Annotated in this window: 117 protein-coding genes and 1 tRNA gene (1 of these 118 only partly in view); 58 read left to right on the top strand and 60 right to left on the bottom strand. The window is 59.3% G+C overall.

Features of this window, described 5'->3' with window-relative positions; translation table 11 throughout:
• Positions 1 to 483: the beginning of a D-xylose ABC transporter substrate-binding protein gene (xylF, locus tag L6D82_RS20025; protein ID WP_085747510.1), read on the bottom strand. The gene continues 519 nt to the left of window position 1, outside the view; the window shows 483 of its 1,002 coding nt (coding positions 1-483); its start codon is at positions 481 to 483; the stop codon falls past the left edge of the window.
• A 142-nt stretch (positions 484 to 625) separates the two neighbouring features.
• Positions 626 to 1,942: a xylose isomerase gene (gene xylA / locus L6D82_RS20020; RefSeq protein WP_236191234.1), complete on the bottom strand. Its 1,317-nt coding sequence runs from the start codon at positions 1,940 to 1,942 to the stop codon at positions 626 to 628.
• 202 nt (positions 1,943 to 2,144) lie between these two features.
• Here xylA and L6D82_RS20015 point away from each other — a divergent pair, with 202 nt between their 5' ends.
• Positions 2,145 to 3,320, top strand: coding sequence for a XylR family transcriptional regulator (locus L6D82_RS20015; protein ID WP_236191232.1), 1,176 nt, complete (start codon positions 2,145 to 2,147; stop codon positions 3,318 to 3,320).
• 8 nt (positions 3,321 to 3,328) lie between these two features.
• Here L6D82_RS20015 and L6D82_RS20010 read toward each other — a convergent pair whose 3' ends face one another.
• From L6D82_RS20010 to L6D82_RS19990, 5 genes are all read right to left on the bottom strand, one after another.
• On the bottom strand, positions 3,329 to 4,591 hold the full coding sequence (locus tag L6D82_RS20010; RefSeq protein ID WP_236191230.1) for an NAD(P)/FAD-dependent oxidoreductase: 1,263 nt from the start codon (positions 4,589 to 4,591) through the stop codon (positions 3,329 to 3,331).
• The gene (locus tag L6D82_RS20005) at positions 4,581 to 6,173 is read right to left on the bottom strand and encodes an aldehyde dehydrogenase (NADP(+)) (RefSeq protein WP_085747506.1); all 1,593 of its coding nucleotides are present in this window, start codon (positions 6,171 to 6,173) and stop codon (positions 4,581 to 4,583) included. The genes L6D82_RS20010 and L6D82_RS20005 overlap by 11 nt, the downstream gene beginning before the upstream one ends.
• 80 nt (positions 6,174 to 6,253) lie before the next feature.
• The gene (locus tag L6D82_RS20000) at positions 6,254 to 7,201 is read right to left on the bottom strand and encodes a dihydrodipicolinate synthase family protein (protein ID WP_064595748.1); all 948 of its coding nucleotides are present in this window, start codon (positions 7,199 to 7,201) and stop codon (positions 6,254 to 6,256) included.
• Positions 7,202 to 7,256: 55 nt separating this feature from the next.
• A complete protein-coding gene (locus tag L6D82_RS19995) occupies positions 7,257 to 8,183 on the bottom strand; it encodes a 4-hydroxyproline epimerase (protein ID WP_236191228.1) in 927 nt (308 codons plus the stop codon).
• A 22-nt stretch (positions 8,184 to 8,205) separates the two neighbouring features.
• Positions 8,206 to 9,837 carry an APC family permease gene (locus L6D82_RS19990; RefSeq protein WP_236191225.1) on the bottom strand — a complete coding sequence of 544 codons (1,632 nt, stop codon included), beginning with the start codon at positions 9,835 to 9,837 and terminating at the stop codon, positions 8,206 to 8,208.
• Between the two features lie 239 nt (positions 9,838 to 10,076).
• On the opposite strand from L6D82_RS19990, the gene L6D82_RS19985 reads away from it, so the two are divergent.
• Entirely contained in the window at positions 10,077 to 10,847 is a 771-nt protein-coding gene (locus L6D82_RS19985) for an AraC family transcriptional regulator (protein ID WP_085747504.1), read from the top strand.
• Between the two features lie 61 nt (positions 10,848 to 10,908).
• A complete protein-coding gene (locus L6D82_RS19980; protein WP_102686703.1) occupies positions 10,909 to 11,190 on the top strand; it encodes a hypothetical protein in 282 nt (93 codons plus the stop codon).
• 57 nt (positions 11,191 to 11,247) lie between these two features.
• Here the strand turns inward: L6D82_RS19980 and L6D82_RS19975 are convergent, their stop codons facing one another.
• On the bottom strand, positions 11,248 to 11,676 hold the full coding sequence (locus L6D82_RS19975; RefSeq protein ID WP_236191223.1) for a hypothetical protein: 429 nt from the start codon (positions 11,674 to 11,676) through the stop codon (positions 11,248 to 11,250).
• Between the two features lie 144 nt (positions 11,677 to 11,820).
• Between L6D82_RS19975 and L6D82_RS19970 the strand changes: the two genes are divergently transcribed.
• The 12 genes from L6D82_RS19970 (at position 11,821) to L6D82_RS19915 (ending at position 26,979) form a co-directional block, all read left to right on the top strand.
• Positions 11,821 to 13,947, top strand: a complete 2,127-nt coding sequence (locus L6D82_RS19970; RefSeq protein ID WP_236191221.1) for a TonB-dependent receptor family protein — start codon at positions 11,821 to 11,823, stop codon at positions 13,945 to 13,947.
• Positions 13,948 to 13,989: 42 nt separating this feature from the next.
• The gene (locus L6D82_RS19965) at positions 13,990 to 14,517 is read left to right on the top strand and encodes a hypothetical protein (protein WP_236191220.1); all 528 of its coding nucleotides are present in this window, start codon (positions 13,990 to 13,992) and stop codon (positions 14,515 to 14,517) included.
• Positions 14,518 to 15,022: 505 nt separating this feature from the next.
• A complete protein-coding gene (locus L6D82_RS19960) occupies positions 15,023 to 16,075 on the top strand; it encodes an isopenicillin N synthase family dioxygenase (RefSeq protein ID WP_236191218.1) in 1,053 nt (350 codons plus the stop codon).
• Positions 16,076 to 16,102: 27 nt separating this feature from the next.
• Positions 16,103 to 16,912, top strand: a complete 810-nt coding sequence (locus L6D82_RS19955) for a MetQ/NlpA family ABC transporter substrate-binding protein (RefSeq protein ID WP_236191216.1) — start codon at positions 16,103 to 16,105, stop codon at positions 16,910 to 16,912.
• Positions 16,909 to 17,709, top strand: coding sequence for a methionine ABC transporter ATP-binding protein (locus L6D82_RS19950; protein WP_085747491.1), 801 nt, complete (start codon positions 16,909 to 16,911; stop codon positions 17,707 to 17,709). The genes L6D82_RS19955 and L6D82_RS19950 overlap by 4 nt, the downstream gene beginning before the upstream one ends.
• Positions 17,706 to 18,377, top strand: a complete 672-nt coding sequence (locus L6D82_RS19945; RefSeq protein ID WP_074690781.1) for a methionine ABC transporter permease — start codon at positions 17,706 to 17,708, stop codon at positions 18,375 to 18,377. The genes L6D82_RS19950 and L6D82_RS19945 overlap by 4 nt, the downstream gene beginning before the upstream one ends.
• Positions 18,378 to 18,385: 8 nt before the next feature.
• Positions 18,386 to 19,942, top strand: a complete 1,557-nt coding sequence (locus L6D82_RS19940) for a sugar ABC transporter ATP-binding protein (RefSeq protein WP_236191213.1) — start codon at positions 18,386 to 18,388, stop codon at positions 19,940 to 19,942.
• Positions 19,935 to 20,960 carry an ABC transporter permease gene (locus L6D82_RS19935; protein ID WP_007955505.1) on the top strand — a complete coding sequence of 342 codons (1,026 nt, stop codon included), beginning with the start codon at positions 19,935 to 19,937 and terminating at the stop codon, positions 20,958 to 20,960. The genes L6D82_RS19940 and L6D82_RS19935 overlap by 8 nt, the downstream gene beginning before the upstream one ends.
• A 31-nt stretch (positions 20,961 to 20,991) precedes the next feature.
• Positions 20,992 to 22,047 carry a substrate-binding domain-containing protein gene (locus L6D82_RS19930; RefSeq protein WP_236191211.1) on the top strand — a complete coding sequence of 352 codons (1,056 nt, stop codon included), beginning with the start codon at positions 20,992 to 20,994 and terminating at the stop codon, positions 22,045 to 22,047.
• A 9-nt stretch (positions 22,048 to 22,056) separates the two neighbouring features.
• Positions 22,057 to 22,722: a sulfite oxidase-like oxidoreductase gene (locus L6D82_RS19925; protein ID WP_236191209.1), complete on the top strand. Its 666-nt coding sequence runs from the start codon at positions 22,057 to 22,059 to the stop codon at positions 22,720 to 22,722.
• Between the two features lie 387 nt (positions 22,723 to 23,109).
• Positions 23,110 to 25,497: a TonB-dependent receptor plug domain-containing protein gene (locus tag L6D82_RS19920; protein ID WP_236191207.1), complete on the top strand. Its 2,388-nt coding sequence runs from the start codon at positions 23,110 to 23,112 to the stop codon at positions 25,495 to 25,497.
• 57 nt (positions 25,498 to 25,554) lie between these two features.
• Positions 25,555 to 26,979, top strand: coding sequence for an APC family permease (locus L6D82_RS19915; protein ID WP_236191199.1), 1,425 nt, complete (start codon positions 25,555 to 25,557; stop codon positions 26,977 to 26,979).
• Between the two features lie 105 nt (positions 26,980 to 27,084).
• Here L6D82_RS19915 and L6D82_RS19910 read toward each other — a convergent pair whose 3' ends face one another.
• Positions 27,085 to 27,546 (bottom strand): DUF3574 domain-containing protein, encoded by a 462-nt coding sequence (locus L6D82_RS19910; protein ID WP_236191197.1) that lies wholly within the window; start codon positions 27,544 to 27,546, stop codon positions 27,085 to 27,087.
• A 390-nt stretch (positions 27,547 to 27,936) separates the two neighbouring features.
• Between L6D82_RS19910 and L6D82_RS19905 the strand changes: the two genes are divergently transcribed.
• The gene (locus tag L6D82_RS19905) at positions 27,937 to 28,455 is read left to right on the top strand and encodes a hypothetical protein (protein WP_236191195.1); all 519 of its coding nucleotides are present in this window, start codon (positions 27,937 to 27,939) and stop codon (positions 28,453 to 28,455) included.
• Positions 28,456 to 28,520: 65 nt separating this feature from the next.
• On the opposite strand, the gene L6D82_RS19900 is transcribed toward L6D82_RS19905, so the two are convergent.
• The 6 genes from L6D82_RS19900 to L6D82_RS19875 all read right to left on the bottom strand — a co-directional run bounded on the left by L6D82_RS19900 (position 28,521) and on the right by L6D82_RS19875 (position 33,097).
• Positions 28,521 to 29,111 (bottom strand): helix-turn-helix domain-containing protein, encoded by a 591-nt coding sequence (locus tag L6D82_RS19900; RefSeq protein ID WP_162130482.1) that lies wholly within the window; start codon positions 29,109 to 29,111, stop codon positions 28,521 to 28,523.
• A 53-nt stretch (positions 29,112 to 29,164) separates the two neighbouring features.
• Positions 29,165 to 29,326: a hypothetical protein gene (locus L6D82_RS19895; protein WP_165369527.1), complete on the bottom strand. Its 162-nt coding sequence runs from the start codon at positions 29,324 to 29,326 to the stop codon at positions 29,165 to 29,167.
• Positions 29,327 to 29,438: 112 nt separating this feature from the next.
• Entirely contained in the window at positions 29,439 to 30,323 is an 885-nt protein-coding gene (locus tag L6D82_RS19890) for a LysR family transcriptional regulator (RefSeq protein WP_085747482.1), read from the bottom strand.
• A 104-nt stretch (positions 30,324 to 30,427) separates the two neighbouring features.
• A complete protein-coding gene (locus L6D82_RS19885) occupies positions 30,428 to 31,615 on the bottom strand; it encodes an MFS transporter (RefSeq protein WP_236191192.1) in 1,188 nt (395 codons plus the stop codon).
• Positions 31,616 to 31,768: 153 nt separating this feature from the next.
• On the bottom strand, positions 31,769 to 32,800 hold the full coding sequence (ahr, locus tag L6D82_RS19880; protein ID WP_236191190.1) for an NADPH-dependent aldehyde reductase Ahr: 1,032 nt from the start codon (positions 32,798 to 32,800) through the stop codon (positions 31,769 to 31,771).
• A gap of 54 nt (positions 32,801 to 32,854) precedes the next feature.
• A complete protein-coding gene (locus L6D82_RS19875; protein WP_011333772.1) occupies positions 32,855 to 33,097 on the bottom strand; it encodes a hypothetical protein in 243 nt (80 codons plus the stop codon).
• 163 nt (positions 33,098 to 33,260) lie between these two features.
• Here L6D82_RS19875 and L6D82_RS19870 point away from each other — a divergent pair, with 163 nt between their 5' ends.
• The 3 genes from L6D82_RS19870 to L6D82_RS19860 all read left to right on the top strand — a co-directional run bounded on the left by L6D82_RS19870 (position 33,261) and on the right by L6D82_RS19860 (position 34,880).
• Positions 33,261 to 33,908 carry an ATPase gene (locus L6D82_RS19870; RefSeq protein ID WP_085747479.1) on the top strand — a complete coding sequence of 216 codons (648 nt, stop codon included), beginning with the start codon at positions 33,261 to 33,263 and terminating at the stop codon, positions 33,906 to 33,908.
• Positions 33,909 to 33,993: 85 nt separating this feature from the next.
• Positions 33,994 to 34,335 (top strand): hypothetical protein, encoded by a 342-nt coding sequence (locus L6D82_RS19865; protein WP_236191188.1) that lies wholly within the window; start codon positions 33,994 to 33,996, stop codon positions 34,333 to 34,335.
• Positions 34,336 to 34,487: 152 nt separating this feature from the next.
• Positions 34,488 to 34,880 (top strand): DUF1801 domain-containing protein, encoded by a 393-nt coding sequence (locus tag L6D82_RS19860; protein ID WP_236191186.1) that lies wholly within the window; start codon positions 34,488 to 34,490, stop codon positions 34,878 to 34,880.
• 50 nt (positions 34,881 to 34,930) lie between these two features.
• Here the strand turns inward: L6D82_RS19860 and L6D82_RS19855 are convergent.
• From L6D82_RS19855 to L6D82_RS19845, 3 genes are all read right to left on the bottom strand, one after another.
• Positions 34,931 to 35,005 (bottom strand) — tRNA-Gln (locus L6D82_RS19855).
• A 230-nt stretch (positions 35,006 to 35,235) separates the two neighbouring features.
• The gene (locus L6D82_RS19850; protein ID WP_236191184.1) at positions 35,236 to 35,442 is read right to left on the bottom strand and encodes a hypothetical protein; all 207 of its coding nucleotides are present in this window, start codon (positions 35,440 to 35,442) and stop codon (positions 35,236 to 35,238) included.
• Positions 35,443 to 35,580: 138 nt separating this feature from the next.
• A complete protein-coding gene (locus L6D82_RS19845; RefSeq protein ID WP_236191181.1) occupies positions 35,581 to 36,918 on the bottom strand; it encodes a 2-hydroxycarboxylate transporter family protein in 1,338 nt (445 codons plus the stop codon).
• Between the two features lie 131 nt (positions 36,919 to 37,049).
• Between L6D82_RS19845 and L6D82_RS19840 the strand changes: the two genes are divergently transcribed.
• Positions 37,050 to 37,967, top strand: coding sequence for a LysR substrate-binding domain-containing protein (locus L6D82_RS19840; RefSeq protein ID WP_236191180.1), 918 nt, complete (start codon positions 37,050 to 37,052; stop codon positions 37,965 to 37,967).
• A 38-nt stretch (positions 37,968 to 38,005) separates the two neighbouring features.
• Here L6D82_RS19840 and leuD read toward each other — a convergent pair whose 3' ends face one another.
• From leuD to L6D82_RS19825, 3 genes are all read right to left on the bottom strand, one after another.
• Positions 38,006 to 38,614, bottom strand: coding sequence for a 3-isopropylmalate dehydratase small subunit (leuD, locus tag L6D82_RS19835; protein WP_236191178.1), 609 nt, complete (start codon positions 38,612 to 38,614; stop codon positions 38,006 to 38,008).
• 3 nt (positions 38,615 to 38,617) lie between these two features.
• A complete protein-coding gene (gene leuC, locus L6D82_RS19830; protein WP_236191177.1) occupies positions 38,618 to 40,039 on the bottom strand; it encodes a 3-isopropylmalate dehydratase large subunit in 1,422 nt (473 codons plus the stop codon).
• Positions 40,040 to 40,161: 122 nt separating this feature from the next.
• The gene (locus L6D82_RS19825) at positions 40,162 to 40,578 is read right to left on the bottom strand and encodes a RidA family protein (protein ID WP_236191176.1); all 417 of its coding nucleotides are present in this window, start codon (positions 40,576 to 40,578) and stop codon (positions 40,162 to 40,164) included.
• Positions 40,579 to 40,713: 135 nt separating this feature from the next.
• Between L6D82_RS19825 and L6D82_RS19820 the strand changes: the two genes are divergently transcribed.
• Positions 40,714 to 41,661 (top strand): LysR family transcriptional regulator, encoded by a 948-nt coding sequence (locus L6D82_RS19820; protein ID WP_236191175.1) that lies wholly within the window; start codon positions 40,714 to 40,716, stop codon positions 41,659 to 41,661.
• Positions 41,662 to 41,730: 69 nt separating this feature from the next.
• The gene (locus L6D82_RS19815) at positions 41,731 to 42,891 is read left to right on the top strand and encodes a radical SAM protein (RefSeq protein ID WP_085655368.1); all 1,161 of its coding nucleotides are present in this window, start codon (positions 41,731 to 41,733) and stop codon (positions 42,889 to 42,891) included.
• Here the strand turns inward: L6D82_RS19815 and L6D82_RS19810 are convergent.
• A complete protein-coding gene (locus L6D82_RS19810; RefSeq protein ID WP_236191173.1) occupies positions 42,873 to 43,760 on the bottom strand; it encodes a LysR substrate-binding domain-containing protein in 888 nt (295 codons plus the stop codon). The two genes, L6D82_RS19815 and L6D82_RS19810, sit on opposite strands and share 19 nt — an antisense overlap.
• A gap of 137 nt (positions 43,761 to 43,897) precedes the next feature.
• Here L6D82_RS19810 and L6D82_RS19805 point away from each other — a divergent pair, with 137 nt between their 5' ends.
• From L6D82_RS19805 to L6D82_RS19790, 4 genes are read left to right on the top strand one after another with little or no spacing between them, the layout of a single operon-like run.
• Positions 43,898 to 44,950 (top strand): agmatine deiminase family protein, encoded by a 1,053-nt coding sequence (locus tag L6D82_RS19805; RefSeq protein WP_236191172.1) that lies wholly within the window; start codon positions 43,898 to 43,900, stop codon positions 44,948 to 44,950.
• 3 nt (positions 44,951 to 44,953) lie between these two features.
• Positions 44,954 to 45,862: an N-carbamoylputrescine amidase gene (gene aguB, locus L6D82_RS19800; protein WP_236191171.1), complete on the top strand. Its 909-nt coding sequence runs from the start codon at positions 44,954 to 44,956 to the stop codon at positions 45,860 to 45,862.
• A gap of 1 nt (position 45,863) precedes the next feature.
• Positions 45,864 to 46,967, top strand: coding sequence for an extracellular solute-binding protein (locus tag L6D82_RS19795; protein WP_236191170.1), 1,104 nt, complete (start codon positions 45,864 to 45,866; stop codon positions 46,965 to 46,967).
• A 47-nt stretch (positions 46,968 to 47,014) separates the two neighbouring features.
• A complete protein-coding gene (locus L6D82_RS19790) occupies positions 47,015 to 48,133 on the top strand; it encodes an agmatine deiminase family protein (RefSeq protein WP_236191167.1) in 1,119 nt (372 codons plus the stop codon).
• A 3-nt stretch (positions 48,134 to 48,136) separates the two neighbouring features.
• On the opposite strand, the gene L6D82_RS19785 is transcribed toward L6D82_RS19790, so the two are convergent.
• The 3 genes from L6D82_RS19785 to L6D82_RS19775 are packed head-to-tail and all read right to left on the bottom strand — an operon-like array spanning position 48,137 to position 49,361.
• A complete protein-coding gene (locus tag L6D82_RS19785; RefSeq protein ID WP_236191166.1) occupies positions 48,137 to 48,532 on the bottom strand; it encodes a RidA family protein in 396 nt (131 codons plus the stop codon).
• 24 nt (positions 48,533 to 48,556) lie between these two features.
• Positions 48,557 to 49,051 carry a PaaI family thioesterase gene (locus tag L6D82_RS19780; protein ID WP_236191163.1) on the bottom strand — a complete coding sequence of 165 codons (495 nt, stop codon included), beginning with the start codon at positions 49,049 to 49,051 and terminating at the stop codon, positions 48,557 to 48,559.
• Between the two features lie 55 nt (positions 49,052 to 49,106).
• Entirely contained in the window at positions 49,107 to 49,361 is a 255-nt protein-coding gene (locus tag L6D82_RS19775; RefSeq protein ID WP_236191162.1) for a FecR/PupR family sigma factor regulator, read from the bottom strand.
• Between the two features lie 224 nt (positions 49,362 to 49,585).
• Here L6D82_RS19775 and L6D82_RS19770 point away from each other — a divergent pair, with 224 nt between their 5' ends.
• The gene (locus L6D82_RS19770) at positions 49,586 to 51,496 is read left to right on the top strand and encodes a tyrosine-protein phosphatase (protein ID WP_236191161.1); all 1,911 of its coding nucleotides are present in this window, start codon (positions 49,586 to 49,588) and stop codon (positions 51,494 to 51,496) included.
• A gap of 29 nt (positions 51,497 to 51,525) precedes the next feature.
• Here the strand turns inward: L6D82_RS19770 and L6D82_RS19765 are convergent, their stop codons facing one another.
• From L6D82_RS19765 to L6D82_RS19755, 3 genes are all read right to left on the bottom strand, one after another.
• A complete protein-coding gene (locus tag L6D82_RS19765) occupies positions 51,526 to 52,494 on the bottom strand; it encodes a helix-turn-helix transcriptional regulator (RefSeq protein WP_236191160.1) in 969 nt (322 codons plus the stop codon).
• A gap of 124 nt (positions 52,495 to 52,618) precedes the next feature.
• A complete protein-coding gene (locus L6D82_RS19760; RefSeq protein ID WP_085611854.1) occupies positions 52,619 to 54,295 on the bottom strand; it encodes an MFS transporter in 1,677 nt (558 codons plus the stop codon).
• Between the two features lie 230 nt (positions 54,296 to 54,525).
• Positions 54,526 to 54,909, bottom strand: coding sequence for a DUF6124 family protein (locus L6D82_RS19755; RefSeq protein WP_236191334.1), 384 nt, complete (start codon positions 54,907 to 54,909; stop codon positions 54,526 to 54,528).
• Between the two features lie 464 nt (positions 54,910 to 55,373).
• On the opposite strand from L6D82_RS19755, the gene L6D82_RS19750 reads away from it, so the two are divergent.
• The 4 genes from L6D82_RS19750 (at position 55,374) to L6D82_RS19735 (ending at position 59,252) form a co-directional block, all read left to right on the top strand.
• A complete protein-coding gene (locus L6D82_RS19750; protein WP_236191159.1) occupies positions 55,374 to 55,805 on the top strand; it encodes an HhH-GDP family DNA glycosylase in 432 nt (143 codons plus the stop codon).
• On the top strand, positions 55,802 to 56,533 hold the full coding sequence (locus L6D82_RS19745; protein ID WP_236191158.1) for a DUF72 domain-containing protein: 732 nt from the start codon (positions 55,802 to 55,804) through the stop codon (positions 56,531 to 56,533). Before L6D82_RS19750 ends, L6D82_RS19745 begins: the two co-directional genes overlap by 4 nt.
• Positions 56,534 to 56,634: 101 nt before the next feature.
• Positions 56,635 to 57,015 carry a RidA family protein gene (locus L6D82_RS19740; protein WP_065261325.1) on the top strand — a complete coding sequence of 127 codons (381 nt, stop codon included), beginning with the start codon at positions 56,635 to 56,637 and terminating at the stop codon, positions 57,013 to 57,015.
• 248 nt (positions 57,016 to 57,263) lie between these two features.
• The gene (locus L6D82_RS19735) at positions 57,264 to 59,252 is read left to right on the top strand and encodes a peptidase U32 family protein (RefSeq protein ID WP_114882511.1); all 1,989 of its coding nucleotides are present in this window, start codon (positions 57,264 to 57,266) and stop codon (positions 59,250 to 59,252) included.
• 60 nt (positions 59,253 to 59,312) lie between these two features.
• Here the strand turns inward: L6D82_RS19735 and L6D82_RS19730 are convergent, their stop codons facing one another.
• The gene (locus L6D82_RS19730; protein WP_236191157.1) at positions 59,313 to 60,623 is read right to left on the bottom strand and encodes an MFS transporter; all 1,311 of its coding nucleotides are present in this window, start codon (positions 60,621 to 60,623) and stop codon (positions 59,313 to 59,315) included.
• Positions 60,624 to 60,978: 355 nt separating this feature from the next.
• Between L6D82_RS19730 and L6D82_RS19725 the strand changes: the two genes are divergently transcribed.
• Positions 60,979 to 62,004, top strand: a complete 1,026-nt coding sequence (locus tag L6D82_RS19725) for a GlxA family transcriptional regulator (RefSeq protein WP_236191156.1) — start codon at positions 60,979 to 60,981, stop codon at positions 62,002 to 62,004.
• Positions 62,005 to 62,025: 21 nt separating this feature from the next.
• Here the strand turns inward: L6D82_RS19725 and L6D82_RS19720 are convergent, their stop codons facing one another.
• A complete protein-coding gene (locus tag L6D82_RS19720) occupies positions 62,026 to 63,090 on the bottom strand; it encodes an alpha/beta fold hydrolase (protein WP_236191155.1) in 1,065 nt (354 codons plus the stop codon).
• A gap of 210 nt (positions 63,091 to 63,300) precedes the next feature.
• Complete coding sequence (locus L6D82_RS19715; protein ID WP_041475233.1) at positions 63,301 to 63,495, bottom strand: PLDc N-terminal domain-containing protein; 195 nt, start codon at positions 63,493 to 63,495, stop codon at positions 63,301 to 63,303.
• Between the two features lie 166 nt (positions 63,496 to 63,661).
• Here L6D82_RS19715 and L6D82_RS19710 point away from each other — a divergent pair, with 166 nt between their 5' ends.
• The 4 genes from L6D82_RS19710 to L6D82_RS19695 all read left to right on the top strand — a co-directional run bounded on the left by L6D82_RS19710 (position 63,662) and on the right by L6D82_RS19695 (position 66,164).
• A complete protein-coding gene (locus L6D82_RS19710) occupies positions 63,662 to 64,498 on the top strand; it encodes an AraC family transcriptional regulator (protein WP_236191154.1) in 837 nt (278 codons plus the stop codon).
• A 51-nt stretch (positions 64,499 to 64,549) separates the two neighbouring features.
• A complete protein-coding gene (locus tag L6D82_RS19705) occupies positions 64,550 to 65,146 on the top strand; it encodes a LysE family translocator (RefSeq protein WP_085747449.1) in 597 nt (198 codons plus the stop codon).
• 105 nt (positions 65,147 to 65,251) lie between these two features.
• Positions 65,252 to 65,947, top strand: coding sequence for a tRNA (adenine(22)-N(1))-methyltransferase (locus tag L6D82_RS19700; protein ID WP_309295559.1), 696 nt, complete (start codon positions 65,252 to 65,254; stop codon positions 65,945 to 65,947).
• A 52-nt stretch (positions 65,948 to 65,999) separates the two neighbouring features.
• Complete coding sequence (locus L6D82_RS19695; RefSeq protein ID WP_102718798.1) at positions 66,000 to 66,164, top strand: DUF2986 domain-containing protein; 165 nt, start codon at positions 66,000 to 66,002, stop codon at positions 66,162 to 66,164.
• A 43-nt stretch (positions 66,165 to 66,207) separates the two neighbouring features.
• Here L6D82_RS19695 and L6D82_RS19690 read toward each other — a convergent pair whose 3' ends face one another.
• A complete protein-coding gene (locus L6D82_RS19690) occupies positions 66,208 to 68,592 on the bottom strand; it encodes a DUF3772 domain-containing protein (protein ID WP_236191152.1) in 2,385 nt (794 codons plus the stop codon).
• Between the two features lie 158 nt (positions 68,593 to 68,750).
• Between L6D82_RS19690 and L6D82_RS19685 the strand changes: the two genes are divergently transcribed.
• The 4 genes from L6D82_RS19685 (at position 68,751) to L6D82_RS19670 (ending at position 74,859) form a co-directional block, all read left to right on the top strand.
• A complete protein-coding gene (locus L6D82_RS19685) occupies positions 68,751 to 69,092 on the top strand; it encodes a hypothetical protein (RefSeq protein ID WP_236191150.1) in 342 nt (113 codons plus the stop codon).
• A gap of 99 nt (positions 69,093 to 69,191) precedes the next feature.
• Positions 69,192 to 70,448: a TolC family protein gene (locus L6D82_RS19680; protein WP_129972606.1), complete on the top strand. Its 1,257-nt coding sequence runs from the start codon at positions 69,192 to 69,194 to the stop codon at positions 70,446 to 70,448.
• Complete coding sequence (locus tag L6D82_RS19675; protein ID WP_102718795.1) at positions 70,445 to 71,692, top strand: efflux RND transporter periplasmic adaptor subunit; 1,248 nt, start codon at positions 70,445 to 70,447, stop codon at positions 71,690 to 71,692. Before L6D82_RS19680 ends, L6D82_RS19675 begins: the two co-directional genes overlap by 4 nt.
• On the top strand, positions 71,689 to 74,859 hold the full coding sequence (locus tag L6D82_RS19670; protein ID WP_236191148.1) for an efflux RND transporter permease subunit: 3,171 nt from the start codon (positions 71,689 to 71,691) through the stop codon (positions 74,857 to 74,859). Before L6D82_RS19675 ends, L6D82_RS19670 begins: the two co-directional genes overlap by 4 nt.
• A gap of 63 nt (positions 74,860 to 74,922) precedes the next feature.
• Here the strand turns inward: L6D82_RS19670 and arsH are convergent, their stop codons facing one another.
• From arsH to L6D82_RS19645, 5 genes are all read right to left on the bottom strand, one after another.
• Positions 74,923 to 75,612 (bottom strand): arsenical resistance protein ArsH, encoded by a 690-nt coding sequence (gene arsH, locus L6D82_RS19665; protein WP_085604534.1) that lies wholly within the window; start codon positions 75,610 to 75,612, stop codon positions 74,923 to 74,925.
• An 11-nt stretch (positions 75,613 to 75,623) separates the two neighbouring features.
• The gene (locus L6D82_RS19660) at positions 75,624 to 76,094 is read right to left on the bottom strand and encodes an arsenate reductase ArsC (RefSeq protein WP_236191145.1); all 471 of its coding nucleotides are present in this window, start codon (positions 76,092 to 76,094) and stop codon (positions 75,624 to 75,626) included.
• A gap of 9 nt (positions 76,095 to 76,103) precedes the next feature.
• Positions 76,104 to 76,451: a metalloregulator ArsR/SmtB family transcription factor gene (locus L6D82_RS19655; RefSeq protein WP_064381911.1), complete on the bottom strand. Its 348-nt coding sequence runs from the start codon at positions 76,449 to 76,451 to the stop codon at positions 76,104 to 76,106.
• A 103-nt stretch (positions 76,452 to 76,554) separates the two neighbouring features.
• Positions 76,555 to 77,202: a hypothetical protein gene (locus L6D82_RS19650; RefSeq protein ID WP_236191143.1), complete on the bottom strand. Its 648-nt coding sequence runs from the start codon at positions 77,200 to 77,202 to the stop codon at positions 76,555 to 76,557.
• A 25-nt stretch (positions 77,203 to 77,227) separates the two neighbouring features.
• Positions 77,228 to 77,848, bottom strand: coding sequence for a LysE family translocator (locus L6D82_RS19645; protein WP_236191141.1), 621 nt, complete (start codon positions 77,846 to 77,848; stop codon positions 77,228 to 77,230).
• On the opposite strand from L6D82_RS19645, the gene L6D82_RS19640 reads away from it, so the two are divergent.
• From L6D82_RS19640 to L6D82_RS19630, 3 genes are all read left to right on the top strand, one after another.
• Positions 77,841 to 79,706, top strand: a complete 1,866-nt coding sequence (locus tag L6D82_RS19640) for a hypothetical protein (RefSeq protein ID WP_129972600.1) — start codon at positions 77,841 to 77,843, stop codon at positions 79,704 to 79,706. The genes L6D82_RS19645 and L6D82_RS19640 overlap by 8 nt on opposite strands.
• A gap of 298 nt (positions 79,707 to 80,004) precedes the next feature.
• Positions 80,005 to 81,660, top strand: a complete 1,656-nt coding sequence (locus tag L6D82_RS19635) for an AAA family ATPase (RefSeq protein WP_129972599.1) — start codon at positions 80,005 to 80,007, stop codon at positions 81,658 to 81,660.
• On the top strand, positions 81,653 to 82,516 hold the full coding sequence (locus L6D82_RS19630; RefSeq protein ID WP_129972598.1) for a hypothetical protein: 864 nt from the start codon (positions 81,653 to 81,655) through the stop codon (positions 82,514 to 82,516). The genes L6D82_RS19635 and L6D82_RS19630 overlap by 8 nt, the downstream gene beginning before the upstream one ends.
• 281 nt (positions 82,517 to 82,797) lie before the next feature.
• On the opposite strand, the gene L6D82_RS19625 is transcribed toward L6D82_RS19630, so the two are convergent.
• Positions 82,798 to 83,265, bottom strand: a complete 468-nt coding sequence (locus tag L6D82_RS19625; protein WP_236191139.1) for a metallophosphoesterase family protein — start codon at positions 83,263 to 83,265, stop codon at positions 82,798 to 82,800.
• Between the two features lie 170 nt (positions 83,266 to 83,435).
• Between L6D82_RS19625 and L6D82_RS19620 the strand changes: the two genes are divergently transcribed.
• Both L6D82_RS19620 and L6D82_RS19615 read left to right on the top strand, forming a co-directional pair.
• Complete coding sequence (locus L6D82_RS19620; RefSeq protein WP_085747577.1) at positions 83,436 to 83,675, top strand: hypothetical protein; 240 nt, start codon at positions 83,436 to 83,438, stop codon at positions 83,673 to 83,675.
• A gap of 286 nt (positions 83,676 to 83,961) precedes the next feature.
• Positions 83,962 to 84,438, top strand: coding sequence for a hemerythrin domain-containing protein (locus L6D82_RS19615; protein ID WP_007955324.1), 477 nt, complete (start codon positions 83,962 to 83,964; stop codon positions 84,436 to 84,438).
• A 57-nt stretch (positions 84,439 to 84,495) separates the two neighbouring features.
• On the opposite strand, the gene L6D82_RS19610 is transcribed toward L6D82_RS19615, so the two are convergent.
• Positions 84,496 to 85,305: a DUF1206 domain-containing protein gene (locus L6D82_RS19610; protein WP_085747437.1), complete on the bottom strand. Its 810-nt coding sequence runs from the start codon at positions 85,303 to 85,305 to the stop codon at positions 84,496 to 84,498.
• A gap of 206 nt (positions 85,306 to 85,511) precedes the next feature.
• Between L6D82_RS19610 and L6D82_RS19605 the strand changes: the two genes are divergently transcribed.
• The 3 genes from L6D82_RS19605 (at position 85,512) to L6D82_RS19595 (ending at position 87,080) form a co-directional block, all read left to right on the top strand.
• Positions 85,512 to 85,742 (top strand): hypothetical protein, encoded by a 231-nt coding sequence (locus L6D82_RS19605; protein ID WP_085747576.1) that lies wholly within the window; start codon positions 85,512 to 85,514, stop codon positions 85,740 to 85,742.
• Positions 85,743 to 85,848: 106 nt separating this feature from the next.
• Positions 85,849 to 86,088, top strand: coding sequence for a hypothetical protein (locus tag L6D82_RS19600; RefSeq protein WP_085747436.1), 240 nt, complete (start codon positions 85,849 to 85,851; stop codon positions 86,086 to 86,088).
• Positions 86,089 to 86,228: 140 nt separating this feature from the next.
• On the top strand, positions 86,229 to 87,080 hold the full coding sequence (locus L6D82_RS19595) for a LysR family transcriptional regulator (RefSeq protein ID WP_102718784.1): 852 nt from the start codon (positions 86,229 to 86,231) through the stop codon (positions 87,078 to 87,080).
• 5 nt (positions 87,081 to 87,085) lie between these two features.
• Here the strand turns inward: L6D82_RS19595 and L6D82_RS19590 are convergent, their stop codons facing one another.
• Positions 87,086 to 88,540, bottom strand: coding sequence for an MFS transporter (locus L6D82_RS19590; RefSeq protein ID WP_236191136.1), 1,455 nt, complete (start codon positions 88,538 to 88,540; stop codon positions 87,086 to 87,088).
• Positions 88,541 to 88,769: 229 nt separating this feature from the next.
• On the opposite strand from L6D82_RS19590, the gene L6D82_RS19585 reads away from it, so the two are divergent.
• Positions 88,770 to 89,528, top strand: a complete 759-nt coding sequence (locus L6D82_RS19585; protein WP_236191134.1) for an SDR family NAD(P)-dependent oxidoreductase — start codon at positions 88,770 to 88,772, stop codon at positions 89,526 to 89,528.
• A 329-nt stretch (positions 89,529 to 89,857) separates the two neighbouring features.
• Here the strand turns inward: L6D82_RS19585 and L6D82_RS19580 are convergent, their stop codons facing one another.
• The 4 genes from L6D82_RS19580 to L6D82_RS19565 all read right to left on the bottom strand — a co-directional run bounded on the left by L6D82_RS19580 (position 89,858) and on the right by L6D82_RS19565 (position 92,450).
• Positions 89,858 to 90,775 carry an AraC family transcriptional regulator gene (locus L6D82_RS19580; RefSeq protein WP_102718781.1) on the bottom strand — a complete coding sequence of 306 codons (918 nt, stop codon included), beginning with the start codon at positions 90,773 to 90,775 and terminating at the stop codon, positions 89,858 to 89,860.
• Positions 90,776 to 90,856: 81 nt separating this feature from the next.
• Positions 90,857 to 91,114, bottom strand: a complete 258-nt coding sequence (locus L6D82_RS19575; protein ID WP_236191133.1) for an Atu4866 domain-containing protein — start codon at positions 91,112 to 91,114, stop codon at positions 90,857 to 90,859.
• 19 nt (positions 91,115 to 91,133) lie between these two features.
• Positions 91,134 to 91,508 (bottom strand): hypothetical protein, encoded by a 375-nt coding sequence (locus L6D82_RS19570; protein ID WP_236191130.1) that lies wholly within the window; start codon positions 91,506 to 91,508, stop codon positions 91,134 to 91,136.
• A 177-nt stretch (positions 91,509 to 91,685) separates the two neighbouring features.
• Positions 91,686 to 92,450: an SDR family NAD(P)-dependent oxidoreductase gene (locus tag L6D82_RS19565; protein ID WP_011333890.1), complete on the bottom strand. Its 765-nt coding sequence runs from the start codon at positions 92,448 to 92,450 to the stop codon at positions 91,686 to 91,688.
• Between the two features lie 286 nt (positions 92,451 to 92,736).
• Here L6D82_RS19565 and L6D82_RS19560 point away from each other — a divergent pair, with 286 nt between their 5' ends.
• Complete coding sequence (locus L6D82_RS19560) at positions 92,737 to 93,681, top strand: AraC family transcriptional regulator (RefSeq protein ID WP_236191128.1); 945 nt, start codon at positions 92,737 to 92,739, stop codon at positions 93,679 to 93,681.
• 180 nt (positions 93,682 to 93,861) lie between these two features.
• Entirely contained in the window at positions 93,862 to 94,596 is a 735-nt protein-coding gene (locus L6D82_RS19555) for an SDR family oxidoreductase (RefSeq protein ID WP_085747428.1), read from the top strand.
• Positions 94,597 to 94,665: 69 nt separating this feature from the next.
• Here L6D82_RS19555 and L6D82_RS19550 read toward each other — a convergent pair whose 3' ends face one another.
• The 6 genes from L6D82_RS19550 to L6D82_RS19525 form a co-directional block, all read right to left on the bottom strand.
• Positions 94,666 to 95,583: a bifunctional helix-turn-helix transcriptional regulator/GNAT family N-acetyltransferase gene (locus tag L6D82_RS19550; RefSeq protein WP_236191127.1), complete on the bottom strand. Its 918-nt coding sequence runs from the start codon at positions 95,581 to 95,583 to the stop codon at positions 94,666 to 94,668.
• Between the two features lie 71 nt (positions 95,584 to 95,654).
• Positions 95,655 to 96,332: a phytanoyl-CoA dioxygenase family protein gene (locus L6D82_RS19545; protein ID WP_236191124.1), complete on the bottom strand. Its 678-nt coding sequence runs from the start codon at positions 96,330 to 96,332 to the stop codon at positions 95,655 to 95,657.
• Between the two features lie 7 nt (positions 96,333 to 96,339).
• Positions 96,340 to 96,741, bottom strand: coding sequence for a hypothetical protein (locus L6D82_RS19540; RefSeq protein ID WP_085747425.1), 402 nt, complete (start codon positions 96,739 to 96,741; stop codon positions 96,340 to 96,342).
• Between the two features lie 25 nt (positions 96,742 to 96,766).
• Positions 96,767 to 97,090 carry a gamma-glutamylcyclotransferase family protein gene (locus L6D82_RS19535; protein WP_102686752.1) on the bottom strand — a complete coding sequence of 108 codons (324 nt, stop codon included), beginning with the start codon at positions 97,088 to 97,090 and terminating at the stop codon, positions 96,767 to 96,769.
• Complete coding sequence (locus L6D82_RS28700; RefSeq protein ID WP_372239323.1) at positions 97,041 to 97,346, bottom strand: hypothetical protein; 306 nt, start codon at positions 97,344 to 97,346, stop codon at positions 97,041 to 97,043. The genes L6D82_RS19535 and L6D82_RS28700 overlap by 50 nt, the downstream gene beginning before the upstream one ends.
• Positions 97,347 to 97,364: 18 nt before the next feature.
• The gene (locus L6D82_RS19525; protein ID WP_102686753.1) at positions 97,365 to 97,796 is read right to left on the bottom strand and encodes a bleomycin resistance protein; all 432 of its coding nucleotides are present in this window, start codon (positions 97,794 to 97,796) and stop codon (positions 97,365 to 97,367) included.
• Positions 97,797 to 98,004: 208 nt separating this feature from the next.
• Here L6D82_RS19525 and L6D82_RS19520 point away from each other — a divergent pair, with 208 nt between their 5' ends.
• The gene (locus tag L6D82_RS19520) at positions 98,005 to 98,451 is read left to right on the top strand and encodes an anti-virulence regulator CigR family protein (RefSeq protein ID WP_011333836.1); all 447 of its coding nucleotides are present in this window, start codon (positions 98,005 to 98,007) and stop codon (positions 98,449 to 98,451) included.
• 79 nt (positions 98,452 to 98,530) lie between these two features.
• Here the strand turns inward: L6D82_RS19520 and L6D82_RS19515 are convergent, their stop codons facing one another.
• The 3 genes from L6D82_RS19515 to L6D82_RS19505 all read right to left on the bottom strand — a co-directional run bounded on the left by L6D82_RS19515 (position 98,531) and on the right by L6D82_RS19505 (position 100,942).
• Positions 98,531 to 98,875, bottom strand: a complete 345-nt coding sequence (locus L6D82_RS19515; RefSeq protein ID WP_236191122.1) for a hypothetical protein — start codon at positions 98,873 to 98,875, stop codon at positions 98,531 to 98,533.
• A gap of 138 nt (positions 98,876 to 99,013) precedes the next feature.
• Positions 99,014 to 100,066: an NAD(P)/FAD-dependent oxidoreductase gene (locus L6D82_RS19510; protein WP_236191111.1), complete on the bottom strand. Its 1,053-nt coding sequence runs from the start codon at positions 100,064 to 100,066 to the stop codon at positions 99,014 to 99,016.
• Positions 100,067 to 100,183: 117 nt separating this feature from the next.
• Positions 100,184 to 100,942, bottom strand: coding sequence for a sulfite exporter TauE/SafE family protein (locus tag L6D82_RS19505; protein WP_236191109.1), 759 nt, complete (start codon positions 100,940 to 100,942; stop codon positions 100,184 to 100,186).
• Positions 100,943 to 101,099: 157 nt separating this feature from the next.
• Here L6D82_RS19505 and L6D82_RS19500 point away from each other — a divergent pair, with 157 nt between their 5' ends.
• On the top strand, positions 101,100 to 101,372 hold the full coding sequence (locus L6D82_RS19500) for a uracil-DNA glycosylase family protein (RefSeq protein WP_236191107.1): 273 nt from the start codon (positions 101,100 to 101,102) through the stop codon (positions 101,370 to 101,372).
• Between the two features lie 49 nt (positions 101,373 to 101,421).
• Entirely contained in the window at positions 101,422 to 101,877 is a 456-nt protein-coding gene (locus L6D82_RS19495; protein ID WP_236191103.1) for a GNAT family N-acetyltransferase, read from the top strand.
• Positions 101,878 to 101,968: 91 nt separating this feature from the next.
• Here L6D82_RS19495 and yfcF read toward each other — a convergent pair whose 3' ends face one another.
• From yfcF to L6D82_RS19460, 7 genes are all read right to left on the bottom strand, one after another.
• The gene (yfcF, locus tag L6D82_RS19490) at positions 101,969 to 102,601 is read right to left on the bottom strand and encodes a glutathione transferase (RefSeq protein ID WP_236191101.1); all 633 of its coding nucleotides are present in this window, start codon (positions 102,599 to 102,601) and stop codon (positions 101,969 to 101,971) included.
• A 196-nt stretch (positions 102,602 to 102,797) separates the two neighbouring features.
• On the bottom strand, positions 102,798 to 103,445 hold the full coding sequence (locus tag L6D82_RS19485; RefSeq protein ID WP_236191098.1) for an SMI1/KNR4 family protein: 648 nt from the start codon (positions 103,443 to 103,445) through the stop codon (positions 102,798 to 102,800).
• Positions 103,446 to 103,600: 155 nt separating this feature from the next.
• Positions 103,601 to 104,263 (bottom strand): DUF2625 domain-containing protein, encoded by a 663-nt coding sequence (locus L6D82_RS19480; RefSeq protein WP_236191086.1) that lies wholly within the window; start codon positions 104,261 to 104,263, stop codon positions 103,601 to 103,603.
• Positions 104,264 to 104,312: 49 nt separating this feature from the next.
• A complete protein-coding gene (locus L6D82_RS19475) occupies positions 104,313 to 104,855 on the bottom strand; it encodes an ATP-binding protein (RefSeq protein WP_236191332.1) in 543 nt (180 codons plus the stop codon).
• 144 nt (positions 104,856 to 104,999) lie between these two features.
• Positions 105,000 to 105,359 carry a DUF6124 family protein gene (locus L6D82_RS19470; RefSeq protein ID WP_085690572.1) on the bottom strand — a complete coding sequence of 120 codons (360 nt, stop codon included), beginning with the start codon at positions 105,357 to 105,359 and terminating at the stop codon, positions 105,000 to 105,002.
• Positions 105,360 to 105,716: 357 nt separating this feature from the next.
• On the bottom strand, positions 105,717 to 106,073 hold the full coding sequence (locus L6D82_RS19465; protein ID WP_236191076.1) for a DUF7079 family protein: 357 nt from the start codon (positions 106,071 to 106,073) through the stop codon (positions 105,717 to 105,719).
• Positions 106,074 to 106,295: 222 nt separating this feature from the next.
• Positions 106,296 to 106,514: a hypothetical protein gene (locus L6D82_RS19460; protein WP_011333849.1), complete on the bottom strand. Its 219-nt coding sequence runs from the start codon at positions 106,512 to 106,514 to the stop codon at positions 106,296 to 106,298.
• Between the two features lie 355 nt (positions 106,515 to 106,869).
• Between L6D82_RS19460 and L6D82_RS19455 the strand changes: the two genes are divergently transcribed.
• The 4 genes from L6D82_RS19455 (at position 106,870) to L6D82_RS19440 (ending at position 111,109) form a co-directional block, all read left to right on the top strand.
• Positions 106,870 to 108,090 (top strand): SIR2 family protein, encoded by a 1,221-nt coding sequence (locus tag L6D82_RS19455; protein WP_074690838.1) that lies wholly within the window; start codon positions 106,870 to 106,872, stop codon positions 108,088 to 108,090.
• Positions 108,090 to 109,961, top strand: coding sequence for an ATP-binding protein (locus L6D82_RS19450; protein WP_074690839.1), 1,872 nt, complete (start codon positions 108,090 to 108,092; stop codon positions 109,959 to 109,961). Before L6D82_RS19455 ends, L6D82_RS19450 begins: the two co-directional genes overlap by 1 nt.
• 9 nt (positions 109,962 to 109,970) lie before the next feature.
• The gene (locus tag L6D82_RS19445; protein ID WP_074690840.1) at positions 109,971 to 110,180 is read left to right on the top strand and encodes a KTSC domain-containing protein; all 210 of its coding nucleotides are present in this window, start codon (positions 109,971 to 109,973) and stop codon (positions 110,178 to 110,180) included.
• A 545-nt stretch (positions 110,181 to 110,725) separates the two neighbouring features.
• Positions 110,726 to 111,109 (top strand): hypothetical protein, encoded by a 384-nt coding sequence (locus L6D82_RS19440; RefSeq protein WP_236191074.1) that lies wholly within the window; start codon positions 110,726 to 110,728, stop codon positions 111,107 to 111,109.
• Positions 111,110 to 111,243: the final 134 nt, after the last annotated feature.

Below are 111,243 nucleotides of genomic sequence, written 5' to 3'. Positions count from 1 at the left end.
GTTGTTGTCGGTGGGCGCACCGCCCAGCAGGAAGTAATTGCCCTTGGGCGCTGCGTGCAGCACGCCGCTGGCCTGCATCTCGCCGACCTTTTCGTTATCGAAGGAAATGTAGGCGTCGATATCGGCGTTGAGTATCAGACGGTCATAGGACACGACCTTGATCCCGGCTTTCTTCGCTTCGGCCACCGCATTGGTCAGCACGGTAGCGTTGAACGGCACGATGACGATGACATCGACGCCGCGGGAAATGAGGTTTTCGATTTGCGAAATTTGCTTTTGCTCGTTGGCATCGGCCGACTGCACGAAGACCTTGGCGTCCATTTTCTCCGCTGCCGCAACGAAGTAATCCCGGTCACGGGACCAGCGTTCCAGCCGCAGGTCATCAATGGAGAAACCGATTTTCGGATGGGCCGCGTCGGCCATCACCGGCAGCGACAACAGGGCCAGGGCGCTGGCCAGCAGCGTGCGTTTTACATTCTTCATGGTGGTGCGTCCTTTTATTTTTGTTTGAAAGACACGGCCTGACGATGAATATCGGGCTGATGGAACTGTAGAGAATCAGCTGACGCAACGGACTACAGATTTGTCGCGCAAATGTCACAGCGCCCGCAGTCCCCATTGGCGATCAGCGATAGATGAAACGGTTGACGACGTTTTCGAGCATTTCCTGCCGGCCGCTGACGGCCTGCGGGTTCAGTTCGTTGGCGAAGGCGTGCTCGGCCAGTGACTGGAGATTGAAGTCGCCTGCCAGAACCGCCTGGCCGAACGGCTGCTGCCAGCCGGCGTAGCGTTGGTCCTTGAGCCGCTGAAGCTGATCGTTCTGGACCATGGCGGCGGCCCGCTCGAGCGACAGGGCGAGGACGTCCATGGCGCCGACGTGGCCGTGAAACAGATCGACCTCGTCGAGGCTCTGGCGGCGCACCTTGGAGTCGAAGTTGAACCCGCCATTGCCGAACCCGCCGGCCTTGAGGATTTCATAAGTGACGAGGGTCATTTCCTCGACGCTGTTGGGGAATTGATCGGTGTCCCAGCCGTTCTGCGGATCGCCCCGGTTGGCATCGATGCTGCCGAAAATCCCCAGCGATACGGCCGTCGCCACTTCGTGATGAAAACTATGACCGGCCAGGGTCGCGTGGTTGGCCTCGATGTTGACCTTGATTTCCTTTTCCAGACCGAACTGCTGGAGAAAACCGAACACCGTGGCGCTGTCGCAATCGTATTGGTGTTTGGTTGGCTCCTGCGGCTTGGGCTCGATCAGCAGGTCACCTTTGAAACCGATCTTGTACTTGTGCTCGACCACCATGCGCATGAAGCGACCCAGTTGTTCGCGCTCGCGTTTCAGGTCGGTGTTGAGCAGGGTTTCGTAGCCCTCGCGACCGCCCCACAACACATAGTTGGAGCCTTTGAGGCGTTGAGTCGCGTTCATGGCGCTGAAGACCTGGGCCGCGGCGCAGGCGAACACTTCAGGATCCGGGTTGCTGGCGGCACCGGCGGCAAAGCGCGGATTGCTGAAACAGTTGGCGGTGCCCCACAGCAGCTTGATTCCGCTTTCTTCCTGATGGCGTTCCAGGTGATCGACCATTTGGGCGAAGTGGTTGCGGTACTCCTTCAGCGAGTGGCCTTCGGGGGCGACATCCGTGTCGTGAAAGCAGTAGTAGTCGATACCCAGCTTGGAGAAAAACTCGAACGCGGCCTGCGCCTTGCCAATGGCCAGTTCCATCGGGTCGCCGGCGTGTTGCCATGGGCGCTTGAACGTCCCTGCGCCGAACACGTCGGAGCCCGGCCAGACAAAGGTGTGCCAATAACAGGCGGCCATGCGCAGGTGTTCGCGCATCGGCTTGCCGAGGATGATCTTGTCGGCGTCGTAGTGACGGAAGGCAAGGGGAGAATCGCTGGCAGGACCTTCGTAGCGGATCCGCTCGACATCGGGGAAGTACGGCATTGGCAATGTCCTTGTTGTTCTTGGTTGTTGTTCTCGGTTGTTGTTCTTGGGGCGTGTCCCGATACTAGCAACGGCCCTGTGCCTGCCGATTACGAAAATCACCAACACGGAGTGCGATTTTGCGTATTGAGATTCGTCCTCTGCGCGCCTAGTCTGTGCAGACCGCCTCTACGGCAAGGGGCCCGGAACAAGCCTGAAAACAATGAAAACCGTACCGCCTGTTCACCGCATCGCCCTGTTGTTCAACGGCAGCAAGATCTATGACCGCGGCATCATCAGCGGCATCGGCAACTACCTGAGCAGCACGCGCGCGTCCTGGGATCTGTTTCTGGAGGAGGATTTTCTCTGCCGCTTGAAGGGCATCGAGCGCTGGCAAGGTGACGGAATCATTGCCGACTTCGACGACCCGCTGATTGGCGAGGCGCTGGCCGACATCAAATTGCCCGTGGTGGCGGTGGGCGGTTCTTATCAGGATGAGCGCGCCTATCCCAAAGGCATCCCGTACGTCGCGACTGACAATAACGCGCTGATCACCATGGCTTACGAGCACTTGATCGAGGCCGGGCTGCAACGGTTCGCCTGCTTCAGCCTGCCTGAGGCGCAGGCCAACCGATGGGCCCAGGAGCGCGAAAAGGCTTTTCTACGATTGATGCAGCGGGACGGCTTGCACGCCGAGGTCTATCGCGGCATGGGGACCAGCGCGCCGCTGTGGGACAGCGCCGTCGAACAGCTGATCGCCTGGCTGCAAAGCCTGCCCAAGCCGATTGGCATCATCGCAGTCAGTGATGCCCGCGCCCGGCAGTTGCTGCAAGCCTGCCTGACCGCCGGCATCGCCGTGCCGGAGCAGGTGGCGCTGATCGGCATCGACAATGACCCGTTGACCCGCAGCCTGACCCGGGTCCCCCTGAGTTCAGTGATCCAGGGCACCGAAACCATGGGCCGCACCGCCGCGCAACTGCTGCACCAGATGCTCCACGGCAAGCCGTCAACGGGCGAGCATTTCCTGATCCCGCCTGAAGCGATCAACGTGCAGGTGTCGAGCTTGCATCAGCCATTGGGCAACCCCTACGTCATGCAGGCGCTGCTGTTCATCCGCCAATATGCCTGCCAGGGCATCAAGACCGCGCAAGTGGCGGCTTATGTCGGCGTGTCGCGTTCCTCGCTGGAGTCGCACTTTCGCGCGGTGCGTGGTTGCAGCGTGCATGACGAGATTCTGCGTTTCAAACTGGCGGCGGCCACTCGCGGACTGGAAAAAACCGACACGCCGATTGCGGATGTTGCCCGCACCTGCGGTTTCAAATCCGCACAGTACCTGCACACGGTGTTCCGTCGAGAGTTCGGGTGTACGCCCCGTGAATATCAGCAGGGCGCCAGATAGACGGCCACTCAAAAGCGATCCAGCCGATAGGGCTCGCTCGAAGGAAGAACACGAGCTGTGTTCTGCGCCGACGGCGAAACCATCCCCCCAACCATCTCCGCCGTCACCGCCGCCTGCGTCAGCCCCAGATGCTGATGTCCGAACGCAAGCAACACCTTCCCGTCACACACCCGATCGATCACCGGCAACGAATCCGGCAGCGACGGCCGAAACCCCATCCACGGTGTGGCCGCCTCGACACTCAACTCATCACGAAACAACCCTTTGCTCAACCGATGCAACTGCCAGGCGCGGGCCATGGCCGGTGGGGCTTCGAGGCCGGCGAATTCGACGGTGCCGGCCAGGCGCAGCCCTTCGGACATCGGGGTCATGATGAATTTACGTTCCAGCGAGGTGACGGGGAAGGGCAGTCGGTTGTGTTCGTGAGGCAGCATCAGGTGATAGCCGCGCTCGGTGTCCAGCGGGACGTTTTTGCCGGTCAGTGCGGCGGTGAGTTTTGCCGAATGGGCGCCGCAGGCGATCAGTACTTGGCGAGCGGACAGGGCGCCGGTTCCGGTCATCAGATTGACGCCATGCTCATGCAGTTGCCCGCCCTGAACCGCCTGTTTCACAAACTGCACGCCGCTGGCTTTCGCCGCCTCGACCAACTCACGCACGACCTGATAGGGGTCGATGAAGTGCCCGGTGCTCGGGAAAAACAGTCCGCCCTGAATCTGTTCGCTCAGTTGCGGCGCGGTCTCGCGTACCGCACCGGCCTGCCACCAATCGACCGGCACCTCCTGCTGTTGCATGCGTCGCTGTAATGCTTCGAGGGCCGGACGCGAGTCGGGGCGTTCGAACACCAGCAGCGAACCTTCCATCTTCAGCAGGTCGGGACGCTGGATGTCATTGAGCAAGCGCTGCCAGGCGTCGAGCGAGCTTTCATTCAGCGCCCTCAACCCGGCGACGGTACGCTGGAACGGCGCCGAGCGCAGGTTCAGCAAAAGCCGCGCAAACCAGGGCAAGGCGCGGGGCAGGTATTTCCAGTCCAGGCGCAGCGGCCCCATCGGGTCCATGAGCATGGCGGGCAGGCGTTTGAGGATCGAGCTGTCGGCAATCGGAAATACTTGCTCGGTCGCCAGGTGCCCGGCGTTGCCGAACGAGGCGCCGTGGCCCGGTTCCTGCGGATCGATCACCACCACCCGCAAACCCTGACGGGCCAGGCGCAGGGCACTGGCGACGCCGATGATGCCGGCGCCGACCACGGCGATGTCGTGCGGGTTATTCGGCATTTTTCGCGGTTTCCCTTTGGCCATCGAGCAAGCGACGCAGCGACAGTGGATTGGCGTGTTTGAGTGCGGTCGGTAGCAGGCTGTCGGGGAAATCCTGATAGCAGACCGGGCGCAGGAAACGCAGGATCGCCGCGGTGCCCACCGACGTGGTGCGCGAATCGGAAGTTGCCGGGAACGGCCCGCCGTGCACCATCGCATCGCAGACTTCAACGCCGGTCGGCCAGCCGTTGACCAGCAGGCGTCCGGCCTTGCGCTCCAGGGTTGGCAGCAATGCGCGGGCCTGTTGCAGATCTTCGTCATCCAGGTGCAGCGTGGCGGTCAGCTGGCCTTCCAGCTGTTCGAGCACCTGACGGATTTCAGCGTCGCTGGCGCATTGCACGATCAAGGACGCGGCGCCGAAGGCTTCGGCCTGCAACGAATGATCAGCAAGGAAATCGGCGGCGTTGGTGACGAACACATGAGCCTGGCCCTGATTCGGTTCCGTCGCGCGCTGGCCGACGGCGGCAATGCGCGCCCGGGTATTTTCCGCGAGGGCATTCACGCTGGATTCGTAGGCGTTGAAGATCCCCGGCGTCAGCATGGTCTGCGCGGGGCTGCGCTGGATCAGTTCGCTGGTGGCGGCAATGAAGGCGTCCAACGCCGGCCCCTTGCGGACGATCACCAAGCCGGGATTGGTGCAGAACTGACCGGCGCCCAGCGTCAGCGAAGCCACAAACCCTTGGGCCAACGCCTCGGCGCGATTCTGCAACGCTGCTGGGAACAACAAAACCGGATTGATCGAACTCATTTCAGCGTATACCGGAATCGGCTCGGGCCGGGCTTGTGCCGCTTTGATCAGCGCGAGCCCGCCACTGCGCGAACCGGTGAAGCCGACTGCCTTGATCCGTGGATCACTGACTAGCGCAATGCCTACTTCACGGCCGGAGCCGTACAACAACGAGAACACACCTTCCGGCAAACCACAGGCCTTGACCGCCCGCGCTACGGCGCGACCAACCAGTTCGCTGGTGCCGGGATGGGCGCCGTGGGCCTTGACGATCACCGGGCAGCCAGCGGCCAGGGCCGAAGCGGTATCGCCGCCCGCCACCGAGAACGCCAGTGGAAAGTTGCTTGCACCAAACACCGCCACCGGGCCCAGTGGAATCTGCCGCTGACGCAGATCCGAACGCGGCAGCGGCTGGCGCTGTGGTTGCGCGCTGTCGACTCGCACATCCAGCCATTCACCGGCCCGCATGGTGCGGGCAAACAAACGCAGTTGCTGGCAGGTGCGGCCCCGCTCGCCCAGCAGGCGCGGGCGCGGCAGGCCGGTTTCGGCCAGGGCGCGGTCGATCAGTTCGTCGCCCAGCGCTTCGATTTCGCAAGCGATGGTTTCAATGAATTCGGCCCGTGCCTCAAGCGATGTCTCGCGATAACGGTCGAGCGCCGCCCAGGCCAGTGCGCAGGCCTGCTCCACATGCTCGGCAGAACCGCCGGCGTAGGCCGGTTGCAAAGGCGTGTTGGTGGCGGGATTGATTCCGTGGATGACGTCGCGGTCGCCGGTGAGGGTGTGCTGACCGATCAGCAGTTGGCCCGTCAGAGTCATGGCGCATTCCTTATCAATAAAACAGGTCACGAATAGAGCCCGCCACCGTGGGGGGCGGCGGGCTTGAGCGCAGTGGCAGGTCAGGCGAAGTTCTGTTCCGCCGACCAGTTTTCGTACCAATGACGGAACAGCGTGTACTGGGCTTCCGCGTAACGGCGTTGCGAGTCGCTCAAGGCATCGGTTTCGTTGAAATGCAGGGTGTATTCCTTGTCGCCGTTGAGCACCATCAGGTGTTTGTAATACAGCACCAGATCCGTGCCTTCATCGAAGGACGACAGCACCGCCAGCGCCGATTCCAGCTCCCGGGCCTGACGCCGGGCTTTGGCGTCACCCTTGGCCGCCTGCTTGCTCAGGGCCACCAGTTGCAGCACTTCGCGGGGCAGGGCGTTGCCGATGCCGGTGATGGCGCCGGTGGCGTTGCAGTTGACGAAACCGTGCACCACTTGGGTGTCGACACCGACCATCAAGGTCACGTCATCGTCCTTGGAGGTGATGTTTTCAGCGGCGTAGCGCAGGTCGGCGCCACCGCCGAATTCCTTGAAGCCGATCAGGTTCGGGTATTCACGGCGCAGTTCGAAGAACAGGTCGGCGCGGGTAGCGAAGCCGTAGTAAGGGCTGTTGTAGATCACCGCCGGCAGGTTCGGCGCGGCTTGCAGAATCGCCGCGAAGTGGGCTTTTTGCGCCGCCGCCGAAGCGCCACGGGACAGCACCCGAGGAATCACCATCAAACCCTGCGCGCCGACCTTCGCCGCATGGGCCGCGTGGGACACCGCTTCACGGGTGTTGACCGCGCCGGTGCCGACGATGGTCGGAATCCCGGCGGCCACCAGGCGCGCCACGCCTTCCTGACGCTCGGCTTCGGTGAGCAACGGCCAGTCGCCCATGGAACCGCAGTACACGACCGCACTCATGCCGATGTCGATCAGCTCGCGACCCTTGGCCACCAGCGCGTCGAAGTCCGGTTTACGCGCGGCGGTGCACGGGGTCATCAGGGCGGGCATGCAGCCAGTGAAGATGTTGTCGCTCATTATTGTTCTCCTTGGAACGGTCATTCAGAGGGGTTTGAAAAAACAGCGCAGCGGCTCAGATGCCCCACGCGAACGGATCGGTTTCGTCGATCAGCAACGTGCTGTCGGCGGTCATGTGGGCGCGGCCGGTGATGTAGGGGCGAACGCGATCGCCTTCCCATTCGAAGCGGCCTTCGAACTGGCTGCCGGTGATGCTCGCCTGCACCCAGCGCTCGCCCGGCGCGAGTTTTTCGTCGGCGGCCAGGCAAGCGAGTTTGGCGCTGGTGCCGGTGCCGCAAGGGGAGCGGTCGTAGGCTTTGCCGGGGCACATCACGAAGTTGCGGCTGTCGGCCTCGGCGTCATCGGCGAACAGTTCGATGTGGTCGATGATTGCGCCGTCCTCGCCATGGATGCCTTGGTCTTCGAGGGCCCTGAGCATTTTCCAGGTGAGGTCGGTGAGAGTTTCGACGTTGTCCATCGTCAGGGTCTGGGCGTGTTCGGAGACCAGGAAAAACCAGTTGCCGCCGTAGGCCACGTCACCAAGGAAGCGGCCGTACCCCGGCACTTCCACCGCCACCTGTTTACGGAATCGATAAGCCGGCACATTGCCGAGCGTCACGGCGCCGTCTTCATGCAGCGTTGCGCTGACCGGGCCGACCGGCGTGTCGATCTTGTGCACCCCCGGTGCGATCAGCCCCAGATGTTGCAGCGATGCAACGAGGCCGATGGTGCCGTGGCCGCACATGCCGAGGTAGCCGGCGTTGTTGAAGAAGATCACGCCGCAGGTAGCGTCCGGCGACACCGGCTCGCAATACAGCGCGCCCACCAGCACATCGTTGCCGCGCGGTTCCAGCAGACAGGCGCGGCGCCACTGGTCATGCTGGTTGCGCAGGGCATCGCGCTTCTCGGCCATGGTGCGGCCCGGAAGATCTGGAAAACCTTTCATCACCAGACGCGTGGGTTCGCCGCCGGTGTGGGAATCAATGACGTGTACTCGTTTCATGGACAGGTCCCGTTGAGTGATTTCAGTAAGCGCCGGCAGCGCGAGGATTGGTGTTGGAGGCAGGAGACGGAGAAGCGACTTCGCTCTCATCCTCTTCGGATTCCAGGCGCAGCAGGTGTGCCGGTACGCCGGTGGCCGCGCCCCAGTAATAAATGCCCATCGCACAGGCTGCGACGACCAGGGTGTCGAACGGATGGGTGAGGATGCCCAGGCCGCCAAAGGTGCCGAGTTTCGACAGGACGATGGTCACGGCGTAGAAGGCGATCAGCCACGCGGAAGAGCGCACTTGCCGGGACAGGCTGAGGTGGGCGGTCGGCACGAAGCGGCCGCAGAGCAGGTAGACGACGAACATCAGGATTTGCAGGCCGAGCAGCCAGGACACGGTGTTCCAGCCCGACCAGTAAACGATCAGCGCGGCGATGATGAACGACACCGGCCCCAGCACGCCCATGCACTTGACCCGGAACGGGCGCGGCATGTCGGGTGCATTGCGGCGCAGCGCGGCGACGGTCACCGGGGCGACGGCGTAGCTCAACACCAGCGCGGCGGACACCACATTGATCAGCGCTTCCCACGATGGGAACGGCAGGGTCCAGAACACCGACAGGGCGAAGGTCAGCCACAGCGCCGGACGCGGGATGCCGGACTTCGCGTCGATGTGGGTGAAGACCTTGAAGAACGTGCCGGTCTGCGCCCAGCCGTAGATCACCCGAGGCGTGGCGTTCATGTAGATGTTGCCGCAGCCGCTGGGGGAGATCACCGCGTCGGCGACCACCAGATACGCCAGCCAGCCCACGCCCAGCGCCAGGGCGATGTCGCGGTACGGCAGGGCGAATTCCTTGGAAACTCCGGCCCAGCCATTGGCGAGCAATTCGGTCGGGATGCCGCCGAGAAAGGCGGTTTGCAGCAACACGTAAATCGCGGTGGACAGCAGCACCGACAGGATCAGCGCAATCGGAATGGTGCGCTGGGGATTTTTCACTTCGCTGGCCACCGAAATGATCGGGGTCAGGCCGAGGTAGGCGAAGATCACGCCGCCGGCGGAGACGGCCATCTCGATGCCCGAAAGTCCGAAAGGCGCGAAGCCTTGAACCTGGAAGTTTTCCGGTTTGAAGAAAGTGAACAGCACGCCGATCACCAGCAGCGGCACGATGAACTTGAAAACGCTGACCAGATTATTGGCCTTGGCGAAGGTCTTCACGCTGCGGTAGTTGAGCAGGAAAAACACACAGAGCAGGCCGAACTGCACCAGCCAGCCGAGCAGGGTCGGATCACCGGTGCCGGCCTTGGTCAGGCTCGGAAACCAGGCCGCCGCGTATTGGCGCGAGGCAACCACTTCGATCGCCACCAGACTGGAAAACGCGATCAACGTGATGAAACCCATCAGGTAACCGAGCAGCGGCCCGTGGCTGTAAACCGGGTAGCGCACCACACCGCCAGCGCGGGGCAATGCCGCGCCCAGTTCGCAGTAGACGATGCCAAGCAGCAACACGGCGAACCCGCCCAGCAACCATGAAAAAATCCCCGCCGGCCCGGCAATCGCCGACACGTGACTGGCCGCGAACAACCAGCCGGAACCGAAGATCGCCCCCAGCCCGATAAAGGTGAGGTCGATCAATGAAAGTTGTTTTTTGAACTTGCCTTGGCCTGACATGGCATCGCCTTCTTGTGAGTTATTGGATAGGCAGGTGTGAGTCACTGGAACGGCTAAACAGTGAACTCATCAGGCGTCGGGCGATTGATGTTTTGCGCAGCTGCGGATGACGAAATCGGCACAGTTGCGAAGAAAGACAGCGGCGCTCGACACGCCGCAAACGTTGCTGCAATCTGCACGCGCACGCCTCAGGGCGGGCACGTTTTCAGGCCGATCCACTCACCGGGGAAGACCTTCACATGCAGAACGCGTTTGCGATCCTCTGTCAGGGCGATGAGCGCCATCGGCCGCATACCCTCGACGCACTGCTGGGCGGCGTGGCACCGCTGTTGCCGATGCTGGATGCGATTCCGAACGCGGCGATTTTCATCAAGGACGTGCAGGCGCGGTACGTCCTGGCCAATCGCACGCTGGTGCAACGCTGCGGCCTGAAAGACTTGAAACCGTTGCTCGGGAAAACCAGTGCGCAGGTGTTTCCGGCGCAACTCGGGCCGGGTTATACCGAGCAGGATCGGCGGGTGCTGGAAGAAGGTTTCGTGCTGGAAGATCAGCTGGAACTGCACCTGTACGGCAGTCGCGAACCGGGCTGGTGCCTGACGCACAAGCGTCCGCTGTACAACCGCGACGGCGAGATCATCGGCCTCGCGGGGATTTCGGTGGATCTGCAATCGGCCAGCGAAAAACATCCAGCGTTCCAGCGCCTGGCGGCGGTCGACGAACACATCCGCGCGCATTTCAATCGGCGTGTCACCTTGGGCGAATTGACCCGGATCGCCGGTATCTCGGTGGCGCAACTGGAGCGCTACTGCAAACGGGTCTTCCACCTGACGCCGAGGCAGATGATCCAGAAAGTGCGGCTGGAACATGCCCATCGCCTGTTGCACACCGAACTGCCGATCACCGAGGTGGCGCTGCAATGCGGCTACACCGATCACAGCGCTTTCACTCGCCAGTTCAAGGCGTCGACCGGTTTCACCCCGCGTCAGTACCGGCAGGCGACCACCCAGTGAATGTCCGGCGGGAGCGACTAGACTCCATGGATCACGGTTGTCTTTCGAGGAGTGAAACGGGATGAGCAGACCAGTCGCGCTTCACTGCTCGTCGTGGTTCTTGATCGCCTTCAGCGTGATGCTGGCTTCGGGATGCTCAAACAGAACGCATTACCCGCCATCAGGCGTTGGCGACAGCTGTTACGCCAAGGCCTTGCCGACGGTTGGCGAGGGCGGCCTGGCCTGGGGCTCCAGCCTGAACATGGCCCGGCAAAAATCCATGGCCAACTGCATGCGTTACGCCGGGCGCTCCGGAGGAACGCCGGACACCTGCCAGGTGGTGTTGGCCAAGTGCAAGAATTGACGGGGTGATCCAGGCGCCACCTCAAAGGTCGGTGGCGCTGTTGCCTTCAGAGCAGAACTACCGCGCGCGTTTCAGTGATTGCGAAAGGGCCTGTTTGGCGATCAGTGAGGCAACGTCCTTGGCACCATAGCAACGGAATTTGACACTGTAGGCGTCTGTGTCGAGACGGACGATCTTCGTCACGAAACCGCCTTCGACGGTGACCTTGCGGATCGCCGGCATCGGTATCTCGACATCCAGTGTCCCGTCCTGAGCCATGCGGTTCATGGCATTGGCATTCAAGTGAACGGCGTTTTCGGTGACGGTGACTCTGCCGCCCACCCACAATCCGCCATAGTGATTTCTGAATCCCTCGAGCACCCCGGCCAGTACGCCGACATTGCCGCTTCCCACGACCTCGTAGAACTCGCCTACATCTTCGTAGTTCAGTTCAGCATCGGTCACCAGAAAGTTGACCATTTTCGACTTCAGAACTTCTTCGGCCATCCCTGCATCTCCCTTGTTCAAATCAATGTCCCGAATTTCAGCCGCCTGTTTACCTGACAAAAAACAAAATCGCCATGTGTTTCCTTCGTTCTTTCATACGTCGCAGTTGTCACTGTCCGTTCCCGCCTGTCTGGAGTTCACCCGATGCCTTCGCTCAAAACCCTGCCCGCTGCCTTGCTGGGACTGGCCCTTGTCTGTCCGCTCAAGGCGCAATCCCAGGGGCTGGAACTGGGGCAAGTGCTGATCGGGGCCGAGGATCAGAGCGGTGAAGATGTGTCGGTGGAAGAGGCGAAGGCTCGTCTGGCCGAGGTGCCGGGTGGCAGCAACGTGGTGGATATGCGCCAGCCTTTGCAGGGCCGGGTCGCCAGCAATCAGGACGTGCTGGCGTATCAGCCCGGCGTCTATGCCCAGTCGGCGGGCAACGAAGGGACGAAAATCTCGATCCGTGGCTCGGGCATCAACCGCGCTCCCGGCGCCCACGCCTCGGGGCTGTACACGATGCTCGACGGCCTGCCGCTGACCGGCCCCGGCGGCACGCCTTATGAACTGCTGGAGCCGCTGTGGCTCGACCATGTTGAAGTGCTGCGCGGCGCCAACGGTTTTGATCGCGGTGCGCTGGCCCTCGGCGGCGCCGTCGATTACGTCAGCCACACGGGGTATAACGCGCCACTGCTGAATGTGCGCTATGTCATGGGCAGCCATGGTTATGCCCAGCGACAAGTCAGCTCCGGTCAGGTGCTGGGCGATTTCGATTACTACCTGTCGATGACCGATGCGCATTCCGACGGTTATCAGGATCACACCGCCAGCAAGAGCCAGGGCGTGATCGCCAACTTCGGTTATCGCTTCAATCCGAATCTGGAAACCCGCTTCTACATCCGTCACCGCGAGACCGACAACGACCTCGCCGGCCGGGTGACCAAACATTCCATCGAGCACGATCCGCGCGCGGCCAACCCGGCCTACGTGACGCGCAACGACAGCCGCGATCAGCCCGGCAGCACCTTCATCGGCAACAAGACCACGTACTACATCGACGACGATTCGAGCATCCAGACCGGTCTGGTCTATCACGATTACCCGATGGACCTGCGCGAAGGCCCCAATCGCCTGAAGGTCGCCTACACCGATGTCAGCGGCACGTTCGACTACAAGCGCCGCGACACGCTCTGGGGGATGGAGAGCAACAGCACCGTGGGCCTGCGAGTGACCAAACACCTGCCCAACGACGGTGCCAGCGAACGGGTGCGGATTCCCACCGGCAATACCGCCGGTTATGCGCCGGGCACTCACATGCGCAACTTCACTTATCAGGGTTCGGATTCTGTCCTGCATGTGGGCAACGACCTGGAAATCGCCGACGACCTGTGGCTGACCACCGGCCTCGCCGCGATCTACACCCGACGCGAAAGCGCGGTCACCTACCCGGAAGGTGGCGGCAAGACCAGCCTTGGCGACTGGGATTACGCGCCACGTCTGGGTCTGCGCTATCAGGTGACGCCGGATCTGCAACTGTTCGGCAACCTCAGCCGCTCGGTCGAAGCGCCGCATCCGTGGTCGCTGATCTACAGCTCCAACGTACGCTTCCCCGCTGGCAGCGGCGCCGCCACCGGCACCCAGCGCGATCCGGTCAAGCTGCAAAACCAGACCGCGACCACCCTGGAACTCGGCGGCCGCGGCGACAGTGCGCTCGGCGAGTGGAGCCTGGCCTGGTACTACGCTCAGGTGCGCCACGAATTGCTCTCGGTATTGCCGGACGCCAACGCGACCACGCCTTACGAACTCAACGCCAGCCCGACCGTGCACCAAGGTATTGAAGCCAGCCTGAACAGCAACCTGTGGTCAGCAAACGATGGCGGCAAGTTGAGCCTGCGTCAGGCCTACACCTTCAGCGACTTCCACTACCGCGACGACGACCGCTTCGGCGACAACCGCCTGCCGGGCCTGCCGATGCATTACTACCAGGGCGAGCTGCGCTACGACTTTCCACAAGGTTTCTTCGCGGCCGTCAACACGCAACTGGTCTCGAAAACCGCAGTGGATTACGCCAACAGCTATTACGCCGATCCTTACGCCACCTTCGGCGCCACGTTGGGCTACAACGCACCGAAAGGCGACTGGCAGACCTGGCTGGACATGCGCAACCTGACCGACAAGCACTACGCCGCTACCGTTACGCCGGGCTATGACGATAAAGGCCTGGACGCGGCACGCTCCACACCGGGTGAGGGCATGGCGATGTATGTCGGGGTGTCGTGGAGTTTGCTCTGAGGGGCAGGCAGTTCCCTATTCAAACGTCTCAAGGAATGGTTGATGGTCGGTAAATACAAGTTTGGTTGGTGTGCACTGTTGGCCGGGTCGTTTGCGCTCAGTGGCTGCGCGTCACTGCTCATGGGCAAACAGTACGAGTTTCCCCGCCCGGATGAGCCTTCTGCGACCGTTCGCCTTAAATATGATCGTGGCACGACACTGGACGCGATGACGTTCAACGAAAAAAGCTGTTATGCCGGCTATACACCGCTTTCCTATAACGGCGATTTCATCGAGTCCAAAGTCGCTGTCGGTAAAGAACTGGTGCTGACTTACCGCGATGTAGTCGGCAGTACTCAGTGCCAGATTCCCTTTTCCTTCACACCAGAGGAAGGTGCTGTTTACACCATAAAGACCGGCCTCTGGAGCGAGACCAAGCCCGGCATTATTCCGGTGTTCAAGTACGACCAGTATCACTGTGGGATCGGTGTAGTGAAAAAGGTCGGCGATCAGGAAAGTGTCCAGCCTATCCAGCAATTGCGTATCAAGACCGGTTTCGCCTGCCTGAAGTTTTTACCCGTCACAAAATAGCTTTCGGCACCTTTGCAGTTCGACGGGCGGCCCTGCTGGAGCAGCAGCCAACTTCTGAGTGAGCGCGTTTGTCGTCTGGATCAAAACCACCTGTTCGCAGGTGGTTTTTTCGGCCGCCTACAAGGCCACGAATTGTTGATCCTTGCATGCACAGCCGTATAACCAAGCCGGTTGAGTAAAAAAGAAAAGTTTGCTCGCTGATCCGCCAGTCGATCACAGAAGGCCAATTTCAGGTCAATGGAGTGACGTAATGAAAGATGCAATCCGCCTCGGCGACTCCACCACCCACGCCATCTGCCCGAAAGGCGCGGTAGTCACCTGAGCCCTGTAGCCAGACAGACCTAAGCTAATGCAAAAAAGATATTTGTTCGGTGTTTTTAATATCGTTTAGTTTTGTTTCATAGACGAATCAAAAGCATCAAACCGATAGACCTCCCGATTGCCATGACGGCACACGCTGAATCGATCACGGACTCTTCAGGTTTGATTCACACGGGAGTGAATCATGCCGCACACCTCAGACATCACCGCATTACCCATCCTCGACCTGTCCCAGCTCGACGGTACGCCGTCGCAACGCCAGGCATTTCTTGATGACTTGCGCCATGCCGCCCGCGATGTGGGCTTTTTCTACCTGACCGGCCATGGCATCGACGCCAGGCTGCTTGAGCAAGTGCAGGACTACGCGCGCCAGTTCTTCGCCTTGCCTGACAGCGAGAAAACCGCCGTCGGCATGATCAATTCGCCGCACTTTCGCGGTTATAACCGCGCCGCGTCCGAGATCACTCGAGGCCAGCCCGATCAACGTGAGCAATTCGATCTGGGCGCCGAGCGCGACGTCTTGCCATTGAACGCCGACAGTCCGTTGTGGGCGCGGCTGCAAGGGCCGAATCAATGGCCCGAAGCGTTGCCGCAACTCAAGCCGCTGCTGCTCGACTGGCAACAGGCGATGACCCAAATGTCGCTGCGCCTGCTGCGCGCATTCGCCCAGGCATTGTCGTTGCCGGAAGACGCTTTTGACCGGTTGTACGGCGACAAACCCAACGAACACATCAAGCTGATGCGCTATCCGGGGCAAGCCTCGACGGCGAGCAATCAGGGCGTCGGGGCGCACAAGGATTCGGGTTTTCTCAGCTTCCTGCTGCAAGACCAGCAGGCCGGCCTGCAAGTGGAAATCGAAGAGGGGCGCTGGATCGATGCGCTGCCTCGGGACAATACGCTGGTGGTGAACATCGGCGAGCTGCTGGAGCTGGCCACCAACGGTTACCTGCGCGCCACGGTGCATCGAGTGGTGTCGCCACCGGTGGGCAGCGAGCGATTGTCCATCGCGTTTTTCCTCGGCGCGCAACTGGATGCGGTAGTGCCGCTGTACCCCTTGCCGACGGCGCTGTTGCGTGAGGCGCGTGGCCCGGCGAGTGATCCGCTCAACCCGCTGTTTCGTGATGTCGGCTGGAATTATCTGAAGGGCCGACTGCGCTCCCATCCCGATGTCGCGCAGCGCTTCTACGCCGATGCGTCGAATACCCAGACACCGCTTCGCAGGACCGCCAACGCCTGATCCATCACTCGCTTAAGGACTCTTCCCATGTTGAAAAAAGCAGGCTTGACCCTGGCCGTCCTCGGCGCGCTGGTGACTTCGTTCAGTGCTCGAGCGCTGGAACCATTGCGCGTTGCCGCCGACCCGGTGCCCCATGCGCAGATTCTGGCGTACATCCAGAAACTCGATCCGGAGCTCAACCTCAAGGTGATCGAAATCCCGCAGGGCGTGAACTCCAACGAGCTGCTGGTGCACGGCGATGTGGACGCCAACTACTTCCAGCATCTGCCGTACCTGCAATCCCAGGAAAAGGCCCTCGGCGAGAAACTCGCGGTGGCCGCCACGGTGCACATCGAACCGCTGGGGATTTATTCCCATCGCCACAAAACCTTCGCCCAGGTGCCGGACAAAGGCACGGTCGCCGTGCCGAACAACGTCACCAACCTGAGCCGCGCGCTGTACCTGTTGCAGGACAACGGCCTGATCAAGCTCAAGCCCGGTTTCAATGACCCGGCGGCGGATCAGGCGACGCCCAAGGACATCGCGGAAAACCCTAAACACCTGAAGATCCTCGAAATCGAATCGCCGCAACTGCCCCGTGCGCTGGATGACGTGGACCTGGCGGTAATCAACGGCAACTACGCGCTGGAAGCCGGGCTGGTGCCGGCCAAGGATGCGCTGGGGCTGGAGAAGGCCGAGCACAACCCCTACGCCAACATTCTGGTGACCACGCCGAAACTGGAAAACGATCCGCGCATCCAGCAATTGGCCAAGGACCTGACCTCGCCGCAAGTCGCCAAATACATCGCCGAGAATTTCAAGGGCTCGGTGATCCCGGTGGCGGACGTCAAGCCATGATCGTCGTCGAGCAGTTGAGCAAGACCTATCCGTCAGCGTCGACCCCGGCGCTGGATCAGGTGTCGCTGAGCATTCCCGATGGGGCGATCTACGGGATTCTCGGGCGCAGCGGCGCGGGTAAATCGACGCTGCTGCGTTGCCTCAATCTGCTCGAACGCCCGGATGCCGGGCGGATTCTGCTGGACGGCGAAGACCTCACGGTGCTGGCCGATAGCGAACTGCGCCGCCAGCGTCAGCGCATCGGCATGATCTTCCAGGGCTTCAACCTGCTGCATTCGCGCAACGTGTTCGACAACGTTGCGGTGCCGCTGGAAATCGCCAAAGTCGCCAAATCACAGCGCCATGAACGGGTTCGCGAGCTGCTGGAGCTGGTGGGCTTGAGCGACAAGGCCGAAGCCTTTCCATCGCAACTGTCCGGTGGGCAGAAGCAGCGAGTGGGCATCGCCCGGGCCCTGGCGGCGCGCCCGGCGTATCTGCTGTCGGACGAAGCCACCAGCGCCCTCGACCCGGAAACCACCGCGTCGATTCTGGAGCTGTTGCGCGACATCAACCGCCAGCTCGGTTTGACCATCGTGCTGATCACCCACGAGCTGGACGTGGTCAAGTCGATCTGCGATCACGCCGCGTCCATGGCCAATGGAAAACTGGTGGAGGCGGGGCCGGTGGCCCGATTGCTCGCCGATCCGCAGTCCGCCCTCGGTGCTTCACTGCGCCCCAGTTGCGGCTTGCCGCTGGGGCATGACGCGCCCGGTTTGAGTTTTCTGCGGCAATACGGCGTACGGGCGGCCCACTCATGAACCGCGTGATCGACTGGAATGAAATCCTGCAACTGGTGCTCAACGCCACTGGCGAAACCCTGTACATGGTGCTGCTCGCCGGGCTGTTCACGTTACTGATCGGTTTGCCGCTGGGGGTGTTGCTGTTCATCAGCCGCCGTCAGGGTCTGTACCCGTTGCCGAGGCTCAATCAGGCCTTGGGCGCGGTGATCAACCTCGGCCGTTCGCTGCCGTTTGTGGTGATGCTGATTGCCCTGATCCCGCTGACCCGGCTGGTGGTCGGCACCACGCTGGGCAGCACCGCCGCCGTGGTGCCGATCACCATCGGCGCCTTCCCGTTTTTTGCGCGGATCGTCGAGAACGCTTTGGACGAAGTCGAAAAGGGCCGGATCGAAGCGATCCTCGCCATGGGCGGTGACATCCGCCACGTGATTTTCAAAGTGTTGTTGCCCGAAGCGCTGCCGGCCTTGCTGGCGGGCATCACCCTGACGCTGGTGATGCTGATCGGTTTTTCTTCCATGGCCGGGGTCATCGGCGGTGGCGGACTGGGCGATCTGGCGATCCGCTACGGCTATCAACGGTTCAACAATGAAGTGATGGTCGCCACCGTCGTGGTGTTGGTCATCCTCGTCCAGGGCGTGCAAAGCCTGGGCGATCGACTGGTGCGTTCGCTGGCTCATCGACGTTAAGGAATTTTATGGGTGCGCCTGTCGCCGTGGTCTCCGAACCACTGATTCGTGTACGTGAACTGAGCAGGACCTTCGGCTCGAACCGGGCGCTGGACCGGGTCAGCCTGGATATTTTTCCCGCCGAAGTGGTGGCGCTGCTCGGCGCCAACGGTGCGGGCAAATCGACGCTGGTGAAGATCCTCGCCGGCAGCCAGACCCACGATGGCGGCGAGATCCGGATCGATGGCCAGCCCCGGCATTTCAGTTCGCCGCTGTCGGCGCGCCGCTTCGGCATCGTCGCGGTTCATCAACAGATCAATGAAGGCATCGCGCCCGGATTGAGCGTGGCGGAAAATCTGCTGCTCGATGAACTGTGCCGTCCCGACGCCGACTTCTGGCTCAACCGCAAACGTCTGCTGGAGCGCGCCGCAAGCATCGCCGCCGGCCTCGGTCTGGTGCTGCCGCTCGAGCAACCGATCGAGCACCTCGGCCAGGCCGAACGGCAACTGGTGGTGCTGGCCCGCGCCTTTGCCCTGCAACCGCGATTGCTGATTCTCGACGAGCCCACGGCGGCCCTGTCGGACGCCGAAGCGCACCGTCTGTTCGGTCTGATCGACACCTTGCGCAGTCGCGGTGTGGCGATTCTGTACATCTCTCATCGGTTGTCCGATCTGCAACGGGTGGCCGACCGCGCCGTGGTGTTGCGTGACGGGCAACTGGCCGGTGAATTCAGTGCCCGGCAATTGCCCGAGGCGCTGGAAGCGATGCTTGGTCAGGCGCTGGAAGCTCACGTCTACACACCGCGAGCGGCGGGGCGTGAAGTGCTGAAACTGCGCGACATAAAAGTCCTGCCGCGCACCCAGGCCTTTGATCTGAACCTGCACGAAAACGAAGTGGTGGTGCTGACCGGATTGCTCGGCGCCGGCAAAAGCGAAATCGCCGAAGTGCTGTTCGGGCTGCGCAAACCGGTGTCCGGCTCATTGCAACTGGACTGCGCTGACTGGCAGCCGGGCTCGCCCCGCCAGGCGATCCAGAGCGGCGTGTTCTTCGCCGCCGAGGATCGCGCGAGCCAATCACTGGTGCCGGATTTTTCTTTGCGTCGAACCCTGACCTTGCCGTTCCTCGAACGCTTCACCCGTGGCGGTTTCATCCGCAACCGCGCCGAAGCGGCGGCGGTCGAGGCGCAAGTCGCCGCGCTGGGAATCAAGACCGCCGGCATCGATGTGCCGATGAGCGCGTTGTCCGGCGGCAATCAGCAGAAAGTCGTGCTCGGTCGCTGGCTGCTTGGCGAGGGCCGGGTGCTGATCCTTGACGAGCCGTTTCAGGGCGTCGATGTGCGTGCCCGGCGCGAGATCGGCCAGTTGTTGCGCGACAGCGCCGCTGGCCGCGCCACGCTGGTGATCTGCTCGGACGTCGATGAAGCGCTGGAGATCGCCGACCGGATTCTGCTGGTGCGCGATCACTCGGTGGTGGCCGAGTACCCGCGTGCCGGGCTGGATCGCGCCACCCTGGTCGCCGCGCTGGCCGGCAGCGATCCGCAAAATTCTATTGTTCACGCCGCGCCAAGGAGTAGAGCGAGTGCCTGATTCGAGTTCCCTGTTGTCATCCGCCCCGGCGCCGACCGAGCGCTTCGTGCAAGCGCTGATCCGCTACGGCCTGCTGTGGGTGCTGGCGTTGATCGTGGTGTTTTTCAGTGTGGCGGAACCGGCGTTCCTGCGCGTTGGCAACCTGTTCAGCATTCTGCAATCGGTGTCGATTGTCGCGCTGCTGGCTTTGGGCGTGACGCTGACCATGGCCGTGGGCGGGCTGGATCTGTCGATCGGCGCGGTGGCCGCCATGAGCCTGATGATCGCCAGTTACGTGATGGTGGTGCTCGGCTGGGGCGCGGTGCCGGCGGTGCTGATCAGCCTCGCGGGTGGCGCATTGGTCGGGCTGCTCAACGGCTGGCTGATCGTGAAGATGCGCGTGCCGGATATTCTCGCGACGCTCGGCAGCATGTTCCTGGTGATCGGCGTGCAACTGATTCCCACGGGCGGACGCTCGATTGCGGTGGGCATGACTTTACCCAACGGCGATGAAGCCGAGGGTTCGTTCAGCGCAGTGTTTCTGGCATTGGGTCGAGGACGACTGTGGGACATCGTGCCGGTTCCGGTGTTGATCACGGCGGTGGTCGCGGTGGCGGTGTGGCTGTTTCTCGAACGCACGCGCATCGGCCGGTTGTTCTATGCGATTGGCGGCAACGAGCAGGCGGCGCGTCTGGCCGGTGCGCCGGTACAGCGCTTCAAGTTGCTGGCTTACGTGCTCTCGGCGCTGCTGGCCTCGCTCGGCGGTTTGTTACTGGCGGCGCGATTGGGGCGCGGTGATGTCAGCTCCGGCAATGGCCTGGTGCTGGATGCACTGGGCGCTGCGCTGATCGGTTTTGCCGTGCTCGGGGCGAAGAAGCCCAACGCGTTCGGCACGCTGGTCGGCGCATTGCTGGTGGCTTCGTTGCTCAATGGCCTGACCATGCTCAACGCGCCGTATTACGCGCAGGATTTCGTCAAGGGACTGGTGCTGGTGCTGGCCCTGATGTTCACCTTCGGCCTCGCGCATCGGGCGCGCTGAGCCGTTTCATTGATGCTTCAAGGAAAGATCCATGCACGGTTCAATCAAGCAGTTCGCACGTCATTGCCTCGCCGGGGCGCTGCTCTCGGCGCTGGCCCTCAATGCGCAGGCCAAGGCCCTGCCCGGCGCACCGGCGCCGTTCGATAAAGGTCAGGTACAGATCGCGCTGGTGGGCTATCTGTTTTCCGGGGATTTCCCTGAAGCCTATCTGCGCGGCGTCGAGAAACAGACCGAAGCGCTGGGCGCCAACCTGCGGGTGTTCGACGCGCGGCAACAGGCGGCCAGTCAGGGCGAGATGATCGATCAGGCCGCCGACCTCGGTGTCGACGGGATCATCGTGCAATTGGGGCTGGCGGAAACTCTCAAAGGGCCGATTGAGCGGGCGCTGGCCAAAGGCATCAAGGTCGTCGCGTTCGACGTCGACCTGAACACGCCGCAAGTGACTCAGGTCGAGCAGGATCACCATGCACTGGCGCGACTGGCACTCGATCAAGCGGTGAAGGACAACGGCACCCGTTTTGATGCCGGTTACGTCTACATCAGCGGTTTCACGCCGATGGAGCGCCGCGACGAAATCTGGAGTCAGGTCAAAGCGAGCAATCCGGGGATCGTCGAGAAGGCGCGCTTCGGCACGCTCAATCCGCCGATTGCCAACTCGGTGGCGGATCAGGCCAGCGCCGTGTTGCGGGCCAATCCGGGGATCAGCGTGATTTTTGCGCCGTTCGACGAGTTCGCAAAAGGCGCGAAGATCGCGGTGGACGAGGCCGGTCTGAGCCGCAAGGTGAAGATCTACAGCGCCGACATTTCCACCGCCGACATCCAGATCATGAAAGAACCGGACAGCGCCTGGGCCGCCACCGCTGCGGTCAATCCGCAAGTCGCCGGGGCAATCAGTGTGCGCAGTCTGGCGATGCTGATTGCCGGGGAAAATCCGGGGCCCAAGGTGCTGGTGCCGCCGACCCTGATCACCCGTCAGCAACTGCTGGATCTGGACGTGAAAAACGTACGGGACCTGGGGCAGAAACTGCCGGCCTTCGGTGACACCGCCAATGTCGCGCGGGCACCGTGGATTCCCGTGGCGAACTGAGGAACCGACATGCACGACAAGGCTGCGCGCCTGCGCAAGAGCCGTTCGCCGAAAGCCGATGTGGCGCTGGGCGAACGGCTGCCACCGGGGCAGGTGCTGACGGAGCGCTTCCCGATCCTGCACGAGGGCGAGGTGCCGGCGTATGACCTGGCGACGTGGTCGCTGCGCCTGTTCGGCACCTTGGCCAAGCCGGTCGAGCTGACCTACGCCGATCTGCAAGCGCTGCCGCAACGCTCGTTGCAATGCGACATTCATTGCGTGACACGCTGGTCGAAATTCGACACCCGCTGGAGCGGAGTGCACCTGCAAGATCTGTTGCAGGCCCTGGACATCCGGCCGACGTCGTCCTTCGTCATGGCCCACGCCGATCACGATTACCAGACCAACCTGCATCTCGATGACCTGCTGCACCCGGACAGCCTGCTGGCCACCCATTACGACGGTCAGCCGCTGACCGCCCAACATGGCTGGCCGCTGCGGCTGGTGGTGGCGGGGCGGTACTTCTGGAAGAGCGCGAAATGGTTGCGCGGGCTCGAATTCACCGATCAGGAACAACCGGGCTTCTGGGAGCGCAACGGCTTTCACTTGCACGCCGATCCGTTCATTGAACAGCGTTTCAGCGGCGATGCGCTGGACAGTGCAGAAGATGCCTGGCGGGAAAAGGACTTCGACTGACGGCATCTAACTTCGCACCGAAAAAACACAGATTAATAACGCTCTCTACAACAACGTGGAGTGCGTTTTTGTGCGTGATTAGTTGTTAGTTAGTTGGGTATTCATGTTGTTGCGCAAACACAACTGTTGCTCAGGCAACACTCCATTCGTCAGGCATAACCTAAGCGTTATTGGTTCTTTTGCGGCAGGCGACCGCTCGTCTAGCATCGGTAATCAGGGGGTTCTACTAACTTTGGGGTTCTTGCGCTCTAACAGCTAATAGTTGTTCAACACACTTGGCTGCCTTTCTGAATATCAAAAATACAGCAGAAATTGCCGTGCACCGATTGCCGACACTTCATGATTCGGCAGCGGCCGGTTATTAACTGCGATTCAAGGAGCTGTCGCATGATTCACCGTTCGCGTTCATTACTCGCCATCGCTGTTGTCAGTGCAATCTGGCAACTTCCTGCGCAAGCCGAAGAGACTTCCGCGCGCGTCGACGATGACACACGGCTGGGTACCGTGCTGGTCACCGGCACTCGCGGCACCGCTCGCACGGTGCTGGATTCGCCGGTGCCGGTGGATGTGTTGACCGCCGAGGACCTGAAGACCGCCGGCGCCAGTGGCGGCGAGCTGGGCCAGGCGTTGCAGACGCTGTTGCCGTCGTTCAGTTTTCCGCGCCAGTCCAACTCCGGCGGCGCCGACCACGTGCGCGCCGCGCAGCTGCGTGGCATGAGCCCGGATCAGGTGCTGGTGCTGGTCAATGGCAAGCGCCGTCACACCTCGGCGGTGGTCAACGACTCGTCGAAAATCGGTCGCGGCACGGCGCCGGTGGACTTCAACTCGATCCCGATCAGCGCGATCAAACGCATCGAAGTGCTGCGCGACGGCGCCGGTGCGCAGTACGGCTCCGATGCGATTGCCGGGGTGATCAACATCATCCTCGACGACGCCCCCGAAGGCGGCGAAGTATCCACCAGCTACGGCGCCTACCACACGCACCAGGACGCCATCGGCAAATCCACCACCGACGGCCAGAACAGCGTGACCACCGCCAAGATCGGCACGCGGCTGGGTGAGGAGGGCGGCTTCATTCGTGGCGGCACCGAATACAAGGATCGCAACCCGACCAACCGCGCCGGCTACGACGGCTTCGCCGACACCCCGGGCCAGCGCAACTACGTGATGGGCGACGGCGTGGCGCGGGACGTCAACGCCTGGTTCAACGGAGAATTGCCGTTGGCTGGCGGCAAGGCCTACAGCTTCGGCACCTACAACGAACGCCACACCACCGGCGCCGAGTTCTATCGCTACCCGTCCGAGCAGCCGCAGTTCTACCCCAACGGCTACTTGCCGCAATCGCTGGGCGACAACACCGACATCTCCGCCACCGCCGGTTACAAAGGCCTGATCGGCGACGACTGGGATTTCGACAGCAGCGTCACCCACGGTCGCAACCGCTTCGAATCGGCAACCCGCCGCACCCTCAACGTCAGCCTCGGCGCGGACTCGCCGACCCGATTCGACACTGGTGACTATGAGTTGCGCCAGACCACCACCAACCTGGATTTCAGCCGCGAATTGCGCCTCGGTGGCCGCTCGTTCGTGCTGGCGGTGGGCGGTGAATATCGTTACGAAAACTACCTGACCTTTGCCGGAGACGAAGCCTCTTACATCGGCTCCGGGGCCGATGGCGCCAACGGTCTGCGCCCGAGTGAAGAGTCGGATCTGGATCGCAACGTGTTCGGCACCTACGCCGAATTGTCCGGTGATCTCACCGACCGTTTCTTCGTCGATGCCGCCACGCGCTGGGAACATTACGACGACGCCGGCAGCAAACTCACCGGCAAGCTCAGCGGTCGCTACAAGCTGACCGATCAATGGGCGTTGCGCGGTGCGGTGTCGAACAACTTCCGCGCGCCGTCGCTGGCCCAGAGCGGCTTCCAGAACACCACCAGCAACTTCGGCGACGGCGGCACGCTCACCGATATCCGCGTGCTGTCGGTCAACGATCCGATTGCCCGTGCCCTGGGCGCGGAAAAACTCGATCCGGAAACCTCGAAGAACTTCAGCCTCGGCCTGACGTTCCAGTTGAACGAACGCTTCGATGCGTCGCTCGATGTGTTCCGCATCGACGTCAAAGACCGCATCACCCTGTCGCAGCGAATCGGCAGCGACGCGCTGGAAAGCTACATCAATGACAACTTCGGCGTGCCGGGCGTGCACGACGTCAACTTCTTCACCAATGCCGCCGACACCCGCACTGACGGCGCCGAACTGGTGCTCAACTACCATCAGCCGTTCTACGACGGGCAACTGGGGCTGACCACCGCGTACACCTACAACCACACCAAGGTCACCAGCACCAAGGGCACGCCGTCGCAGCTGACCGCCTTAGGGATTGGCAATGACGCGCTGGTCGGCGTCGAGGAACGCAACACCCTGACCGACGCCGCGCCCAAGGATCGTTTCGTGTTTTCCGCCAACTGGACCAGCGAACACTGGGGCCTGCTCGGGCGTCTGACTCGTCAGGGCGAGACCACTCGGGTGTTCGATTTCGGCGACTCGCAGCCTGAGCAAACCTATGGCGCGGTGTGGCAGCTGGACGCCGAGGTGACCTACAAATTCACCCCGAAATTCAGCATCGCCCTGGGTGGCAACAACCTGACCGACAACTACCCGGAACGCTCCGGCTCGGCCATCAACTACGGCGGCAACCTGCCGTACGACGTGCTCTCGCCGATCGGCACCAACGGCGCGTATTACTACGCCACCGCGACTTACGGCTTCTGAGTTTTGCCGCCATGGATGGCGGATCCCTATGCAGGATTGAAGCATGCAGGACGAACCATGAGCAAAACCCACGGCCCCCAACGCCATCTGCCGGTGTTCCAGGCGTTGCTGATCACGCTGGGCATGGTGATCACCACCGACATTCTCAAAACCGCGCCGACCGTTGCCTTGAACGTCGGGCCGGAACATTTCTATTGGGTCTGGGTGCTCGGCGGACTGGCGTCGATGGCCGGGGCCTTGTGCTTTGCCGAGATGGCCACCGCGTTCCCGCATCCGGGCGGTGACTATCATTTCCTGCGCACCGCTTATGGCGAGCGTATGGGTTTCCTGTTTGCTTGGTCGCGATTCTCGGTGATGCACACCGGGTGGATCGCGTTGTCGGCGTTCATGTTTGCCGACTACTTCAATGCGGTCGTGCCGTTGGGGCATTACGGATCAGGGGTGTTTGCCGGTGCGATCATTGCTGCGTTGGTGCTGCTGAATCTGACGGGCAAGCAAATTGGTTTTATTACTCAGACGGTGCTGGTCGGGCTGCTTGCTCTCGGGTTCCTGAGCATTGCCAGCGCCGGAGTCTGGCTGGCGTGGCAAGGGATCGAACCCGCGCTGCCCAGCGATCCGGTCGTGCCCGAACACACCGGCGCGGCAGGGTTTTCTGCGGCGATGATCTTCGTGTTTCTGGCCTTCGGCGGCTGGAGCGATGCAGCGACATTGTCCGCCGAAGTGCGCGATGGTCGACGCGGGATCTTCATCGCCATGCTCGGTGCGCTGACGGTGTTGATGGCGATCTATCTGGCACTGAACTGGGCGTTCGTCCAGGGGCTGGGATTCGAAGGCCTGGCAGCGAGCAATGCACCGGCGGTGGAATTGTTGAACCGCGCCTTCGGTGCCCCGGGCGTGCTGCTGATCCTGCTGATGGTCGGCATCGCGGCCATCGCCACTATCAACTCAACCTTGCTGGTCGGCGCCCGCACCACCTACGCCGCCGCCCGCGATGTGCCGCAACTGCGACGATTTGGCGAATGGGACGAGCGTGACGGTGTACCGCGCAAGGCGTTGCTGGCCGAGGGGGCGGTGGCGTTGTTGTTGGTGGTGTTTGGCAGTTTTACTCAGAGTGGCTTCAACACCATGGTCGAGTATCTGACGCCGGTGTATTGGTTGTTTCTGAGTTTGAGCAGCGTGGCGTTGATTATTCTTCGGGGGCGCTTCCCCGAGGTGCCCCGGCCGGTGAGGGTGCCGCTTTATCCGCTGTTGCCGCTGCTGTTTTTTGGGTTATGCGTTTACATGCTGTATTCCAGCGTGACGGTGGTTGGTTTCGGCGCTTTTCTGGGGATTGTGGTGTTGCTGGTGGGGGCTCTGCTTTTGGCAGTGGTGGGGCGACTGACGCCAGGCCCTCACCCCCAGCCCTCCCGAAACGTCGGACCGCCCGGAGGGAGAGGGGGCCGACCGGGTTGTCTGACGCTATCCATCGACCTGAAACACTGAGTCGATTATGGATTCAGAAGGGCAGGTTCAGGTCGGCGTAGTTCTGAAGCATCCCACGGTCAGTTCCCTCTCCCTCCGGGAGAGGGCTAGGGTGAGGGCAGGCGATCAGAAGGACACCGCGGCGGGCTGCGACAACCGCAACACCGATAAATCCCCCGTAATCCGCTTGTACGCCAAACGAATCGCCTCGATGTCACTCTCACGTTTCGCGCTGCTTTCGTGCAGGATCACAATCACCTTGGTCGCCAGCCGCTCGGGCACTTTCGCGTCGTGGTCTTTCCACTGCCCATACGCATCCAACACACTGAACCCGTCCGGGAACCGCGTCGTCACTTCCTGATCGAGAAACTCGCGCCAGCGCGCCGGGCTCACCACACCTTCCTTGCCTTCCAGCGGCCCCACCGAGAAGTACAACTCGGTGCGCACCCACTGCGCCTGCGCCGGTCGTGTGGCATCGCCTTGCAGTGTGGAACTTGCGGGATCCTTGGTATGCACGGAAACCGGAGGAGGGCTGGCACACCCGGCGACCGCCAGGAACAGTGCTGCCAGTAGTAAACGTTGCGGCATGGAACTTCCTTATTGTTAAGAACTGTCCCGAATTATAGAGGGGAGGGTTAATAGCAATAAAAGATTAAAAAGTGGATCGTTGCTGAACTAATGGAATAAGCAAACACAGTGAAAATAATGCCCGCTGGTTAGAACGATTATTTCTTTAAGTTATTTGCTTGGTGTTGGATCGCATATCCATGACATTCAAAAACCTGCTTCCGCATTTGCCGGATCTGTCATGGCGTCTACTCTGCTGCTGCAACGGTTCAAGTCGCACGGAACGCTGCACTTGAAGCGTTTGAACAGCAGTTTTTGCTGCTCGATGGACAGCTTGTTGCGGATTTCCCAATCCTTAGAATCCGCTCCATCAACTTCTCATCCAGTTCTTAATCCTCAGGGAGCTACACCATGATGAACGCCATGCAGATGCAAATGCCGATGAACGCCAACATGCCGATGATGCCGATGATGCCGATGACGGGCATGCCGATGATGATGGCGACCATGAGCTGCGACATGATGGACGACGGCATGATGTGCAAGATGATGCCGGCCGCTGGCATGGACATGGCCATGTTCAAGAACAGCGCTGAAATGATGCAGATGATGATGGACTGCGGCATGCCGATGATGATGCATTGCGGCAACATGAGCATGATGTGCATGTCCCCGGCGGCCATGGCCATGCCGATGATGAACATGATGATGCCAATGCCGATGATGGGCATGCCGATGCCATCGATGAAGTGCGTGATGGAATGCACCATGATGGCCGACTGCATGATGTGCAAAATCATGCCGATGCCGGGCATGAACATGGACATGATGAAGAACTGCTGCGCCCTGATGATGAAGATGATGAACGACTGCAGCATGCCGATGATGATGAGCTGCAACGGCATGCCGATGATGTGCTGCACCTGCTGATTTTCGCCAGCGCATGAAAAAGCCCGAGCGGGAGATTCCCGGTCGGGCTTTTTGTTGTCTGTTTGTCAGTCCAGGCGTTCGGGGTAAGTGACCACCAGATACGCCACCGCTTCACTGTCGGCGGGGTTGCGGTAACGATGGGGCTGGTCGGCGTAGAACAGGATCGAATCGCCCGTCGACAGCAGATAGCGCTCGTCGTTGACGCTGATCTCCAGCACGCCCTGGGCCACCACCAGGTTTTCCTGCACGCCCGGGCCGTGGCCCTCGGATTGATCCTCGCCCAGCGGGCTCAGGCGCAGTTCATAGAATTCCGACTGGCGCGCCACATCAAAGGGAAACAGCGCGCGGCTGACAAAGGCACCGCTGGCGCTGACCAGCCGCTTGCTCTGGCTCGCCGACAACACGGCCACGCCTTCAAACGCGCGATGTTCGAGAAACGCCGCCACCGACACCTTCAAACCCTTGGCGATTTTGCATAGCACCTTGATCGACGGCACGCTGCGCCCGGATTCGATCTGCGCCAGCATCGCCCGGCTCACGCCACACTGGCGGGCGAGGGCATCGAGCGACAGATGCCGCTTGCCGCGCAGACGTTGCAGGTTCTGCGCGACACGTTCACAGATCGGGTCTTCTTCCAGGGAATCGAGGTTGTTCAGGTCCACCACAGGTTCATCGGCGCTCGCCAGAAAGCGCGAGGGTTCACGGGCGTTCACGCTTGACGCGTCTCGCCGGAACGAGCGGCCTGCACCCACTGCCAAGCCTGATAACCGGCATTGCGCGCATACATTTCCCACATCAGCCGGGCCTGTTGCTGGGCGTGGCGGCGTTTGCGGTAGACGGCGAAGTCGATCAGGTTGTCAGTTGGTTTCATGGCGCACTTCACTGTGTTCAATGACGGGATGAGGTGAGAGTACGCCGAGATTTTTATAACGATAAATACTGATTGTTTATTTATTAATTCTTTCTGGTTATTTGCTGGTTTGTCACATCGGGGAGAATGCATTCAACAGAAAGTCCCGCACATACACCCGGCTCGGACTCTGCAACGCGCTCTTGCGCCACACCAGGTACAGCACGTTGACCGGCGCTTCAGCCGGTACGGTCGGGGAAATCAGGCGGCCATCGGCAATCGCATCGGCACATTGATAATCCGGCAGGACCGTCCAGCCGTGGCCACCGATGGCGAGGTCTTTGATGATCCGCAGATCCGGAATGGTCAGCGACGCTTGCAGTTGCGGGGCGATCTGGAACATCGACGACCACAGCGGGCGCACCAGGGCGAGGTCTTCGTCGAAGGCAATCAACGGCACCTGGGTCAGTTGCTCCTGAGTCGGGTGTTGGCCCAAGCGATCCAGCAGGCTCGGCGCGTAGACCAGCAGCATGCGTTCGGTCAGCAGATGGGCGAACCCATGGGTCTGTTCGTCGGGCAGGGAAGCGGTGATTGCGAAATCGATCTGTTTTGATTCGAGCATTTCGTAGATGCGCTTTTTCGTGCCGGTGTGAAAACGCAGCAGGAATCCTTCATCCATCAACGGTGCGAGGCGGGCGGCGACTTGCGAGTGAATGAAATCCGAAGGGCCGACCAGATGAATCGTGCCGCCCTTGAGCAGGCCGGGGCGCAGCGAGGCGATCTTGTTTTCCAGACCGTCCAGGTAAGGCGCGACCGAGCGGGCCAGCTCATCGGCGGCTTCGGTCGGCTCGACACCTCGTGGCAGTCGATGGAACAGCGGTTTGCCCACCAGCGCTTCCACAGCCTGGACGTGCATCGAAGCCGCCGGCTGGGTGATGCCCAGATGCTCGGCAGCTTTGGAAAACGACCTGGCGCGGTAGGCTTCGAGGAAGGTTCGCAGGTGCGTGAGATGGCTCATGGGTTGGCGATGTCCGGGGGCTGAATCTGGTTTTTACCATGGCGGGCGGCAGGCGTGCTCGCCTCGGGAAAACGCCGTTGCAGCGTTTCCCGAAGCAAGGTTCGTCAGGCGTTGTCAGCCGGACGATAACGCGGCGCGGAGCTCGCGGACATCTGCCCGAGAATCAGCAGCAGGCCCAGTGCCGAAACCACGGCGCCGGTGAGGCCGACATAGCTCAGGCCTATCTGGCTGATTGTCACGCCACCGGCCACCGAGCCGAGGGCAATCCCGGAGTTGAACCCGGCAATGTTCAGGCCGGCAGCGACACCGTGGGCGTGTGGCGCATGCTGTTCGGCAATCCCGATCAGTCTCGCCTGCAAGGCCGGCACGGCCGCGAAGCTGAACATTCCGAGCAACGCCACCAGCACACCCATCAACACCGACGATCCGGAAAACGCCCACATGCCCGCGGTGACCAGCGCAATGCCGGCAATCAGCGTGGCGCTCGCGCGGTCGACGCCCCAGGCGTCGGTGAGTTTGCCGCCGAGCACGTTGCCGATCGCAGCCATCACGCCGTACAGCAACATGAACACGCCGACGGTGGCGGCGGTGGTGCCGGTGACATCCGTCAGCACCGGAGCGATGTAGGTGTAGGCCACAAAAGAGCCGGCGTAACCGAGCACCGTGACCAGCGCACCGGCCAACAGTTTCCGGTTCAACAATGCCTTGAGGCTATCGAGTGCCGAACCGCTGTCGGCGGCGGTCGGCAGTGGATCGCGCATGCCGAACAGCAGGCCAAAGAAGCCGATCACACCGAACACCGCAATGGCGGCCAACACCAGACGCCACGACATCACGCCACCCAGATAGGTGCTGATCGGCACTCCAATGGCCATTGCCAGCGTAAAACCACAAAACACCACGGCGACGGCGCTGCCCGCCCGGCCGGGACCCGCCAGGCGCGCGGCGGTGCTCGACGCCACGGCCAGGAACAGGCCGTGGCCCATACCGGCGATGAAACGGGCGATCAGCATCAGCGTCAGGGTGCTGGAAAACGCCGCCGCCAGGCTGCCGGCGCTGAACACCAATGCGGTGGCGAGCATTACGTTCTTGCGTGACCAACTGGCGGTCAGTGCGCTGAAGATCGGTGCGGCAACGGTAGCGCCCAAGGCATAGGCAGTGATGGTCGCGCCGGTGGCCTCGACGTTAACGCCGAGACTTTGCGCCATGACCTCGGTCAGGCCGATCGGCACGAATTCAGCGAGCCCGAGGGCGAAGGCGCTGAGGGTGAAGATGTAAATGACAAATGGCATGGGAGCCTCTCGCAAGTGGACGATGGCGAGAGGCTAGGGATTGCGTATCTATAAATGAAATTCTGTTTTTGGTGTGCAGGTATAAAAATATTGATGGGTCTTCAGCAAGCGCAAAAAAAGGCGCGTGAGTTTTTGACTCACGCGCCTTTGGGTTCATTTGCTGGCATTCAGCACAATCCGGTACCGCGCCTTGCCGCTGCGCAGATGATCAACCGCTTCATTGACCTTGCTCATCGGAAATTCCTCAACCTGCGGCAGGATCTGATGCCGCGCGCAGAACTCCAGCATGGTCGCCGCCGTGGCAGGCGAGCCGACCGGGGAGGCTGACAGGGATTTCTGTTGCGGGATGAGATTGAACACATGCACCGGAATCGCGTCGGGCACGATGCCGACGAAGTGCAGCCGGCCCTTGCCGCGCAGGGTGGCGAGCATCGCCGTCCAGTCGAGGTTGGCGTTGGCGGTGATCAGCAGAAAGTCGAGAGTGCCGGCAATCGCTTTCAGCGCTTCGCTGTCGGTGGAGGCGACGACTTTGTGGGCACCGAGGCGTTTGGCTTCGTCCTGTTTGTTCAGGGAAGAGGTGAACGCGGTAACGTCGCAACCCCAGGCATTGAGAAAGCGCAGCGCCAGGTGACCGAGCCCGCCGATGCCCACCACGCCGACCCGGTCGGTCGGCTTGATGTCGAATTCCACCAGCGGATTGAAGACCGTGGAGCCGGCGCAGAACAGCGGGCCGGCGAGGGCCGGGTCGAGGTTGTCCGGGAGTTTCAGCGCCCACGCCCAGTGAGTGCGCAGCCGATCGGCGAATCCGCCATGGCTGCCGATGATCGTCGGTTTGGCGGTGGCGCAAAGGTGATGGGAGCCACCGATGCAGGACGAGCAATGCATGCAGCTGCCCTTGTACCAGCCGATCCCCACGCGCTGGCCGACTTCCAGACCGCGCACCTGCGGGCCTGTGCGCACGATGCGGCCAACCACTTCGTGACCGGGAATGAACGGGTATAGGCTGATGCCCCAGTCGTTGTCGATCAGCGACTGGTCGGAATGACAGACGCCGCAGTACTCCACGGCGACTTCGACTTCCTCATCCCCCAGCGGGCCGGGGTCGTAACTGAAGCGCTCCAGCGGCGCGCCGGCCGAGGTGGCGGCCCAGCCGGTGAATGTCGTGGGTTCGGTGTTATTGCTCATGGGACACCTCCAGGTCTGGCGCTGCGGGCGCAGCCTGAAGAGTCTAGCGTGTCATCAAGCGGGCGCTAGCCAGGTGTTCAGCACGCGCCGGTCGAGCTCTTCCCAATCCGCCATGCCCAGCACTCGGGTGGTATTGAGGCCGCGCAGATAACCGCGCAACTGATTGGCCACGGCCCGCACCGACTCTGAATCGTTCGCTGACTGGCCCAGCACGGTTTCGTATTCGACCAGGTATTCGGCCACCCGGTCGCGGAATTCGGGCAGGACGGCATCGCGGATCAGATCAAAGGTTCGCACGGGTAATCCTCATCTGTTTTCGTTGTGATTGAGTGTGCAGCAGTCTGCACGCCGCGCAACTATTGGTTCAAGTAATAGTGACCATCAAGAAACGCAAGTTCTGCTTTGGCGCCGATCGGCGGAAAATCGCCTCCATCGAACACGCCGCTGAAGGAATTGCGCGATGAAGACTTTGACCCGACTGGCTGTAGTCGCCCTGCTGATGGGCGGGGTGGCCGCCACCGTAGCCCCGGCTTACGCAGACGACGCCAAATCGTGCCATTTTCTGCCCGTCGCCGGCAGCAGCGCCGCGCTGCAGCACTCGCAAACCGTCGGTGTGCTGTACAGCGAAAACACCCTGGACAACCTGCAATACCTCGAGCGTTACCACGATGTGGCGGTGAACGGTGCCAAGGATGCGCTCGATGCGCGGATCCGTGACGCCTTCGTCGACAGCTCCGATCCGGAACTGGCCATCGACTGGCTGATGAGTTCGCTGCAACAACAGTTTCTCTCGGTGACCGTCTACGACAGCCTCGATGCGCTGGTGCAGGCTCATCCGGACGTGGTGGTGATGCTCGACACTCACAACCGTCTGCTGACCCAACGCAACAGTCAGGTCGAAGCGCGGTTCGCCGCACGCTTCTACGACGCCAACCTGCAATATATCGGCAAGGCCGAAGGCGCGGTGGAGAAGCAACTGCCGTCAGTGTGGGTACACAACAAGGCAGCGCCCGAAATCGCTGCCGGGATCGAACAGCAGCGCGACCTGCAACTGAGTGCCTTGAAGCAGTTCGATGACTCGCTCAAAGCCTTGGTAAGTGCAGGCTGAACACCTAAAGCAAAACGGCAACGGCAGTGCCCGTGACACTGAACGTTGCCGAAGAACCGAACTTTTTATTTTCAGGATTTTATCCATGCGTGCCTTTTTTATCCCTGCCATGGCTTCTGCCAGTTTGTTGCTGACCGCCTGCGCTTCTGCGCCAAACGACCCGACGCTGATCCTGCAGACGCACAAGACGCCCGCCCAGTACGCCGAATGCGTGGTGCCGAAACTGCAGGGCAGTGCGCTGAACCCGACGGTTTCGCAGACCCAGCGCAGCTACCGGATCGTGGTGCCGAGCAAGGTGGCGGCGGACAACGTCCTGGAAGCCTACAAGGCACAGGACGGCGGCAAGGTGTTTTTATATGAGCGCCACTTGCTGGCGTCGAGTTTCCTGCCGTCGAGTTTTGAACGGGCTGCCCAGGAGTGCCTGTAACGCCTGACGGTTAACGCTTTTGACGATGCTCCTTTGGTTGGCCGCAACCAACCAATTCTTTGCCCCGCACCTTGCGGGGCTTTTTTTGCCCGGCGTTTGGCGCAGTCGGCGCTACGCTGGATAGCGGAAAAAGTTTTCGGGAGAACAAGGATATGAAGAAGGACAGCAGCGGCGCGGCGACTGAGAATCCCTCTGCGCTGATCGATGCAAGAATCAAGGAACTGAATGACTGGCGTGGCCAGAAGCTGGCCGAGATCCGCGCGATCATTCATGAGGCTGACCCGGAGGTCGTCGAGGAGTGGAAGTGGCGCGGCGTTCCGGTCTGGTCACACAACGGCATCATCTGCACCGGGGAAACCTACAAGGCCGTGGTGAAAATGACTTTTGCCAAAGGCGCGGCGATGGAGGATCCGTCAGGACTGTTCAATGCCAGTCTGGATGGCAATACCCGGCGGGCGATTGATGTTCACGAAGACGACAAGATCGATGCCAAGGCTCTGAAAGCGCTGGTGCGTTCGGCGATTACGTTGAATTCAAAGAACTGATTTGCCGTTGAGGCGGAGGTGACGCGGAGGAGGGTGAAACGAGGAAAAAATGGCAGGGGCGGCTGGATTCGAACCAACGCATGGCAGGATCAAAACCTGCTGCCTTACCGCTTGGCGACGCCCCTGTAGCTATTGGTTTCAGTCCCGGGAGGACCTCTGCAACAGTGGGCGGCACTTTACCAGCGCTCTTGCGTTCTGTGAACCCCTGAAGCCAATAAATTTCAGGCAAAACAGCTACTTATTTCCCGGACGGTATCGCCGGTCAGGTTTTTCGGGCTTTTCAGCGATCGCCATGCAAGCCGGCGCGACTGCTGTAGCCCGAAAACCTGGCAAAGACCTGCGTTTGACGAACCGATCAATTACCGTCCGCAACCTTGCGTTCGATTTCGTCGACCTTGCGTTGCAACTCCTCAACGTCCTGCTCCTTGGTGCGGGTCGACGAGGGCGTGATGACCTCATCCACGCCGCGCGTGTCGTCGTCCGGGTCTTCAAGATCGCGTTTCACCACATCGACCGGTTTGCCGGACGTATCGGTAGGTGGGGCTTTAATGTCGTTGTTCATGGCGCTGACCTCCGTTGGCTTAAACGTTGGATGCAGCGCTTTGGCGCGAGTTCTAGTTTTTTAGCGGCAACCGTGCGGAAAACTGCGGAGCCGGGTTGATGAACCGCCGGAAGCTCACCGGCAACAAGCCGATTCTGTTCAGGCAACGAACCCCAGCAACAGCGTCGCCAGGATCACCGTCGAGGCGCCGCCGATACGGGTAGAGATCTGGGCAAAGGGCATCAGTGGCATCCGGTTCGAGGCCGACAGGATCGCGACGTCGCCGGTGCCGCCCAGGCCGCTGTGGCAGCAGGTCACGATGGCCGATTCGATGGGGTACATCTTCATCAGATTGCCGATGAAAAAACCGGCGACGGTCATCGACACCACCACGCTGAGGCACACCAGCACATAGCCGATCGAAAACACCTTCACCACGCTGTCGAGCGGCACATACAACATTCCAAGGCCAATCATCACCGGCCAGATGAAGGCGGCGGAAACCAGTTTGTAGAAAGACTGCGCGCCTTTTTCCAGTTTCTCCGGCAGCACACGCACGTATTTGAACAGCACCGCCGCGAGAATCATCATCACCGGCCCCGGAATCCCGACGACCTTTTCCAGCAGGCCACCGAGGACGAAGAACGCACAGATGACCAGCACGCCAGCGCCCATGAGTCGCAGGTCGATGGCGGTGGCGGACTCATCCTTGACCTTGAATTTATCGTTTTCGACTTTCGACCGGATCAGGGCGCCTTCACCGTTGATGGCCGGGCGTTTCAGCGCCAGCCGCGCCAGGTAACCGGCGCAGATGATCGCTGCAATGTTGCCGACCACGGCCGCCGGGACCAGTTGCGCGACGTAGATGTCCGGCGTGCCGCCCAGGATCGTCGAATAGGCCAGGGACAGCGGCAGGATGCCTTCGCCGATGCCGCCGCCGATGATCGGCACGATGATGAAAAAGAACGTGTGGTAGACGCTGTAGCCGGCAAGTTTGCCGACGATCAGCCCGCTCGCGACGGCGGCCAGGGTGCCGGCCAGCAAGGGGATGAACATGCGGATCATGCCCTGGACCAGGATGAACCGGCTCATGCCCAGGATGCTGCCGACTACCAGGCTGGCGATCACGAAGTACAGGAAGTTGGCCTCCTTCATCAGCATTTTGGTCGCGTCGATCGTCGGCGCGCCGAAGAAGCCGTAGAACACCAGCACCGACGGCAACATCAGGCACAGAATGGCGCCGCCACCGATTTCCCGCAGGATCGGCAGACGCGAGCCCATCTGGCCGAAGAACACACCCATTGTCATGATCACGGCCAGACCGCCGATCATGTTCTTCGGCAGAAAACCGAGGTGGGCCGACAGAAACACGATCACGGCGATGCCGAGGAAGATCGGCAGCGGGATCACGCCGATCTCATAGCTGCACAGGCGCTGGATGAACCCGCCGGCGCGCGGGCCGTCGACGTTCAGGGATTGCTCAAGGGAGTCGCTCATGACGCATGTCCTCATGTTTGTTTTTATCGAGGATTGACGGGAAACCACGGTGCACCGGGCTAGGGTGGTGAGGCGGTGATTCGATGGTATCCTTCGCAAAATGCGTGATAAACAGCGGAAGCATGCGGCCTATGAACACGAATCGTGACCAATTTCCCTTGCCCGAAGACCTCAAGGTGTTCCTCACCGTCATCCGCAAGAACAGCTTTGCCAGCGCCGCCGACGAGTTGGGCTTCTCACCGGCCTACATCAGCAAACGCATCTCGGTGCTGGAAACCACGCTGGCCACCAAGCTGCTGCACCGCACCACCCGGCGCATCGCGTTGACCGACGATGGCGAGCGGGTGCGGATCTGGGCGGAGAAGCTGCTGGGGGATTTCGATCAGTTCCTCGGCGAGATTTCCCAGGCCCGGCACCAGCCGGCGGGCTCGCTGCACATTTGCAGCAGCTTCGGTTTCGGCCGCAATCATGTGGCGCCGGCGATCAGTCAGTTGTCCCGGGCGTGTCCGAAACTCGATATCCGGCTGGACGTGTTCGACCGGGTGGTCGATCTCGTGGGCGAGGGCTTCGATCTGGAAATCCTCGTCGGCGATGACCTGCCGGGCCAGCATCTGGCGCGCAAACTGGTGAGCAACCGGCGCGTGCTGTGCGCCACACCGGAATACCTCGCACGCCGAGGCACGCCGCAGTCTCTTGAAGATCTGAAAGACCACGATTGTCTGGTGCTCAAGGAACGCAACAACGCATTCGGTATCTGGACCCTGAGCAAGGACGGACAGGAAGAAACGGTGCGAGTGAATGGCCCGTTGTCCTCCAACAGCGGCGAGATCGTGCTGGAGTGGGCCTTGAGCGGCGGCGGGATCCTGTTGCGCTCGATGTGGGATGTCAAACCGATGCTCGAGCAGGGCAGGCTGGTGCAGGTGCTGGACGGCTACACCCAGAGCGCCAACGTCTGGGCGGTCTATCCGACCCGGCTCAGCGAGTCGGCGAAATTGCGGGTGTGCGTGGAGTTTCTGGAAGAGTACTTCCGCGATTTGTCTGTGGAATGAAAACGGGCGGTTCAATGAACCGCCCGTTTTTTTTGCCATCAACCCAGCCAGGGATTGTCCGCCAGATGCCGCGCTTCAAAGGCGCGGATCTGCTCGGTGCGTTGCAGCGTGGTGCCGATGGCATCCAGTCCGAGCAGCAGCGATTGCTTGCGCAACTGATCAATCTCGAATCCGATCAGCGTGCCGTCCGCCAGCTCGAGGGTCTGTTGCGCCAGGTTGACGCTGATCCGCGCGGTTGCCGGGACGCTGATCGCCTCGGCCACGCGCTTGAACTGCGCGTCATCCAGTTGAATCGCCAGCACGCCATTGCGCTGGCAGTTGTCGTAGAAAATCCCGGCGAACGTGGTGCCGATCAAGGCCCGGATCCCCACTTGCTTCAAGCCCCACACCGCGTGTTCGCGGCTGGAACCGCAGCCGAAGTTCGGGCCGGTCACCAGAAACGCCGCGTCCTGCCAGGCCGGCTGATTGAGCAAGAATTCAGGGTTGGGTTCGCCGGACGCAAGAAAGCGCAGATCGAAGAACAGCCCGCGATCCAGCCCCTGACGATCGATGCCCTTGAGAAACTGCTTGGGCATGATCACGTCGGTGTCGATGTTGGATGCAAGAAACGGCGCGGCGCTGCCGCTGACGGTGTCGAAAGGTTGCATGGTTCAAGCCTCCAGCGCGACGGTGCGCACGTCAGTCAAATGGCCGCTGATGGCCGCCGCTGCGACCATCGCCGGGCTCATCAGGTGGGTGCGCGCACCGGCGCCCTGACGGCCTTCGAAGTTGCGATTGGTGCTCGACGCACAGCGATCGCCTGGCGCGAGCACGTCGTCGTTCATCGCCAGGCACATCGAGCAACCCGATTGCCGCCACTCGAAACCGGCGTCGAGAAAAATCTGCGCCAGGCCTTCGTCCTCGGCCTGATTGCGTACCAGCGTCGAGCCGGGAACGATCATCGCTCGTACGTGGGCCGCCACACGCTTGCCGCGCACCACGCGGGCAACATCACGCAAATCTTCGATCCGCGCATTGGTGCAGGAACCGATGAAGGCATGGCTGATCGTCACTTCGTTCAGCGGCATGCCGGGTGTCAGGCCCATGTAGTCGAGGGCGCGCTGCAGGCCCTGACGCAGGATCGGATCGGGCTGGGCGGCCGGGTCCGGCACGTGCCCTTTGATCGGCGCGGCCTGATCGGGGCTGGTGCCCCAGGTCACCATCGGCTCCAGTGCGGCGACATCAAGGATGACTTCGCGATCGAACAACGCGCCCTCATCGCTGCGCAGGGCTTTCCATTGCTCGACGGCCTGCTCCCAGAGCTTGCCCTTGGGCGCACGCGGCTTGCGTTGCAGGTAAGCGAACACCTTGTCGTCCGGCGCCATGAATGCACCCCGGGCGCCGGCCTCGACGGCCATGTTGCAGATGGTCATGCGCGCCTCGACACTGAGGGCGCTGATGGCCGGGCCGGTGAATTCGATGGCGTAACCGGTGGCGCCGGAAGCGCCGATCTTCTCGATCAGCGCCATGATGATGTCCTTGGAGGTGACGCCTGCGCCGAGCTCGCCGTTGACCGTCACCCGCAGGGTTTTCAGGCGTTTGTAGACCAGCGTCTGGGTTGCCAGCAGGTGCTCGATTTCCGAAGTGCCGATGCCGAAACCGAACGCGCCCAGTGCGCCGTAAGTGGTGGTGTGGCTGTCACCGGCCGCGACCACCATGCCCGGCAAAATGAAGCCCTGTTCCGGCGCCACGACGTGTTCGATGCCCTGGCGTTTGTCCAGCACATCGAACAGCTCGATGCCGAAGTCGCGGCAGTTTTCTTCGAAGTACGACACCTGCCGCGCGCCCCCGGCGTCGGGCATGGTCGCGATGCGTTTCGGTGCGGTGGGGTTCACATGATCGACCACTGCCAGCGTCGCCGCAGGCCGCCACACCGTACGCCCGGCCTCGCGCAGGCCGCTGAAGGCCTGCGGGCTGGTGTATTCGTTGGCGACCTGGCGGTCGATGTAAAGCAGCACGTGGCCCTGATCGTCGAGGGTGCAGACGGTGTGACTGTCGATGTGCTTCTGGTACAGCGTTCTCGGGCTAGGCATGGCTTGCGCTCTTTTCTGTCCGGGGCAAAAACAACATGAGGACAGAATATTGATCGCAGAAATGGCATCAAGAGCGCTTCAGTGAAGCCGTTGAACACGGATTGTGAGCAATTGCCGCAAGCCTACGCCCGTGTCTCCTCCGGCAACCTGGCAATCACCTTGATCTCGAACTGAAAGCCATACAGCCACGTCACGCCGACCGCCGTAATGGTCGGGTGCGGTGCCTCGCCCCAGAACTCCGGCACCACTTCCCAGATGGTTTCGAAGGTCGATTGCGGATCGACCATGAACACCGTCACGTCCACCACGTCATCGAAGCTGCCACCGGCCGCGCCGAGAATGGCGTTGAGGTGGGTGAAGGCCAGTCTTACCTGTTGTTTGAGATCCGGTTCCGGCGAGCCGTCCTCAAGGCTGCCGACCTGGCCTGAGACAAACAGAAAACCATTGGAACGAACTGCCGGGGAATAACGATTGCGCTCGTAAAGCGCATGGCGTCCCGGCGGGAAAACCACGTCGCGTTTTGGCTGGGCATTAGTCATGGGGGTGTCTCCTTCAATGGGTTGAAAACCGGTGATGGAGCAACTGTAGGGACTTGCCTCGGCACGATAAACGCGCAACCTTGGCGATCACTGTTTGCAAATCCCAAACAATCGAGCCGCTATCAGAGGTGGGTGATGGACCGTTTTGACGCGATGCAAGCCTTCGCCCGGGTGGTGGAGGCGGGGAGTTTCACCAAAGCCGCCGAGACGTTGCACATGAGCAAGACCACCGTGACCCAGCTCGTCCAGCAACTGGAAGCGCGGCTGCGAGTGAAGTTGCTCAACCGCACCACGCGCAAGGTCAACGCCACGGCGGACGGTGCGGCCTATTACGAGCGGGTGATCAAGTTGCTGGCGGACATGGACGACGCGGAGACGAGTCTTCCCGGCGCCGCGACCCAGCCCAAGGGCCGTTTGCGGGTCGATGTGCCCAGCCCCTTGGCCAATCTGATTCTGGTGCCGGCGCTGCCCGAGTTTTACGCGCGCTACCCGGAGATCCAGATCGACATGGGCGTCAGTGACCGGATCGTCGACATCATCGATGAAAACGTCGATTGCGTTATCCGTGGCGGGGAGCTGCGCGATCAGTCACTGATGGCCCGGAAGGTGGCGGATCTTCAGCTTGGCGTGTACGCCGCGCCGAGTTATCTGGCCCGCGCCGGCACCCCGATGCATCCCCGTGAGCTGGAAAACAGCCACCACCGGGTGGTCGGTTTCCTCTGGGCGCGCACCGGCAGGCCGGTGCCTTACGCCTTGCGCAACGCAACCGAAAATCTGCTGATCAAGGGCCGGCATGTCCTGGCGGTCGATGACGGCAACGCCTATCTGGCGGCAGGCCTCGCCGGGCTGGGAGTGCTCTGGCTGCCTCGCTATATGTCAGCAGAGCACGAGGCCCGGGGTGAACTGGTGGCGCTATTCGAGGGCTGGGCGCTTGACCCGATGCCACTGTACGTTGCGTACCCGCCGAACCGGCATATCAGCCAAAAGCTGCGGGTATTTATCGATTGGATCGTGGAATTGATGGCCGAGCGTGCCAATGGCGCGGAACTTGCTCGCGGCGCTCTTGGACTGTCAAAAAAATAGCGAATAACGGCAATCACAAAAGTCGACAGTCTGGATGCACCGCTATTCACCCCAGGAGCGTCACTCGCAATGAATATGTACATCGATATTGTCGGCGCGTGCAATTTGAGCTGCCCTTCGTGTCCGATGGGTAACTCGGAAAATGTCAACTTCAAGAAAGCCATGCAAGTTGACATGTTCAGGAAGATCGTCGAGAAGGCCCGAAACGAAGGGGTCGAGGCGATTTTTCTGTATAACTGGACCGAGCCGCTGATCCACCCGCGAATTGGCGAGTTTGTCGAAATCATCAACGCGGCCGGTTTGCGCAGCGGCATCAGTTCCAACCTGAATCTGGCGAAAAACATGGAGACGGCGATGCTCGCCAATCCATGGTTCTTCCGTATCTCGCTATCCGGGTTTTATCAGGAGACGTACGAACAGGGCCATGTGGGCGGTGACATTGAAGTCGTCAAGGCCAACATGATCAAACTGCATGAGCTCAAGCAGCAACATGGCTTGAACACGCGGATCGAGGTCTATTACCACCGCTACCTGGACAACATGGAAGAAGAAGGGCTGATGCGCGAATTCAGCCAGAGCCTGGGCTTTCAGTTCTCGACCGGTTATTCAGTGATGATGCCGCTGGAGAAGACGCTGGCGCTGATCGAGCGCGACCCGTCGGTGACCGATACTGATCGCGAGACCCTGCAGCGACTCGCGTTGCCGCCCTACGACGACCTGGTCAATCTGGTCCGCCAGTACCCCCAGCAGGCCTGCACGCTCAAGGATGACTGGCTGGTGCTCGACTGCAATGGCAACACCATCCTGTGTTGTTCGATTTTCAATCAGACCGAATATCAGGTGGGCAAATACCTGGACATGCCGCTGGCGCAACTGACCGAACGCAAGTCCACTCAGTCGAACTGCATCGACATGTGCAATCGCTGCGCGAACAACGGATTGCACATCTACTCGGCGCACTCCAACCGGGGACCGCTCGAAAGTCACGCCGTCAACCGGATCATCGACTTTCAGCGACGCACGATCATGGGGTTGCCAGTTGACAGCGACAGGCTTGGTCGCAATGGCGAAGTCAGTGCCGAGAACTTCGACGAAGCGCAATACCTGCATATGAATCAGGACGTCAGGAACGCGATTTCCACGGGTGCCTTCACCAGCGGTTATCAGCATTACGTACTGTTCGGTCGACTGGAAGGCCGGCTCGGCGCCGGTCATTTCACGGCGGTCTGAACCTGCGGGGCGGGTTCTGCCAGCTGAGTTGTCAGCCATTGACTGAAGCATCGCGCCATCGGGTCGTTCTCGCTGTCGCGGTGCGTCAGCATCGCCCAGTTCGGGCCGCGAATGGTTTGCTCCACCAGTGGCTGCAACAGCCCGTTTTGCTGCGCCTGACGGCTGAGCAACTGACTGACCAGCGCAATCCCCAGACCTGAACACGCCGCGTCCAACAACAGGCCCGGATCAGAGAAATTCAGGCCCTGATCCTGCTGGCCGACATCGATCCCCGATTCCACCGCCCAATGGCTCCAGTCCATTTCCCGCTCGCCGTGCAGCGTCGTCCGCTGGGCGCTCGGCACGCTTAACAAGCTCGGATGACACGCGGGGTAGAGGCGGTCGGCATGCAGCACCTTGAAGCTGCATTCAGCCTGCGAACTGATGTCGTCGCGCAACGCCAGATCGATGGTCTGGGTCGCCATGTCCGGCACTTCATCGGTGCTGAAAATCCACAGGTCCACATTCGGATGCTGACGGCGGAAATCCCCCAGTCGCGGCAGCAACCAGTGCCGGGCAAACGCCGGCGTGGTGTTGAGCACCAGTTGATTGGGTTTCTGGTATTGCCCCAGCCGCCGGATGCCCACCGACAGTTGCTGCAACATCGCCTGAGTGGTGCTGAGCAGATCGTGGCCGGCGTCGGTCAGGCTGACGCTGCGTCCGCTGCGGAAAAACAGAGGTTGCTCGAGGTACGCCTCAAGGCTGCGGATCTGCTGGCTGATGGCCGATTGCGTGAGGCTCAGTTCCTCGGCGGCCTTGTGAAAACTGCCCAGCCTTGCGGCGGCTTCGAAGCCGCGCAACGAGCTGAGGGGTGGCCAGTGTTTCAGCATGATCGATAAGTTCCTCTAATCAGTTTTCCGCTAAATCCATCGTTTGTTTGCCCTTCAGGCCGCCATTAGCATGCACGTCAACGCCGCCAAGGCTGTTTTCATTGAACACAATGGCTTAACTCAAAGGGCTTTTTACCATGCAGCAGAACAAAAACAACAACAGCGGTTGGATGATGCCGGCAGAGTGGGTGAAGCACGCGGCGACCTGGATGGTCTGGCCACACAATCAGGCCCTGTGGGAGTCGGGCTGGGGCGTCACTTTGCCGTTGGTGCAGGAAGATTTCGCCCGCGTCGCCAATGCCATCGCCCGGTTCGAACCGGTGAAAATGGTCGTCGATCCGTCGGCAATCGCCCGCGCCAAAGCCTTGTGCGGGCCGAACATCGAACTGATTCCGCTGGCGGTCAACGACAGCTGGTGCCGCGATTCTGGCCCGAGTTTCGTCATTCACCCGGAACAAGGTCTGGCCGGGGTGAGCTGGCGCTTCAACGCGTGGGGCGGCAAGTCGGCCCATGATCTGGACGAAAGCCTGGCCCGTCGCGTGCTCAATCACCTGGGCGGCGAGTGCTTCGGCACGGCGCTGAGCAACGAAGGCGGCGCGATTCACGTGGACGGCGAGGGCACGCTGATCACCACCGAATCGGTGCTGCTCAACCCCAACCGCAACCCCGGCGTGAGCAAGGCGGAGATGGAGGAGATTTTCAGCCGTCTGCTCGGCGTGAAGAAGACCATCTGGCTGCCGGGCGATCCGGATTACGTCACCGGCGACATGACCGACGGCCACGTCGATGGCGTCTGCGCCTTCGCCCGTCCCGGCGTGTTGCTGGTGGACGCGACGCACGATCGCAGCTCGGTGTACGCCGAAGTCGTGCGGGAAAACCGCCGCGCACTGGAGCTGGCCACCGACACTCAGGGCCGCAAATTCGAGCTGATCGAGCTGTACGAAGCCACCGATGCGGTGGACACCGAAGCCGAAGTGTTCTGCGCCTCTTACACCAACTTCTACATCGCCAACGGCGCGATCATCATGCCGGCGTACGGCATCGAGGCCGACCATGTCGCGGCAGAAACCCTGGCCAAGGCGTTCCCGGGCCGCGAAGTAGTGCCGGTGCAGATCAATCATCTGGCTCACGGTGGCGGCGGTGTGCACTGCATCACCCAGCAACAGCCAGCCTGGCCGGTGGAGGGTTGATCGATGACGTTGCTCAAAGTCGCCACCACCCAGATGCCGTGCACCTGGGACCTGAAAAGCAACCTCGACCGCGCCGAGCAGTTGGTGCGTGAAGCGGCCGCGCAGGGCGCGCAGTTGATCCTGTTGCAGGAACTGTTCGCCACGCCGTATTTCTGCATCGAGCAGAGTCACCATCACATGGCGCTGGCCGAGGAGTACCGCGACAGTCAGGTGCTGTCGCGTTTCGCCGCGCTCGCCCGCGAACTGGGCGTGGTGTTACCGCTGAGCTGGTACGAGAAGGCCGGCAACGCTTACTTCAATTCCCTGAGCGTGGCCGATGCCGACGGGCGCCTGTTGGGCGTGTACCGCAAGACCCACATCCCCAACGCCATCGGCTATCAGGAGAAGGAATATTTCAGCCCCGGCGACACCGGTTTCAAAGTCTGGGACACCGCGTTCGGCCGCCTCGGCGTGGGCATCTGCTGGGATCAGTGGTTCCCGGAAACTGCCCGCTGCATGGCGTTGATGGGCGCCGAAGTGTTGTTGTTTCCGACGGCCATCGGCTCGGAACCGGGCTGCGCGGATCTGGACTCGCGAGATCACTGGCAGATGACCATGCGCGGCCACGCCGCTGCCAATCTGCTGCCGGTGATCGCCTCCAACCGCGTCGGCCGCGAAGTGGCCGGCACCGATGCGACGTTGCAAATGAATTTCTATGGCTCGTCGTTCATCTGCAACCACAAGGGAAAAATGCTCGTGGAAGCCGACCGCGCCAGCACCGGTGTTTTGGTGCAAAGCCTGGATCTGGCAGCCATGCGTGAAGATCGCCTGAGCTGGGGCATCTACCGCGACCGTCGTCCGGAAATGTACGGCGCCTTGTTGAGCCAGGACGGCCGTCACCTTAACGCCCGCTGGAATCCCCAAGGAGTCTGATATGCCTGTTTCACACAAGTGGTTGCTGGGCGCTCTGGGCCTGGCGCTGGCTGGTCTGATGCCGGCCGTACACGCCGAAGACAAGACCTTGCGGCTGTACAACTGGGCGGATTATTTCGCTGAAGACACGTTGAGCAAATTCACCGCCGAAACCGGGATCAAGGTGATCTACGACGTGATGGACGGCAGCGAAACCCTGGAAGCCAAGATGCTGTCCGGCGGCAGCGGCTACGACCTGATCTTCCCCGGCGACACGGTGGCCGAACGCCTGATGCGCGCCGGCAGCCTGTTGCCGTTGGATCCGTCGAAGGTCACGGCGTTGAACGACATCGAACCGGGCCTGCAAAAGCTGCGCAGTCATTACGAGCATTCGAACAAGGCCACGGTGCCGTACACCTGGGGCACCATCGGCCTGACCTACAACGCCGAGCAGATCAAACAGCGCATGGCCGACGCGCCGGTCAGCAGCCTCGACATGCTGTTCAAACCGGAACTGGCCGCGAAGTTTGCCGATTGCGGGATTTCGATGATCGACTCGCCGGACGAAGTGCTGGCCGTGGTGCTCAACTATCTGGGCCGCGACCCGCGCAGCGCCAAGCCTGCGGATCTGGCGGCGGCCAGTGATCTGCTGATGAAGCTGCGGCCGTACATCCGCAAGTTCCAGTCGCAACCGGTGACCGATCTGGTCAACGGCAACCTGTGCCTGTCTCTCGGCTACAGCGGCGACATGACCCAGGCTCAGCGCACCTCGGACAGCGCCGGCAAACAGACGCGCTTCCAGTACCGCGTACCCCGTGAAGGCACCACGGTTTGGATGGACACCATGGCCATACCGGTGGATGCCAAACATCCGGAATACGCCTACGAATTCATCAACTTCCTGATGCGCCCGGAGAACATGGCTGCGATCAGCAATTTCACCGGTTACCCGACTTCCAACGCCAAGGCCCGGCCAAACGTGGATGAGGCGATGCGCAACAACCCGGACATCTACCTCGACGAAGCGACCTATGCTCGTCTGATACCGGGTAAGGATATTCCCCAGGCCGACATGCGCGCCCGCATGCGCACCTGGACCAAATTCAAGACCGCCACTGCACAGTGATTTTTCCGGGCCGCTTCGGCGGCCCCTTACCCATCAGGAACGTACACATGCCGACTCGTCGCGAGTTCATCAAACAGGTTTCAGTCGCCGCCGGCGCAGGCGCTGCCGTCATGGGCCTTGGCCTGTCACCGGCGCGTTTGCTGGCGGCCAGCGAAGGTCGCTGGTTCATGCCCGACGAGGGCGACAAACACGAGCGCGCCTACATGGCCTTCGGCGCGCAGGACGCGATCTGGGAAGACTTCACCGAAGACGTCCAGGAAGCGCTGGGCCGGATCGCCCGCGCCATCGCCCGCTACGAACCGCTGACCATCTACTGCCGCAGCGGCGAACGCAGCCTGGCCGAAGAGATCTGCGGCACCTCCAACATCACCTACCAGATCGCCAACCTCGACGACATCTGGATGCGTGACATCAGCGCCAACTTCGTCATCGACGACAAAAACGGACTCGGCGCCGTGGACTTCAACTTCAGCGGCTGGGGCAACAAGCAACAGCATTCGAAGGACGCGAAGATCGCCAAACGCGTGGCGGCCGATGCGCAGGCGACCTACCAGCGCAGCGAACTGGTGGGCGAGGGCGGCGGCATCGAAGTCGACGGCCACGGCACCGCGATCATGACTGAAAGCTGCTGGGTCAACGAAAACCGCAACCCCGGCTGGAGCAAGGCCGATGTTGAGGCCGAGTTGAAAGCACGTTTGGGCCTGCGCAAGATCATCTGGCTGCCGGGCATCAAGGGCAAGGACATCACCGATGCCCACGTCGATTTCTATGCGCGCTTCGTCACGCCCGGCGTGGTGATCGCCAACCTCGACACCGATCCGCGCTCCTACGACAGCAAGGTCACCCTGGCGCACCTGGAAATCCTGAAAAAGGCTACCGACGCCGACGGTCGTCCGTTGCAGATCCACACCGTGTCGCCACCGCTGAAGCCGCGCAACACCAAATTCAACAAGGACAACGACGACTTCGCGGCCGGTTACATCAACTATTTCGTGATCAACGGCGCGGTGATTGCCCCGGAATTTGGCGACAAGGGCGCGGACAAGAAGGCCTTCGACCTGCTGAAAAAACTCTATCCGAACCGCGACGTGGTGCAGATCAACATCGACGCCATTGCGGCCGGTGGTGGCGGGATTCACTGCGTGACCAGTCACCAGCCGGCGTAAGGCTCAGCGTCTGCGCACCGCCACGCATTTGATTTCCACCAGCAGCCCCGGATGGGCCAGCTCGCTGACACCGATGCAGGTCCAGGCGCAGAAGCTTTTGGGGAATACGCGGTTTTTCACTTCGCGAAACACCGGCATGTGTTGGCTCATGTCGACGTGATAGGTGGTCATCTCCACCACATCGTTGAAGGTGCAGCCACCGGCCTTCAGCACTTCGTCGAGGTTTTCCCAGGCACGAATGAACTGTTGCTCGGGGTCTTCGATGACCTTCAAGTCAGCCGTCCGGCCCACCTGGCCGGCGCAGTAAAGCGTGTCGCCGACCAGAACCGCCGGCGCGTATCCGGCGCGTTCGACGATGGTTTTCATGGAGTCGGGGATGATGATTTTGCGGTCGGACATCGTGTTTTCCTTCAGTAACGGATTTCAGCGACCGTGCGCGGCCGCAGCCAACTGCTCGGTATCCACTCGCACAAACACCGAATCGCCCACTGCCGTGAGCACATCCCCGGCGTAGACCTCGCAGATCACTCGGGTCTTACGCCCGACTTCACCTTCGACTTTAGCCTTCAGCGTCAGCGGCACGCCCATCGGCGTCGGTTTGATGAACTTGATGCCGAGGTTGCCGGTGACGCAGTTGATGCGCGGCAGGCTTTCGGGTTCGCGTTGCTCGGTCCGATAGTGATAAGCCATCGCCGTCCAGTTGGAATGGCAGTCCACCAGCATCGCGATCAAACCGCCGTAGACCAGCTCCGGCCAGCCGCAGTATTTGGCCTCGGGCACGTGCTCGGCCATGACGTGCACGCCGTCTTCGTGCCAGAAGCTCTTGATGTGCAAACCGTGTGGGTTGCTGCTGCCGCAGCCAAAGCAGACGCCCTCGGGGGCGGCGGTGTCTTGCAGGGAAATGTCGGGGGTGGCCATGCCGGGATCATCCTTAAACTGTAAGCCGAACCCCGCGGATTCTAACCCCGAATGCTCACCGTGAGGATTGCTCCTTCGCGGCGGGCCGGGGAGGATCGGTCAGCAGTTTTTTGCGAGTCGTCGAGTGGTTCGGCAATTGCTCGCTGATGTCCCAGATTTCCAGCATTTTCGCGTATTCGAAGGCGTGGCGCGGGCTGAGTTGAATCCACTGCTCAAACGCCTGGCGTTCGTCGGGCGTGCAATCGTCCTCCTGCAGGCGCAGGCACCAGTGCGCTGCCTGGTTCAGGATTTCTTCGTCTGCGTCGGTCATTGACGGCTTCCACGATGGCTGGGGAGGGCATTTTACGTTGCCGCTTGCAAAAAAAACGTCAAAACGTGTCGAGGATTTAAACGATCAGTGCGTATAAAACGGACAGAAAACGCGGCAAACGGACAGATCGCGCCGCTATTTCCGGCCCTCGCGCAATTGTCATATTCCGTCACATTTCAATGCAGATAGTGGGCAGCCCAACCTGTTTCCAGTGAGGCTGCCCCGTGTTTCAACGTCTTGTGTGTTCGCTGTCCGTGCTGAGTCTGTCCATTGCTGCCGCCCAAGCCGCCGATCTCGATACCCCGCGTCTGGCGGGCATCGACAATTTTCGGGATATCGCCGGCACCACAACCGCCTATTCCACGACCCACGACGGCACGATGCGCGCCGGGGTGTTTTACCGTTCCAATGCCCTGACGCCGACGGCGGCGGATCTGGCGACCCTCAACGGTCTGGGGATCAAGTCGGTGTACGACCTGCGCACGCCCAGCGAAATTGCCAGCACGCCGGACACGATGCCAAGCGGTGCGACCTACCAGAACATCGACATCATCGGCAGCACCACCTCCGGCGCGAACATCACCACCGTGTCGTTCAAAAGCGCAGCCGATGCGATTGCGATGATGCAGGAAACCAACCGTGCGTTCGTCAGCGATGCCGGCATGCGTGGTCAGTTCGGTGCGCTGTTCAATGAACTGGCCGGTGTCGACGGCGCCGCGCTGTTCCATTGCACCGCCGGCAAGGACCGCACCGGCTGGACCGCTGCCGTTCTGTTGAGCATCGCCGGCGTGGATAACGCCACGATCATGAGCAATTACCTGGCGACCAACGACTACACCGCTGCACGGGTGGCCAAGACCCTGGCGATGATGCCGCCGAGCATGGCCGCGATCTACGCGCCGCTGCTGGGCGTCGAGGCCAGTTACCTGCAAGCGGGTCTGGATCAGGTGACCGCGCAATACGGCAGCATGGACAACTACCTCAAACAGGGGCTGGGTCTGTCCCAGGAAACCATCTATGTACTGCGCGGCAAAATGGTCGAGTACAACAGCCTGCCGGGTCAGGTCGGGCTTATCGGCAACGCTGCCGCCGGTGCGCAACTGTTGCGGGAGTTGCAGAACAGTAAACTCTCGGGCACCTACAGCGCCTACAACTACTACCTGCAATCGGCCATCGACGCCGGCACCCTCGGCGGTGTCGAGTCCACGGTCGGCGGTCAGGTGCACGCCGATGCGGCGAGTTACCTGCTGCGTCAAAACGCAATGATCGAGCAGGCCGCCGCGCCGTTCGCCAGCGGCACTGACCTCAAGGTCGGCCAGTACCGCTTGTGGAGCACCGCGCTCGCCGGTTACCTCGGCACCGACGGTTCGGCCCATGCGCAAAGCAGCAATGAACACAGCCAGGGGCTGATGGTTGGCGTCACCCAGCGTTTTTCCGAACAATTCAGCGCTCGCGGCGGCATCGGTTACAGCAAAGGCTCGGTGGGCGGCGCAGGTGGGGAGGCTGACACCGATTTCACCTTCCTCGACCTTGGCGCGCGTTATGGCTTCACCAGTCTGGAACGTGGCCTGTTTGTCGATTCCAACCTCAGCGCCGGTTACGTCGACTACGACAGCAAACGCGACCTCGGCGGCGGCCTCGGCTCGGCGAAGGGCGACACCCGCGGTAATCTCAGCGGCGCGACGCTGGCGCTGGGTTATCGCATGCCGCTGAATACTGTGATTCTGGAGCCGAGCCTCGGCGTGCGCGTCAGTCGTCTGGACCTGTCGGGCTTCCAGGAGAAGGGCAGCGAATTGGCGCTCAATGTGGATGACATTCAAGAAACCCGCCGCAGTGCGGTGGCCAATCTCGACGTCTCGTTCGCCCCGATGCCGATGGGCGCGTGGCAACTGGTGCCGGGCGTGCGGGTCGGTTACGAGCATGTGCTCGGCGATCATCAGGTCGACAGCGAAGGGCACCTGCTGGGGCTGGATATCGAGCAGCGCGCGGCGTTCGACAACCGCGATCAGTTCAGCGGCGGCGTCAACCTGATGGCCAGCCTCGGTGCTCTGAGCCTTGGCGCCGAGGTCGGTGCCAGTAGTGGGGGCAACAGCCACGGTTTCAGCGGCGGTCTCAAGGCCAGTTATCAGTTCTGATCAACTGAGGGTGAAGAAAAAGGACTGCCTCAGCGCAGTCCTTTTCGCACCTCGGCCGGGCTCACGCCGTAGGCATTCTGGAAATACTGGCTGAACCGGCCGACATTGCTGAAGCCCAATCGCAGCGCCACCTCAGTCACCGACGGCGAAACGCCCTGACGCAACGTTTCGTAAGCGCGCTCCAGACGCACCTGCCGCTGATACCCGACAATCGACATCCCGGCAAACCGTCGAAACCCTTCCTGCAATGCGCGCAGGCTGACGTTGGCCAGCCGCGCCAGATCCGTGCCACTGACCTGAATCTCGGGATGCGCCTGAATGTAATCGATCGCCTGCCGCACATGCCTGGGCGCAATCAATGCCTCTGGACGGCGCAAGGCCTGGCTGAAGTTGTGTGGCCAGGCCTCCAATACCGCGTCCACCAGCATCTCCCGCAGCCGTGACGGCATCAGCGAGCCAGCGTTCAACAGCAGATCGAATTCCGCACCGGTGGCCAGATCGATCAGCGCACGAATGCCCTGAAACGCCGGGCTGTTCAGATCCACCCTCGGCTCGAAATGCAGCTTGTGCACGATCGGTTTGCCCAGCAGGGTCGACAGCCGTTCGGTGAGCGCCGCACGGCTGATCGACATGCCGTGCTGGGCATGATTGTCGATAAAACGCATCGAACGCAGGTCAGCCTTGTCGATGGCCAGCCCCACATCGCTCAGCCCCACGGATTCATGGTTGAACACGATCTTGCCGGCAGTGGGAATGACGAAAGTGATTTCATCGAACGGCTCGGGGAAGGCGACGGTGAAATCGCCCCGGTAATGCATGCGCCGGAAACTCACGCCTTCGTACCGCCCGTAAACGCCGCCAATGATGATGTCTTTGGGCAGCGGTGGTGTGTCGCCATAACGGTTGCCGAACATTCGCGAGAACAGGGCGCCGAAGTCGTCACTGGCCATGTTGTCGGATCGCAGGATGATGGTCTGGCGCGTCGGACTTGAGTACACCGGGAAGGTCACCTTGGCAGTCGGGGCAAAGAGGCGCGACGACGTTACCAAGGGAGAATGACGCCGATGTGACAACGCTCGATGCTGTGCGTGAACGCCACGCACAGCATCGAACGGAGTTGGGTCAGGTGTGATGAATGTCCCGATCCTTGGTCTCCGGCATGAAGAAGATCCCCAGAATCGCCGTCATCACCGCAATCACGATCGGGTACCACAAGCCGTAGTAGATATCCCCCGTGGCCGCAACCATCGCAAACGCCACGGTCGGCAGGAACCCGCCGAACCAGCCGTTGCCGATGTGGTACGGCAGCGACATCGAGGTGTAGCGGATGCGCGCCGGGAACAGCTCGACCAGCCATGCGGCAATCGGGCCGTAGACCATGGTCACGTAGATCACGAGGATGGTCAGCAGCAGCAAGACCATCGGGTAATTGGTTTTGGCCGGGTCGGCTTTTTCCGGGTAACCGGCTTCTTTCAGCGCGGCGCCGAGGCTGGCAGTGAACGCGTCGTTACGGGTCTTGAAGTCGGCGGCCGGCAGGGTCGTGCCTTCGAAGCTTTCGATGACCTTGTCGCCGATGCGCACCTGAGCCACGGTGCCCGGTTCCGCCACCACGTTTTCATACGGGATCGCCCGTTTGGCGAGGATGGTTTTCGCCAGATCGCACGAGCTGGTGAATTTGGCCTTGCCCACCGGATCGAACTGGAACGAGCACTGGTCGGGGTTGGCGATCACTTTGACCGGGTTCTTCTCTTGGGCGACGAATACGTCGGGGTTACCGTACTGAGTCAGCGCATGGAAGATCGGGAAGTAGGTCACCGCCGCCAGAATGCACCCGGCCATGATGATGCCCTTGCGCCCGATGCGGTCGGACAGGCTGCCGAAAATCACGAAGAACGGCGTGCCGATCAGCAGCGAACCGGCGATCAAAAGATTGGCGGTCTGCGGGTCGATTTTCAGGGTTTGCAGCAGGAAAAACAGCGCGTAGAACTGCCCGGTGTACCAGACCACCGCCTGGCCTGCGGTGCCGCCGAGCAGGGCCATGATCACGATTTTCAGGTTGTCCCAACGGGCGAAGGATTCGGTCAGCGGGGCTTTCGACGACTTGCCTTCTTCCTTCATTTTCTTGAACACCGGCGACTCGTTCAGTTGCAGCCGGATGTACACCGAGACCGCCAGCAGCAGGATCGACAGCAGGAACGGAATCCGCCAGCCCCAGGCCTCGAACGCTTCGGTACCCAGCGCAGTACGGCAGGCGAGGATCACCAGCAACGACATAAACAGGCCCAGGGTCGCGGTGGTCTGAATCCATGACGTGAAATAACCGCGTTTGCCCTTCGGCGCATGCTCGGCCACATACGTCGCCGCGCCGCCGTATTCGCCGCCCAGCGCCAGGCCCTGCAGCAGGCGCAGGGTAATCAGAATGATCGGCGCCGCGACTCCGATGGTCGCGTAACCGGGCAGGAATCCGACAATCGCCGTCGATACACCCATGATCACGATCGTGATCAGAAACGTGTGCTTGCGCCCGATCATGTCACCCAGTCGCCCAAACACAATTGCCCCGAACGGGCGCACCGCAAAACCGGCGGCAAAGGCGAGCAGGGCGAAGATAAACGCCGTGGTCTCGTTCACCCCGGCAAAGAAGTGCTTGGCGATGATCGCCGCCAGGGAGCCGTAGAGGTAGAAGTCGTACCACTCGAACACCGTGCCGAGCGACGACGCAAAGATGACCTTGCGCTCCTCCCGGCTGACGCTGTGGTGCGGGGCACTGCCTGTGGACATGCTGTCGAGTACTGCCATGGGTGTTCTCCGTCGTGCTTGTTTTTGTAGGCCGGAGCACTTCATCAACGTCGCGTACCCAAGGCCTGTGGCGGATGCCGGTTCAGGTATTTCGTGGAGCGTGCACAGAATCACCGCCCCGCGCGGGAGGGCGGGGGTACTTTGAGCATAATTGGGATTGGGGGGATATCCAGTGGCGGGGATTGATCGACTGATGCAGGGGCGGCAGGAGAGACCTGCCGCCAAGGGTTTTATTCCGTCGGCACAACGTTATCCAGTACCTGATTCACCGCCAGTTCCGCCAGCATCACGATTTGCGCGATGCCCTGCGCGGTTTTTCGGTGGGGGCCTTCGAGGAGGTCGACGAAGATGTTGAGCATGACGTTGGCCGAGCCCAGGGTTTCGACGGCGTCGGCGAGCAGGGATTCGGTGTTGCTGGCCGGGTTGGCCTGGTAGAGGCGGTTGGGGTAGTAGGGCGCGGCCATCATGTGGGCTGATATTGGGCCGAGGTGGTAGTCGAGGGCGCGGTTGGCGGCTTCGTTGAATCTCTTGGAATCAGGGCATTCGTAGGGGGAAGTTGGGTCGGTGATGCTGGCCGGTTCGGAGACCGGAGGATTCGGCGTGACTTTGAACATATCCATTCTTTTCCTGTTTTGAAGCCGCCAGACCCGAGCTACTAAACAGGGGTGGTGGCAGCTGTGCGCAGGTTAGTAGACCGGGGAAAAGAAGAAAGCCGGCGTGCCCGGGGGCACCCTACGCACAGCCACCATCAAATACAGGTATGGGAATACCTGACTGACAGACACTTGTGCACTCTTCAAATACCAACGGGCTACTAAACCCGATCACTGCAAATCAGTGACCCGATCCAAGTTACCGGCCGACCCCAAGGCGCACAAGCCGGCGGATTCTGGCGCAGCGGTAGGCTCTGGCGCAAGGATTTGTAGGCATCCGGACGCATTCCGACATGTCTTTAAACGGCGTGATTCAAACCTGTTTATCGATCATCGCCCGACGAGGAGAAACCTGACGCTTTAAGCTCCAAAACCATTCGTCGCCAGCCCCGCACTCATCACGCCGCCCCTCGCTCAAAAGCTGCATGACCAAAACCATCAACGCCCAAGACTTGCACATCGACCTGCATCCGCTGAACGAATCAGCCTTGTTCAAATGGCTGCTCGCCAGTTTCCTGATGGGCAAACGAATCCAGGCCGAGATTGCCGCCGAAGCCTATCGAGTGATCGTTGAACGACACCAGCGCGATACGCCGCGCAAACTCGGCCATTGCACCCACCGCGAACTGGTGCGGATGCTCGGCGAGGCGCATTACGTGCGTTACGACGAAACCACCGCCGAGCGCCTGCTCGCGCTGGCTGCCAAACTGAATAAAGAATATGCCGGGCGGGTAATGAACATGGTCGAGGCGAGCACCGACCGCCAGGACTTCGAAAAACGTTTGCAAGCCTTCGACGGCATCGGCCCGAAAACCGTGGAGATCTTCATGCGCGAAGCGGGCAAGGTGCTGTTTTGAGTGCGTCGGCGATCTTCATCGGCTGCGCGGGTTGGAGCCTGCCCCGCGAATACTGGCCGTCATTCCCGGAGCAGGGCCCCCACCTGCAACGCTATGCCGCACAACTCAATGGCGTGGAAATCAACAGTTCTTTCTACGGTCCGCACCAACGCCAAACCTACGCCCGATGGGCCGAATCGGTGCCGGACGGATTTCGCTTTTGCGTGAAAATGCCCAAGTTGATCAGCCATGAGCGGCGCCTGCGGGACTGTGAGCGTGAGCTCGACGCATTTCTTGAGCAGTGCTCGGGGCTGGGCGATCGCCTGGGTTGTTTGCTGCTGCAACTACCGCCGTCGCTGGCGTTCGACGAAGCGCTTGCTGAGGCCTTTTTCGTCGAGTTGCGCCAGCGTTATTCCGGGGCTGTGGTGCTTGAACCGCGTCACGAGTCCTGGGCCGCCGCCGAACTGTTGTTGATGGCGTATCGCATCGCGCAAGCGGTGGTCGATCCCTCGCGAATCAGCACTGATGCGGCTCCGCACGGCTGGCCCAACGTGCGTTATTGGCGGCTGCACGGTTCGCCGCGCATTTATTACAGCCCCTATGACTCGGTGTATCTGGAAGCGCTCGCCGGCGATTTGCGGGTGGCGGCTGTCGATGGCGTTGAAACGTGGTGCATCTTCGACAATACCGCCAGCGGCGCGGCAATCGGCAATGCGCTGGAGCTGCGGCGGATACTGGCGCACGGCTGACACTCGATGTCTGGTCTCCCAACCAGCGAGTGTGTCTGTAAACTGGCCGCCCGAAACGGCGCGCGATGGCGCCGTCCTCACTGCCAGCGAAGGACTTTCCCATGGCCAACCAAGACATCACCTACACCCCGGATCCGGATGCAGACTCGATCTCTTCGGACGTCACCGAATTCAACGGCATCTTGATGTCGACCCAGATTCCGACCCGTGCCGACGGCAGCCTGGAACTGGGCGACGTCACCGCGCAAAGCGAATGCACATTGCAGGCGTTGAAAGTCGCGCTGGAAAAGGCCGGCAGCTCGATGGACCGCGTGCTGCACCTGACCATTTACCTGACCGACATGGCTGATCGTGCTGCGTTCAACGAGGTGTACAAGCGCTTCTTCGCCAAGCCATGGCCGGTGCGTGCAGCGGTCGGCGTGGCGGCGCTGGCGGTTGAAGGGATGAAGGTGGAAGTGACTGCGATGGCTGCGAAGGCTTGACCCCGTAATGATCGTTCCCACGTCGAGGCGTCGAACCGTCCGCGTGGGAATGCCTCAAGGGACGCTCCGCGTTCCAGCTCTGGAAGGGACGCGGAGCGTCCCGGGCTGCATTCCCACGCGGAGCGTGGGAACGATCTGGCAGGGATCGCGGTAGTTGGCAGCTGCCACCCGGCAGCACAGGCGTGCCGCCCACGCGTTTCGCGGCTACAATGCGCGCCTCGACCGTGACAGCCTGACTAAAAAAACATATGTCCTTGCCCAAACATCACCTGGAACTGCTCAGCCCCGCCCGTGACGTGGCCATCGCCCGCGAGGCCATTCTGCATGGCGCCGACGCGGTGTACATCGGCGGCCCGAGCTTCGGTGCGCGCCATAACGCCTGCAACGAGGTGAGCGAAATTGCCGAACTGGTGGAATTTGCCCGTCGCTACCACGCGCGCATTTTCACCACCATCAACACCATCCTGCACGACAACGAACTCGAGCCGGCGCGCAAGCTGATCCATCAGTTGTACGACGCCGGCGTCGATGCGCTGATCGTCCAGGACCTGGGCGTGATGGAGCTGGACATTCCACCCATCGAGCTGCACGCCAGCACCCAGACCGACATCCGCACTCTTGAGCGGGCGAAGTTCCTCGATCAGGCCGGTTTCTCGCAACTGGTACTGGCCCGTGAACTGAACCTCAAGGAAATCCGCGCAATCGCCGATGAAACCGATGCCGCCATCGAGTTCTTCATCCACGGCGCGTTGTGCGTGGCGTTTTCCGGTCAGTGCAACATTTCCCACGCGCAGACCGGGCGCAGCGCCAACCGGGGCGACTGCTCCCAGGCCTGCCGTCTGCCGTACACCCTGAAAGACGAAAAGGGTGGCGTGATCGCCTACGAAAAACACCTGCTGTCGATGAAGGACAACAACCAGAGCGCCAACATCCGCGCGTTGGTCGAGGCCGGTGTGCGTTCGTTCAAGATCGAAGGTCGCTACAAGGACATGGGCTATGTGAAGAACATCACCGCCTATTACCGCCAGCGTCTCGACGACGTGCTCAACGACCGTCCGGACCTGGCCCGCGCCTCCAGCGGCCGCACCGCGCATTTCTTCATGCCGGACCCGGAAAAGACCTTCCACCGTGGCAGCACCGACTACTTCGTCAGCGAGCGCAAGATCGACATCGGTGCGTTCGATTCGCCGACCTTCACCGGTCTGGCGGTGGGCACGGTCGAGAAAGTCGGCAAGCGTGACATGCAGGTCATCACCCACGAGCCGCTGTCGAACGGCGACGGCCTCAACGTGCTGGTCAAGCGCGAAGTGGTGGGGTTCCGCGCCAACATCGCCGAAGCCAAGGGCGAGTTCGAGGAAGAGGGCGAGAAGCGCTATCGCTACCGCGTCGAGCCGAACGAAATGCCGGAAGGCCTGTACAAGCTGCGCCCGAACCACCCGCTGAACCGCAACCTCGACCACAACTGGCAGCAGGCCTTGCTCAAGACCTCCGCCGAGCGTCGTATCGGCGTGAGCTGGCTGGCGAAACTGCGTGAAGAACGTCTGGAACTGACCGTGACCAGCGAAGAGGGCATCAGCGCCAGCGTCGCGCTGGACGGCCCGTTCGGCGTTGCCAACAAACCGGAACAGGCGCTGGAGACCTTGCATGACCTGCTCGGCCAGCTCGGCACCACCGAGTACCACGCGACCTCGATCAAGCTGGATGCGCCGCAAGCGTTCTTCATCCCGAACTCGCAGCTCAAGTCGTTGCGCCGTGAAGTGATTGAAGCGCTGACCGCCGCCCGCGTTGCCGCTCACCCGCGCGGTTCGCGCAAGGCCGAGACCACGCCACCGCCGGTGTACCCGGAAGCGCACCTGTCGTTCCTGGCCAACGTCTACAACCAGAAGGCCCGCGACTTCTACCACCGTCACGGCGTGAAGCTGATCGATGCGGCTTACGAGGCCCACGAAGAGGCGGGCGAAGTGCCGGTGATGATCACCAAGCACTGCCTGCGGTTCTCCTTCAACCTGTGCCCGAAACAGGCCAAAGGCGTGACCGGCGTGAAAACCAAAGTCGCGCCGATGCAGCTGATTCACGGCGATGAAGTGCTGACCCTGAAGTTCGACTGCAAACCGTGCGAGATGCACGTGATCGGCAAGATGAAGGGCCACATCCTGAATCTGCCGCAGCCGGGCAGTGTGGTGGGGCATATCAGCCCTGAGGATCTGATGAAAACGATCCCGCGCGCGCCGCACTGATTCAGAGGCAATAAAAAACCGGTGACGAAAGTCACCGGTTTTTTTATGCCCGCCAGAAACTCAACTGGCTTCGTAGCGCGATCCTGTTGGCGGCGCCGCTTCGCCGCTCAACGCATCGACCATCGGCGGATGGTCCTGCGCCGCCTGACGCAGATCCTCGGTCACCCGCAGCTCGGCGCCAGTTGGCGAGAAGGTCGCTGCCGCCGCAAATGGCGCCGGGTTGGCCGGCACCGGACGCTTGCCGCGACGCCAGAAGAAGAACGTCACCATGGCCAGGTTGACCAGCGCGAAGGCCCAGAACAGGCCGGTTTCACCGTGAGCGTTCATCGCCGGCGAGATCAGCAGCGGGCTCATCGCCGAGCCCAGCGAATTAATCAGCAGCATGCCCTGAATCATCGGTACCAGGGTTTCCACCGGCGCACGGTCGGCCGCATGGCTGACCGCCACCGGGTACAGCGCGAACACGCCACCGCCCAGCAGGAACAACATCGCAGCGAGCATGGCCGAGGACAGCGGCACCAGCACGATCACCAGCGACAACACGGTGCACGCGGCGCACAGCACGGTCAGCACTTGCAGGCGATCCTTGCGGTCGGACCAGCGCCCGACCGGGTATTGCAGCAGCATCGCGCCGAGGATCGTCCAGGCCATCATGCTGCCGACTTCGCCGACGTTCAGGCCGATGCGTTGCAGGTACAGCGGCAGCAGGGTGTAGATCGCCGCGATGGTCACGCCGGAGCCGAAGCAGCCGACCAGTCCGGTGGGCGATACGCCCAGCAAGGCCCGTGGTTTGAGCGGTTCGACCTGTTCCAGCAGCGGCGATACGCGCGGCAGGATCACGATCGGCAGCACCGACAAGGTCGCGAGCATGCCGGCAACCATGAACGGCGCCGTGTCGCCCAGCCCGGTGATTTTCCCCAAAAACGCCTGACCCAGCACGCCGGCGCCGTAGAGGACGATCATGTACAGCGCCAGCAGACGGCCGCGAATTTTCGCGTCACCGGCCAGCAGCAGCCAGCTCTCGATCACCAGAAACACGCCGACCGTGGCCCAGCCGTTGATCAGGCGCAGCACGACCCAGCCCCAGGTGTCATAAAACAGTCCTTGCAGCAGGATGGTCGCGGCGATCAGCGAGGCGAAGCTGCTGTAGGCGCGGATGTGGCCGATGCGCAGGATCAGCCGGTCGTTGAAGATCGCGCCCAGGGTCAGGCCGATGAAATAGGCCGAGGACACGATGCCGATCATCGTCGCCGATTCGCCGGCAGCGCCCAGGCGCAGGGTGGTCAAAGAAGACAGAAAGCCGTTGCCCAGGGCAACAATGAATAGCCCGAGCAAGGGCGCCAGCGCCATGGCCAGCAAACGCGGTGTCATAAAAACCTCAAGTGATCGAACAGCGGAACGTGCGCCTCTGCGCATGCGAGTGCCAAGCCGAAGTGTGTTGAAGACAAACGACCGCCGAACGGGCAGGACGATTGAGCCAGGCGCGCTTCGTGGAAGTGGCCGGCTGTTCAAACCTGAGGGTTGTCATGGCTGCGGGCAGGCGCCGTTCGGGCGACTGCAAGAGGAGGCGCGATTTTAAGCCTTGTGTGGCGTTTGCCAAGGTGCCGTGCCTGCGACGTTGGGACGCAGGCAAATTCGTTCAGGCTGATCGTTCCCTGCAGTGCTTGCGTCGTTCGCGAGTAATTTGCCGCGGCGCCGGTTAGCATGGCGCCATAACAACGAAACGATGGACCCCACCTTGATCGAACGACGCCAATTCAGCGGTGGCATGAAAGGCAAGAACCTTCGCTACCTGAACGAGCCCGCCAGCGGGCCGGGACGCATGACCCGCACCGGGTTTGTGCTGCTGGAGCATTTTTCCCTGCCGGCCTTCACCCAGGCGCTGGACACCCTTGTCACCGCCAATCTGCTGCGCCCCGGACTGTTTTCCACGCACACTTTCGGCCTCAGCGACGGCGAAGTGATCAGCGACTTGGGGCTGGTGATCCGCCCGGATGCGCGACTGGATTCCGGCGCGATACAGGAACTCGACCTGCTGGTGATCTGCGGCGGTTACCGCACGGAACTGAAGGCGAGCGACGAATTCATCAACCTGCTGAAAATGGCCGCCGAGGCCGGCGTGATGCTGGCCGGGTTGTGGAACGGCGCGTGGTTCCTGGGCCGGGCAGGGGTGCTGGAAGGCTATCGCTGTGCGATTCACCCGGAGCATCGGCCAGCGCTGGCGGAGATTTCCAAGGCGACCCAGGTCAGCAGCGAACCCTACGTGATCGACCGCGACCGGCTGACCGCGTCCAGTCCGTCTGGCGCGTTCCACATGGCACTGGACTGGATCAAGGGCCTGCACGACAAGGCGCTGGTCGAAGGCATCGAAGACATTCTGGCGTTCGAGGAATCCCGTTACCGGCGGATCAAGCCGACCGAGAACCTCTGCGTCAGCGCGCCGTTGCGTGAAGTGGTGAAGCTGATGGATGCCAATCTGGAGGAACCGCTGGAACTGGAGCAACTGGCGGTATATGCCGGGCGTTCCCGACGTCAGCTGGAGCGGCTGTTCAAGGAACAACTGGGCACCACGCCGCAGCGTTATTACATGGAGCTGCGCATCACCGAGGCCCGGCGTCTGCTGCAACACACCGAGCTGTCGCAGGTGGACGTGCTGGTGGCCTGCGGATTCGTCTCGCCGAGCCATTTCAGTAAGTGCTACAGCGCCTATTTCGGTTATCGCCCATCCAAAGAAAAACGGCTCGTCAAATGACGAGCCGTCTGGCGTGCCGCTTCAGAGGTGATCGGCGTCGATGATCGCCTGAGCGAAGGCTTTCGGGTCTTCCTGCGGCAGGTTGTGACCGATGCCGCCGTTGATCAGGCGGAACTGGTATTTGCCGGTGAAGCGTTTGGCGTAGTCCTCGGGGGCTGGGTGCGGCGCGCCGTTGGCATCGCCTTCCAGGGTGATGGTCGGCACGCTGATCGACGGCGCGGTGGCGAGTTTCTGTTCCAGTGCATCGTACTGGCTTTCACCTTGCACCAAGCCCAGACGCCAGCGGTAGTTGAACACGGTGATCGCGACGTGATCCGGGTTCTGCAACGCCTTGGCGCTGCGGTCGAAGGTGGCATCGTCGAAGGCCCATTTCGGTGACGCCAGTTGCCAGATCAGCTTGGCGAAGTCATGGGTGTTCTTGGTGTAGCCCGCCTCACCACGGTCGGTGGCGAAGTAGAACTGATACCACCATTGCAGTTCGGCCTTGGGCGGCAGCGGGTTCTTGCCGGCGGCCTGATTGCCGATCAGGTAACCGCTGACCGACACCAGCGCCTTGACCCGCTCGGGCCACAGCGCCGAAACGATGTCCGCCGAACGCGCGCCCCAGTCGTAGCCACCGAGCACGGCTTGCTTGATCTTCAGCGCATCCATGAAATCGATCACGTCACTGGCCAGCGCCGCCGGTTGACCGTTGCGCACGGTCTTGTCGGACAGGAAGTGCGTGTCGCCATAACCCCGTGCATACGGCATCAGCACCCGATAACCCTTGGCCGCCAGCAGCGGCGCGACGTCGTCGTAGCTGTGAATGTCGTACGGCCAGCCGTGCAGCAGAATCACCACCGGGCCATTGGCCGGGCCGGTTTCGGCGTAAGCCACGTCGAGCAGTCCGGCCTTCACGTGTTTCAGCGGGCCGAAGGGCAGATCGGCCTTGACGCTGGCGGCTTCGGTCTTGACCGGCTCGGGGGCTGCGGTTTGTGCCTGGGCGAAGGCGCCGAATTGCAGCAGCGCGGTGGCGAGAATCGACAGGCCCAGCAGGCGACGGCGGTTTTTCCCGGTGGTGACGGTGGCGTGTGGTGCGTGCTTCATGGCAAGTCTCCTTATGATCGGCGAGGGCCGGGTTCTGGCTGAACCCTTCGAATCTGGAGCCCATTAAAGACTGGCCACGTATCTGCGCTGTTTCCGTTTCCGTTGGCTGATGCGCGGGCATGTATCCGGGAGGCGTTCGTACACACTGCGATACAAACCAGCGGCCAACAAAAAGCCCCGAATGTTCGGGGCTCCTGCTTGCCTTGGGCTTCAGGCCTGCGTGACGTGCTTGGGCCCGGCCAGCGCCCAGGCGATCAGCCCGAACAGCGGCACAAACACGATCAATACGATCCAGACACCTTTGTTGCTGGCTTTCCCCTCACTCTTGCGCACCCGGTTGATCGCCCACAATTCGATGAGCAAAAGAACGACGGCCAGTACGATCCACGTGGTTTCAATTTGCATGAGCTACCTCCTGATGGTCTCTGGCTTAGGCGGGCCGTGGCACTCAGGGTTCATTAAATTTGCTGGGTGGTCTGCCTGGCTCACGTGCACAAATGTTCTAAACCCATCGGCAAAGTCGCGGTAACGTAGACGTCCTCAACGACCAACACTGCCTTCGGAGCCTTGCGTGGACAAACGCAACTGGATCGAGCTGTCCCAGGATGCCGACACCGGGATCGAGTCGATTCGTGCCCACTTTCAGGGACATGCCTACGATCCGCACTGGCATGACAGCTTTCTGGTGGGCGTCACCGAGCAGGGCGTGCAGCAGTTTCATTGCCGACGTGTGCGCCATCTGAGTACGCCGGGCAAGATTTTCATGCTGGAGCCGGGGGAGATCCACGACGGGCACGCGCCGACGGAGGAGGGCTTCACCTATTCCATGCTCTACCTCGACCCGCACTGGCTGGAGCGCGAATTGCGCGTGCTGTTCGAGCATGCGCCGGACAACAGCCAGCTCGGGTTCACCGATACCCTGAGCCAGGATTCGCGCCTGTCCACGGCCATCAATCTGGCCTTCAACGCCCTGCATCAAGGCGACTTGCGCATCGTGCGCCAGACCGCCATCGACACCTTGCTCGGTTCGCTGACGTCCCACCTCGACTGGCGCAAGCGTCAACCGTTCGATCCGCGCCTGCCACGTGTGGCGCAGGTGGCGCGGGATTATCTGCATGCGCATGCCTTCGAGGACATCGGGCTGGACGACGTAGCCCAAGCCTGCGGGGTCGATCGCTTTCGTCTGACCCGTGCGTTCAAGGCCGCTTTCGGGCTGGCGCCACACGCCTACCTGATTCAGTTGCGCCTGGCCCGCGCCCGGCAGTTGCTGGCGCGCGGCGAAACACCCGCCACCGTCGCCAGCGCCCTTGGTTTCGCCGATCAAAGCCATCTCGGGCGCTGGTTCCGCCGTGCCTATCACCTGACGCCGGCGGATTACCGCAAGCGCTGCTCAAACCTTCCAGACTGAACCCCGTACAACCGCGACCATGACTTCCTGTTTTGATTCGGGAGTCCTGTCATGGAATCGTTGCTGCCTTTTCTGCTGTTTTCCTTCGTCGCCTCGATCACCCCGGGGCCGACCAATATTCTGGTGATGAGCCACAGTTCGCGACGTGGCCTGACGGCAACAGTGCCGATCATCTTCGGTGCGTGTGTGTCGGCGGCGCTGGTGGTGTTGGTGGTCGGCCTCGGCGTGGGAGAAACCTTGCTGCGCTATCCCCGCGTGCAGCAGGCGATGGCCTGGGCTGGCGTGCTTTGGCTGAGCTGGCTGGCGTGGCAGATCTTTCGCAGCACGCCGCCGTCGCTGGACTCGGCAACAGCGGCTGATGACGGCTTCAACGTGTTCGGCGCCGTCGGCCTGCAATTGATTAATCCCAAGGTGTGGATGATGGCCGTGGCGGTGGTGAGCGTGTTTGGCGGCAACGGCGACGACAGCGCGCGGATGCTGCTGTTGTCGGCGGTTTTTCTAATGGTCTGCCTGCCGTGCATGACGGCGTGGGCGCTGCTGGGCGTGGGCAGTGCTCGGTTTTTTGGCGAGCCACTGGCATTGCGGCGCATGAATGCCGGGCTGGCGTTTTTGTTGTTGCTGTCGGCTTGGTTGACGGTGTTGGTCTAGGCATCGCGGTTGGTCACATAAATTTGAAATGCCCGCCGTTGCCCCCCAGAATCGCGCCCCGATCCGGCCACCAGCGCCGAGTGTTCAGAGTGAAAGGGGTTGCGGTTGAACGAACAGACATTGTCCATGCGCCTGGAGCGGGTGGCGGCGCACGTGCCTGCCGGTGCGCGGCTGGCCGATATCGGGTCGGATCATGGCTACCTGCCGGTGGCCCTGATGCGCCGTGGCGCGATCGCGGCGGCGGTGGCGGGCGAGATGGCCGAGACGCCATTCCGTTCGGCGCAACGCACCGTGCGCGACAACGATCTTGAGCAGCAGATTACCGTGCGCTTGGCCAATGGCTTGATGGCCGTCGAAGTGGAAGACGGGATCACGGCAATTACCGTGTGCGGCATGGGCGGCGAAACCATCCGCGACATCCTCGAAGCCGGCAAGGCGCGCCTGAGCGGCCGCGAGCGCCTGATCCTGCAACCCAACGGCGGCGAGCAGCCTCTGCGCCAATGGCTGATGGACAACGGTTACCGCATCCTCGTTGAGGAAGTCCTGCGGGAGAACCGTTTCGACTACGAAATCATCGTGGCCTCGCGGGGCGAGCCGGTGAGGTATACCGCCGAGGAATTGTTCTTCGGGCCATTGCAATTGCAGGCGCGCAGTCCGGCGTTTGTCAGCAAGTGGCAGCATCGGTTGCGGCATAAGCAGCAGACCTTGAGCCACTTCGCTCGGGCGCGGCATGGGGTATGCGAGCAAAAGGTGCAGGATCTGAAGCAGCAGGTGCGCTGGATCACTGACGTGCTGGGGTGAAGCAGGCCCAACGCTGATATCATTCAACAACTTTCAAGCAGGCCAAATCACCATGAACCGTCAGAAAAAACTGCAGCAGCTCTTCAAGGAAAAATCCAGAAAGGCCAACGCCAAACTGGCACCCAAGAGCAACAAACCGAAGTACATCAGCAAGGCGGATCGCCTGAAACTGGAAGCTGAAGTGGCTACAGAGTCGACTGACACCACTGAGGCCTGATCAGGCAGGCGCGCAGCGGTACAGATTCCCATCAGGTTTTTCCTCAGGTACTCGGCGGCTTCGCCAGCTCAATCCCCGCCGCCCCCAGCCGCTTGAGAATCTCGAACAACAGATCACTCTTGGTCGTCCCGACAATCCTCGGGCTGGCGACATACCCGGTCACCGTCAACGTAATCCCGTCCGGCGTCAGTTTGCTGAAGCGCACGAACGGCGCCGGTTTTTCGAGGATGGTTTCGTGTTCCTTGTAGGTGTCGAACAGCAGGTTCTGCACCTGTTCGGGGTCGATGTCCAGCGGGAACATCAGCTCCAGCGTCGCCACGCCCTGGGCGCTGCCGCCGAGGGTGACGTTGCGCAGGTTCTGCGAGATCAGTTGCGAGTTGGGCACGATCACGATCGAGCGGTCGCTGAGCTGGATCTCGGTGGCGCGCACGTTGATCCGGCGGATGTCGCCCTCGACGCCGCTGATGCTGATCAGGTCGCCGACCTTGACCGGTCGTTCGGTGAGCAGGATCAGCCCGGAGACGAAGTTCTTCACGATCTCCTGCAAGCCGAAGCCGATGCCCACCGACAGGGCGCTGACGATCCACGCCAGGTTGGTCCATTGCACCCCCAGCGACGACAGCGTCAGCAGGATCACTACCGCATAACCGATGTTGGAAAACAGCGTGCTGAGCGAGGCGCACATGCCCGGGTCCATGTCGGTCTTGGGCAGGAACTCGTTGTCGAGCCAGCGGCGCAGGGCGCGGATCAGGTAGATGCCGATCAGCAGCGCGAGCATCGCGTTGAGCAAATGGCCGGGGACGATGTTCAGTTTGCGCAGGCCGGCGCCGCCGAGGATCGTGCCGATGTTGGTCGCCAGCTGGCCAAGGGTGGTGCCGATCCCGCCGACGAACAGCGTGATCACCGCCAGCAGCAACAGCGCAGCCCGACCGAAACCGGCCAGCAGGGTCGAGGCCTGTTCGAGGCGCCGGTCGCCGACCCCCAGCAGCTGTTTCAGCGCCTTGCCGCTGGAATGGCGGGGTGAGAAGAAATACTCGCAGCTGTCCTTGAGCAACTGCATCAGCAGGTAAAACCCGGAAAACACGATAAACGCCCACACCAGTTCATAGGTGATGAACCGCGCCAGCGATACGTAACCCGTGAGCAGGGCGCCGAACGACAGCACCATCGCCAGGGTGGCGATGGTGTAAACCACCCCGGCAAAGGTGTTGCCCGCCACTTGGGTGTCACCGGCTGCGGCCAGTGTTTTGCGCACCCTGCCGACGCGCATCAGCAGCGTTGTGACGATACCCAGCACCGCCAGCGCAATGATGCCTCTGCCTGCGAGCACGATCTGACTGCTCATGCCGGCGGCATTGCTGACTTGCACCGCCGTCACCAGCACCAGCAGCGTCGCGGCGAGAATCCGCGCGTAGGGATGCAGCGCGAGCGCCACCGGGTCAGCCACCGCCGGCAGTCGCCAGGACGGGTGCTCGGTCGAGAGCAACGCGCGGCTGAGCCCTGTGATCAGCACGCAGGCATAAACCACTTTCCCGAACTCCTCGGAAAATGTCGCCAGCATCGGCGGCAACGGCACGTGACGGGTGCAGGCGTAATAGAGCAGTTGCAGGGCAATGGCGGTGGTCGCGAGAGTCGCCAGCGCCGAGGCGAACGCCAGCGAACTGCGGCGCAGTCGACCCTCCGGCATGCGGTGAATGCACACCCACGCCAGCCAGCGGTCGGCCAGTCGCCGACCCAGCGTCCAGACGACGAAGGCCAGTACCACCAGCAGGGCGGTGTAAAGTCGCTGACCCGGTTGCCAGGCTTCGGCGCCGGTCTGTTGCACCTGATCGACGAAAGAGCGCAGACGCTGGCGGTCATCCGCCGACGGATTGACAAGGGGAGCCCAGAAGCCGGGATTCAGAATGCTGTGGGTGCTGAGCGTCAGTTCGCTTTCGAGCAAGGTGCGGCGGATACCGGCGATCTGGGTGATCAGCTCCGTGGCGTTTTGCTTGAGGGTGGCGAGGTTCTTCAACGCCGTATCGACTTTGGTTTTCTGCTCGATCAGCGTCGCCCGTTGCGCCGCGATATCGGCTTGTTCGGCAGCGACCGCTTCGGCCGGCGCGGCACCGAGTACGCCCAGTTGCACAGTCAATTGCGCCTGCTGCGGCAACAGCGAGGCCGATAGCCGATCGATGTCCAGAATGAACGTCTGCACCCGGTCCTGCGGGCCTTCGAGCTGGTTGTAATTGTTGGCGGACGAGATCTGCTGCTTGAGGCCGTCGAGGCGCTGTTGAAGAGCTTGCAGATCGCTTTGCGTGACGCCGGGGAGCGGGGCGCCGGTGCTGACATCCGGTGTGCCGGACACGTCGGCGGCCGACACCGCCACCAACCCCGAACCAAGCAGGATCAGAGCGATGAACATCAATGACTTCAATGCATTACGCATGGGACTGGGAGATTCCGGTTGATCACACAAACATTGAGGTTAGGTGATGGGGCGCCTGCTGCATCATTTTTTGCTGCTAATCCTGGCTTAATGCGTGTCCGGTGAGATCGCTGGGCAGCCGATTGTAGGCGCCCGTTTTCACGACTAGACTCCCGGCCATGAAACGCTATCTGCGGTTTTGTCTCGTTTTCCTGATCAGCCTGGCGCTTCCCCTCAGCGGGATGGCGGGCGTGCAGGCACCGACAGAACCGTGCCCGATGCAAACAATGGGCATGGCGATGATGGACGGCATGAACATGGATTGCTGCAAGGACATGAAGAGTCCTGTCGACCATGGCTCCCCCTGCAAACCCGGCCAGGAGTGCAAGACCGGCGGCCTGCTGCAAGTCGCGATCCTCAAGCCGCCCGTTACCGTATTCAGCCCTGTCACGCATTCGTTCTTCACTGATTCCCTGCCGCTAGCGGCCCCGTCCGGGGTCTGGCGACCGCCCCGCACCTGATTCCTGTCTCCCCTTGAAGCTCATTCCGCCCAGGCGGAGTGATTTGGCTGTGCGCGTGTTTTTCGCCGCGCGCAGTGGACGATCACAGGAATCGTAAACATGACATTCAAGTGCAATTGCACGGGTTGGCCTCTGGTGGCCGGCCTTGCGGCAAGCGTGCTCGCGTGGCCGGGTTTCGCCGCCGCGCTGACACTCGATCAAGCGCTGCGGCTGGCCGAAAACAATGCGCCGTCGCTGACCGCACAAGATCAGAAAATCCAGGCCGCCAGCAGCGCGGCCATTCCGGCGGGCGAGTTGCCCGATCCCAAGCTGTTGCTCGGTTTGCAGAACTACCCCGTGGGCGGCCCGGATCGCTGGAGCGTCGATCAGGACTTCATGACCATGCAGATGGTCGGTTACCGGCAGGAAATGCCCAACGCAGACAAACGCAAGGCGCGCATCGAAGTTGCCGACGCCGCTATTGAGCGCGCGGCGGCCGAGCGCCGTGTCGAGCGTTTGAAGGTGCGTCAGGCGACGGCGCTGGCGTGGATCAGCGGCTATTCGGTCGAGCGCAAAGAAGCGTTGTTCCAGGACTTGTTCAAGGAAAACCGTCTGCTGAGCGAGACCGTCCGGGCGCAGATCGCCGGTGGCCGCGCGCAACCTGCCGACGCGGTAACGCCTAAGCAGGAAGCGGCCCGACTCGCCGAGCAACAGGACAACCTGACCCTCGAGCGCACCCAGGCCCGAGCCGCGCTCAAACGCTGGATCGGCACCGCCGCCAACGACAAGCCCGAGGGCGGTTTGCCCGTGTGGCCGGTCGATGCCTCGACCTTCAATCATCAACTGCAACACCATCCCGAACTGGCTGCTTTCGCCCCCATGACCCGCGAAGCCCAGGCCAGGGTGCAAGAGGCGGTGTCCGAGAAAAAGTCCGACTGGAGCTGGGAGGTGGATTACCAGCATCGGGGCCGCGAGTTTGGCGACATGGTCAGCGTGCAGTTTTCCTGGGATCTGCCGCTGTTTCCCGAGACGCGGCAGAACCCGAAAATCGCCGCCAGACAGGCCGAGGTCAGCCAACTGCAAGCCGAGCGCGAGGCCCTGTCCCGCGAGCACACCGAACAACTGGAAAACCAGTTGGCCGATTACCAGCGCCTCGATCGGGCCGTACGCCGCACCGAAGAAAGCCTGGTGCCGCTGGCCAGAGAGAAAGTCGATCTGAGCCTGGCCAGTTATCGCGCCGGCCAGGGCGATTTGAATGCGGTGGTCAGCGCCCGCCGCGAACTCATCGAGGCCCGCCTCAAACAGATCGACATGGAAGAACAACGCGCGCTGACCGCTGCGCGTCTGCATTTCGCTTATGGGGAGACCAGCCTGTGAACCGTAAACAATGGAACGGCGTGTGGCTGGCCGGCCTCGCGCTGGCGGTGGGCGTGGGTGGCGGTTACGGATTGGCTTATCAGCGAATGAAGGGCGTGCCGGCTTCAGCCCCAGCGCCGAGCACCGAGCCCAAGGCCTTGTATTGGTACGACCCGATGTACCCGCAGCAAAAGTTCGACAAACCGGGCAAGTCACCCTTCATGGACATGCAACTGGTGCCCCGATACGCCAGCGGCGGGGAGGGCAGTGCGACCGTCAGCATTGATCCGGGGCTGAGTCAGAACCTCGGTCTGCGTGTAGCGCCGGTCAGTCGCGGCGCCTTCACCTCAAACCTCGATGTGAGCGGTGTGCTGGGGTTCAACGAGCGCGATGTCGCGGTGATCCAGGCGCGCACCAATGGGTTTGTCGAGCGAGTCTACGCCCGAGCGCCGGGGGATGTGCTGACGGCTGGCGCGGCGTTGGCCGATATCCTCGTGCCGGAATGGACGGCGGCCCAGAGCGAGTTTCTGGCGCTCAGACGCAGCGGCGATGCCGACCTGATCGCGGCGGCGCGCCAGCGCTTGCGGCTGACCGGGATGCCGTCGAGCCTGATTGCTCAAGTGGAGCGCAGCGGCAAGGTGCAGTCCGAACTGACGGTCACCAGCCCTTTGGGCGGTGTGCTGCAAGCACTCGATGTGCGGGCGGGCATGACCGTGGCGAGCGGTGAAACCCTGGCGCGGGTCAACGGGCTGAACAGTGTCTGGCTCGCTGTGGCGGTGCCGGAATCGCAGACCGGTTCGGTTGCCGTGGGGCAGGCCGTCGAAGTGCGCCTGCCGGCCTTTCCCGGCAGAGTTTTCAACGGAGCGGTCAGCGCGATTCTGCCGGACACCAACGCAGACAGCCGCACCCTGCGCGTCCGGGTCGAGCTGGCCAATGCCGATGGCCACTTGCGGCCGGGGATGACGGCGCAAGTGCGGCTGAGTCGATCAACCGGGCAGAGTCAATTGTGGGTGCCGAGTGAAGCCGTCATCCGCACCGGCAAGCGGGCTTTGGTCATGCTCGCCGAAGACGCGGGGCACTATCGCCCGGTGGAGGTTCGGCTCGGCCAGGAAAGCGCCGGCAGAACGGTGATCCTCGACGGCTTGGCAGAAGGGCAGAACGTCGTGACGTCCGGCCAGTTCCTGCTCGATTCCGAGGCCAGCCTCAAGGGCATCGTCGCCGAGCCGCTTGAAACGAGCGGGAACGTTTCGGGGAGTCAGCCATGATCGCCGCGCTGATTCGCTGGTCCGTCGCCAATCGTTTTCTGGTGCTGCTGACAACGCTGTTCGTCACGGGCTGGGGCGTGTGGTCGGTGCAGAGCACGCCGATCGATGCGCTGCCGGATCTGTCGGATGTGCAGGTGATCATCCGCACGCCGTATCCCGGACAGGCGCCGCAGATTGTCGAAAATCAGGTGACCTATCCGCTGACCACCACCATGCTCTCGGTGCCGGGGGCGAAAACCGTGCGCGGTTATTCGTTCTTCGGTGACAGCTTCGTGTACGTGCTGTTCGAGGACGGTACCGATCAATACTGGGCGCGCTCGCGGGTGCTGGAGTACCTGAGCCAGATCCAGAGTCGATTGCCGGTCAGCGCCAAACCGGCGCTGGGTCCGGATGCGACCGGCGTTGGCTGGATCTATCAGTACGCTCTGGTGGATCGCAGCGGCGGGCATGATCTGGCGCAGCTTCGGGCGTTGCAGGACTGGTTTCTCAAGTTCGAGCTCAAGACCCTGCCTAACGTCGCCGAGGTCGCCACCGTCGGCGGCATGGTCAAGCAGTATCAGGTGCAGCCCGATCCGGTGCGGCTGGCCAGCCTCGGCATCACCTTGGCGCAGGTGCGCGAAGCCATCGGCAAGGCCAATCAGGAAACCGGTGGCGCGGTGCTGGAAATGGCCGAAACCGAGTTCATCGTACGGGCATCGGGCTACCTGAGAACCCTTGATGACTTTCGGGCGATCCCGTTAAAACTCGGTGCTGGCGGGGTGCCGGTAACTCTCGGCGATGTCGCAACGGTTCAGACCGGGCCGGATATGCGCCGGGGCATCACCGAGCTGGACGGCCAGGGCGAAACCGTCGGGGGCGTGGTAATCCTGCGCAGCGGCAAGAACGCCCGCGAGACCATTGCGGCGGTCGCGGCCAAACTCGATGACATGAAAAGCAGCCTGCCGCCCGGCGTGGAGATCGTCACCACCTACGATCGCAGCAAGCTGATCGATCGCGCCGTGGAAAACCTCAGCCACAAACTGCTCGAAGAGTTCATCGTCGTCGCGCTGGTGTGCGGGATCTTCCTCTGGCATTTGCGCTCTTCGCTGGTGGCGATCATTTCGTTGCCGGTGGGCGTGCTGATCGCCTTCATCGTGATGCGTTATCAGGGCTTGAACGCCAACATCATGTCGTTGGGCGGGATCGCCATCGCCATTGGTGCGATGGTCGATGCGGCGGTGGTGATGATCGAGAACGCCCACAAGAAAATCGAAGCGTGGCACGCGGCCAATCCGGGGCAGGCGCTCAAGGGCGAGCGCCATTGGCAGGTGATGACCGACGCGGCAGCGGAGGTGGGGCCGGCGCTGTTTTTCTGTTTGCTGATCATCACGCTGTCGTTCATTCCGGTGTTCACCTTGCAGGCCCAGGAAGGGCGGCTGTTCGGTCCGCTGGCGTTCACCAAGACCTACGCCATGGCAGCAGCTGCGGGATTGTCGGTGACGCTGGTGCCGGTGCTGATGGGCTACTGGATTCGCGGGCGGATTCCGGATGAACGCCACAATCCGCTCAACCGCTGGTTAATCCGGATCTATCAGCCGGCGCTGGATGCGGTGTTGCGGCGGCCGAAACTCACTCTGCTGGTGGCATTGCTGGTATTCGTCAGCGCGGCCTGGCCGATTTCGCGGCTTGGTGGCGAATTCCTCCCACCGCTGGACGAGGGCGATCTGCTGTATATGCCTTCGGCCTTGCCGGGTTTGTCGGCGCAAAAAGCCGCGCAGCTGTTGCAGCAGACCGATCGGCTGATAAAGACCGTGCCCGAAGTCGAGCATGTGTTCGGCAAGGCCGGCCGCGCGGAAACTGCGACCGACCCGGCACCTCTGGAAATGTTCGAAACCACGATCCAGTTCAAGCCCCACGATCAATGGCGCCCAGGCATGACCCCGGAAAAACTCGTGGAAGAACTGGATCGCGTGGTGCGCGTGCCGGGCCTGACCAACATCTGGATTCCACCGATCCGCAACCGCATCGACATGCTCGCCACCGGGATCAAAAGCCCGATCGGCGTGAAGGTCGCCGGCAACGACCTGGCCCAGATCGACGCCGCAACCCAGGCCGTCGAGCGGGTAGCCAAAAGTGTGCCCGGTGTCAGTTCGGCACTGGCCGAGCGCCTGACCGGTGGGCGCTACATCGACGTGGATATCGACCGCAACGCCGCCGGCCGCTACGGGCTGAACATCAGCGATGTGCAATCCATCGTTGCCGGTGCCATTGGCGGGGAAAACGTCGGGGAAACCATCGAAGGGCTGGCGCGGTTTCCGATCAACATCCGTTATCCACGAGAGTGGCGTGATTCGCCCGGCGCCCTGGAGCAATTGCCGATCTACACGCCTTCCGGCAGCCAGATCACCCTCGGCATGCTGGCGAAGATCAAGGTCACGGACGGCCCACCGATGCTCAAGAGCGAGAATGCCCGGCCGTCCGGTTGGGTGTACATCGACGTGCGCGGGCGGGACATCGCTTCGGTGGTGGCCGATCTGCGTCGCGCCGTCAATGAACAGGTGAAATTGCAGCCCGGTATGAGTCTGAGCTATTCGGGGCAGTTCGAGTTTCTGGAACGGGCCAATGCGCGGCTGAAACTGGTAGTGCCTGCCACGCTGCTGATCATCTTCGTGCTGCTCTACCTGACGTTTGCTCGCTTCGATGAGGCGCTACTGATCATGGCCACATTGCCGTTCGCATTGAGCGGCGGTGCGTGGTTCCTGTATTTGCTGGGCTACAACTTGTCGGTCGCCACCGGTGTGGGCTTCATTGCGCTGGCCGGGGTTTCGGCCGAGTTCGGCGTGATCATGCTGCTCTACCTGAAAAACGCCTGGGCCGAGCGCGAAGGCCTCGGCGACCACTCTGAACGTGGACTGGTCGCGGCGATTCGCGAAGGCGCTGTGCAACGCGTGCGCCCCAAGGCGATGACCGTGGCCGTGATCATCGCCGGCCTGTTGCCGATTCTGCTGGGCAGCGGCACCGGCAGCGAAGTCATGAGCCGCATTGCCGCGCCCATGGTCGGCGGCATGGTCACGGCGCCGCTGTTGTCCCTGTTTGTCATACCGGCGGCGTATCGCCTGATGCGCCGTCGACGGTTGCCCGCTGAAAACAAGTCACCTCAAAGCGCCGATGCTTCCATCCAGCCGTAACCCGGCGACGAAAAAAAACCGGTGCGAACGTTCGCACCGGTTTTTTATTGTGAGGTCTGGTCTTCAGATCGAGCGCTGATTGACCCGCTGCATCAACTCTTCTGCCGACTCCTTGCGCTCGGAATAACGATCCACCAGGTCCGGTCGGTCACGCAGCAACAGCGTGAATTTCACCAGTTCTTCCATCACGTCCACCACCCGGTCGTACAGCGCCGAGGGTTTCATGCGGTTGCCTTCGTCGAATTCCAAATAGGCCTTGGGCACCGATGACTGATTGGGGATGGTGAACATGCGCATCCAGCGGCCCAGCACGCGCAGTTGATTGACCACGTTGAACGACTGCGAACCGCCGCAGACCTGCATCACCGCCAGGGTCTTGCCCTGGGTCGGGCGCACCGCGCCAAGGGCCAGTGGCACCCAGTCGATCTGCGCCTTGAACACCGCCGACATCGCGCCGTGGCGTTCGGGCGAGCACCAGACCTGGCCTTCGGACCATTGCATCAGTTCGAGCAGTTCCTGGACTTTCGGGTGATCGCCGGGGGCATCATCCGGCAGTGGCAGGCCTGAAGGGTTGAAGATCCGCGTCTCGGCTCCGAAGTGCTCCAGCAGGCGGGCAGCTTCTTCTACCAGCAAGCGGCTGAAGGAGCGCGGGCGGGTCGAACCGTACAGCAAAAGGATGCGCGGCTTGTGGGCGCCTTCGTCATGCGTGGTTGTTTGAACCAGTGAAGGATCGAGGTTGGGCAGGTCGGTCATGTCGGCTCCGGTTACAGCGTGCTGATGCGGTCGAGCTCGCGCTTGAGGGCATCACGGTCAAGTTCGGCGAAGGGCAGGGCGAGGAAGGCTCGGCAGCGGGTTTCGATTCGGGCGAGAGTGGCGCGGAAAGCGGCGTCGATGGTTTCTTCATCACCGCGCACATCCGAAGGATCCTCCAGCCCCCAATGGGCTTTCAGGGCCGGGCCGAAGTACACCGGGCAGGCTTCACCGGCGGCCTTGTCGCACACGGTGATGACGATGTCCGGCGGGTTGTCCTCGAAGGCCTCGTTGCCCTTGCTGCTCAACCCGGCGATGGAAATACCGGCCGCCTGCAACGTGGTCAGGCTGCGCGGCAGCACCTGGCCCTTGGGGAAACTACCGGCACTGACTGCTTCGAAACCGGCCGGCGCCAGATGGTTGAACATCGCCTCCGACAGAATGCTGCGGCAGCTGTTGGCGGTGCACATGAATAAAACTCGCATGGTTGATCCTCAGCAGCAGGCAGACGTATTGAGCGGGCGATCGCCCATGGCCGCCAGCCGCGCGCTGTTTTCTTCCAGCCAGGCGGTGTTGGCGGCGAGCGTGGTTTCAAGCAGCGTGCGAATCCATGCCGGCAAATCAGGGTTGAGCCGGTAATAAACCCACTGGCCCTGACGGCGATCCAGCAACAGGCCGCAGGTGCGGAGTTGCGCGAGATGGCGGGAGATTTTCGGCTGACTATCGTCCAGCGCACAGACCAGTTCGCAGACACACAACTCACCTTCACGGGTGATCAGCAGCGTGGCCCGGGCGCGGGTTTCGTCGGCGAGGCATTTGAAAACGGAGGCGGGGTTGAGCATGACGATGCCTTGGGTACATATGGTTGTCCGAATATACGGATATCCATATGTAATGGGCAAGTCTTCTGTTTGATGTCTTTTGCGCGAGTGGTGTCAGAGAGGATCAAGCAAGGTAATGGGCCCGCGTGTCATGCAGTGGGCGGGCAGTGGCGAGCGTTCGTTTGACTGCTGCCAGTTCCGAACCTGCCAGACGCGTGCCGCCCAGTTTGCAGAAAACACCGCCCGGATCGATGTGCAACGAAAACAGGCCGATGATCTCGTTCCCGATGACTTTGACGATCAACTCCATGAACGCTTCATGCGGTGTGAGGGCGTTCAGATAGGTGAACTCCTCAACTGTAGCGCTGCCAGCCCAATGAATTTCATCCCAGGCCAGACGATCCAGGTGTATGAAGCTCTGCTGCCCCTGCAAATCCTCCGCAAGCGCTCGCAATACACTCACAAACAGCTCACGGTTCAGGATTTCGAGTTCGTATCGACCACGACCTGAGGGAGCAATGCCGACGACTCTGGTAGTCAGGAGATAGCTCTGCGTAATCTCAGATGGCTGCTCATCCCAGCCATTCAGATCGGAAATGGGCGGGCACCAAATGACCTGGAGGGTTTCACCAACGGTGATTGGCTCGTGGTAATCAAGCCGGGCCAGTGCGCGCTGACCGACACTTGGCACGAGGTCGTTCAGGTCAAGAATCGGGGCGCTGTAATCGATGCCGGAGTCTTTTGACCAGAACGTCGGTAAACAGATCTTCATGGATTGATAGTGATCCTTCAGGCCTTTAGCGCTTGCTGAACGCCAACCGCGCGGCAAACAGTACGAAAATCATCCCGGAGGTGCGATCCATCCAGCGAATCACCTTCTCGCGGCGAAGGAAACCGGACAACGGCTGCGTCGCGCCAATCAACACCAGCGACCAGATCAGCCCGAGCACCACGTGAATGCTCACCAGGCCGAACGTCCACGGCACCAGCGGCTGACCTTGCGGAATGAACTGCGGCAGAAACGACACGTAGAAAATCCCGATCTTCGGATTCAGCACATTCCCCAGCATGCCCTTGAAAAACCAGTTCGCCCCCGGCTTGCCGTCGGCCTCGGCCGGTGCCAGCGAACGGCGAGGGCGCAGCAGCATGTTCAACCCCAGCCACGCCAGATACGCCGCGCCGCAATACTTCAACAGGTTGTAGGCCAGCTCCGACACGGCAATCAACGCCCCCGACCCGAACGCCACCGCCGCGCCCCACAACAGACAACCGGCATTGATCCCCAGCGCCGCACGCAACGCCTGCTGCTTGCCTTCGACGGTGGCGGTGCGCAGCACCAGCGCGGTGTCGAGGCCGGGTGTCAGGGTCAGCAACGTGGCGGCGAGGGTGAAGGCGAGAAGGTTGTCGGCTATGGACATGGTGCGTGGGTTCCCTGTTCTGGATGGGGGAACGGTAGCGGTTTCAGGCGGGGGGATCCAGCAGTGCCGCTGGAATGATGTTAATTTGATGGCATACTGCGTCGACTTGAACGCGACACAGGAGCAGGACGTGAGCTTTTTTAAGGGAAAATTCGACTCGCTGAGCAACTTGGTTTCGGATGCGGTGGCAAGTAGCAAGGACGTGCTGAGCGATGCAAAGGATAAAAGTATCGAGTATTCGCAAAGGGTCTCCGACAGTGCTGTTGATATGTACTCAACAACCAGGAGCACGCTCACTGATGTCGCCGAAAGCACCGCGAACAGCACCGTAGTGACGGTGGCCAAAGAAAAGGCAATTGCGATCGGTGATGGTACGAAAGTAGCGTACGAGAAAGTAAGCGTCAGTATCAGCTCGGCCTACTCCAGCTCCAGCGAACGCGCGAAATCATACGCCAGTTTCAGCTCCGAGAAAGTCTCAGCCTATTTTTCAAAGACGATGGAAATCGATAAAGATACCGATCAAGTCGTTGCCGAGATCAAGGACAAGCTGCCAGTAAGGCCAAAGGATGTTGATCACATATTCGAGCAAACCAAACAGGAAGCCCTGCGCAGGGCTGTCTCTGCATTTTGCCTGGCGCCGGTGGTAGCGGGACTGGACAGGTCAAATGAGTTGAAGTATGCAAACTTGTCTCAGAGTTACGGTGAGTTTGCTGGTGACAACTGGCTTCATGGAAACAAGAATTTCTCGAAGTTGGCGGATGAGCGTTTCGAGACCCAGGAGAGACTCAAGAAATTTGCCGGGGTGCCGGGTGCAGTAGAGGCCAACAGACTCGAAAATGGCTATGACCCTGCACAGGGAAAAACTCTGGATCCGTTTTCGACAGACATCGAACACATCATTCCAAAGAAAGAAATTTATCAGGACATGATCCTGCGTCTGGCGACTGACGACGGGGAAATTATTGAGGCGATGAATTTCAGCGAGAATCTGATATTTGCCGATCAATCGCTGAATCGCTCGAAAAGTGATTTGGATCTGGTCCAGTACATCAAGAATCGAGGTACGCGTGATCCAGATGATTCGGACCGCATCATGTTCATTGTCGGCGTTGATAAGAAAGAAGTCTGGATTAGCGAGAAAGAAACCCTGGCCAAGTATGAAAAGGCGCAAGAGGAACTCGCAGCCCTTCGCCGCGAGGCCATGAAGGAAATAGGGCTGAGCGTGGCCAGCGCTGGCGCGCGAATGGCTGCTCAGCAAGTCGTCGGTCTGATTGTGACTGAAACGGTGGATATTTTTGTCGATGAGATCAAGGACGTCACCCAGAGCGGTCTGATCACCGATAAAAAGGGAATCATGGCTTCGCTCGACGAACGGAGAATGGCATTGGCGAACAAACTGAATGCTCGATTCGAGGAGCGTCAGATCATGCAGCGTGCCAAGGAGGCGGGTATCGAGGGTGGTATCGCTGGGGTATTGAGTTCAATTCCTCAGATATTGATTTCGATGTTGGTGAAGCTTCCAGCGCTTGTCCTGTCGATCATTCGGGAATGCACGCTTTCAACGGTTCGCTGTGTTCGGGTGATGCTGAGCAATCTTGAGGACAAGTACGAAAAAATTGGTGTGATTCTGTTTGGCGCTGCGACCACCGTGATCGGACTCTACGTTGCCACCACCCTTTCCAAGGCGCTGATGAGTGTGCCTCTGTTGAATTTGTTCAATCACTCGGTTGCTGATGTGCTCTCTGGTGTGTTGGTAACGGCGGTTCCGCTCGCTGCAATTTATGTGTTTGATCAAAATAAATCGAAATTCATGTTTAAGAGGGTCCACGAAGAAGATGTAGGTTTGGGCGCTGTTTAAATAATTTAATTAATGTTAATGGGGGTGTATTTATTGTTCGCAGAATAAGTACACCCATTTTTGTTTTTTATTACCCGGTTTTAAATATGGATGCGCTGGCTGTTAGTGGGTCGTTCGGAAAAAACTGAACTGTCGGAGTTCTGCGTTTTCAATTGTATGCGGCGTCGCAGTACAAAATAAAAAACACGCTGCTGAGTTTTTGCTTGAGGGCCTAAGGGTGTTTTGAATGAGAAGGGCATTCACTTTTCAGGGGCGCAGAAGAACATCCAAAATGTTAGGTGAATAAAGGAAGTTCACGATGAAGCAAGTGGTTGATGAGTCAAGGAATATAAAAGTAGTTTTTTATAAAGAGTTGCCCGAGTCGGAATTGCTGCGGGATAGTGTGATTTATATTTCGCCGGGGTTAGACAAGTGGAACGATTTCGGTTATAGAACGAAAGTTAAAATTCTAATTTATTTGAAGGGTCAGGGCGATGTAAGGGTTGATGGGTATATCGGTTTTATTACAAACTCCCCAAAGGACTTGAATGGGGTGGATAGGTTAAATGAGTTGCTGGAAGGCGGGAGCGCTGTTGTTTCGCCCGCTGCAATGGGGCATGATTTTTTTACAATGTTGCCCGATATGGAATCCTACCGAAGATTGTCTAGAGAATTTGGGGTTGATAATGCGGTTCTGATATTAAGATCGATAAATGACCTGGTGGTTTTGGGCGAGTTTAAAACGCAAGCAAATTGGTTGGCTTTGGCATGCGGGTCTGATGTTTTTCTAAAGTCTTTCATGAGGAATACGGAGTCTTTTTTTGCGTTCAATAATGCCGGCTCGATCCTTCGCGGTCAGGCATATGAGAGATTCCGTAATATGTCAAATAGCTTGAGTATTACCTTTCAGTTAGCGGGTAAGTTAAACCCGCATGAGATGTTATTCAGGTTTGGACACGATGAGGAACTGCCCAAGCGCATTGCGGTGGTCATTGGCGAAAATGGTGTTGGAAAAAGTCAGACGCTGGGGAGAATAGTTTACTCAGCTATAACGGGGAGTCTGGATCTGAAGGACGCTGATACCCATCAGCGTCCAACATTTAATAGAATATTAGCGTTTGCACCTACCAATGAAACCGGGTCGGTGTTCCCGAGCGATCGACGAAAACGTTCGCGAGTCTGGTACAAAAGATTCGCTCTTAACCGGGCCGGCGCGTCGCAAAGAGCTAGAGGTCGTGTTTCAGATTCAATCATTCAGGTTTTACGTTCGGAAGAATACCTAGGTGATTTTTCAAGGTGGAATTTGTTTTTGGAATCCTTGGAAGCCATTAACAGGCGACAAGAGATCTGTCTTCAATATAAGGACGAGGTTGGAGGTTTTGTGGCGCTGGAGGAATTGAGCGTCAACGGTGATGAGCGGGCGCTGAATATTTATGCGTCTATTGATTCTCGCAAAGACCCCGTTAGAGTTATTGATGGTGTGGGGTATCCATTAAGCAGTGGTGAAATTTCATTTTTAAGGTTTGCTGCTCAAGCCAGTCTGTATGTGGAAAACGGTTCGCTATTATTGCTTGATGAGCCAGAAACACATTTGCACCCTAGTTTTATAAGCAAGTTTGTTGATTTGCTTGATCGCTTGCTTGAGTTGACGGGTTCGGCAGCTGTTATTGCAACGCACTCTGTATATTTTGTAAGAGAGGTGTTTCCCGAGCAGGTTTCCGTGCTTAGAGTTAACAGTGAAGGGCGTGTCGAGACGCCGGTTACTGCGTTGCAGACATTTGGGGCGGATGTTGGGGCTATATCGTATTTTGTGTTTAATGAAGATAAACCATCAAATTTGGCGTTGAAGGTCGAAAGGCGACTGTTGGAGATTTATGACCAGTGGGAGGAGTTGTATGACGATTACAAAGACAAGCTTTCTTTAGAGGTTTTGAGTTCGTTGCGCCGTGCCTTGGAGACGAAAACCAATGAATAAATTGTCTCGGCCTTCCTATGATGATGTTTCGGCTATCGTCGCTCTTTCAGGAAATTTGCGTACAAAAAGTCACGCAGCGATCAGGTCTTCACTTTCGGTTATTCGGTATAACTATAATCAGTATATTTTTGCGGAAGGTAATGCTTTTGTCGTTTCTCCTGTAAGGATTTCTGCGGCAACGGGTGCCTTTTTGAAAGGTCACTATGCTTCGCCTCCTAAAGAGTTGAAGTATATAAAAGAAATGAGGGATAAAAGCAGGTATTTGGGCTGCCCTATGTGTGGATCCTTGCTAAGTGGTACTTTAGATCACGTGTTGCCCAAAGAGATTTACCCTGAGTTTTCGGTGTTTTCCCAGAATCTTGTTCAAGCATGTCAGTGTAATTCTCTACGAAAAGAAACGTTGATGGGTGTAGGGAATGAAAGAATTCTGCACCCGTACTTTGATGGGTGTTTGTCCGAACGTTTGATTACCGCGCGCTTTGAAGATCTTGGTCCTGTTCCTAGAGTAACGGTAGCGCTTTCTGTTGATGCAGCGCACCACAATTACTCAGCAGTTTCGTTTCACGTCCGAGAGGTGGTATTAAAAACAGGAATTGTTGGGTATTTGAGCACGCAGTGGGGCAGCTTAATACGAAAGCCAAGTTTGGTTATAAGGTCCCTTGAGGAAAATCCAGGCACTTTGATTGAATTGGAAGCGGCGTTGATTAAGGAGCGAGATACCATCGATGATGCTCGAGGTGGTCGAAATACGTGGGACTCCGTATTTATAAGCGGCTTGCTGGATCCGGTGGTGTCTTTGTGGATATTCCAGTCAATGCATAAGCCAGGAAGAATGGCAAATGGTCCATTAGCTTAGACCCAATAAAAGAGTGGTGAGTTGATGGCCATATGGAGGTGGCCATTCTAGGTCTCTAGGATACGCGGCGCGTCGAGGACGCTTTACGCATGGTCAAGGAGGCCAAAAGAATTACATACGAAGGCAGCGGTGCGACAGGTAAGCAGGCTACCAAACCGATCTTTTTTTTTAAGTGGATATAGCCGAATTCAATGCGAATTCGGACGCATCAATTCTTGAAAATGAATAGTCGCCTAATTTCGGCACGGGCTTCCGTTGGATTTTCGGTAACGGTAGCGGTTTCAGGCAGGGGGATCCAGCAGGGAAATCAGGCGCGGTTCGATGCGGTCGGGTTGTATCTCGAGGATCGCCAGCGTGACCGGCAATTTGAAACGCCGAGGGCCGGCGCTGCCGGGGTTGACGTAGAGACGCTCACCGCGCCATTCGATGCGGGGTTTGTGGGAGTGGCCGGTGATGATGAGCCTGATGCCCGGATCGAGATCGGCGGGAACGTCGGCGATGTCGTGGACGAGGAGGGTTGGCCAGCCGTTGAGGGTGAAGGTCAGGAGGTCGGGAAGGTTTTCGGCCCACGGGCTGTTGAGGTCGTTGTTGCCGCGCACGGCGTGAACGGGGGCTATTTTGGCCAGATGGGCGAGGATGTCCGGGTTGCCGATGTCGCCGGCGTGGATGATCTGGTCACAGCCCTGGAGCGCGGCGAGGGCTTCGGGGCGGAGAAGGTTGTGGGTGTCGGAGATCAGGGCGGTTTTCATGGATATCTCCGTTGACGTTTTGAAAGACGAATTGCTGGTTCGGTTATATATGAAGCCATTTAACGGTATCAAATAATTTGAACGGCTTCAGGACGCTCTCGCCTAATGATCAGCTTGTGGAAAAATTCATAGGCAATGTGCCAATACCGGCACTTCGAGAGGTGGTCGACGTGGCTAAAGAAGAGAAGAAAAATAAAGGTGAGTCCTCGAAAAATGCCAAGGAATTGAAAGACAAAAAATCGTCCCCGACGAAAAAGTCAGCGGCAGCCTCGGCGCTTGCCAAATCGTCCGAAAAGAAAGACAAGAAGAAAGATGCCGAACCAAAAAAATCTGACAAGAAAGCTGATGGTAAATCAACCAAAGCTAAGAAATCAGACAAAGCAGAAAAACCGGCGAACAAGAAAAAGTGATATCAGCTAGGGCTACTGGCCCTAGCGTCCTCCACCTGTATTTCCAATCATTATTACCTCTCGCAGCCGTTGCCGTGTATTGGTTCACTTCCGCTATTTGCAAGAACCTCAACCCCTGCTCATGCAGAGTGCATGCTTATATTTGGCCATCATATTGCGCAAGCCGTTGATGTTTAATGCCATTTAAAAGCTGAGGTGCTGGCACAAAATATGCGAGATCTATCTGGAATAACGCAAGAATTGCCGACCTGGATCGGCGAACAATAATCCGTGATAGAGGCCTCAAATGAACGCCATCGACCTTCTGAAAACTGACCACGAAAAAGTTAAAGGCATCCTGAATCAACTCAGTGAATCCACCGATCGCGCATTAAAAAAGCGGGCGGAGTTGCTGGACAAGCTTGAACTGGAAATTACCATTCATACCCAGCTCGAGGAGCAGATTCTGTATCCGGCTTTCAAGGAAGCAGGCGGTAAGGAACAGGATGAGATGTACTACGAGGCGAAAGAAGAACACCGCACGGTAGATTCATTGGTATTGCCAGACCTGAAGTCCACCGATCCTTCTACACCCGAGTTCGCCGGCCGCGTGAAGGTGGTCAAGGAGCTTTTGGAACACCATATCGAGGAAGAGGAAACCGAGATGTTTCCCCAGGCCAAAAAGCTGCTGGGCAATGCCAAGCTCGAGGAGTTGGGCAAGGAAATGGAAGTGATGAAGGCTTCACTGAAGAAAAGCCTCAGCGGGTCGAATATGGCGGCCTGAACGAATAGATAGACGGACCTGCGGCGCGATCAAAAGCCCGGCGTAATGCCGGGCTTTTCATTTGGCTACGCCTGGCACATCCATGTTTATCTTGCGCCAACACGCTTCAGAGAAACTGTAGACCGAGAAGGCAATCAGCCCCAGAGCCATCACCATCAAGACAAGCCATCCAGCGGGTAGATTCTGGAGTGCGTCCAGCGCTTCCTTCATGCCGGGTGGGTCCATTGCTTGATAAGCGGAACCGCTCACTGCCAGCAGCAAAGCAGTTTCTATAAACACGACTCCGCGGGCGATCAGGCCGAATTGTGACACCGGACGGACGTAACGCATGACCTCGTCGTCGGCCTCAAAATACTTTTCGAACGAAGCCTTCCATCCCTTGATGATGTGAGCCACTCCAACGCCCAGTGGTATGAGCGCGATCAGATACAACAATAAATTCGAGTGCTCCCACGACAGAAGATGCGCCAGCCAATCCTTGGTTTGCTCTCCTGAATGGCTCGAGTTTCGGGTGCCGCTCACGAGCAGGCCCAATGCGAAGAACGCGAGAGCACCGTTGACCAAACCTCCTGCAAACAGGCCTGCACGAATCACCAGACCCTTGAATTGCGTGCCGTGATGATCGACATCGCGTACGGCTTGCAGGACACGCCATGCCGAAAATGCAAGCAGACCCGCCACCACAAGTCCCACCAGAAAATAGCCGAACGGTTGGCTCAGCAAGGCCTCCAGGCTCTTGTGACTGTCCTTCGGTTTTGTCGAGTCATGGGCTGCCATCAAGGCAAATATACCGATGATCAAATAGAGCATTCCGCGGGAGGCGTATCCACCCCGAGCGAGTATTACCAGGTTGCGCTGCGCGGACATTGGATTTACTTCCGAGAGGTCATAAAAGAGCAGACCCTCCTTTCTGGAGGGGGTTCTATTACAAGTCGTAGATGATCGCGCAAACTGTGGTCCCAAGGGCGATGTGAGCTGTTGTTGCGGGCTGAACGATCCTGACCCATCATTTGGGTTTCAGCGGTTATCGCTGTCGTGTATTGGATGTCGAATTGAAGGTATTGGGTGGCGATGTGGAAGGCGTAGTGTTGGGCGAGAAGATTCAGCGTGAAGCAGATCGACTGCTGGCGCAGATTGTCCGGGCAGATTCGATGATCATTGCTGTCAAGGCAGGGGCGCGGGCGGATGGATTCGTGCTGGGACTGGAAACCGGCGGAGCTTTGCGTGCCGGCGATGCCGAACGGCTGTACATCATTTTTGAAGCCGCACTGGTCGAGCGTCTGAAGTCCTTGTCGCGAGGCTGATCAGATCACGTGACTGGATCGAAATTCATGAACAGTCATCTGCTTGAACTATAAGCTGACCACTCAGTCAGGATAGGTGCCGATTACCATTCTGAGGGTGTCATCCATGCTCAATTACACGATCACGTACCTGTTCAACGACCAGCCCCGTACCCATCAGCTCGAACTGAAGCAGCCTGAATTGCCCATTCAGGACGCGGCCATGCACTTGTTGCAGTTACATTTCGGGGATGGCGAGAACAGCCTGATCATGCCTGACGCAGACTCGACACCTGAGGAGATTATCGAGCAGGCGAGTCTGGTCGGAATCACTCGAATCGAAGTGGTGGATGCCTTAGGCGAGTAGGGTGATCCGCTCCGACTGAGCCAACGTTCATTTCAAAGCCACTGCTCTTGATAATGGTTTCGAAGCACGTGGTTAAGGGTATTGCTGCGGGACGGCCATTGTTGCAACCTCATCGTTCATTTTCAGTATGGGACGAGGGCATGGACTGGAGTGACATGCGGGTCTTCCTGGCGATTGCCCGCAGTGGCTCGCTCGGTGGTGCCGCCAGGCAGTTGGGGGTCAGTCACCCGACCGTCGGGCGGCGCCTGCAGGTGCTTGAACAAACCAGCGGGCAAACCTTTTTCCTGCGGACGGCTCAAGGGCTGGTGCTCACGGATGTTGGTGAGAGGATTCTCAGTCTGGCGCAGGACATGGAACACAGCGCCTTGGCCATCGAGCGTCGTCTGGCAGGACATGGCGATCAGCCGGAAGGCCTGTTGCGCATATCCTCGGCCGACTGGTTCGCCTGCCATGTGTTGGCGCCGGTCCTGAGCGAACTGGTGCAACGGTATCCGTTGATCGTTCCCGAAGTCATCGCCGGGCATCGTCTGTTCGACCTCGCTCGCCGGGATGCCGACATCGCCTTCCGGATCGTGCCTTTCACCGAACCCGACATCGTCCACCGCAAGCTGACAACCCTGACTTACGGACTCTACGCCGCTTTGCATGCTCCGGCGCCGCAGCCGGACGGTGAAGGCCTGGGGCTGATCCTCATGAACGTTGCCCAGGCTCATTACCCCGACGTGCATTGGTTGCAGCAGCGGTATCCGCGGGCCCGAACAGTGTTCACCAGCAGCAGCCGTACAGTTCAGGCGCAGATGTGCGCGAAGGGGCTTGGCGTTGCCGTCTTGCCCCGCGTCCTCGGCGACTCCATATCAGGACTGCGCCTGCTGGATGAGGATGAGCCGCCACCAGGGCGGGACATCTGGATGGGTTATCACCAGGACATGCGTCAGATGGACCGGCTGCGTGCGCTGGCCGACCTCGCTTCCAGCATGATCGGCGCGGGGTAGCCCCCTCAGGTCAAACGGACAGCCGATACCTCCGGTACATGCACTGGCTGGCGCGCTAACGTCAGGCTTATCGCTGCTCCCACGGCCAGACAGACGGCGATACACAGTACAGCGATAGTGAACGCGTAAGCGATGCTGACTTCCGTAGCCGGTTCTCCCAGCAAGGTATAAAAGACACCGCCAATCAGCGCGACGCTCAGCGATGTGCTGATTTGCAGCGTTGCACTGGTGATGCCTGCGATCATTCCGGCATACGCCGGCGCGACCCGCCCCGTGACTATGCGCATCAGCGTCGGCAGGCCCAGGCCTTGTCCCAGCCCGATGAGGAACAGGATGATCGTGAGTGATGTGAAGGGCGGGGCGAGGGTGGTCGGTGTCACTGACACGAGCCAGCCCAGCCATAGCAGTCCGAAAACCTCCAGTCCCATGCCTATGGGATTCACGTAGCCCCCGAGGATGCGTCTGAGTAGAGGGACCGACAGGGGGCCGAGCAGAAACCCAGCGCCGAACGGCAGGAAAATCAGCCCGGCATGCAGCGCGGTCATATGCAGCGCGCCTTGCAGGTAAATCGAAAACATCAGAAAAAACACACCGATTGAATAGAAGCAAAGCGCGACCAGTAGCGCTCGCCCCAGGCCCGGTGCTTTCAGTACGGCCGGTGCGAGGATGGGGGTCCCACCAGTTCGGTGCAAGCGGTTCTCGTAGCGCCAGAACAATACCGCCAGCACAGGGCTGGCGGCCAGTGAAAGCCATGCCCACAACGGCCATCCCGCCTCGCGACCTTCAATCAAAGGCACGACCAGAGCGGTCAGGGTCAGCATCGAAAATGCTGTGCCCACCAGATCCAGCTTGTTGGCATGCTGCGCACGGGTTTCTTTCAGCACAGGGATGCCGAACGCAATCACCAGCAATGCAATCGGTAGATTAACGAGAAAAATCGCCCGCCACCCCATGCCCAAAACGTCGATTTCAATCAAAAAGCCGCCCAGTGCCTGACCGATCACGGATGCCAGCCCAAACACGGCTCCGTACAGGCTCAATGCCAATGGTCTTTCCGACGCCGGAAAAATCGCCTGCACCGATGCGAGCGCCTGAGGAGCCATTACGGCGGCGGTCACCCCCTGCAAGGCTCGGCCGAGGATGAGGATCCACGGCGAACCTGCCACGCCACACAACAGTGACGCGGCGGCAAAACCCAGCAGGCCAAGGAAGAACATCCGCCCGCGACCGTACAGGTCGCCGAGTCGCCCGCCGGTAATCAGCGTCACGGCATAGAGCGTCGCGTAGGAAGAAATCACCAACTGCTCGGCAGAGGAACCTGTCCCCAAGTCGTCCTGTATCGAGGGCAGCGCGACGTTGACGATAAAAAAATCCAGGGGCGGTAGAAACGCACCGACGAGCAAGATGGCAAACATCAACCAGCGCCGGGGTTCGGACACTTCGATTTCGATTCGAGACATGACAGGCATCCTGTAGGGAAACTCAGGTTTGACGACAAGTGAAAGGCAAGGCTTCGCGCCCGCTCGGACCAAGTCATGGGTCCCAATTTAGGGAGTCACTCCTGCGTTTTCGCCTTACAAAACTGCACGATCAATGTTCATTCCTGTCAGTGCCGCTCTGCTCCGATGACGCTCACCATGAGCAAGGTCGTTTCAGACGACCCCTTTTTCAACGACCGAGGAGTCAGACATGTCAGGAAAATTCAGCGATCAGGTTGCCGTAGTGACCGGCGGTTCCACGGGGATCGGATTTTCCATTGCGCAAGCCTTGATCGCCGAGGGCGCCAAACGCGTTTACATCACTGGACGGGCAGCGGTAATGCTGGAGGCGGCGGTTGCCAGACTCGGCGACAAAGCTGTCGCGGTGGTTTCCGACGTCTCGCGCCAAGCCGATCTCGACGCGCTCAAAGCGACAATCCAGGCGCGGGACGACCGGCTTGACGCGGTGTTCGCGAATGCCGGGATCTGTGAGAAAAATCCCCTCGGAGAGACCAGCGAGGCTGCTTACTACGCCATGTTCGACGTGAACGTGAAAGGCGTTTTTTTCAGCGTTCAAACACTTCTTCCCTTGATGAAAGACAATTCGTCCATCGTCTTGACCGCCTCGATCTGCTCCAGCAATGGTATGGAGGGATTGAGTCTGTACAACGCGTCGAAGGCGGCGGTGCGATCATTTGCTCGCACGTGGGCCAACGAACTCAAGGACCGCAAAATCCGCGCAAATGTGTTGAGCCCTGGCTTCACACGCACGCCGCTGATGGACAACGGGCTGAAAATGAGCGAGACCGACATCGCTGCGCTACGCCAATACGTCGAGCAAATCACGCCACTGGGCTACATGGCACAACCTGAAGAAATCGCCAGCGCGGCACTGTTTTTGGCCTCGGTCGACGCCAGATATGTGAACGGCGTGGAACTGATGGTCGACGGTGGTTTGTCGCAAATCTGAAGTCTCTGTCGCTGCGAACGGCTTGTTCCACGACATAAAAAGAGGGCGGACACTGGAGATTGGACCTGGTCACAATCGGCAACGTTTGCTCTGGCCGATAGCTGCCGTCCACCATGGCAGCTTCGGTCAACACTCATTCCTCAGCCGGCGGACTCTGGCGTAGTCGTAGGCAATGACGCAAGGCGTTGTAGCCTTGAGGAAGTAACGCAGAGTGTCTTTAAACAGCGAAAGCCGAAACCCTTAAACAACCTCCGATGGCTCCTTCAATAACCTTCGTATTGGATCTTTGCCCGGCGCTCTGCTGCTCTGAACCGGCTCCGGCCAGGCCATCACGCAGGATGCCGGACCCGGCTGGCATCTCTGGAGGGCGGGCACCCGAACTGGCGACTGTATTCCCGGCTGAATTGCGACGGGCTTTCGTAGCCCACTCGATAACAGGCGCTCGCCACATCCAGCCCTTCGCCGAGCAACAGGCGGCGGGCTTCCTGCAGGCGCAGTTGTTTCTGATACTGCAGCGGACTCATGGCTGTCACCGCCTTGAAGCGATGATGCAATGTGGAGTTGCCCAAATTGGCGACCCGGGCGAGTTCTTCGATGCGCAAGGGTTGGGTGTAGTGGTTGTTCAGCCAGTCGATTGCCCGTGTTACTCGCCGTGTTTGCGAGTCGCCGAGGGCAAGCTCGTACAGACGACGGCCGTGCACACCCCGCAGGAGGCGGTAATACAACTCGCGAAGGGCGAGCGGTGCCAACATGCCGATGTCTTTCGGTGTTTCCAGCAGCCGGACCAGCCGCAGCATGGTTTCCAGCAGGGGTACATCGACTTTCTCAAGAAAAAGGCCAAGCTCCGGCTCGTCCGGGACGCCTGCCGGCGGAGCGTCGGCGATGACCTGAGCGATTTCCGTGGGCTCGAAATCAAACCGGATACACAGGTAGGGCGCCTCCGGGCTGGCCATCAGCACGCGACCGGACACCGGAAGGGTGACCGAAACCACCAGGTAGCTGAGGGGGTCGTAAAGGTACTGGTCGTCACCCAGGCCGATTTCCTTTTGTCCTTGCACGATCAGGCAAAGTGCCGGTTTGTGCACGGTATGGATCAGCTCCGAAGGTGCATCGAAACGGATGACATGCAGGGGCGCTATGGCGGTCTCATAGATCCCGGGTGTGGTAAAGCGTTGCGTCAGCAGGCGAACCAGTTCGTCACGGTAGACGGCTGTGTTTTGAAGGATGAAAGCATCGCTCTGTTCCATTTCAAGGCTCTCACAAGTGTTGATGAACGTCTGCCTGAAGCTTTTCAGGCAGACGATATTCGCCCGACATCATCAAAGTACTCATTGCCGATACAGGATCATTCCGGCGTGATACAGCACGTCGTCATGAAAGTGGCCGTCAGCGGTGAAGCCGGTGTCGTCCCAGTACTGGATGTAATCACCGACCAGTTCGTAGCGGCCCTGATAGGCGCTCTTGTTTTTACCACGGGCCTCGTCGTAACGACCACTCGTCAGAAGCTCATGACGGATGAATCCATCCGCGGTAACCCACATGCCTGCGTAACGATGGTCCTGAGTGGTTTTTTTGGCATCTTTCATCACTTTTCTCCTCGGATTTTCAGACTGAGCCGATACGGCCCAAAGCCGTGCGATCAGAGCCGTTTTCGGCAACGCGAAAACCCGGAGTGCGATCACTGCCACCTTCAGTTACGCGCATGCCGGGCGTACGGTCCGAACCATCTGCGGCAACGCGGAACCCTGGAGTGCGATCACTGCCGCCTTCAGTGACGCGCATGCCTGGCGTGCGGTCCGAACCGTCTGCGGCAACGCGGAACCCGGGAGTGCGATCACTGCCGCCTTCACTCACGCGCATGCCGGGAGTTCGATCAGCACCGTCAGCGGCCAGGAACAGGCTGGTCGAGGAAAGGTTGATCGCGCAGGCCACCATCGCGCCGATCACCAGTGAAAGGGAAAGCCGTTTTGCGTTTTTCATTGTTCAGTCCTCATTGACGTTGTTCATCTGAGCGGCCTGCCGTGGCCTGTGTGTGCATCCGTTGCGTGCTTTCAGATTACGTAGCCGAGCGCAGCGGTGTTAGGACGAAACTGCCGCAGATTTGCCTGATCCTCTCGGGTAGGTCGGGCATGTCCTGCGGCGCGTTTGTGCTGCGGCTCAGCCGGCCGTGACCGTCATGCCGCCGTCGGCCATGACCACCGAACCGACCATGAAGCTGGCCCGGTCCGAGGCGATGAACGCGACCACTTCGGCGATTTCTTCCGGTTGGGCGGCGCGGCCGATCGGTGCCGCTTCGCCATGTTGGGCGAGAAAGGCAGGGCCGTCGTCGACCACATTGTTGAGGATGTTGGTCACCACATCACCGACACCGACAGCATTGACGCGGATGCCGTGGCCAATGACCTCAAGCGCCAGGGTGCGCGTCAATTGGGCCAGCGCGCCTTTGGAGGCGGTGTAGGCGGCAATGGTGGGGAAGGCGAAATAGGAGGCGTAGGACGCGATGTTGACGATCGATCCGGACTTGTTGGGCATCATCGCTTTGACCGCCTCCCGGCTATGCAAAAAGGCCGCCGTGGCGTTGACCGCCTGAATGCGTTCCCAGTCTTCGCGGGTCATGTCGATGACCAGTTTATTGATGATGATGCCGGCGTTGTTGACCAGAATGTCCAGCCGCCCGAATTGCTCGACGGCCAGGGCGACCGCGCGCTCGGCTGCCCCGTCCTGAGTGATGTCGGCCACCAGGGGGACCAGGCCGGGGCGGGCCAGTGCTTCGACCTCAGGGTTTATATCTTCAGCAATGACCTGGGCGCCGCGGGCATGCAGCAGCAGTGCGATGGCCTTGCCGATGCCACTGGCCGCGCCAGTGACCAGTGCGACTTTACCGGCCACTTCGTTTGGGGTGCTGTTCTTGAAGTCGGTCATGATGTTCTCCAGCGTTTTCGATCGAGTAGGGATAAGCCGTGTCGGCGCCGGCGAGGCGCTTTCATCGGCGACGGGCCTACTGTCTCGCAGCGAGGCAAAGTCGGCTTTCGTGAGATTGCCCACGCTGTCGGGGTTTTGCGCTGAATGTCAGTGAGGGAGGTTCGGTGCTCGATTCAACCCACGGGAAAAGCCCGATATCATCGAGCCGGTCTGCGTGACACGGCGTGCGGGCAAGCATCCGAGACCTGTCTGGCTTCGCACAGCCGAATCTGAAAAGGACGAGTTCATGGCAAATACCGGGCGTACCTCCCAGGACGCGTTGTCGACATCCTCTCGAGACTTGCGCATCACCGGCGAGTCGATGGGTGAGTTCCTGCCAGGTGAACCCCAGGCGTTACCCTCGCGCCCAGAAATCACGGACGTGGTGATTCAGCTGTTTACCCATCGCAGCGTTACTGAGCCCATTCTCGTGCCTGCAGTGGTGGAACCGCTGCTCGTTCTGGTTCTGGCCGGGGCGGCGACGGTAGAGGAGCGCGCATTGGGGGGCGAGTGGGAAGCGGCCGAGGTCAGTGCCGGCGATTTTTTCCTCACCAGTTCCGATGAGCCGTATGAAATGCGCTGGCAGACGCACGGAGGCGATACCTTCGAAGTCATGCATCTTTATTTGGGGCTGCCCTTGATCGAGCAAGCGTCTCGAGAGCTGTCGGGCCAGCACGCCGGGCCTGTGCGTTTGCGCGATGTTTCAGGGGCACGGGACGGGCGCGTCGCGTTTGTCATGGAGCAGTTGCGCACCGAGCTGCTTCTGGAACGCTCGCCCAGCGCGCTTTTCGCCCGCTCTCTGGCGCAGGCGCTGGCCGTGCATCTGGTGCGCAGCTATCTCGCTGAAAGCCAGCCCGGGCGTCGGGTCAACGCCTTGCAAGCCTACAAGTTGCGCAAAGTCACGGACGCCATGCGCGCGCATCTGAGCGCTGAATTCAGCCTGGCAACATTGGCAAGCCTTGCCGAGCTGAGCGAATACCACTTCAGCCGCCTGTTCAAGCGGGCGACGGGGCTGTCGCCATCGCAGTACTTCATTCGCATGCGTATGGTTCGTGCGCGGCACCTGCTACTGGAAACCCGCCTTAGCATCATCGACGTCGGGCTGGAGGTCGGCTACTCGAGCCCCAGTCACTTCTCGCAGGTCTTTCGGCGTGAAGTGGGTGTAACGCCCAGCGAGTTCCGTGGGGCGTGAGCGGCGCTTCATCACAAATTTGCAAGCGATGCACACAGACACGAATAGGCAAAAGTTGCGCAGGTTTCGGCACGCGCCGACGAGGCCCGTGCCCTTAATCTTTTCGACGTACCCCGCAGCAACGAACGCGTCTTCAGCGGTCGGTGCTGAACCTCAATGCAGACAGCAGGAGCTACGGATATGTCGAACATTCAAAACAAAGTCGTCCTGATTACCGGTGCAAGCAGTGGTATTGGCGAAGCAGCGGCTAGGTTGATCGCTGCCAAAGGCGCGCATGTGGTCCTCGGTGCCCGCCGTACCGAGCGTCTGGACAGACTGGTCAGCGAGATCCAGGCCGAAGGTGGTTCAGCAAGTGCCTGCGCACTGGACGTTACGGATCTGCAATCGATGCACGCCTTCGTGGCGTTCGCCAAGACGCAACATGGCAAGGTCGATGTGATCATCAACAACGCGGGCGTGATGCCGTTGTCTCCCTTGGCCTCGTTGAAGGTCAACGAATGGAACCAGATGCTCGATGTCAACGTGCGTGGCGTACTGCATGGTATTGCCGCCGTCCTGCCGGACATGCAGGCGCAGGGTTTCGGTCAGGTCATCAATATCTCGTCGATCGGTGGCCTCGCGGTTTCTCCGACCGCCGCGGTGTACTGCGCGACCAAATTCGCGGTCAGGGCTATCTCGGATGGTCTGCGCCAGGAAACGGACAAGATCCGCGTCACCGTGGTGTGCCCGGGCGTCGTCGAGTCCGAACTGGCCGATACGATTTCCGATGAGGTGGCCCGCGAGGAAATGAAAGCCTTCCGCCGTGTGGCGCTGAATGCAGACGCCATTGCGCGAGCGCTCGCCTATGCCATCGAACAGCCCGACGATGTCGATGTGAGTGAAATCGTGGTTCGTCCGACTGCCAGTCCGCACTGAGCCGTTCCGGGCGCAATCACCCGTGGTTTGTGCCCCGTTCTGCCTGGCTATAAAGACTGGGCATAGACCTCACAAAGCAATCGCCCACGTCTGACTGACCAAATCCTTGCCGAAGCTGTGAATCGGCTCTTCCTCGACCAACTCAAACCCCGCCCGCTGGTATAACCGGCGGGCATCCACCAGATTGCTGGTAGTCCACAGAATCATCTTTTTGTAGCCGACATCCCGGGCAAAGCGCAGACATTCCTCGACCAGCCGATTGCCGATCCCCAAACCCCGCGCACTGGCATCCACGTAGAGCATGCGCAGTTTCGCGGTGGTTTCGTCGTGGCGGATGACGAACACCGAACCCACCACCTTGCCGTCCTTCTCCGCGATCCAGCAGCGCTCGCCGGCTGGGTCGAATTCGCGCAGGTATTTGGCGACGACCTCTGACACCAGCGCTTCGAACTCTGAATTCCAGCCGTATTCACGGCTGTAGATCGCGGTTTGCTGATGCACCACCAGACCCATGTCACCGGGCTGCGGATCGCGCAGCAGATAGGTCGTCGGCTGGCCGCCCTCGAGTAGCGTCTGGATCTGCTTCATCGACGCGATCAGTTGCAGTTGCTGCGGTTCGGACAGGCGTTCGAGCAGGGTGATGACTTCTTGTCGCGAGGCTTGCTCCAGCGGGGCGAGGATCTTGCGGCCGAGGTCGGTGATGTGCAACTGACTGGCGCGGGCGTCGGTCGTGGAGGGGACTTTCTGGATCAGACCTTTTTTGTCGAAACCGCTGATGAGGCGACTCATGTAGCCCGCGTCGAGGCCGAGTATCTGGCGCAGGTCGGTGCTGGTCAGATCGCCCTGGGACGCGAGTTCGTAGAGGATGCGCAGCTCGGTCAGCGAGTAGTCGCTTTGCAGCAAGTGTTCCTGCAACACGCCGATCTGATGGGTGTAGAAACGGTTGAACTGCCGGACGATGTCGGCGCGGTCGGTGATTGTGGACATGGCGTGATGCTCATATGTTTGCTTTAGGCAACTATATAGTTGCCTGAGGCAAGCAAGTCAAATGAATGGTTTCACGATCCGAACGAAAAATCAGCGGGTTCGAACCGCTCGGACGTGTCCATTTGTATGTTGCGCAGGCCCACTGTTTCCAAGTGTGTTGCATAGAGCGAGTCGGAAAAAAAGGTGATCAACAGGGCGCGACGGCGTGCGCCGCTGGAGTTCAGGCTGCCCGCGTGGATCAGGTCGGCATCGAAGATCAGAATGTCGCCCGCGTTGCCCGTCAGTTGCACGGATCGGGACTCGTCAGTGAAATCGAACGGGGGCTCGTTCTGTGCAGGGCGATGACTGCCGGGAACGATGCGGGTTGCACCGTTTTCGGGTCCGTAATCGTCGAGGTACACCAGCGCGTTGACGGTGTCGCCGGGGCGTTGCGCCGACAAGTCGCGGTGCAGTTGTTGGTGGCCGCCATTGATGAGCGGTTCGCGGCCCTCGACCTGCGAGAGGAAGAAGCGCTCGCCGATCAACTCGCCCACCACCGCCAGCAAGGGTGGCAATCGGCACACGGCTTGAACGGTCGGGTCAGTGTCGAGCTGCGAATGGCGCCAGTCGATGCCGCGGGGCACGGGCCATTCGTTTGAGGGTTTGATGTCGGTATCGAATGCGATGCGAAGGGCGGCCAGCCACATGGTCGGAACCGCTCCAAAGAGCAGTGTGTAGCCTTTGCTATGGAGTAGTTCGCGGCTCGTCATGGCTTCATCAGTCTCCCTTTTTACAATCAGGGCGAGTATTGCCGACCGTTATCAAGCCGACGCGAACCTCGGTATCGCTGCCGTAACCCCAAGACAATCGGTTCCCGTAACTCACCAGATCGTAGATTTCGCTTTCGCCAAGTAGCTGATCATCGCGATTGTCGTACAAACGGAAAAACGCGGGAGATTCCCAGCGGACGAACCATTGGGTTTCGAAGGCGTCGTCCGGTGGTGCCTGCGGGTGAAGGAAGTTGGGCAGTAACCAGAAAGGTCTGAAAGTTTGCACCCTGAAGCAGCCATCTGGGCTGATATGAGCTGCGTAATCAGGCTTCGCCAACGCCTTTTCCCACCACTCGGAAACACCCCATAGTCCAACACAAAACACTAGCCCGGCCAGGAGGGTTTTCATCCGTCGAGAAATGGCCGAAGGCCGACTATTTGAGCGCGTAGACATAGGCATCCATTGCCGTCCCGTCATCCAGTGTCACCTTGGTCAACACGCGCTGATACTCAGCCCCTTCAAACTCATCCAGCGCCGCCCAGTGCTCGTGGAAATTCTCGGAAGCGAACACGTAGCCTTCGATCACATCGCCATCCTCGGCAATCACCAGACCGGGAAAGCCCATCGCCGCACCCCATCCGGCCTGCGACAGGCGCCCCTTCAGCGAAGCGGCCTGCCACGTGCCGCCGATGTTCAGCATCACATGCTCATTTGGCCGGCCAGGGCCCAGGGTTCCATAAACGAAAAGACGTTCCACGATTGCTCCTGCCAGTCAAAAAAGGGAGGGATCCTGACGGATGAACGATGCGCAGGCAAGACCGCGATCGGTTGTGCGTCGAGCGGGTCAGAAACCCGTCGATCAACGCCAACACCTGTTCCTGGATCACCTCACGGGAACGAGCGCCGCCGTCCGCACAGATGATGCCGTCGCCGGGCGAATACTCTTCGAGCAGGGGAATGGCCGGCGACTGCAATTCGCCCCTTCGAGGCCGTGCCAAATTGTCGTTTTTCATTGTTTTTATCTTCCTTGATCAAATCGTGCAAACAGGACGTTCGCCCAGACGTTCTACCAGTCTTACGAGATAACCGTCCGGATCCTGAACGAGAAATTCACGCTGGCCGACTTCGACATCGTCAGCGCGATACCAGGTGTCTTTGCAGGTTTTATAAAGTGGAATCTGGGCGGCGCCCAGTCTTTCGATGATGGGAGCAACCGCCTCAACGTCGATCTGCAGATTGACGCCTCTTCCGAAGGGCTTGCTCAGTTCCGCCGTCAGCCACTGGCCTGCATTCGGATCTACCTGCTCAAGCATGACTTGAGCGCCATTCAGGTCGAGGTAGGCGAAGCCATCTTCAGGGCGTTGATAAGCGATGGTGAAGCCCAGACAGGAGATCCAGAAAGCGAGGGTGGTCTGCAGATCCGTGACCATCAGTTCTGGAACCAGTTTGTTCCGTTCAAACATGAGTGAATTCCTTTTCGTTGAAGTCGGAGCGGCGGTGCCAGACTTCTTTCCCGCGATAATACGAGTCGGGCGCATGGTAAGCGCGAATCGGGGAGCACCGAAAGCTGCACGCATCGAGAATCGTCACAAACCGCGATGACAGGGCCATCTCTCCATGCCTGTAAAAAAACTGACTAGAATCCACATACACTCTTTCAAGGAACGACCCATGTCCGGTTTACGCACGTTGATTGCGACCACGACCTGTATTGCGCTGTTGAGCACTTCGGTGTCAGCGCTGGCCGATCCTGGCAATGGAAAGGGGCAGGGCAAAGGCAACCCGCATAACAGCCAGGATCATGGCAATCAGGGGAAAAAAGGCGGGGGCGGTTATCAGGGGCACGGCCCAAGTATCGATCGCGGCGGGGTGATCGGGATTGTGGACGGCTATCGTGGCTACTGGACCCCAGGCCCGGCGTTGCCGCCCGGCATTCAGAAGAACCTGGCGCGGGGCAAACCGCTGCCGCCCGGTATTGCGAAGAAGCTCGATGGTCGACTGGTCGGCAGACTGCCGCACTACGACGGCTACGAATGGCAGCAGGTCGGCACCGATCTGATCCTGGTCGCGCTGGCCACCGGGCTGATTTATGAAGTGCTCAATGGCGCCTTCGATTGAAAAATAGACCTGTCCCAATATGAAAAAGCCCGGCGGATAAGGCCGGGCTTTCGTCGGGTACTGCGGTGAAACCCTTCATTCAGACGTTACGACGTTCGATCAGACGGTCCGAACCACCTTCTGCTACCGCATCACTGAACAGCGGGTCCGTTTCGGTTGCGGCCACTGCATCACTGAACAGTGGGTCGGTTTCGGTCGCGGCAACGGCATCGCTGAACAGTGGATCAGTCTGGGTCGCAGCAGCAACCGCATCACTGAACAATGGATCGGTTTGAGTCGCAGAGGCAACAGCATCGCTGAACAGTGGGTCGGTTTGAGTCGCAGCGGCAACCGCATCGCTGAACAGTGGATCGGTTTCAGTCGCCGCAAAAGCATTCAGGGCGAAGAGCGAGAAGGCGATACCGAGGAGGGTTTGGCGTTTCATGGTTCTGTACTCCGTGTGCAGTGGGTTGGTATGGAGCAGATCCTACGCTTTCGATTTGATATGAGAACTTCATTGAATTAATGGTTGTTATTGATGCGGTCAATGGGAGTGCTCGGCCCGGCCACCGCGGGCTTGTTCTTACGTCTTGAAAAAACGGTCAGGCCGGCATGGCGCCAGGGCAGGTGAAACCTGAACGTCGATCAGCTCGTCACTGACCAGGCGGCCTGCGACTGCAGCGAGTGTGACGCCAGGGTGCATCGTACAAACGTACATTGCGCCGATCCCGGGCAGATAACCGATGATGGGCACGCCGTCCGCAGGCATGGGTCTGAGCCCGATACACGCCAATTCTGGCTCAATGGAAATGATATCCGCCAACTCGTTTCGGATGGCCGCCGCGGTTCGTTGCGCTATGGCTTGCGGGCGGTTCTCCAGGGAGTTGTCCAGATAGTCTTCCGCCGCCAGCAAGATCCCTTGCGAATCCTGTCTGACTTCCATCTCAGGACTGGAGATCAGGGTATACACCCGATCGGGTTGCATCCTGTAGCGGATGAAAACAGCGGGCGAGGTCTCGATCGGAAGGGACAGGTTCAGAGTTTCAGTCAGTTGCTTGATGCCCGTTCCTGCGGCCAATACGACCACGTCAGCTTCGATGGCACCCGTTGCGGTTTCGACGCCAGTCACCGTTGCATCGCGGAGGGTAAGACCCTGCACTCGGGTATGCACCAGTACCGTCGCTCCAAGAGCCTGAGCACCGGCGATCAACGCACGGGTGGCTTGCACGGCGTCCAATGCGCCTTCCTGTGGATTGTAAAAGGCTTGTCGAGGGGGATTTTTGAGGTTCGGCTCAAGGTCGAGAATTTGTGCTTGAGTGAGCAGGTTGGCTGAAGCTTCCAGGTCTGTGCCGGGCGGATAACTCAGGGCGCCCGTCCAGTGAATCTTCAGGTCCGGCAGTTCCGCTTCGAGCCGGTGATACTCCTGGATTGCTGCAGCGCGCAGTTGCGCAATGGGATCAGGCCCACTTTGCGACGTGTTGATCCACGCAAACGAGCGCCCGGTCACGCCACTCGCGACCTCACCGGCCTCGATCACAGTGACCTGCGCACCTTTGCAAGCCAGGTGATAAGCGACGGACGCACCCACGATGCCGGCACCGATGACAATCACGCGCCTTGCACTCTCTGTTTTCAAATCAACCTCCAGGTTGTCGATTCGCAATGGTATGAAGCCTATTTCATCCGTCCAGCATTCGGATCAATCGGTTGCCGTGCGGGCATTCAAATTACCCCGGCCCGGCCTGAACTTCGTTCAGGTCATATATCCCCCGACTCCATCCCACAACAGCTTCAGCGCCGTGACCACCAGCAAGCCATAACAGGCGCGGTACATCTGACGCTGGTCCAGTCGGGCGTGCAACCGCCAACCCAGCCAGACGCCGCAGGGTACAGCGAGCAAGCTGACGAGCATCAGTGTCAGGACGTTGCCGGTAGGTTTGGCCAGCAGCAGCCATGGCACTGCCTTGAGAAGATTGCCCACGGTGAAAAACAGGCTGGTCGTTCCGGCATACATCTGCTTGCTCAGCCCCAGCGGCAGCAGATAGATCGCCAGTGGCGGCCCGCCGGAATGCGCCACCATCGTCGTAATACCCGAAGTAATGCCGGCAGCCACGGCTTTGGGAGAGGAGCGCGGCCGCACTTGCACTTCTCCGCCCGCCTTGAACCACAAACCGACAAACAACAGCGTGATCGCCGCCATGACGATGGCGATGGCGCGGTGGTCCAGTACCCGGAAAAGCAAATAGCCGGCACCGATGCCGACGATCAAACCTGGTACCAACAACTTCAGGTCGGGTTTTGACCAGGTGGAAGGCTTCCAGTAGCGCAGGCTGAACAGATCCATGGCGACGAACAATGGCGCCAGCAGCCCGCCAGCCGTGATCGGGTCCATCACCAGCGACAGCAGCGGAATCCCGACAATCGCAAAGCCGCCGCCGAACGCGCCCTTCATGAAGCAGATCAGGAACACGCCGGCGAAGGTGACGAGGAGGGTGGTGACGGTCAGATCCACGGCGTGTGCTCACTTCATTTCGGGCGGGGAGTGGCCTTAATTTCGCTCACGGTCAGCAGGATGAACAGTTACAGTTTCGAGGCCGATCCACGGACCAGTTGCCAACTGGATCGAATGTGGGCCTTGGGCAAAGCTCGGCTTGGGGAGATAGGGGCATATGCGGCTTGAAGACATCCTGACCGAAGACCTTTACGTGGTGTTCTGCGGAATCAATCCGGGCTTATTGGCGGCAGCGGGTATCCGGCAAGAAGTCGATCAAGTGGGGCTGCAAGAGGACACGTTCGGCGGCGCTGACGTCTGGATTCTGCCCAATCCCAGCGGGCGCAATCTGGCGTTCAATCAGGCGCAACTGGTGACGGTGTATCGTCGGCTTTACCTGGCAACACGCGAAACCATGATCGACTCCCGGTCCGGGATGGGTTTTATATAACGCAGCTCGTATTTCCCATTTTTTTATGACGCGCAAGGAGCGGCCCTTGATGGATTACCTGATTCGAAACGCTACGAATGCAGATGCGCCAGCGATCAGTCGAACGATCCTCAATGCTTTGCGCGCGTCGAACGTTAAGGACTACTCCGCCGAAATCATCGAGCAAGTGGCGCAAAGTTTTTCTCCCCCGGCGATCCTTCATCTGTTGGCTGAGCGTCAAGTCCTCGTAGCTACAACCGGCAGCCATATCGTTGCAACCGCGAGTCTGGATAACGACATTGTCCGAAGTGTGTTTGTCGATCCGTGCCATCAAGGAAAGGGCGTCGGAAGACGCCTGATGGAGAGGATTCAATCACTTGCCATCAATGCAGGTCTGAACCAGCTGCGTGTGCCTTCTTCAGTCACTGCAGAAGGCTTCTATGCTTCGCTTGGGTTTGAAAAGGTTCGAGACGAGTTTCACGGGGCGGAGCGCACGGTCATCATGGCGAAGGCATTGGAGCTGTAGCGCCTCAGAGTGCAGAGAGAAATGGGGACAAGAGAGAAATGGGGACAGATTTATTTTCTGAAAAATACATCTGTCCCCATTTTTAGTACCGCTAAATTCGAGGTCGTTCCAGCTTGATCCAATCTTGTACTGTCGGGCGCTGCCATTGGCGTTGAGTGTAATCCTCCAGTTGAGCCGGCACCGTGTCTCCGTTGAGTATCAATCGGTTCAGCATCAACGCGAGATCAACATCGGCGATCGACCATTCACCAAAAAGGTAGTCCGGATTGTCGGTAAGCAGCCATTGAGCGACATCAATCAACTTTTGCTTGGCAGCCTCAGCCGACGCTGACAACGGTCCGTATTTCTGACCATAGAAGACCACAAGGGTAGAGCGTTCCTGTCGGATCGGGAGCAAATCACTGCGCAGCCACGCCTGAACTTGCCTCGCTACCGCGCGCTTCTGTGGGTGCCGGGGGTAAACAGCTGTCTGGGGGAATACATCTTCCAGGTATTCCGTGATCGCCGATGATTCCGACAACGCAAAGTCGCCATGCACGAGGGTAGGCACTCTCTGAGTCAGCGAAAGACGGGCGTAATCGCTGGCCTGGTTTTCCAGTTTGTCCAGGTCCAAGGTACTCATTTCGAACTCGATTCCCTTTTCTCGAAGGGCCACAAAGCACGACATTGCGTAGGGACTGGTGAATTGAGCATCGACGTAAAGGCGCAGGCTTGAGTCATTCATAGCGTCATCTCCATATGCAGAATGGCCACGCTAAAAGATTGGGCGCTTTAAATAAAATTCATGTTTTTTATGGGGGCATTCCTGTCAGGAATGCAGTACCACAGGAATGGGGACGGAGCTATTTTTTCACCACCGGATAAATAGATCTGTCCCCATTTTTAGATAAATAGATCTGTCCCCATTTTTATCCACTACGTTAAGCAGATTGCGCCCCGAACAGAACGGGAACCGCGTCCAGAAAATGAAACATCTCAGGCGTCCTGGTGTTCAAGCTTCGCGAACCATCATCTTCCTCCTCGATCATGAAGTTACCGCTTTCGAGTTGATCGACCAGCCACTCCATAAACGCGGCAACGGAGGTGGCAACGACGTATTTGTCGTCTTCGTCGCTGCCAAAGTTGATGACCTGACCCACAGTGCCAAGTGCTCCCGGGGCCAGATCGACTCCGAGATGGTTACCACCGTAGTCGTAGGCGAAGGGAATCCAATATTTGCTGGCGTACAGTTTCTGGACAGCATCGGGAGTTCCTGACGTGCAGAAGGCACTCGCCTCGGTCATTTCTTCGGACGACCATCCATCGATAATGCTTTTCCAGGACTCCCAATTGTCCCTGGCTTTTGCCAGCGACAGAAATTCAAGACCATAGAAGGGACCTGAATTCGCAGCGCCGCGTTGCCCGTCACGCCACTTGTAGAGTGCCTTCAAACTCTCGGGAAAAGACCTGCCTACCAGGCTTTCGAACTCGGCGATTTCGGCGTCCGAGCATCCCGGCGCCAGATCCTCAAGTGTTTCAGGGATGTTGGCTTCCAACCATTTTTCGAGTCGTTCCGTCACTGCTTTCATTAACGCTTTCCCAGCATGAAAAGCCTGCACGCTAACGTAGCTTGGGGATTTGTGAAAGGCGTGATGAAGGTTGAGCCAGAGCTGCTTGCGGCAATCGATCTTGCCAATCGGCTTGGTTACCAGCGCACTTTGACTCGCTGCCGGCCTACATTACTTTAATCAGGATTGATCGCGGGGGCCTGCAACTGGCCGGCTAATGTGCGGTTCAAGTCATATTGTTCAGCCATGCTGACAACCCTGCGCGCGCTTATTGCCACTGAGCCCTCTTGTGTCCATAGGAATGGGTAGAAAGACACGCATTGATCACCGCTCACACGCTGAATGTCATCGCGCCAGGATTCCCAACGCAGGCCCTCATAAAAGGCCGCCGTACGATTGCTCACAGCCCATTCCAAGAAGGCGGTATAACCGATGCCCAATGGCTCCCAAAGCAGATTATCGGGCGCCCAGTAGTACACCGCTCCCACATCATCACCCAAGCCGCCGCCATTGATGGAAAAGCATCCACCTGCCGCGTCATCTGCCACCAGCAGATGTCCTTGCGCCCGTCCCTCGCTCCATCCCGCCAGGGTCCTTGTGAGTTTTTGATGACCTGAACCAAGAATACGAAGCCAGCCATGATCAAGCAGTATCCCGCCAGTCTCAAATGCTATAGCCCCCAAAGTCGACTTGGTCGTGACCTGTAGCTGTAGAAGAACGCTGGTGTTTTGAGGTGAGGGCGGAAGCAAGTCGTAGGGGCAGTCGGCCTGCTCCAGCATTTCCCGTATGTAGATCATGGCGGGGTCATTAATTTCAACCAAATCTGCTATGCATTTCATTAGTCGATCCTTGATAGCAAGAATTCTACCGGGCTCTGAGCGTTTCGAGCTATTGCGAGACTTGCGACAACGCCCGAATGACCTCCGACGCCATCGCTTCAGGGCTGTTCACCCCGTCAACCCGCAGCACCGGCGCCGTTTGCGCGGCTAGCCATCGTTCGTGCCACGCGCGGTTGCGTCCTGAAAACTCCGGATTGTCATATTCCGAGGCCCATTCCCGAAAAGCCACATGGATCTTGTGCATGTCGCCACCGGGTGCGATCCGATCGCCAAAGCGCTCCTTTTCACGTGCTGCCAGCCGTTCAAGGCGAACGGGCGTGGGCGTCACGACAAACACAATCAGATCGGCCTGGGTCAGCAGCGCTTCGCCCCACACCATGCAAGAACCGGTCAGCACCCAACCATCGTCCCCGAAGGTTTGCTGGATCAACGACACGCGCTCGGCGGGAGGGCGCTTGGTCGTGAAAGGAGGGTTGGTCGGCATCCAGAAAAAATCATCGACATCGACCTGCTGCACACCGAGCTGAGCCGCGAGGTTTTGCCCCAGCGTGGTCACGCCCGCACACGACGCGCCTGTAATGTAAATCCGCACTTTATCCTCCATGAACACACGTCGATTACGAGGCCGGCACGATATCCCATGCCAGCCTGCGTCGCACTTGTTCCTGCCACAAAACGGGCCGTAACGAATACGCTGTAGAAGCAGCCACCGACTGCCCCTACAGCCATCGCCGGGTTACGCGACCTCGACGTGATCCAGCGCCTGATTAACCGCCAGCTCGGCAATCATCACCACCTGCGCAATACCGATCGCCGTCTTGCGATGCGACGGATCGAGCGTGGCCGCGAAATTACTCAGCATCTCACTGGCTGCACCGAGGTTTTCGCTGGCATTGGCCAGCAAACATTCGGTGTTGTACTTCGGATTGGCTAGGTACATCCGCTCGGGCTCGTTCAAGGACGACATGATCCCGGCGGCAGGGAAGAGGTAATGATCCAGCGCACGCTCGGCGGCGTCGTGGAGTTTTTTGGAGTTGGGGGATTCGTAGGGGGAAGTGGGGTCGGTTTCGGGTGGGTTGGGTGTTGGTTTGATCATGATGTATCTCCTGGAAAGCAATCTAGGAGCCATCACCCTTCGCTACCAAACGTAAGGTGGTGGCCATGCTCAGGTTGGTAGACCGGTCCAGGAACCCGGCGCTTCCGAAGAAGCCCTGCGCACGGCCACCATAAAAAAGCAGAGATGAGAACGATCCCTGCAAAGAGGTGGCGCTATGCGCCTGGAAATACCGGGCTACCAAACCCGATCACTGATTTTCAGTGACCCCAGAACGATAAAAGCCGCATGCCAGGCGCACAAGCCGGCGGATTCTGGCGTAGTCGTAGGCAATGACGCAAGGCGTTGTAGCCTTGGGGAAGTTACGGCGGGTTGCTTTAAACGAACCTGTTTAAGCGTTCAAAGCCTGGAGGAAATCTCCCTCCAGATGTAGTCATAGTTGTATTGCAGCCAGCGAACCAACGCCTTATCAAACTGCCTGCGAAACCAGCTGTTCTCCCTCGCTGCCAGCCTTTCCTCGATCATTGCCCTGAGCGAGTCTGGATCAAAGCCAGTCCATACCGGAGGCACAGCAGCCACAAGGTTGGTGAAGCACACCGGCGCGACCTCTGAATAAAGGATTTCGTAGAGCACGTCAGGATCGATGCCTCTGACCTCCGCCGCTACGTAATCGTATTCGACCGGCAAATCGTTGAAAGGCCAGGAGAGTGCAGCTCTGACGTCGGTCAGCTGAGGCTCAGTCAGAAAATGTCCCAAAACCAAAACTCCTTTAGTTCGCCACTCAGTGGATGAGGACAAAAGACGGGGATATTTCTTGAGAGATAGTACTGGGCTTTATTGGCAGAAAGGGAACGGAGGGATTTTCAGAATTTCGGAAAATGCGGGATTTATGCGAGCCATTCGCGGTGGGCGAGAGCGCTTGGCACGGAACCAAGCGCTCAGGGTAGGGCGGGGCACTTACGGCTCCACCCTGAGGTTTCAGTTTTTGCTGGCGTTCAGCTTGCGCAGTTCTTCGTAGGTCGCCGACTGGACGAACCAGAAGCCGGAAATGATGCACCAGCACAGGGTGCCGGCCACGAAGATACCCAGCGCCGGCAAGAACCCGCTGGTGAAAATCGCGACGATAGCGACCAGCCAGATGAATGCCAAGGAGAGATAGAGGACGGTGTTGTTGACGCTGATGACGAAGTCTTTCACGAGGGCATATTCCTTGCGGGATGTAGAAAAAATTCCCCCTCTCCGGGGGGAGGCGCAAGCATGCTATCACAGTGCCTTCATTGGCCAAGAGAAGGGGCTCATCTTGTGAAAATAAATTCGTCCCCTATTTTCTCGTGTTGTTGCGACTGAAACGCTGCTGCTGAAGGGCTCAAAAACCGTTCCCCGTTCATACATGTCACTGACATGGCATTTCGCTATAAAAGCGCTAGTATCAACGCAAGCTAACCTGCAGGGTTCAGTCACCGCACGCAGGGAAACATCAGGCGGGATGCCATGTTAAGCCCCTCTGATTTGGGAATAATTGAAGTATTTATTTCAGAGAGGTAATGGTTGAATGGAAGGAGTTCATGATCCTGTTAGACACTTAAAATATCTTCGTCAATCCTTGTCGCAAGATAATGAGTCCATTGGCTTCTTTCTATCAGCAGGCTGTCCTCTATCAGTTAGTATGCCGACTGATGAATGGCCATTAATTCCTGATGTGGCGAATCTTACAAGATTTATTAATGACCATCTTACTGGTGACGCTCATTATCAAGTTCTCTTGGCTGAATTGGTTAAGGCAGAAAGGAACTCCGAAAATATAGAGGATATTTTAAGCTTTTTAAGAAGCCTTTCGGCTGTGTCAAAGGGCGGAGATGTCAGAGGCTTGAGCGAGGAGGCGTTATTAGAGTTAGAGAGGAAAGTTTGCAAAATTATTGTTAAAAAAATTGATGTGTTACTTCCAAATCAAGATACGCCATATCATCAATTGTGTAAGTGGATTCGCTCCATTGACAGAAAAACTCCCGTCGAGATTTTTACCACGAATTACGATTTGTTGATGGAGCAGTCTCTGGAAGATCTGGAGATTGAGTATTTTGACGGATTCGTGGGTGCCCGGAGATCTTTTTTTGATTTGAGGGCGTTGGAGGATAATCTAATACCAATTCACTGGACTAGACTTTGGAAGATTCACGGGTCAATTAATTGGTATAAAGTGGATGCGGCTAATCAAAAAAAGGTCTATCGATCTTCGGAGATTAAAGAGGACGCATCTCACTTGATATATCCTTCGCATTTGAAGTATGAAGAAAGTCGGAAGATGCCCTATCTTGCGCTAATTGATCAGCTAAATCGTTTTATTCGGAAAAAATCGTCATTGCTAATTATGTCTGGCTATTCATTTAATGACGGTCATTTAAATGACGCCATAGTAAATGCTCTAAAAGCTAATCCTACTGCGATGGTCCTTGCTCTGATGTATGGGGATTTTGAGGAGTCGCTTTCTGCCACGGAGCAGAAAGAACGATATCCAGAAGCGTATCGCCTAGCAAAAAATCAGCATAATCTAAATGTCTGGACCTTCAATAAAGCGATCATAGGCACTAACATAGGTCGGTGGGCTTTGTTTCCCGAAAGTGATGATTCTGATGTTGATATAAAAGCGTTTGTTACGTCTTCTACATCTGGTGATGAATCAGGTCGAACAGTAAGCTCTGTCAAGTTGGGTGATTTTTCTGTATTTACAAGCTTCCTCAAAAGAATAATTGGTTCGGCTCAAGGAGGCAGTTAATGGCTAGTAAGGAAACATATCTGGGTGACGTTCAAGATGTGAATGGGACGGCGGTTAGTATTTCCTTATCCAAACAGTCTCTTACAGGTTTTATATACATAGATGGCCAAGGATATAGAGTTGGGCAAATCGGAAGCTTTGTGAGGATACCTATAGGGTTTTCCGATTTGTTCGGAATTGTTAGCCAGGTTGGCGCTAGTGCTGTTCCGGAGAGCAAGACGAATAGCGACGCTCAAAGTAATCGTTGGATGAGAATTCAACTTGTCGGAGAGGGGCAGCGCAACGGGTCATTCCAAAGAGGTTTGTCGCAATACCCTACTATTGGAGATGAAGTTCATTTAGTTTCGGAAAAGGAACTAAAGGCAATTTATGGTCGGCCTGAAAAGCCTTATTTTGTAAAGCTCGGACATGTTTCAAATGCAGAGTCAATTCCTGCTCTTATAGATATAAATAAGCTTATTACCCGGCATTCTGCTGTCGTGGGTACTACGGGGTCAGGAAAATCAACAACTATAGCAAGCATTATGAATGCCTTGTCCGATAATTCAAAATATCCGTCCGCCCGAATTATTATGCTCGATTTGCATGGAGAATATGGGTCAGCTCTAAGTGATAAGGCTGACATTTTTAAGATAAGCTCAATCAAGTCATCTAAAACTAAAGAGAACGAACTGCAAATTCCATTTTGGGCATTGAATTTTGACGAGCTCTGCGAGATAAGTTTTGGTGAGTTTAGCAACGAAAAAGAAAAAAATATTGTTATGGAGAGAGTCCATAAGTTGAAGGTGGATTCGGTTGCGAAGCACCCTAAGGCTGGTGCTTCTTTGGACTCAATAAGTGTGGATTCCCCCATACCTTTTAGTATTCATCATCTTTGGTATGAGCTTTTTGTCGAAACATTTGCAACGTACTACAAAGGGCGCCCAGGTAAACCGATGGATAATCTCGCCTACGAGCTTGATGCTAAAGGGAACGAATTAAAGGGGAATCCTTCAATAGGTATTCCACCAATATTCAAAAATGTTGTTAACGAGGCTGGCGAGGAAAAAATAAATTATCTGCCGAGTTCGCTGAATATCGGTAAAAACGTTTTGCTGCTTGGCACAAAACTTCGAATCCCTAGGTATGATTTTATATTTCGCCCGGGTGATTGGATGCCTGAGGAGGATGGTCGTGTGACGAGCGACTTGGATAAGCTTCTTGAAAGTTGGATTGGTGGAAAGGCTGTTTCAATTTTGGATTTGTCTGGTGTTCCTCCAGATATTTTGCAAACTACTATAGGTGCCGTGCTTAGGATATTATATGAAGCTCTTTTCTGGGCGAGAAACTTATCTCAGGGTGGCAGGCATCGACCATTGTTAATTGTTATGGAAGAGGCTCATATATATCTAAATGATAGCGCCAAGGGTATGGCTTCAAAAATTGTACAGCGAATTGTAAAGGAAGGGCGAAAGTATGGCATTGGGGCAATGATAGTGAGCCAACGTCCATCAGAAATTGATCCTACAGTTCTTTCTCAATGTGGAACTTTTTTTGCCCTCCGGCTAGCCAATTCAACAGATCGCGCGCACATCACCTCGGCGCTGTCTGATAATTTAGATGGATTAACTAGCATGCTTCCAATTTTGAGGACCGGAGAAGCTATCATTTTAGGTGAAGCGGTAAAGCTTCCTATGAGAACGTCTATTCAAGCACCTCCAAAGAATCGAAGACCTGATAGTCAAGATCCTGTTGTATACGACGAGTTGCCAATGGATGAATCGCTTGCTCCGGGTGGCTGGGGGATAAAGATGGAGGATAGTCCTAACTATGAAGAATTGGTAGAGACGTGGCGTGCTCAAAATCCAAGAATTGAAAAAGTAAAACCATAGGGGAAAGTTATGGAACGAGTTTCTGTGTCATCTTCGAACGTAGAATCAGTGGGCTATGATGAAGAAAGTGAGACTTTAGAGGTAGAGTTTAAGAATGGTACGCTCTATCAGTATTTTGATGTGCCGAAAAGTATCTTCATTGGTTTGATAGGTGCCGATTCAGTTGGGGGGTATCTTGCCGAAAATGTTAAAGGCGTTTTCAGATATTCCCGAGCCTGAAGAGAACCCGAAAATAAAAGAAAGAGGGGCGAATTTTCTATTCGAAGCAAGATAAATCAGCCCCTCTGCTTATATTTCGGTGCAGTTTAGGATTCAATAATTTTATAGTTATGTGGCTTGAAATCTCAAAAAATTGGAGGGTTGCAGAGTTGTAAATAAGTATAAGTTCTTGGTAGATTGCTAAATTTTTATCAAGTAAAGGTGCAAGGTTCTGGAATGTGGATTTGTTTTGTTATTCTAATTAATTCTATAGTCGAAAAATATGAGTATATGTAGTCGATGTGGTAATTCAATAGACTTTCGATATGTAAAACGGTAGATGCATACCGATACATTCACAGGGCGGATGTATCCATCCAGGTAATTCGAAGGTTTTTGACTATTCAGGTTATACGATTAGTTCAGAAAGCAATTGCTTTTGTACGAGCTGTCCAGTATGTAAAGGGGAAGTTTACTTCATTCGGCACAATGGTGGTTCAGTCTGGATTGATCCTCCACTAGGACCTCCATGGTTTAAGCATGCATGTTTCGAGCCTGATGCAAGCGTGCAGAACGCTCTGTTCTCCATTGGTGAAGGTCAGTTCAGTCCTGTTGGTGATGAGATTATAGGTGTCGTCAAAGCTTGCAATGTTGATGGGTTAAAAACTTATACCAATATAACAATTGAGACGGGGAGGTCGAAGTCTATCAATTTGAGAATAAAAAATAATGCGGGTTTTCTCTTGGGCAAGTTGTGTGTATATGAGCCTGCTTTTGGTCGCATACGGCCACTGGATGAGCCATCGTACGTGTTTGGTACTGATAAGTGGGTTAATAGAAAGATTAAGGTTCTGGCAAAGAAGGATTTGGTTGTCTGTTTGAAGTGTAAGAAGAAAGTGAAGGAGCAAGATTTGAAGCGGCATATGATAAAAGTGCATGGGTACTTTTGATGATTTTTTATTCCTATGGTTTTTTGGATTTTTTCGTCACCAATTGCTTCATTTTCAATAGGCAAAACCTCTTTTGTTACGTAGGGGCAGTTCAAAGGGAAATGGAAATATTTAGGCCTTAACCCACCGCCCCC

This window comes from Pseudomonas paraglycinae (assembly GCF_021601625.1).
Classification (GTDB): domain Bacteria; phylum Pseudomonadota; class Gammaproteobacteria; order Pseudomonadales; family Pseudomonadaceae; genus Aquipseudomonas; species Aquipseudomonas paraglycinae.
The sequence above is the reverse complement of the archived record's forward strand: the minus strand, read 5'-3'. Positions and strand labels throughout refer to the sequence as shown.

Coding starts and splice junctions, on each gene's coding strand:
- xylA (WP_236191234.1), bottom strand. CDS start 1,942: ATGCCGTACTTCCCCGATGTCGAGCGGATCCGCTACGAAGGTCCTGCC.
- L6D82_RS20015 (WP_236191232.1), top strand. CDS start 2,145: ATGAAAACCGTACCGCCTGTTCACCGCATCGCCCTGTTGTTCAACGGC.
- L6D82_RS20010 (WP_236191230.1), bottom strand. CDS start 4,591: ATGCCGAATAACCCGCACGACATCGCCGTGGTCGGCGCCGGCATCATC.
- L6D82_RS20005 (WP_085747506.1), bottom strand. CDS start 6,173: ATGACTCTGACGGGCCAACTGCTGATCGGTCAGCACACCCTCACCGGC.
- L6D82_RS20000 (WP_064595748.1), bottom strand. CDS start 7,201: ATGAGCGACAACATCTTCACTGGCTGCATGCCCGCCCTGATGACCCCG.
- L6D82_RS19995 (WP_236191228.1), bottom strand. CDS start 8,183: ATGAAACGAGTACACGTCATTGATTCCCACACCGGCGGCGAACCCACG.
- L6D82_RS19990 (WP_236191225.1), bottom strand. CDS start 9,837: ATGTCAGGCCAAGGCAAGTTCAAAAAACAACTTTCATTGATCGACCTC.
- L6D82_RS19985 (WP_085747504.1), top strand. CDS start 10,077: ATGCAGAACGCGTTTGCGATCCTCTGTCAGGGCGATGAGCGCCATCGG.
- L6D82_RS19980 (WP_102686703.1), top strand. CDS start 10,909: ATGAGCAGACCAGTCGCGCTTCACTGCTCGTCGTGGTTCTTGATCGCC.
- L6D82_RS19975 (WP_236191223.1), bottom strand. CDS start 11,676: ATGGCCGAAGAAGTTCTGAAGTCGAAAATGGTCAACTTTCTGGTGACC.
- L6D82_RS19970 (WP_236191221.1), top strand. CDS start 11,821: ATGCCTTCGCTCAAAACCCTGCCCGCTGCCTTGCTGGGACTGGCCCTT.
- L6D82_RS19965 (WP_236191220.1), top strand. CDS start 13,990: ATGGTCGGTAAATACAAGTTTGGTTGGTGTGCACTGTTGGCCGGGTCG.
- L6D82_RS19960 (WP_236191218.1), top strand. CDS start 15,023: ATGCCGCACACCTCAGACATCACCGCATTACCCATCCTCGACCTGTCC.
- L6D82_RS19955 (WP_236191216.1), top strand. CDS start 16,103: ATGTTGAAAAAAGCAGGCTTGACCCTGGCCGTCCTCGGCGCGCTGGTG.
- L6D82_RS19950 (WP_085747491.1), top strand. CDS start 16,909: ATGATCGTCGTCGAGCAGTTGAGCAAGACCTATCCGTCAGCGTCGACC.
- L6D82_RS19945 (WP_074690781.1), top strand. CDS start 17,706: ATGAACCGCGTGATCGACTGGAATGAAATCCTGCAACTGGTGCTCAAC.
- L6D82_RS19940 (WP_236191213.1), top strand. CDS start 18,386: ATGGGTGCGCCTGTCGCCGTGGTCTCCGAACCACTGATTCGTGTACGT.
- L6D82_RS19930 (WP_236191211.1), top strand. CDS start 20,992: ATGCACGGTTCAATCAAGCAGTTCGCACGTCATTGCCTCGCCGGGGCG.
- L6D82_RS19925 (WP_236191209.1), top strand. CDS start 22,057: ATGCACGACAAGGCTGCGCGCCTGCGCAAGAGCCGTTCGCCGAAAGCC.
- L6D82_RS19920 (WP_236191207.1), top strand. CDS start 23,110: ATGATTCACCGTTCGCGTTCATTACTCGCCATCGCTGTTGTCAGTGCA.
- L6D82_RS19915 (WP_236191199.1), top strand. CDS start 25,555: ATGAGCAAAACCCACGGCCCCCAACGCCATCTGCCGGTGTTCCAGGCG.
- L6D82_RS19910 (WP_236191197.1), bottom strand. CDS start 27,546: ATGCCGCAACGTTTACTACTGGCAGCACTGTTCCTGGCGGTCGCCGGG.
- L6D82_RS19905 (WP_236191195.1), top strand. CDS start 27,937: ATGATGAACGCCATGCAGATGCAAATGCCGATGAACGCCAACATGCCG.
- L6D82_RS19895 (WP_165369527.1), bottom strand. CDS start 29,326: ATGAAACCAACTGACAACCTGATCGACTTCGCCGTCTACCGCAAACGC.
- L6D82_RS19890 (WP_085747482.1), bottom strand. CDS start 30,323: ATGAGCCATCTCACGCACCTGCGAACCTTCCTCGAAGCCTACCGCGCC.
- L6D82_RS19885 (WP_236191192.1), bottom strand. CDS start 31,615: ATGCCATTTGTCATTTACATCTTCACCCTCAGCGCCTTCGCCCTCGGG.
- ahr (WP_236191190.1), bottom strand. CDS start 32,800: ATGAGCAATAACACCGAACCCACGACATTCACCGGCTGGGCCGCCACC.
- L6D82_RS19870 (WP_085747479.1), top strand. CDS start 33,261: ATGAAGACTTTGACCCGACTGGCTGTAGTCGCCCTGCTGATGGGCGGG.
- L6D82_RS19865 (WP_236191188.1), top strand. CDS start 33,994: ATGCGTGCCTTTTTTATCCCTGCCATGGCTTCTGCCAGTTTGTTGCTG.
- L6D82_RS19860 (WP_236191186.1), top strand. CDS start 34,488: ATGAAGAAGGACAGCAGCGGCGCGGCGACTGAGAATCCCTCTGCGCTG.
- L6D82_RS19850 (WP_236191184.1), bottom strand. CDS start 35,442: ATGAACAACGACATTAAAGCCCCACCTACCGATACGTCCGGCAAACCG.
- L6D82_RS19845 (WP_236191181.1), bottom strand. CDS start 36,918: ATGAGCGACTCCCTTGAGCAATCCCTGAACGTCGACGGCCCGCGCGCC.
- L6D82_RS19840 (WP_236191180.1), top strand. CDS start 37,050: ATGAACACGAATCGTGACCAATTTCCCTTGCCCGAAGACCTCAAGGTG.
- leuD (WP_236191178.1), bottom strand. CDS start 38,614: ATGCAACCTTTCGACACCGTCAGCGGCAGCGCCGCGCCGTTTCTTGCA.
- leuC (WP_236191177.1), bottom strand. CDS start 40,039: ATGCCTAGCCCGAGAACGCTGTACCAGAAGCACATCGACAGTCACACC.
- L6D82_RS19825 (WP_236191176.1), bottom strand. CDS start 40,578: ATGACTAATGCCCAGCCAAAACGCGACGTGGTTTTCCCGCCGGGACGC.
- L6D82_RS19820 (WP_236191175.1), top strand. CDS start 40,714: ATGGACCGTTTTGACGCGATGCAAGCCTTCGCCCGGGTGGTGGAGGCG.
- L6D82_RS19815 (WP_085655368.1), top strand. CDS start 41,731: ATGAATATGTACATCGATATTGTCGGCGCGTGCAATTTGAGCTGCCCT.
- L6D82_RS19810 (WP_236191173.1), bottom strand. CDS start 43,760: ATGCTGAAACACTGGCCACCCCTCAGCTCGTTGCGCGGCTTCGAAGCC.
- L6D82_RS19805 (WP_236191172.1), top strand. CDS start 43,898: ATGCAGCAGAACAAAAACAACAACAGCGGTTGGATGATGCCGGCAGAG.
- aguB (WP_236191171.1), top strand. CDS start 44,954: ATGACGTTGCTCAAAGTCGCCACCACCCAGATGCCGTGCACCTGGGAC.
- L6D82_RS19795 (WP_236191170.1), top strand. CDS start 45,864: ATGCCTGTTTCACACAAGTGGTTGCTGGGCGCTCTGGGCCTGGCGCTG.
- L6D82_RS19790 (WP_236191167.1), top strand. CDS start 47,015: ATGCCGACTCGTCGCGAGTTCATCAAACAGGTTTCAGTCGCCGCCGGC.
- L6D82_RS19785 (WP_236191166.1), bottom strand. CDS start 48,532: ATGTCCGACCGCAAAATCATCATCCCCGACTCCATGAAAACCATCGTC.
- L6D82_RS19780 (WP_236191163.1), bottom strand. CDS start 49,051: ATGGCCACCCCCGACATTTCCCTGCAAGACACCGCCGCCCCCGAGGGC.
- L6D82_RS19775 (WP_236191162.1), bottom strand. CDS start 49,361: ATGACCGACGCAGACGAAGAAATCCTGAACCAGGCAGCGCACTGGTGC.
- L6D82_RS19760 (WP_085611854.1), bottom strand. CDS start 54,295: ATGGCAGTACTCGACAGCATGTCCACAGGCAGTGCCCCGCACCACAGC.
- L6D82_RS19755 (WP_236191334.1), bottom strand. CDS start 54,909: ATGTTCAAAGTCACGCCGAATCCTCCGGTCTCCGAACCGGCCAGCATC.
- L6D82_RS19750 (WP_236191159.1), top strand. CDS start 55,374: ATGACCAAAACCATCAACGCCCAAGACTTGCACATCGACCTGCATCCG.
- L6D82_RS19740 (WP_065261325.1), top strand. CDS start 56,635: ATGGCCAACCAAGACATCACCTACACCCCGGATCCGGATGCAGACTCG.
- L6D82_RS19735 (WP_114882511.1), top strand. CDS start 57,264: ATGTCCTTGCCCAAACATCACCTGGAACTGCTCAGCCCCGCCCGTGAC.
- L6D82_RS19730 (WP_236191157.1), bottom strand. CDS start 60,623: ATGACACCGCGTTTGCTGGCCATGGCGCTGGCGCCCTTGCTCGGGCTA.
- L6D82_RS19725 (WP_236191156.1), top strand. CDS start 60,979: ATGGACCCCACCTTGATCGAACGACGCCAATTCAGCGGTGGCATGAAA.
- L6D82_RS19720 (WP_236191155.1), bottom strand. CDS start 63,090: ATGAAGCACGCACCACACGCCACCGTCACCACCGGGAAAAACCGCCGT.
- L6D82_RS19715 (WP_041475233.1), bottom strand. CDS start 63,495: ATGCAAATTGAAACCACGTGGATCGTACTGGCCGTCGTTCTTTTGCTC.
- L6D82_RS19705 (WP_085747449.1), top strand. CDS start 64,550: ATGGAATCGTTGCTGCCTTTTCTGCTGTTTTCCTTCGTCGCCTCGATC.
- L6D82_RS19695 (WP_102718798.1), top strand. CDS start 66,000: ATGAACCGTCAGAAAAAACTGCAGCAGCTCTTCAAGGAAAAATCCAGA.
- L6D82_RS19690 (WP_236191152.1), bottom strand. CDS start 68,592: ATGCGTAATGCATTGAAGTCATTGATGTTCATCGCTCTGATCCTGCTT.
- L6D82_RS19685 (WP_236191150.1), top strand. CDS start 68,751: ATGAAACGCTATCTGCGGTTTTGTCTCGTTTTCCTGATCAGCCTGGCG.
- L6D82_RS19680 (WP_129972606.1), top strand. CDS start 69,192: ATGACATTCAAGTGCAATTGCACGGGTTGGCCTCTGGTGGCCGGCCTT.
- L6D82_RS19670 (WP_236191148.1), top strand. CDS start 71,689: ATGATCGCCGCGCTGATTCGCTGGTCCGTCGCCAATCGTTTTCTGGTG.
- arsH (WP_085604534.1), bottom strand. CDS start 75,612: ATGACCGACCTGCCCAACCTCGATCCTTCACTGGTTCAAACAACCACG.
- L6D82_RS19660 (WP_236191145.1), bottom strand. CDS start 76,094: ATGCGAGTTTTATTCATGTGCACCGCCAACAGCTGCCGCAGCATTCTG.
- L6D82_RS19655 (WP_064381911.1), bottom strand. CDS start 76,451: ATGCTCAACCCCGCCTCCGTTTTCAAATGCCTCGCCGACGAAACCCGC.
- L6D82_RS19650 (WP_236191143.1), bottom strand. CDS start 77,202: ATGAAGATCTGTTTACCGACGTTCTGGTCAAAAGACTCCGGCATCGAT.
- L6D82_RS19640 (WP_129972600.1), top strand. CDS start 77,841: ATGGACATGGTGCGTGGGTTCCCTGTTCTGGATGGGGGAACGGTAGCG.
- L6D82_RS19645 (WP_236191141.1), bottom strand. CDS start 77,848: ATGTCCATAGCCGACAACCTTCTCGCCTTCACCCTCGCCGCCACGTTG.
- L6D82_RS19635 (WP_129972599.1), top strand. CDS start 80,005: ATGAAGCAAGTGGTTGATGAGTCAAGGAATATAAAAGTAGTTTTTTAT.
- L6D82_RS19630 (WP_129972598.1), top strand. CDS start 81,653: ATGAATAAATTGTCTCGGCCTTCCTATGATGATGTTTCGGCTATCGTC.
- L6D82_RS19625 (WP_236191139.1), bottom strand. CDS start 83,265: ATGAAAACCGCCCTGATCTCCGACACCCACAACCTTCTCCGCCCCGAA.
- L6D82_RS19615 (WP_007955324.1), top strand. CDS start 83,962: ATGAACGCCATCGACCTTCTGAAAACTGACCACGAAAAAGTTAAAGGC.
- L6D82_RS19610 (WP_085747437.1), bottom strand. CDS start 85,305: ATGTCCGCGCAGCGCAACCTGGTAATACTCGCTCGGGGTGGATACGCC.
- L6D82_RS19600 (WP_085747436.1), top strand. CDS start 85,849: ATGCTCAATTACACGATCACGTACCTGTTCAACGACCAGCCCCGTACC.
- L6D82_RS19595 (WP_102718784.1), top strand. CDS start 86,229: ATGGACTGGAGTGACATGCGGGTCTTCCTGGCGATTGCCCGCAGTGGC.
- L6D82_RS19590 (WP_236191136.1), bottom strand. CDS start 88,540: ATGTCTCGAATCGAAATCGAAGTGTCCGAACCCCGGCGCTGGTTGATG.
- L6D82_RS19585 (WP_236191134.1), top strand. CDS start 88,770: ATGTCAGGAAAATTCAGCGATCAGGTTGCCGTAGTGACCGGCGGTTCC.
- L6D82_RS19580 (WP_102718781.1), bottom strand. CDS start 90,775: ATGGAACAGAGCGATGCTTTCATCCTTCAAAACACAGCCGTCTACCGT.
- L6D82_RS19575 (WP_236191133.1), bottom strand. CDS start 91,114: ATGAAAGATGCCAAAAAAACCACTCAGGACCATCGTTACGCAGGCATG.
- L6D82_RS19570 (WP_236191130.1), bottom strand. CDS start 91,508: ATGAAAAACGCAAAACGGCTTTCCCTTTCACTGGTGATCGGCGCGATG.
- L6D82_RS19565 (WP_011333890.1), bottom strand. CDS start 92,450: ATGACCGACTTCAAGAACAGCACCCCAAACGAAGTGGCCGGTAAAGTC.
- L6D82_RS19560 (WP_236191128.1), top strand. CDS start 92,737: ATGGCAAATACCGGGCGTACCTCCCAGGACGCGTTGTCGACATCCTCT.
- L6D82_RS19555 (WP_085747428.1), top strand. CDS start 93,862: ATGTCGAACATTCAAAACAAAGTCGTCCTGATTACCGGTGCAAGCAGT.
- L6D82_RS19550 (WP_236191127.1), bottom strand. CDS start 95,583: ATGTCCACAATCACCGACCGCGCCGACATCGTCCGGCAGTTCAACCGT.
- L6D82_RS19545 (WP_236191124.1), bottom strand. CDS start 96,332: ATGACGAGCCGCGAACTACTCCATAGCAAAGGCTACACACTGCTCTTT.
- L6D82_RS19540 (WP_085747425.1), bottom strand. CDS start 96,741: ATGAAAACCCTCCTGGCCGGGCTAGTGTTTTGTGTTGGACTATGGGGT.
- L6D82_RS28700 (WP_372239323.1), bottom strand. CDS start 97,346: ATGAAAAACGACAATTTGGCACGGCCTCGAAGGGGCGAATTGCAGTCG.
- L6D82_RS19525 (WP_102686753.1), bottom strand. CDS start 97,796: ATGTTTGAACGGAACAAACTGGTTCCAGAACTGATGGTCACGGATCTG.
- L6D82_RS19520 (WP_011333836.1), top strand. CDS start 98,005: ATGTCCGGTTTACGCACGTTGATTGCGACCACGACCTGTATTGCGCTG.
- L6D82_RS19515 (WP_236191122.1), bottom strand. CDS start 98,875: ATGAAACGCCAAACCCTCCTCGGTATCGCCTTCTCGCTCTTCGCCCTG.
- L6D82_RS19500 (WP_236191107.1), top strand. CDS start 101,100: ATGCGGCTTGAAGACATCCTGACCGAAGACCTTTACGTGGTGTTCTGC.
- L6D82_RS19495 (WP_236191103.1), top strand. CDS start 101,422: ATGGATTACCTGATTCGAAACGCTACGAATGCAGATGCGCCAGCGATC.
- yfcF (WP_236191101.1), bottom strand. CDS start 102,601: ATGAATGACTCAAGCCTGCGCCTTTACGTCGATGCTCAATTCACCAGT.
- L6D82_RS19485 (WP_236191098.1), bottom strand. CDS start 103,445: ATGAAAGCAGTGACGGAACGACTCGAAAAATGGTTGGAAGCCAACATC.
- L6D82_RS19480 (WP_236191086.1), bottom strand. CDS start 104,263: ATGAAATGCATAGCAGATTTGGTTGAAATTAATGACCCCGCCATGATC.
- L6D82_RS19470 (WP_085690572.1), bottom strand. CDS start 105,359: ATGATCAAACCAACACCCAACCCACCCGAAACCGACCCCACTTCCCCC.
- L6D82_RS19455 (WP_074690838.1), top strand. CDS start 106,870: ATGGAAGGAGTTCATGATCCTGTTAGACACTTAAAATATCTTCGTCAA.
- L6D82_RS19450 (WP_074690839.1), top strand. CDS start 108,090: ATGGCTAGTAAGGAAACATATCTGGGTGACGTTCAAGATGTGAATGGG.
- L6D82_RS19445 (WP_074690840.1), top strand. CDS start 109,971: ATGGAACGAGTTTCTGTGTCATCTTCGAACGTAGAATCAGTGGGCTAT.